The sequence below is a fragment of the Moorella mulderi DSM 14980 genome (genome assembly GCF_001594015.1).
GTDB classification, from domain to species: Bacteria; Bacillota; DSM-521; order Neomoorellales; family Neomoorellaceae; genus Neomoorella; species Neomoorella mulderi.
In genome coordinates this window covers 455,100-565,886 of sequence record NZ_LTBC01000001.1, presented here as the reverse complement: position 1 = coordinate 565,886, position 110,787 = coordinate 455,100, and the positions used below count along the sequence as shown (strand labels likewise).

Sequence of the window (110,787 nt, the reverse complement as noted above, 5' to 3'; positions counted from 1 at the left end):
CGCAATCGGCCACATCCAGGCCAAAGTAGGCCAGGAACTTGGCTATGGTCCCGCCGCCGCCGGCATCCACCTTGCCCATTTCGCCGCTCTGCCAGATAACCTGGTTCTGGTTAAAAATGTCCCGCAGCCGGCCCATAAACTCGGCACTGGCGTCATTGGCGTCGTATTTGCCCCGGGCACCTGAGTATTTGTTTAAAACTACGCCGTACCCCAGGCGGGAGGCATTATGCATGTCAAAGACATTTTCATAGGTGGGATCGACGCCGGCGGTCACGTCAGCGGAAATGGCCTGGGAATTGGCCATAATCCGGCCTACATGGACAATGCTTGTGGTACCCACACGGGCCGCCAGTTCAGTTATGGCATATTCCAGGAGGCGGGAATGGGCGCCGGTATTACCTGTACTGCCGATTTCTTCTTTATCTACCAGGAGCACCAGGGCCGTATGGCGGGGCACCTCCAGGTCCAGGATAGCCTGCAGGGCTGTGTAGCCGCAGACCCGGTCGTCCTGGCCGTAACCTCCTACCAGGGAACGGTCAAAACCCAGGTCCCGGGCCGGCCCGGCCGGCACCAGTTCCAGCTCCGCCGTAATCAGGTCCTCTTCTACCAGGCCATAACGCTCATTTAACAGCTGGAGAATGGCCAGGCGAATTTTATCTTTTAAATCATCTTCCCCGGGATAGGGTATGCTACCCACTACCAGGTTTAAATCGTCACCGCTCAAGGCCTCTTCCATGTTCTTTTTCATCTGCTCCTTGGCCAGGTGAGGTAGCAAATCGCTTACGGTAAAAATGGGATCGGCGCTGTCTTCCCCGATTACCACTTCCACCCGGCGACCGTCCCGTAACATAATCACGCCGTGCAGGGCCAGGGGGAGGGCCGTCCACTGGTATTTCTTGATGCCGCCGTAATAGTGGGTTTTGAACATGGCCAGGCCGTCTTTTTCATAGAGGGGCATGGGTTTCAGGTCCAGGCGTGGCGCATCAACATGAGCCCCCACCAGCCTTATACCTTCGGCCAGGTCGGCCGTTCCCATTATGCCCATGAGCAGGACTTTACCACGCCATTCCAGGTAAAAGCGGCTCCCGGGATTTAACCCCCGGCCGGGAGGCAGGTCAGCCAGGGAAACAAAACCGCGCCCCCGGGCGGCTTCCAGGGCGGCACGAACGGCTTCCCGTTCAGTTTTAGCCCGGCTTAAAAAGGTTTTATACCCCTCGGCAAAGGCAAAAACCTTTTCCCTGGTATCCCCTTCCAAACGCTCCCAGGCACTCTTTTGGGGTAGGGCCAGTTCTTTTTGTAGTTTTTTGCCCCTGCTTTCTTCTTTTTCTACCATTACGCAATTCCTCCTTTTTTATCAACCTGGAGGCAGAAACCCCCATTCTTTTTCTTTCATTCCTTAGAAGGCCTCCCGTCGCCCACCCCTAGATTAGGGTATGCAACAATCCGGCCAGCCAGTCATAAAAATTGCCCAACTGGAAGGCCATCCCAGAGTTATAGAGCTGCCGGGCCAGGGGTACAAAACCTGGTGCCGCCGTCATGGCCGGTAGGGCCAGGAGGGAGCGCAGCATCCCTACCAGCAGGGCCAGCCAGAAGACCTGCCCCAAGAGGCCCAGGGCCAGGCCCAGTCCCCGGTTTACCAGGCCAGCAGGTGCCATGTTGATCCCCATGGTGCCCCAGCGAGCCAGGCGGCGTAAAAGAAATAAACTGCCGTAAAACAGGACCACCAGGGTTATTAATTCCAGGCCCAAGAAGACCAGCTGCCCGGCCAGGGCCTGGCCCACCGTACCTCCGGAAACATTCTCCAGGCCCTCCAGCAGGCTCTGTTTTATCATACCCGGTAAGGGCGTGCCGTTTAAAAGGATTTCCAGCTGCCTGGTGGCCGCCGTACCCAGGGGCTGGCTGAGAACCGGTCGTGGTAATGGTAAGAGGGGAGCCAGCCTGTTACCCCAGCGACTGGTTAAATGCCAGGCCTGGTCCAGGGCTGCGGCCAGGGGCCGGGCATACAGGGCTGCCGCCAGACCTGCCACCAGGTAGCTGATCCAGCCGGCTACCAGGTTAACAAAACCCAGGCGGTAACCCCGCCAGGCGCCCAGGGCCAGGAGTAGAAGCAAGAGCAGGTCCAGGTAATTGAGCAACTAACAGCGTCCCTCCATACATCCTTTTACCGGAAACTGTGTTCTTCACCGGGGAATTTCCCCTGGCGGACCTCTTCCCGGTAATCTTCAAGGGCCTTGACGATGGCTTCACCAAGGTTGACATAGCGCTTGACAAATTTGGGCTGGAAGCGGTCAAAGAGGCCCAGGAGGTCATGGTAAACCAGCACCTGGCCGTCACAATCAGGCCCGGCACCTATGCCGATGGTCGGTACCGGTAATTCAGCCGTTATCCGCCGGGCCAGTTCTGCCGGTACACATTCGAGAACCAGGGAAAAGATACCTGCTTCCACCAATTCCGCGGCATCGGCGGCAATCTTCTCGGCTGCGGCTGCCTCCCGTCCCTGGACGCGGTAGCCCCCCAGCTGGACTACCGACTGGGGGGTTAACCCCAAGTGGCCCATGACCGGGATGCCGGCATCGACTATAGCCCGGACCATGGGTATCATGGCCCGGCCCCCTTCCAGCTTGACGGCATCGGCCCCGCCCTCCTTTACCAGGCGGCCGGCACTATAAACGGCGTCCTGGACACTGGCCTGGTAGGAAAGGAAGGGCAGGTCGGCCACTACCAGGGCTGCCGGGTTAGCCCGCATGACGGCGCGGGTATGGTGCACCATCTCATCCATAGTTACGGGTACTGTACTCTGGTAACCCAGGACGACCATGCCCAGGGAATCGCCCACCAGGAGCATGTCCATGCCGGCCCGGTCAGCCAGCAAAGCTGAAGGGTAATCATAAGCGGTTACCATGGTAATCTTCTCACCCCGCTCTTTCATGGCCCGGAGCTGGGGTAAGGTAACCTTGGTGCGTGCGGCCATTTTTCCTCCTCCTTATTCCATATGTTACCATTATAACAGCAATTGGGAGTATTGACCAGCTATATGCTTTATTATAACAGAAAATCCCCCTGCGGGGGATCAGTTACCGGTTCTACTTCCATTGGGAATTCCGGTGGTGAGGTCTCGGGATGGGGCACGCTGTTGGGTTCCGGCGCTTCCCGGGGCCAGCCAGGAGAGTCGATGCGGTTAACCAGTTTGCTGCACCTGCCTTTTTTATGTTATTGTGCCCGGCAGGCAAGGGGGTTATACTATGCCAGAAAAAGCCGCCTGGATAGGGCATCCAGCCGGCTCGTTATATTTCCTGACCACGCGCTTAAAAGTGTCGCCCGCAGTATCTTGGCGCAGGTTCCTGTAAACGCTATTCTACTTCGCGACACCAATAAGCTCTTCCGTATGTTTCTTTACCCACTCGGGGTCCTTCGGCTCCCGGGCCACGCCGCTCTCGATGGCGGCTTTAGCCACAGCTGCCGCCACCGCCGGTGCCACCCGGAGGTCAAAGGCCTCAGGCATGACGAAATCGGGTGAGAGCCTGTCGCCTACCAGGTCGGCCAGGGCATGGGCGGCGGCAATCTTCATGGGTTCATTGATGTCGGAAGCCTTCACGTCAAGGGCACCGCGGAAGATGCCGGGGAAGCCCAGGACGTTGTTGACCTGGTTGGGGAAGTCGCTCCGCCCCGTACCCACCACGGCCGCGCCGGCTTCCCGGGCCTTGTCGGGATAGATTTCCGGAACAGGGTTGGCCATGGCAAAGATGATGGGGTCTTTACCCATGGAGCGGACCATGTCCTGGGTAACGGCGTCCTTCACAGAAAGACCGATAAAGCAGTTGGCCCCTACCATGGCATCGGCCAGCGTGCCGCAGCGGTCCTCTTTGTTAGAGATTTTGAGCATCTCCCGTTTTTCCTGGTTTAGGTCCTGGCGCTTGGAGCAGACAATACCCCTGGAATCGCACAGGATCACGTCTTTGACACCTACACTGAGGAGGAGTTTGGCGGTGGCAATACCGGCCGCGCCGGCGCCGTTGATAACTACCTGCAGGTCGTTAAGTTCCCGCTTGGTAATCTTACAGGCGTTAATGATGCCGCTCAATACTACCACAGCCGTGCCGTGCTGGTCGTCATGGAAGATGGGGATGTCGGTGGTTTCCTTGAGGCGCCGCTCGATTTCGAAACAGCGGGGCGCGGCAATATCCTCCAGGTTGACGCCGCCAAAGGTGGGGGTCAGGAGCTGGACTGTCCTGACAATCTCATCTACATCCTGGGAATCGATGCAGATGGGGAAGGCATCGACGCCGGCAAAGGTTTTAAAAAGCAGGCTTTTCCCTTCCATGACGGGCATGGCCGCCCGGGCGCCAATGTTACCGAGGCCGAGGACCGCCGAGCCGTCGGATACTACTGCTACCATATTCCAGCGGCGTGTGTATACGTCTACAAGTTTGGGGTCTTTGTGAATCTCCTTGCAGGGTTCGGCAACTCCGGGGGTGTACGCGAGGGATAAATCCATGCGGTCCCGCACAGGCACCCTGCTGCATACTTCAATTTTACCCTGCCACTCTTTGTGAAGTCCAAGGGCTCTTTCCTGAATATTCATTATGGTATACCTCCTTTACGTAAAAGGTAGAAACCAGGGACCAGGGGTAAGGGGAAGCGCCACTGACATGATGGTCTAATGGTTGAACCGGCTGGCAGCTTTTTTAAAAAGCTGCCAGCCATACACCTCGCTCTTTACGCGTTCTTCCTGGCGGCATCTTTAGCCTGGATCTCTTCGTAGGCGCTCAAGATATCCTTGGCGTTGAGGTATACGGGGGTGTCCACCATCTTGCCCTGGTAGGAAATAGCTGCTTTGCCTTTAGCAATGGCTTCTTCTTCAAAGGCTTTAACAACACCGCGGGCCCATTCTACATCTGCGGGATCCGGGGAGTAGAGGCGGTTAGCGGGTTCAACCTGGCTGGGATGGATCAGCATCCTGCCTTCATAACCCATCTGCCGGCCCTGGAGCACACTCTTCTCGAAAGCTTCCATATCCTGGTAAGCGACAAACGGGCAGTCAATGGCAACTACCCCGGCCGCCCGGGCGGCAACTGCCATATGGGCACGGGCGTATTCCTGCTCCTTGCCCTCGGAGGTCAATTTGACCCGCATGTCCTTGCAATAGTCAACGGCACCGAAGATGGCACTAACCACTCGCGGGCTGGCGATGCAGGACTCATAGGCATGGATAATACCTTTAGCGGTTTCCAGCAGGAGGGACACCTTGATGCTCCCTATGGGCAGGCCGCGGCGCCGTTCCAATTCTTCCAACTTCCAGTCCAGACGCTTGACGTGGTCGGGATGACCGCACTTGGCCAGGGTAACCCCGTGCAGGCCCTCATAGACAATGGCCTCCAGATCGTCATTGGTCATCTCGGTTTCCCAGTTATTGATGCGTACGTATACCTCAGAGCCATTAGCACCAACAGCCTTAAGGTTCTCGCGGATAAGGTTCCGCGCGTTTTCCTTCTCCGCCGGGGGCACAGAATCTTCCAGGTCGAGGGTGATTATATCGGCGGGGAAAGTGGGTGCTTTGGCAATCATCCTGGGGTTGTTGCCGGGAACGTAAAGGACAGAACGCATTACTGGCATTTCTTTTATTACCTCCTAATGCTTGAGTACGTTTTTGAGGATACGCGGGATATCATTCGGGCTCATAGCCACGTAGCCGCCGGCTTTCTGGATGGCTTCCATCTTGCTCTTGGCCGAACCGCGGCCCCTTTCCACAATGCTGGAAGCGTGGGAGAAGCGCTGGCCTTCCGGTGCCCAGGCCCCTGCTACATAGATTACAAAGGGTTTGGTGAATTTACCCGCAGCAATTACTTCCGCGCATTCTTCTTCCTGGGTGCCGCCAATCTCGGAGAATACGGCTACGGCTTCCGTCTGGGGATCTTCTTCGAAAAGGGGTAACAGGTCAGCAAAGGAAGTCCCCAGGACAGGTTCCGTACCCGTGTGGACGACGGTACTGACGCCGTAACCGTTTTCCTTGAGGATCCAGGGAATAGTTCCCGACTGGCCGCCGCTGCGGGAGAAAACACCAATTGGTCCCGGCCTGAAGAAGGAGTTAGCCCATTCGACATTGCCGCCCAGCCAGCCGACAACCGCCTCCCCGGGCGTAATGATGCCGATGGAGCCCGGGCCGATGAGCCTGGTCCCCTTCAGCTTGCAGTACTCCACCATTTCCATAATGTCGTGGATGGGTACCGATTCTACACAGGGGACGATATTTTTAACCCCGGCGTCGGCGGCCTCTTTAACCGCTGCTTTCAAAGCCCGGCCGGGTACGAAGATAACACTGAAGTCAATTTCCCCGTGTTCGGCCACGGCCTGCTTGACGGTATGATAGACGGGAATACCCGCTACCTCTTCGCCGCCCTTACCGGGGCTTGTCCCGGCCACAACCTTCGTGCCGTAATCTTTCATATACTTGGCCCGGAGGGAACCTTCCCTGCCGGTAATCCCCTGGACAATAACCTTGGTATTTTTATCAATTAAAATCCCCATGATTATCCCTCTTTATCCTTTTCCTATTACTGGATGGTATTCTCTTCCAGCAGACCTCGCTTACGCAGGTACTCATCCAGTCCTTCAATGGGAACGTCAATTTTAATGGCGCTCTTGCCGCGGAACCAGCATTCATACTCACAGGCAAGGCATTCTGTTCCCCGGCGCTGGACCTCATCTTCACTCAAATGGGCCACCGAGGGTACGCCGTCCTTGAGCTGCAGCATCCCCCTGGCAAACTTCTTGCACGCGTCGATGCAGGCCTTTGTTTCACACTCGCTGCACTTGCTGGTGTCGATGGTGACTTTAATTGTTCTTTCCCAGAATTCGAGCACTGGTTCCACCCTACTTTCGCTTCTCGGCTTGATATTCTTTAACTAGGGCCAGTAATCGTTGCCCTATAAAATCGGTATCGGTAACATGTTCCCGGCCATAAATCTCCACCCTGGTAGCTCCCTCGACATTGCTTAACCCTTCGCGTAAAATGGCGAGGGATTCTTCTTCCTTGTTACCACAGAGCAGTAAGACGCAGGGCAGGCCAGGCTTCTTGGGCAGGACTTCCCGCAGGGCCTTCACGACGGCGTGGGCGTGGTGCCATTGTTCCTGGTTGGCCATCATAAAGCCACCCAGGAGGTAGCCGTCAATGTTGGGCTGGGAGAGCACTACCTTGGCTACCCGGTACACCTTGGAAGCAACCGGGTTGCCGCTGGTATCAGCGTAGTTCGCCGGCTTCAGGTTGACTTTGTTCAGGGCATCCATGCCCATCATGGCCGACCCGCCGCCGATGGGATGGTAGCCGATATAACCTGGGCTCTTCTCGTCAAAGCCCATGCTCATGACGAAACCGGAACCGCGGGTGTCGGTCTTCTCAATGCCCCAGCCAATACGATCCAGTTCGGTAGGCTCATGGGGAAAGTCCCTGGCAATTTCAATACCCATTTCCGGGTGACGGTAAACGCTGCTGTTGTCTACCTCCATCTTGCAGTCGGCCGCCACCAGCTCCCCGTTAGCGGTTAAGACCAGCGGGTTAATTTCCAGGGTAAAGCAATCATATTTTTTATAAGCGTTCCACAGTTTGACCAGTACGTTGGCAAAAGTCATCAGCTGGTCATTGGGGATGCCGGCCTTCACCAGCATGTCAACGGCATCGTAAATTTCAAGGCCATTTAAGGGTGAAATTAAAAGCTTGAAAATCTTCTCTTCCGGAACACTTTCAATATCCATGCCGCCCTCGGTGCTGAACATCATCATGGGGCAGCGGGCATTGCGGGCGGAATTAACAATAATCGTCACGTAAAATTCCCGGGCAATAGCCAGCTTCTCTTCCACCAGGACTTTACGCACCGGATACCCTTTAATTACCGTACCAAGAATAGAGGCTGCTGCCGCCCGGGCTTCTGCCGGGGTGTCAACCAGTTTTACCGCTCCTGACTTGCCCCTGCCGCCAGCCTGCACCTGGGCCTTCACTGCTACTGGCTTGCCGATCTCCACAGCAATCTGTTCCGCTTCTTCCGGCGAGGATGCCGCCCGGCCCACAGGAACCGGGATTCCGGCCTTGCGCAGCCATTCCTTACCTTGATACTCTAACAGCTTGGCCATACTTTCGTCCCTTCCACAAGAAATTTATTGGTCGGAAAGACGATATGAAAAAATCCCCCGTACCATCCCCCCTTTTATACCTCTTATAAGCTGGCATATATTGTAAATCTACCCCATAGGGGTATAAACTCTTTATACTGTTTTATTATATTCTCGCTAGAAATTAAAAATCCTGCTGGTTTATAAAAAATTTTAGCGCAACCATGCCAGCAGGTTTACCAGCAGGGCGGCAATGCCGCCGGCCATGAGGGGCCCCACGGGAATACCGCCAAAAAAGGCTACACCGATAATGGAACCTATAACCATACCGATCATCATCTGGGGAAAACGCTGGAGCAATTCCAGGCCCTGGCAGTTCATATGGGTGGCAATAATTCCGCTGGCGATGGCTATAATCCCGGGTACGGAAACAAAGGAGGCCAGCATATCCCGGGCTGATACCCGGCCGGACGCAAAGGGCACCAGTACGGAAACCACTAGAAAAATAAGGCCGGCCTCCAGGGCCCGGCGTTCAAGGAAAGGATAGATTCTTTGCAGGTTAGTAAACTGGAGCAGTAAAAGAATAGCAGCAGCGGCTGCGATAACGTTAGAGCGGCCCAGGATGCCCAGCAACATGAGTAGTAACAGGATTGCCGTTGTCGCGCTCATTGAACACGCCCCTTGTACCAGCCATCCTGAACCATATATATGCCGGGGCTACCGGGACAAGAACGCCATACGTGGCGTTAGCTGGCCTTTTTAATAATACCGCCACCATACACCGGAACTACATCTGTCGCACCCACCCGGGAACAGAATTCTACATCGGCTTCCAGTCCCAGGTCCGCCAGGAGCCGGCCATGAAAACTAGCCTTCAGAGCTGCCGCCGGGTCGACCCGGTGGCAATAATAATAATCCCTGGCTGCCTGGGCGCCGTCGCGCAAGACAAATTCCCCCTGGCCGGCAAGCTGGTCAACCAGTAACCCGGCTGTCAAAAAATCTTCCAGGGAGAAACGATCCCTGGTACCGGCACAAATAATGGTTATGTCAGTTGCTGCCGTGGCAGCCAGTCCGGCCACCGCCGGAGCATTTATCATGGCGCCCAGGAAAACCAGGCGGCCGCCTGCTGCCCGGCGAATGGCCCTGGTGCCGTTGGTCGTGGTTATAATCAACCTTTTGCCGGCAACAATTTCGGTGGTATATTCCAGGGGTGAATTGCCCAGGTCGAAGCCCGGTATTTTTAAGGCATTGCGCTCACCCCCCAGGAGTACCCGCTCGTCCCCCAGGCGCTCACGCATTTCAATGGCTTCCTCGGGGGTCAGGACGGGAATTACCTCCAGGCAACCGGCCGCCAGCGCCACCGTAATGGTGGTGGTCGCCCGCAACGCGTCAATAACTATAATAGCTTTATTATTAATGGCCTCATCCGGTATACCATTTAGAGTAGCAAAGACATCAATTTCCAAACTCACTCGCACCTCCAACTCTTGCCGGTCCGGTAGTTATTCGCGAAAGATTGGTCAGATTCCTGCCGGCCAGGAAGCAAAAGGTAATAATTAAACGAGAAGCAGGAACCCCATCTACCGGCTCCCGCTTCCCGTAATTTCTTAACTCTTAACTCACTTCAGCCACCTTCAGGGTAGTCCTCAAGGTATCGCCCCGCAGCCCCACCCGCAGGGCTTCCAGGGCCAGGACATCCCCTGGCTGGACATTGCCCAGGTTAACATTGGGCCCCAGGCGCATTATTAAAGCCTGCTGCTGCTGCTTCTGGGGAGCCTCCCAGATAACCCGGTCCGGATCCTTGATACCCGCCAGCAGGCTGGCCAGTATATCTTCTTTGACAGCCCCGCGGCCGTCGTAAATGACGACTCCCTGGCCCGATTCCCGGCCCTCGACGATGACATAGTCGGCCCCCGCCTCCTGGTCGCCGGCAATCTGGTTCAGGAGATAGGCTGCGCTTAAGGCATCCCGCGGGTCCTTCTTGCCCACTTCAGTTATGACGCCAAAGCCTGCCGCCCGGGCCTGGCGCACCGCCGCCAGCCGCACGGTCCGGCTCATGTCAATAGTTCCATCGGAAATTTCAATAAAAGTATACCCGAGGTCCCTGGCCGTTTGCAGGTAAAGGTTTAGCCGCCCCTGGAGAACGGCGACTTCAAAGAAGGTACCGCCGGGAAAAATATCAACATTGTAAGAGCGTGCCAGGCGAATTTTTTCCCGTAAAATAGCCGCCGGGTAAAAAACGGAAGTGCCAAAACCAAGTTTAATGAAATCAATATAGGTTGCTGCCACCTCCAGCAAATCCCTGAATTCCGTCAGGCCCAGACCCTTGTCAATAACCATGGTCAACCCTGCTTGCCTGGGTTTTTGCTGGCGTCCACGAATGGGAAATTCCAGGACATCTTTCCAGGTAGTAGTTGCTTTTTCCAGCATTAATTTCGCCCCTTCCTGTGTTTTTATTTTTTAACTTGCTTTTTTATCTTTATGCCCGGGGCAGGAAGGGGGTAACAATTTTGCCAGCGGTACTTTTTCACAGGTCAGACGACTGTTGCCCCACCATTATTACCGCCTGACGCCATAAAAAATGAGGCCCACCCCCAGGATAATGGTCAGCATTTTAACGGGGGAGATTTTACCGGCCAGGCCCCAAAGTCCCAGGGCCATCACCGTCAACATAACCGTCGGGCCAACAAAAGCCAGGGTCGCGTTTATTTTTAAAGCAGCCTCAACCCGGTTTAATTTTAACATCAGGATGGCCGCCGTCAATTCAATCATGCTGGACAGGATGCGTACTGCCGCCATGGCCAGCACATGTTTGTCCGGCAAAAAGAAAAACATAGCATTTCCTCCCCTTATTTTTTATGCGTTGCCGAGACAAAATAGAAGCAGCGCCTTTTCTAGGAGGTTTAACAGGTTGCAGTCAGCAATGAAATTACCCTTTGCCATTCTTTGTGCCGTACCCTTTATCATGGTCCTGGGTAACTCCATGCTGGTTCCCTTGCTACCCGTCATGCGTACCACTTTGAATGTCAGCCTGGTCCAGGTGAGCCTATTTATTACGGCTTTTTCCCTGCCAGCCGGCCTTGTCATCCCCTTTGCCGGTTTCCTGTCCGATGCTTACGGCCGCAAACCCATTATGGCACCGGCCCTGCTCATTTACGGTTTGGGGGGCCTGCTGGCCGGCCTGGCTGCCTGGCTGGTAGCTTCCCCTTATTACCTGATCCTGGGTAGCCGCATCCTTCAGGGTATTGGTGCCGGGGGTACTTACCAGCTGGCCATGGCCCTGACCAGCGATATTTTCCAGAGTAAGGAGCGCACCAAAGCCCTGGGTTTACTGGAGGCTTCCAACGGGCTGGGAAAGGTGGTCAGCCCCATTGCCGGCTCCCTTACCGGCCTCATCGCCTGGTTCGCCCCCTTTTTTGTCTATGGCTTCCTGGCCATCCCCATTGGCCTGGCCGTGTGGTTCTTCATTAAAGAACCTTCGGGGCAAGATAAAAACAGGGTAACCTTCCGGACCTATTTCCGCGACCTGGGCCAGGTTTTCCAGACCAGGGGCTTATCCCTCCTGGCCTGCATCCTGGCCGGGATGGTTGTTCTTTTTATTTTGTTCGGGGTTTTAAGTTACGTTTCTGATATCCTAGAAGCAAATTATGGCATCCGGGGCCTCAGTACCGGCCTGCTTATAGCCATTCCCGTGGGTACCATGGCCCTTACTTCCTATTTATCCGGCAGTTACCTGCAACAAAAGGCCGGCAACTTCCTGAAGATGACCATTGTTGCCGGCCTGGTCCTGGAGACCGCTGCCCTGGTAGTTATGGGCTTCTTTGATAATATCTTTATATTTTTCCTGGCTATGGTGGTCATGGGGATCGGTACAGGTATCGTCCTGCCCTCAGTCAATACCTTGATAACCAGCGTGAGCGCTAAGGAAAGGGGTGGCATTACCTGCCTTTACGGTTCCATGCGTTTCTTTGGTGTCGCCCTGGGCCCCCCGGCCTTTGGCCTGGCCATGACCCTGGGCCGGCTACCCCTTTTCCTGGGAGCCGCCGTCCTGGTAGGACTGATAACCTTTTTAACGGCGTTCTTCATTCAAACGGAAAAAATGCTGCCCCCCGAACTGTTACCCGGTCATTAAAAGACCCGGGTTAAGCTAACCCGGGTCTCTCAATCGTTTAATTCTTTCCGTTCGCCGGTGGCCAGGTATATCGCTTCCTCAGCTATATTGGTGGCATGGTCGGCTATGCGCTCCAGGTAACGGCTGACAAAGAGCAAATAGGTAGCCTGGGTAATGGTTTTGGGATCCTCCATCATGAAGACCAGCAGTTCCCGGAAGACCTGGTTGTGGAGCATGTCGATCTGGTCGTCTGCCCTAGCTACCGTATAGGCCAGTTCTGTATCTTCCCGGACATAAGCATCCAGGGCCTGCTTGACCATTACCTGGGCTAACTCGGCCATGCGGGGAATATCAATTAAGGGCTTGATCAAAGGCTGGCCAGTTTCCAGGATACGCTGGGCCGTACGGGCAATATCAACTGAATAATCGGCCATACGTTCTAAATCGGTAATAATCTTAAATCCGGCGGCAATTTTGCGTAAATCCTTGGCCATGGGCTGTTGGGTAGCAATAAGCTTTAAACACTGGTCTTCAATCTGTAACTCCATCTCGTCAACAACAACATCACCCTCAACCACTTCGGCGGCCATTCTGGCATCCTGCCTGGCCAGGCATTCTACTGATTTGGCAATGGTTTGTTCAACAATACTCCCCATGCGCAAGATGTTTTGCTGCAAATCTTCCAGGGAATGTTGAAAGCCCTGCCTGGTTGTGATGGCCATGGCTAACCCTCCTGTAAGTTTGTTACCTTCCATTATATTCACCTCACTTCTTCTCTGCCACCTTTTGTGGGTTAAAAAATTGCTTTTTCTTGGTTAGAGGGGCTTTAACCGAAACGACCGGTAATATAATCTTCCGTCCGCTGGTCGCGGGGCCTGGTAAAGATGATTTCCGTCTCATCGTATTCCACCATCTCCCCGTTGAGGAAGAAGGCGGTATAGTCGGAAACGCGAGCTGCCTGCTGCATATTGTGAGTAACTATGATAATAGTATATTTTTCCTTGAGGACCCGGATGAGTTCTTCGATTTTTAAAGTGGAAATGGGGTCCAGGGCCGAGGATGGCTCGTCCATGAGAACAACTTCCGGCTCGACGGCCAGGAGCCTGGCAATGCACAGGCGCTGCTGCTGGCCCCCGGATAACCCTAAGGCCGGCTGGCGCAGGCGGTCGGCCACTTCATCCCACAGGGCCGCTGCTTTGAGACTCTGCTCCACAATTTCGTCCAGTTTTTTCCTGTTATGGAGCCCGTGAATCCGGGGACCATAAGCCACATTATCGTAAATGGACATGGGGAAGGGATTGGGACGCTGGAAAACCATACCTACCCGTTTGCGTAAGTTGACCACATCGACATCCGGAGCATAAATATTCTGCCCGTCCAAAAGGATTTCCCCGGAAAGTCGCGCTCCTTCAATGAGGTCATTTAAGCGGTTTAAAGTCCGCAAAAAAGTAGATTTGCCGCACCCCGAGGGGCCAATGAGGGCCGTGACGGAATTGGGTTTTATTTCCAGATTAACATCCTTTAAAGCCCATTTAGAACCATAATAAAAATTTAAATTGGTAATTCTTATTTTGGGTTGCATCATATAAAAACGATTACCTCCCCGGTCCAGGCCGGCCTTAACAAGTAGCGGATATCATTAAGGTAGCTCCCAGGCCTGCATCCTGCAAGTTAAGAGGCAAGGCAGCCTCCCCCTGCGGGTATTAGTATTATATCCCGGAGTTGTATTAGTACCAAGGCCAGGAATGAACTGCATAAGCGAAAAGGGCACCAACTGTAGCCCCGCCCAGGACATCGGAAGGGTAGTGCATGCCCACATACATGCGGCTGAGCCCTGTTAAACCGGCCGCCGTAACCAGCGGCCAGGTAAGGACCGGGAAATTCAGGGCGAAGACTACCGCCAGGGAAAAACTGGCGGCCGTATGTCCCGAGGGGAAGGAAAAGTCCTGCCAGGGCCGGGCCAGGTAACGGGCCCCAGAAAGGACCAGGTAGGGACGGCACCGGCCCACCAGGCCTTTACAAAACCTGACCACCAGGTGACTGCCCACCAGGGCCAGCATAGCCTGCCATCCGGCCAGGCGCGTTTGCTCGCGGCCCAGCAGGGCAGTCGCCAGGGAAAGGGCCAGTCCAAAGGTAGCGCTCCCCAACAAGGTAAACCAGGGCATGGTCCGGTCCAGCAGGGGGCACTGCAGGCGTTGGTTAACATAATAAAAGAGGTAACAGTCGCCCGCGTTCAACCAGCGCCTTAAGGTCAAAACTCCTCTCCCTTTCTTTAGCTCTTGCCCCTTCATTTTACCTTAAGAATATTTAAACGGCAATAGAAGTAACTTTAAGATTAAGTTAAAACCGGCGCACAATGGCATCGGCCATCCTGGCCACCCGTACCATGGCCTGGACGTCATGAACGCGAATTATATCAACTCCCTGGGCTATTCCTAAGGCCACCGTAGCGGCCGTTCCCTCCAGGCGCTGGTCAACGGGTAGATTGAGGGTCTTACCAATCATTGACTTGCGCGAAGTGCCCAGGAGAATGGGTTTGCCCAGTACTTTTAGCTCCCGTAAACGGCCCATTACTTCCAGGTTCTGCTGCAGGTCCTTGCCAAAGCCAATGCCCGGGTCGATAATAATCTGCTCCGGGAGTACCCCGTTCTCTTCTGCCAGGCTGATACTTTCTTTCAAGGAAGTGAGGATATCAAACATTAAATCCCGGTATTCGGTACCCTGCTGGTTGTGCATGATAATAATAGGCGCCTGGTAGCGGGCACAAACGGCGGCCATTGCGGCATCAGCCCGGCAACCCCAGATATCGTTAATGATATCAACCCCCAGGTCCAGGGCCCGCTGGGCCGTAATAGCTTTGTAAGTATCTACGGAAATAGGGACTTTTATTTCGGCCACCAGGCGCTTTAAAACCGGTTCCAGGCGGTGCCATTCTTCTTCGGCCGGCACCGGCTCGTGACCGGGACGGGTTGATTCCCCGCCTACGTCAATGATATCGGCCCCTTCATCCACCAGCCGGTGGGCATGCTCCACCGCCGCCCCGGGATCATAAAAAAAGCCGCCATCGGAAAAGGAATCCGGCGTTACATTGACAATTCCCATGACCAGGGTCCGCCTGCCCAGGACAAGGGGACCCCGCGGGCATTTGATTTCCTGAACACCGGTCTTTTCCCAGCTGTTCAGGGTAGCTTGAATTGCGGCAGCCAGCTTGTTTAAGCCAAAATACTGCTGGGGCAGCTTTTCTACCAGGAGTTCCAGCTGGCGCCTGGTGGCAAAGAGCAGGACATCGGTCTTCTCGATCGACCAGCCGGCTACACCTGCCGCCATGGCCGCCTCGCCGCCCCGGGCCAGCATTTCTTGTTTTAAGATATTGGCCGCCCTGGCCGGTACATCTTTAAGCTTGAGGCAGTAATGCAGGGCCTTGGGCACCATCAGCTCAATACCCCGGGCGTCAACGCCAATCTCCTCCATTAGTTTTTTGGCCGCAGCTGCATCTGGTACGTTAATTATTTCTATGTTCTCCTGCCAGGACATGAAAACCCCTCCCGCGAAACAACTTTTGCTGGCTTTGTTCTGCCTGAGAAATATTATACCCCTATCCTGGCCCGGCAGCAAAAACCCCACCCGCAGGGGGTGGGGTCCAGGCAAGGAATTATCAAGGGCTCTACCCTAGAACAGTCCGGTGATAACGCCGTCGGCATCAATATCAATATTGCAGGCTGCCGGGCGCTTGGGCAGGCCGGGCATGGTCATAATGGTACCGGTAATGGGGACGATAAAGCCGGCCCCTGCTGAGAGCCTTACCTCGCGGACGGTAATGGTAAAGTTCCGGGGCCGCCCCAGCTTGGTCATGTCGTCAGAAAAAGAGTACTGGGTCTTGGCCATGACCACCGGCAGGTTGCCGTAACCCATGGCTTCAAAGCGCTCGATGGCCTTGTCGGCATCCGCCGTGTAATTAACCCCATCGGCGCCGTAAATCTCTGTAGCGATTTTATAAATCTTTTCTTTGATGCTGAGGTCCAGTTCATAGAGGGGATGGAAGTTAGACGGCTTTGTTTCAATGGTTTTGAGAACTTTTTGCGCTAGTTCAATGCCGCCGGCGCCACCTTTAGCCCAGACTTCGGACAGGGCCACTTCCGCACCGGCTTTGTTGCACAGGTCATAGAGGAGATTTAATTCAGCTTCCGTGTCGGTGGGGAAGGCGTTAATGGCCACCACGGCCGGTACCCCGAATTTGCCAACGTTTTCAATATGCTTTTCCAGGTTCTCAAAGCCCTGGCGCAGGGCTGCCAGGTTTTCCGTGGCCAGTTCAGATTTCGGTACGCCGCCGTGCATTTTGAGGGCGCGGACGGTGGCGACAATGACGGTAACGTCGGGTTTGAGACCGGCATAACGGCACTTGACGTCATAAAACTTCTCTGCCCCCAGATCGGCACCGAAACCGGCCTCCGTTACGACATAGTCAGCCAGCTTCAGGGCGGTCCTGGTAGCGGTTATGCTGTTGCAGCCGTGGGCGATATTGGCAAAGGGACCGCCGTGGACGAAGGCGGGTGTGTTCTCCAGGGTCTGGACCAGGTTGGGCTTAATGGCGTCCTTCATCAGCAGGGCCATGGAACCCTGGGCTTCCAGGTCACCGGCAGTTACGGGCTTGCCATCATAGGTATAGCCGACGACAATACGGCGGAAACGCTCCTTCAAGTCCATGAGGTCGCTGGCCAGGCACAGGCAGGCCATGACTTCCGAGGCCACCGAAATATCAAAACCAGTCTCCCGGGGGACACCATTGGCTTTACCGCCCAGGCCGATAACGATATTGCGCAGGGCCCGGTCATTGAGATCAATAACCCTTCTCCAGGTAACGGTCCGGGGATCGATGTTTAAAGCGTTGCCCTGCTGGAGGTGGTTGTCTACCATGGCCGCCAGGAGGTTATGGGCATAGGTGACAGCATGGATGTCACCGGTAAAGTGCAGGTTGATGTCTTCCATGGGTACAACCTGGGCATAACCGCCGCCGGCAGCGCCACCTTTTATGCCAAAGCTGGGACCTAAGGAGGGCTCCCGCAGGCAAACCATAACCTTTTTCCCCAGGCGGGCTAGGGCGTCTGTCAGGCCGACACTGGTGGTAGTTTTACCTTCACCGGCAGGGGTGGGGGTAATGGCCGTGACCAGGATGAGCTTGCCATCGGGTTTATCCTTGAGCCGGCGGTAGACATCAAGGGAGATTTTTGCCTTGTATTTACCGTATAGCTCCACTTCATCTTCCTCAATGCCCAGGGCCCGGGCGAGCTCCATAACGGGTTTCATTTTGGCCGCCTGGGCGATTTCAATATCGCTGGGTACGTTCGCCAATTTGAACACTCCTTTCAATTCAAAAAAATGTACATCCAGCTATGTGGTTAATAGTGAAATTCTACACAAACTCTAATTTTCCTGCTACCCCCACTAACTTATTTATTTGGTTTCTACCACAGACTGTCCCTGCCCGGCCTATCATTCATAATTATAAACCTTTCTTTACAAAAAACAAACAATTAAATTTTGTGCTTCATAACAGGAGAGAAAGCAAATATATTAACCTATGGCGCTCTCACCAGGGTCAGGACCGGCAATGACCGGCAGGCTGTCCAGTAAGAGGGCCTGCCTGGCTACTTCCAGAATGGCTTCCCGGGGAGCGGGTCCTAAAACTCCCCTGCTTACCTGAACATTAAAGGACCTGGCAGCGACCCGGACCGTTTCCAGGACACGCAAGAGGGGAAAGGCCTGCCAGTCCAGGATGTGGACTACCACGGCAGTTTGCCGGCCGGCTTCTTGCCCCCTGGCCGAAATTGCTCCACCTCCTTTCTGGGTCAGAACCCGGGCCAGGTGGTAGGCCACCCGGACGTCGTCGGTACCGAGATAAAGGGTATAGTCCAGGGCCTTCATCCTTTCTCACCACCCCTTTTCGTTCTACCCTTAGCATCCTATTCGAGAAGAAAACCTGCCCTGGCAAGGTTGGCTGCAATTATATCTAAAATATCTTCCCTGGCTGCTTCCACGGTATGCAAATGCACACCGTTACCAGTAAGGGTATATAGGGGTCTAGCCCCGCTGGCCTTTAAATCGGCGACAAACTTCTGGACGTCATAACGGGAGGCGAGCATCAGGTAACCGCGGATTTCCCCGTACAGGGGGTGTTCTACTACGACGTCAATTACTTTTCCCCCATAATCGACCATAATCTGTAATTCCCGCTCCAGGCCGGCCAGGTCATGCTGGCAGGCAAAGGTACGCCGGCAGCGGGTATCCGGACCCGGCAGGAGATAGCCCTGGGGGGTAGCCAGGATATTGACCCCTGCCGCCCGCAATACGGCTACATCCTGGACAATGACCTGGCGGCTGACTCCGAGGAGGCCGGCCAGCTCGGTGCCCTTGCGGGGCTGGTTGTTATCTAAAAGTTCGAGAATCCTCTGCCGGCGTTGACTGGCTTTCATAAACTTTATTTGCCTCCATTAAAGAAAAAGGCCGGTTACCCGGCCTGCTCTTCCCCCAGTTCGCCGGGGGTAAAAAAAAGGGCTATTTCCCGGGCCGCACTGGCCGGGGAATCCGAACCATGAATAACATTCTTGCCCACCTCAAGGGCATAATCCCCGCGGATGGTACCGGGAGCAGCGTCTTTAGGGTTGGTGGCACCCATCATTTGCCTTAAGCCGGCAATGACGCCGGGGCCTTCCAGCACCATGGCCACCACCGGACCCGAAGTAATGTGGCTGATAAGTTCCTGGTAAAAGGGTTTGCCCTGGTGCTCGGCATAATGCCTGGCTGCCAGTTCCGGCGTTATCCGCAGCATTTTCAGGGCCACAATCCGGTAACCTTTAAGTTCAATCCGGCTGATGATAGCGCCGGTGAGGCCCCGTTCTACCCCTTCGGGTTTAATCATGGCAAAGGTGCGTTCCACTACCATACTCCTTTCAAACAGTGGAGGTAAGTTAATTTAATCAGCATGTCCTTATTGGGACCGCTGCCTTTGGTACTTTCAACTCCTGTCCCGCCGGTAGCTGCCGGTTGCAGGTTCTCCTTTTGCTGGTTCCCTTGCTTGTCTTCTTCCGGGTTGTGCTCCTGGTTATAGGCTTCAATAATAGCTGTAAATTCTTCGGCTTCCAGGGTTTCCTTTTCCATTAAAGCCCTGGCCACCAGGTGCAGTTCGGCCATATGCTTCTGGAGGAGTTCTTTGGCCCGGTTATAACATTCATCAATTATACGACGGGCTTCCTTGTCAATGGAAAAGGCTACTGCTTCGCTATAATTACGGTCCCGGGCTATATCCCGGCCCAGGAAGACGGTTTCTTGCTTACGGCCGAAGGTCAGGGGTCCCAGTTCATCAGACATGCCGAACTCGGTGATCATTTTGCGTACCAGTTCCGTGGCTCGCTCCAGGTCATTCTGGGCTCCCGTACTGACTTCCTTTAATACCAGGGCTTCGGCTACCCGGCCACCCAGGAGCATGGTTACCTGGTCCAGGATCTGGGACTTGGTCATATAGCGGCGATCTTCCTTGGGGAGGAGCAGGGTGTAACCACCGGCCCGCCCGCGGGGGATAATGGAGACTTTATGCAGGGGGTCGGTATGGGGCAGGTAATGGCCCAGCAGGGCGTGGCCCGCTTCGTGGAAGGCCACCAGCCTTTTTTCATAGTCGCTGATAACCCTGGATTTTTTCTCCGGGCCAGCTATGACCCGCTCAATGGAATCTTCCATCTCTTCCATGCTAATGTTACGCTTACCGCGCCGGGCAGCCAGTAAGGCTGCTTCATTAACCAGGTTGGCCAAGTCGGCCCCGGTAAAGCCCGGCGTCCGCCGCGCGAGGACATCCAGGTCCACGGTATCATCCAGGGGTTTACCGCGGACGTGGACCTTTAAAATCTCTTTCCGGCCAACTACATCGGGTACATCAACGACTATCTGGCGGTCAAAACGCCCTGGTCGTAGCAAAGCCGGGTCCAGGATATCAGGCCGGTTGGTGGCCGCGATGATAATAATCCCTTCGTTGGCATTAAAGCCGTCCATTTCTACCAGTAACTGGTTTAAAGTTTGTTCCCGCTCATCGTGACCGCCGCCCAGGCCGGCACCCCGCTGGCGACCAACGGCATCAATCTCATCAATAAAGACGATACATGGGGAATTCTTTTTGGCCTGCTCAAAGAGATCCCGCACCCGGGAAGCACCCACGCCAACAAACATTTCCACAAAATCAGAACCGCTGATGCTGAAGAAAGGTACCCCTGCTTCCCCGGCCACGGCCCGGGCCAGCAAAGTTTTCCCCGTCCCGGGAGGCCCGTAAAGGAGGACACCCTTGGGGATGCGCGCCCCCAGTTCATTAAACTTGCGCGGGTTTTTGAGGAACTCCACGACTTCTTCTAATTCCTCTTTAGCCTCATCGGCGCCGGCGACGTCGCTAAAGGTGACCTTGCGTTTTTCATCGGTATGCAACCGCGCCCGGCTCTTGCCAAACTGCATCACCCGCGAGCCGCCACCCTGGGTCTGCTGCATCATAAAGAATACCAGGCCCACCAGCAGGAGAATCGGCAACAGGCTTCCGAGTAAGTTCGTCCACCAGGGCGGTTGAGGCGGCAGCTGGGTCCTGGTGACAACCCCTTTACTGGTTAAACGATCGGTTAAGGCGGCTGAAGCCGGGACATTGACTGTAAACCGGGCATTATCTTTCAGGACGCCATCGACTTTAATAATATTATCATGGGGTGTTAAAGTAACTTCCAGAACCTGACCCTGATCTACTGCCTGGTAAAAGCGGGTCAAATCCCACTCTTCTACAGTCTTCTCCACCGGCGTCGACAACCTGATGATGGAAACTGCCAGTAGTACTATGAGCAGATATACGGCCAGGTTCTTAAAAATTCGATTCAACGGGTCACCCTCCTCTTACCCCGCCCTGCATCTTATAGCTATATATTGTAGCATACGGAAAATATGATTGCAATTTAACTTTATATTTTTATTTTATGGCCAGGGTTCCAGCTGCAGGTGCAGGGCCAGGCGCGTTGCCGGCGTAATTTTGAAATCATCGGCCAGGCGCAAACCGGCCACCCAGGCAATACGCCGGCCGCTTATAACCAGGGGTACCAGGTGACGCCTGGCCGCGGGTAAATGAATGTCGCTGAAAAAATCCTGGAGTTTCTTGTTACCGGCAAGACCCAGGGGCCGGAAATAATCCCCTGGCTGCCAGTTACGTACCACCAGGGGCTTTTCTAATTTATCCCAGTCCAGCCAGGCCTCATCCTCCCTGCCCTTAAAAGTGGCGGGCGGCTCTCCAAGCCCGGCGCGGATAGCCTGTCCTACTTCCGGTAAAGGCGTTAACCCCGGTACCTGCAGCGGGTAGGAAAAAGTTATGGCCCGGGGCCCCTCTGCCGGGACCAGCAGGATTAATTCCGTCCCCCTGGCCTCTACCCTTAAATGCCCTGGCCAGGTAATGGTGCCATCCCGGGAAGCCATTTCCCGGGCCCCTTCCACCTGGTTGAAGCTCACCTTTCTTCCCAGGGAGGCAGCCGCCAGGCGCAGAACCCGGCGCTGGATTCCCGGAGCCAGGGATAGCCATTCCTCCCGGTCCAGGGCCAGATAGCCCGGTTCCTGGCGTATTTTTATCCTGGCAAAGGCTTCCTGGGCAAGATTAGCCAGGATCTCTTCTTCCTCCTGCAGAATAACGGCGGTCCGGCTTAGGGTCCTGACAATGGCCGGGTTAAATTCCCGGGCCAGGAAGGGCAATAACTGGTGCCGGATTTTATTACGCCTCAAAGTGGTGTCCCAATTCGTAAAGTCCTGGCGGGGTTCAAGGCCCTGCTGGCGACAGTAGGCCTCTATTTCTGCCCGGGAAATAAAAAGCAACGGCCTGATAACCTGGCCGCGCTGGGGCACCATGGCTTTAAGCCCTGTCAGGCCACTCCCCCGCAGGAGATTTAATAAAACCGTTTCGGCCTGGTCATCGGCCTGGTGGCCAACGGCAATTTTACTGGCCCCCACCGCAGTGGCCACTTCCAGGAGAAAGCGGTAACGTACTTCCCGGGCTGCTTCCTCCAGGGACAGGCGGTGCTCCTGCTGGTAAGCAGCCACATCCCGGCTGGCTATGGTCACCGGCAGGCCCCATCTCCTGGCCAGGTTACGAACATATTCGGCATCGGCAGCCGCCTCCGGGCGTAACCCGTGATTTAAATGGGCAACATGCAGGGTATGGCCAAATTCCTCCTGTAAAGCCCGCAGGCTGTGCAGCAGGGCCAGAGAATCCGGCCCCCCGGAAACCCCTACCACTACTTTATCCCCTGGTACCAGGAGGCCGTATCTCCGGACTGTCTGCCGGACCCGGTCCAGCATAAAGGTCCACCTTCAAAGGTCATCATATTGCCTTTATTTCGGCATGACGGTCCTTTTTCCTGCTTCTTCTGGTGAGTTTTTCCTTAAATAATATCCTTTATACGCCATTCCTTTCCATCCTGGCTACTATAACCGTCATATCATCCCGGGGCTTGCCGTCAACGAGGGCCCGCGCCTGTTTTAATAAACGGTCGGCTATTTCCTGGGGCCGGGCATCGCCTACCCGCTGTAAAGCTTTAGCCAGCCATCTTTCCTTTTCGTTTATGTCCCGGTGGGCTTCCAGGATACCGTCGCTAACCATGACCAGTAAATCACCATCCTGCAACTCTTCCCGGAGGGGTTCCACCTGCAGGTCTTCCAGGATTCCTGCCGGTAAAGAGTGGCTGCTCAGGGTTTTTACCTGGCCATCCCGCTGGATGAAGGTAGGGCATGCTCCCAGTTTATAAAATTCAGCCGTACCGGTGCCACAGTTAATTAAAGCCAGGTCACAGGTAGTAAAGCTCTCTTTAGGCGATCTTAACAGCAGGATCATGTTGATGGTCCGCAGGGCCATTTCCGGGGTAAAGCCGGCCGCCAGCAAGTCCCGGACCAATTCGATGGCCGTAGCGCTTGTTTCAGCAGCCTCCCGCCCGGCACCCATACCATCTCCCAGGACCAGCAGTTGCCTCCCGGGTTCAAGGAGGCCTGCCAGACAGGTGTCACCGGAAACCTCTGCCTGGTAGCGGGGAGCAGCCGCCGTCCCGACGGTTACCTGCCATAAAGGCAGTTCCTCCCCTGCCCCTACCCCGGCCCCTGTGTTTGGTCCCCCGTTAACCAGCATTGCTGCCAGGGCTTCAAAGGTGGCTGCCAGCCAGTTATTCAAGCCGTCTTCTGGCGGACGTACCTGCATTTTACTGGCCTCACCTGTTAACGCTGCCAGGAGTTCCCGGCAACGGCCGCAACGTGAGGACAGCCATTCAGGTATATCGGCAGTAGTCAGGGAACCGTGGCTTCCCTTTTGTAATAATTCCTGCAGCAGGGTTACCATTTGCTCGCCTTCCAGTTCCCAGCACACCTTGCCGGCCGGGCAACCGCGGCAGGTGGCCCTGGCTACCTGGCGCACGGTAACCATGGGACTTTCCTTAAAGCCGGTAAATTTAAGACTCCGGGCCAGGCTTTTTAAGGCCGTCTTTAATCTCTCTTGCCGGCCATGGCCCTCCTGCACCGCCGGCATGGTTACCGGTGCCGCCAGGAATCTTTGCAGGTAATTGATCAGGAAAGAGGGGGTGGCTGCCAGGGCCAGAGCCACCAGACCACCTTCCTTTAAAGCCGCCAGGGCACTATCCTGCCCAAGGAAATAGCTGGCTAAAAGCAGGTGGGCCAGCAGGAAGCCGCTGACAACCCCCGGCTTGCCCAGGCTTTTCAGGGAACCGGCAATTAAACCGGCAAAGGCGAGTAAACCTGCCAGGGCCGGCGTTACCACCTGGGAGAGACTGGGCAAAAAGCCGACCGCCGCCCCGGCCGCCGCCCCGGTCCCCGGCCCGCCAGCCAGGGACGCCAGCAGGAGGATATAGCGGCTAATGAGGCCCTGCAGGGAAAGGCCAAAGAGCTGCCATCCCTGCAGGCCCAGGAGTACCCCTGCGAGAAAGAGGCCTCCGCCAAGGAGACGCTCTTCCTGGCGCGTGGTCATGGTTGCTTCGAGAAAAGCGAGACTTAATCCCCAGGCCAGGAGGGCCTCAAAGATCACCTGGACCCAGCCATAAAAGGATGGTTGCCAGAGGGTAAGGCTTAATCCCCTGACCAGGATAATGGTCACCGGGGCCAGGGTGGCCTGGGTCAAGATACTGCCCCGGCGCAAACCAGGATAAAGGGTAAAAATTAGTCCCAGCAATAAAAAGAGGAGCAGGCGGCTGTAGGCCGGAGCAGGGCTGCTGAACCAGCTGCCGGCCATGCTGATCAAGGCCACTGGCCAGAGGAGGCGCGACCGCCGGACAGCGGCGGTAATAACTGCCGCCGGTCCAAAAGGGAAAAGTTCCTCCAGCAAAGCCCCCCGCGCCAGGCAAAACGCCGCCACCAGGAAAAGAAAGTCGAGGCCCAGGCGGGTTGCTACCGTTAGTTCGACTTCCCGCCGGTAAGGATGGACTCCAGGTTGGCCGGACATAAAACCACCGCCTTTACCATTACCTGGCAATTATTATACGCCATTTTACGCTAAAATCTTGTCATCTTCAGGCAACGGCGGTGGACAATCTTTCGACACTAAAAAAACCACCCTCATTTTTCAGGGTGGTTTTACTGGTGGCCCGTAGGGGATTCGAACCCCTGTTACCGGCTTGAAAGACCGGTGTCTTAACCCCTTGACTAACGGGCCAGATCATAAAAATGGTAGCGGTGGTAGGATTCGAACCTACGACACTGCGGGTATGAACCGCATGCTCTGACCAGCTGAGCTACACCGCCATGCAGAAGATATTATGCCTGAAGCTTGCCCTTTTGTCAAGGGGTAGGCCTCAATTCAGCATTAACCGGGCGCCGGCAGCCAGGAGTACCAGGCCGGCAGCCTTCCACCAGGTAAAGGGCATTTTATCCAGGCCAAATAAGCCAAAGTGATCAATTAGCAGGGCGGTAGATACCTGGCCGACAATAATAGCCGTAGTGGCCAGGGCTACACCTACCCTGGGGATACTAGCCACTACCCCGTAAGTAATGAGGACGCCGATTAGGCCCCCCAGCCAGAGGTACCAGGGGCAGTGGATCAGCTTACTCAAACTGCCGTCGCTTAAAGGGGTAAAAAGAAGGATAATCACTACCAGGGTGGCCGTGAGGTGAACAACCAGGGTGGCCTGGAGGAGGCCAATAATTTTGCCCAGGGCTGAATTGAGGGAGCCCTGAAAGGCCATGGCTATACCTGAAACAAGGGCCATTAAAAGCGCTAACCACATAAAATGACTTCCCCTGCCCTTTAGTTTGTTTCCCGGATTAATGTACCCCTAACCCCGGCCGGCTAAACCCATGGTACAAGTTACCAGAAGGGAAGTGTCTGTAAAGGATAACGGTTCCTGGGAATACTATATGGAGCGCTAGTTTCCATATGGGTCTTCTCTGATGGGGTGATAGCCTCAATGAACGGTTCCTCTAGAATCTGCTATTGTGAGGAAGAGATATTGCAGCGCAGGCTCTCATGGCTCCTGTTTTTCCTGGCCTTCTTTTTCTCTATAATGTTAACGGGGGCGCCGGTAGCGGCCGGAGCCCCCGGACCCTGCCCCTGCTCCGGCGAAGAGCGGTTGTTGAGGTTGACAGACCCCCCCATGCGAGGGCTGGACGTCAGCGACCTCCAGCTGCGCCTGGCGCAACTGGGCTATTATATCGGCCCCCTCAATGGCGTTTATGACGGTGCCACCAACCGGGCTGTCGTTAACTTCCAGAAAGACCGGGGGCTAACCCCCCGGGGCCAGGTAGGCCCGGCAACCTGGCTGGCCCTGGCCCAGGGTGCCTCAATCTCCAGCAACGCTTCCGGAAAGGCCCCGCCGGAGGGTAAAAACCTTAAAGTTATCGTCGATACCGGCCGCCTGGTCCTTACCATCCTGGTAGAGGGCCAGGTCTTCCGCCAGTACCCCGTAGCCATCGGCAAATATACCAGCCCTTCGCCCGTCGGGGAGTGGAAGATAATTGACAAAGCCTATGAAGCCGGCGGCGTCTTTGGTACCCGCTGGATGGGCCTCAATGTCCCCTGGGGCAACTACGGCATCCATGGCACCAACCGCCCCTGGTCCATTGGCTGGGCGGCGTCGGCAGGTTGCTTTCGCATGTACAACGAAGATATTGAAGAAATCTACCCCTGGCTGCCTGTAGGAACTCCGGTAGTCGTTAAAGGACCCTATACCCAGCCCACCGGTCCCCTGAAACCCGGGTACGGTTCTCCGGAAGTAGTAACCCTGCAGGCCAGGCTCCGGGAAAAGGGGTTTTACCTTTTTGGTCCTACCGACGGGGACTACGGCTTGATGACGGAGCTGGCCGTCAGGGAATTTCAACTCCACCAGGGTTTAAAGGCCACCGGAGTGGCGGATATTACTACTTTGAGGAGCCTGGGTTTTGAGGTTCCCGGTGCAAGACCTTGATGATACCCACCACCGCCCGGCGGGTATTAGCCTTAAGGCTGGCCAGCTCTTCAGGAGAAGCTCCATCTATGTGCACCCCGGCAACTACCACCACCGGTGAGTTCAAACTGGCCGCCAGGGTGGCTGCCGCTGGCCGGGCCAGTTCATCATCCTTATGGCCCAGAAGAGTTAATACCGAAGTGGTGGCACTCAAGTAGTTACCTTTTAAGCTTGGCCGTGGTAAACCCAGGGCCACGGCACCTACATGGGGCCTGGTACCGCCCATGAGGTGGGCAATATAGCCCTCCCTGGTGGCGAAAACCCGGCAAAAAATACGATAGCGGCCCCTGCCGGCCATATAAGTTAACGGCCGCAATTCCCTCTACCTCCAAAATTTACTGGTTTTGGCCATGCTCCCCGGTCCTCGCGTAACTGCCGCAGGCTTAAGCCAGCAACTATTCCTCATTAGTGGCTCCTCCCCAGCGCGGTACCAGGTCGTGAGGCAGTCCCAGTTGATCGAGGATTCTACCTACCAAGTGGTTGACCACTTCGTCAACGGTCCTGGGGCGGTAGTAAAAGGCGGGCATGGGTGGCATAATGACTACCCCCAGGCGGGCCAGGGACAACATATTTTCCAGGTGAATGGCGTTTAACGGGGTCTCCCGGGGGACCAGGATGAGCCGGCGCCCTTCCTTCAGGGTGACATCAGCCACCCGCATAATGAGGTTGGCTGCGTAGCCATGGGCAATACCGGCCAGGGTTTTCATACTGCAAGGGATGATCACCATCCCCTGGTGCTGGAATGAACCGCTGGCCACAGCGGCCGCCAGGTCGTTTTCCTGGTAACAACAGGCGGCGAGGGACTGGACAGCTTCAACTCCCATCCCCGTCTCCAGGCGCAGGGTTTCCCCGGCCCAGTGGCTTAAAATTAAATGTACCTCAACCCCTGCCTCTTTTAAGGCCTCCAGGAGCCTGACGGCATATACTGCCCCCGTTGCTCCCGTAACTGCTACTACCAGTCTCATGCCAGTTTCTCCCCTCTAGCCCGGGCCAGCAGTAAACCCCAGAGGAGGTCAGTCTCGCTAACCACCAGCTTGCCTGCGGCCAGTCCGGCGAGGATTATTTCCAGGATGGTGACGCCGGCGACAATTATATCTGCCCGCTCCGGCTGGAGGCCGGGAAGCTGCCGCCTCTCAACCAGGGTCATGGCCGTTAGAACCCGGCGCCAGCTTTTAACTTGTTCAGCAGTTAAGACCATACCATGAACCAGTTCCGGTTGGTAGCGCTCCAGGCCCAGTTCCAAGGCTGCAACGGTGGTTATGGTCCCGCCGGTACCAATAATTTGTCCCGGCCGTGCTTTTCGCGCCCGGGCGAGAACGGGAGCAAGCACCGTCTCCATAGCCACCCTTGGCATGGCCGTTTCAGTAGCCCGCACGGCACCAACCTTAACGCTTACCAGTTGCAGTCCGGCTTCCTCCTGCCAGCTGAGTTCCGTACTGCCGCCACCGATATCGATTACCAGGGGATTGAAAGCCGGCTCCTTAAGGCCTGCCAGGGCGCCCTGGTAGGCTAGGCGGGCTTCCGTATGCCCATCGATAATAATTAAATCCAACCCGGCCTCCCCTGCCACCCCGGCCTGCAAAAGTTCCGGGTTACGGGCCTCCCGGGCAGCACTGGTAGCAACACAAACCAGGTCCTGGGGCTGGTAATCCCGGGCCAAGGCGGCCAGCTCGGCGACGGCGGCCACTGTCCGCTCTACGGCTGCCCTTTGTAACCACCCATCCGCCGCCCCGGCCAGCAGCCTGGTGCTGCGGAGTGCGGCCCGGAGGGGCTGTACGGAGGCACCTTGCACCTCGCCAACCAGGAGGCGGACGGAGTTAGAACCAATATCCAGGGCTGCATAGCATGTCATTCCGGCTCACCTGCGCAATAAAGGGCACCTGTAGGGTGCCCGGATGAATTGACTTATATAATTTTAAAAAAATAAAGTCCTAAAAACCGCGTGCCCCCCGGCCGCCACGCTTGGCCTCTGTGTGCCGTTTGAGATCCTGTAAACGCTCGTCGCTTTCCTTCAGGAAACGGGCCAATTTGTCCTCAAAGGAAGATGCCGCAGCAGCCCGGTTGTGGCGGTGGCTGCGCCGGTTTTCGTCATAATTGGGATCGGCCCTCTTTATGGAAAGGCCGATTTTGCCCTTTTCGTCAATATTGATGACCTTAACCTTTACCCGGTCCTTTTCTTTAATAAAATCCTTGACATCTTTTACGTAGGTGTCGGCTACCTCGGAAATATGGACCAGCCCCGTCAGGCCGCCGGGCAATTCTACAAAGGCACCGAACTTGGTGATCCCGCTGACCACTCCTTCCACTACGGTGCCTACGGCAATGGACATACGAATGTTATTCCTCCTGTTTTCGTTTAAAGCTACTCCCATTATATGCAAGAGTTAAGAAATTTGTCAATAACCTGGAGGAATTTTAATCACGAAATTCATGGCCCGGCTGAGGAGGAATATAGGGCCTTACCTGGCCCGGTACCGCCGGTATAATTACTGTTTCCCCGGGTTTTACCAGACCCAGTTCTTCCCGGGCCATCCGCTCAATGTAACTATCGTTATTGAGCTCTTTAATCTGCTCCCGGAGGCGGTTGCCTTCGGCCAGCAAAGCCGCCTTCTGCTCCTGGCAGGCCTTAATCTGGAGGTTGGTCTGGTACAGGGCCAGGCCTACATGGGCAAAGGAGTATAAAAGGTAGATTGCCAGGACACTAACTACTATACCCGGCCAGTTCCAGCGTCTTTTGGGAAATGGCACTACCTTACCCATCTTCTTCACCTGCAAATATGCTTAAGGAGTCGCCGGGCAGGACAATTACCACCTGGTAACCCTTGGTCCGGGCCCGGTGGTAAAGGGTAGCCACGCTGCTGGCACTCAAGTTCAGGCGGCGTGCTACTTCTTCATTGCTGAGGCCCATCTCTTTCAGGGCCACCACCTGGCGTTCCCGGAAGCTCAGCTTTTCTGCGCCACGAATTTCAATCTGCACGCCATCTTCCCCATGTTTGTCCACAATTTATGCACATATTGTGGACAACTATTGGACAAAATTTATAATTCGCCCTTCCTGAAAAAAATCCTCCTGGTGGGAGAAAAATAATTAACCTTTCACCCCGCCGGGAGGACCGCCGGGGTGGTGGCGCCGCAGGAAAAGTCTTAAAGCTGCAAAAGGGAACGTTAAACAACTAAAAACCATGCTCCCTGGAATAATGACAACCAGAACTGTCTGCCTTAAAAAGCGGCGGCCAACGGCCATCATCCTGGCCAGCAAACGCCCGCCGGTGTATAACCGGCGGCGCATGCCCCGGCTTAAGAAACCGGCATACAGGATGGTCCCCAGACCCAGGGCCAGGAAAACATAAGCCCGTACCTCACCCCAGTTAATGAACATCAGCAAAGTAAAGGTTAAAGCAGTAAAGATTAACCAGAACAGGGCATCACCCATATGGGTGCGCAACCGTTTCGGCCGCCAAAAATAGCGGCCGACGCGGTAGCAATCAAAGCCGAAGGCCAGCAAAAGCCCTGCCCCGCACAGGGCCAGAAATATCTGCCACTGTTCCAGTACAGGGATCATTTAAGCAGGCGCTGGAGCAAGCCCTTACCCCTGGCGCCCTTTCCCTCGCTGTAGCTAAGATTATTTACCGTACCACTGGCCTCGAGATTACCTGTCTCCAAGCTCAAATTGCTGATATTAAAATCTTTTCCCCTTAGAGCCAGTAGCCCCATGGTTGTTTCCAGCAGTATTTCTTCTTCATCGTAATTAAGGACCTGGAGGACACCGCTGATAACGAGTTTTTCCCGGTTGATAATGGTGAGCTGGTGCTGCCCGTCAGCCATTACGCCATCCCCCCTCTCCTTTATTTTTATGAAGGAGAGGGGTAAAAAAGTAATAAAAAGAGCTGGCCGGCTACCAGGCCTTGACCAGCTCCACATCCTTAAAGAAGTATTTAATAATCTCCTGGGGTGATTTGCCCTGTTCAGCCAGGGCTTTGGCCCCCCATTGACTCATACCGACGCCGTGGCCGTAACCCTCGCCCTTAAAGGTCACCCGGCCGTTACCGGTGGTTATACCTGTGAGCAGGGTTGAACGCAGGCGGTCACTGCCCAGGGCGAGGCGCAGGGCCGAGGCATCGACAGTTAACTTCCCGACCTTTAACTGGGTAGCCCGGCCTGAAGGGCCTTTGGCGGCAATACTTACCGCCGTAATAGTTCCCGGGTCCTGGCCGGTAACTTTTCTTACTGCCGCAGCCACCTCGGCGGTATTGAAGGTGGCCGTCCAGCTTTTATTCTCCGGCGTGGTTATGGCCATTCCAGGGTCGGGAACACTCTGGATGTAAGGTGCCGGTTCCCGCCGGAAATTTAATCCCTCCACTGCTGAAGCAGCCGTCCGGGGGCCGCCGGAAGCATGAAACCAGGCATTGATGTAGTTCCCTTTATACTTGATAACCTGGCCGCGGGTCATTTCTACCGCCCGGCGGACATTATCGTTGACCCTGGCAGGGTTGTAGGCCTGGAACTCTTCCACGCTGGTGGAGGCATCGGTACCGTGGGCCTTGACCCCGCCTTCCTGGATCTTTTTCATGGTAAAGGTCCGGGCGAGTATTGCCTGGGCCGCCAGGGCGTTAAGGGGCCAGCTTGGCTCCATTTCCGCTGCTACTACGGCGGGCAGGTATTCTTCTATTTTTAGCCTTTTAACCTCGCCGGTCTGGTTAACATAAAGAGAGAGGGTGGGTTCCTGGACTGCCGGTCGCCTTGCCGGGGCCCGGCAACCTGCTAAAACCTGGCTTAAGAACAACAGCCCTACCATACTTGCTATCACTTTACGCCTTAACGCCATGTTTGTCCCTGCCTTTAAGGTTTTACCCAGCACTGACGTTTCAGTTTTACCTTAGTATAAGCAGGAAGCCTGCATGGCTATGCATCCGGTGGTATAGTTGCCAGGGGCCGGTTAAGGCTCGCCGGGCCTGGTTTTGCCTTCAGCCAGGACCCGGTAAGTTTCTTTAGCCCGGTCGGCAGCTATACTTTCCGGTGTGGCCAGGATCTCTACCGTCTGCCAGCGGTTGCCCAGCTTTAAGGTTAAAATGTCACCGGGTTTTACATCTGTACCGGCCTTGGCTGGCCGGCGGTTGACCTCTACCCCGCCACCATCACATACTTCCTTGGCCAGGGTCCGCCTCTTGATTAACCGGGAGACCTTTAAAAACTTATCCAGGCGCATAAGGTACCTCCAAACAGAAAATCAGGCGTATTGCCTGATTTTCCCTTTTACCTGCTTATTTGGCTACAGCTTCCCTCAAAGCCTTGCCGGCTTTGAAAACCGGTACCCGCGTGGCTGCGATTTCGATTTCCTCACCGGTGCGGGGGTTACGCCCTACCCGGGCGGCCCTTTCCTTGATCTCAAAGGTACCAAAGCCTACAAGCTGCACCTTATCGCCCTGGGCCAGGGCTTCTTCGATACTGGCTAATACGGCGCTGACTACCTTTTCGGCGTCTTTTTTGGTCAGGTCGGTTTTTTCAGCCACGCTGGCCACTAAATCCATTTTGTTCACTTATGATCCCTCCTGCCTATCAGTTGCCCTTGTTCACTTTTATTCGCTATAATTCAACAATCTCCTGCATTACCTCTTATTTTCCTGGAATTTTTTTCGCTTCTTCCCACAAAGCATCCATCTCCGCCAGAGAAAGCCTTCCCATATCCAGTCCTTTTTGCCGGGCCTTCCTCTCTATATACTGAAAACGCTGCATAAATTTGGCAACGGTAGCCTGTAAAGCAGCTTCTGGCTCCACCCCGAGCCAGCGGGCCAGGTTCACTAAGGCAAAAAGGACATCTCCCACTTCAGCGGCCTGTTCCCGGCGCTCTTCCCCGGCCACAGCTTCTTTTAATTCCTCCAGCTCTTCCTCTACTTTGGCCCAAACGCCGGTCACGTCACTCCAGTCAAAACCCACCCGGGCTGCCTGCTCCTGGACCTTCAGGGCCTTCATGAGGGCTGGCAGCCCCCGGGGCACACTTAATACCGAAGGTTCCCCCTCCCCATTACTTTTCTTTTCGGCTGCCTTGATCTGATCCCAGCGGGCCAGCACCTCCCCGGCTGTATTTAAAATAGCCGTACCAAAAACATGGGGATGACGGCGGCGCATCTTGGCACAGATAGCTTCCAGGCAGTCGGCCAGGGTAAAGTCGCCGTTTTCCTCGGCCAGCCGGGCATGGAAAACCACCTGTAGCAGTAAGTCTCCCAACTCCTCACACAGTTTATGCATATCGCCGGTATCAATGGCTTCCAGGACTTCATAGGCTTCTTCAATAAGGTAACGTTTAAGAGACTGGTGAGTCTGTTCCCGGTCCCAGGGGCAACCTCCCTCGCCGCGTAGCCTGGCCATAATAGCTTTGAGTCCCGCCAGTGTCCGGTCCCGGCCCTCCGGGTAAGGGGGCAGGTAAATGCTGGTGAGATGATCGATCCAGGGCAGGCGGTCGATGGCATAGAGTGGTACCGTTGCCACCCGTTCTTCCCCGGTCAGGCCGGCGCCCCGGACCACCGTTACCGGATATTCATCCGGGTAAAGGCCCATAAGGGTCAACTTGGTGTCGGACGCTATCCTCTGGTTGTAAACCTGGGTGAGTATCAGCCCCAGCCCGGGATCCAGCCCATCTAACGTAAAAGTCAGGGCATCGGTAACAGTTAAGCCCCGGGTGGGGTCAAGGTGCAGGGTGGCATACAGGGCGTCCAGGCAGCTCATGGCCGGTATTACCCGGGTGTCTACCCCGGCTCCGGGGGCAGCTTCCAGGAGCAGGGTTACACTCCTTTCGGCTACCAGGGGGTGACCCGGTACGACGTAGGCCAGCTCTTTATCCCTGGCCTCCCCGAGTAAGGTAGCAACAATCCGCCGGTAAAGCTCCTCAAAATCTCCTGCCTGCTCATAATAACTATCAAAGCTCTCCCACTGTAATCCTCGCTCTTTTAAAGCCGCTACTGCCGGGTGCCGGGCCGTCCGCAGGTAGATCTTGTCCACTCCTGGCAGGGCCGCCAGGACCGCCGGCGGCACCTGGGCCGGGTCACCGGGCCCCATGCCGGCGATAATAACCTTGCCTGCCATCTACCTCGCCTCACAGGAAAAGAGTACCGTTTTATTGTACCACAACATCCGGCTAAAAAGAAAGCGGCGCCGGGGCGCCGCTGTTATTGTTCCATTTGTTTGGCCAGGAAGCCTGCCGCCGTCTCGGCCAGCTTCAGCTCCATATCCCCCATTTTCACCCCTGGCTCCCGGGAGCAGATAATTACCGCCCCGATGGGATCACCCTCGGCAATTATGGGAGCAATAACTTCGGCCGTAAATTTATAGGCCTCTCCTTCACCGTCAATGGGGAACAGGTCTTCCGTTGGGGAGTTAATTAGCACAGGTTTACGGTCTTCCATGACCTTTTCTACTGCTGGCCCAATGGGTTTATCCAGGAATTCCTTTTTGGGGGCACCGGCTACCGCAATAATGTTGTCCCGGTCAGCAATACAGGCTATATGCCCGATGGCTTCATGGAGCGAATCTGCATATTCCTTGGCAAAATCTCCCAGTTCACCAATAGGCGAGTATTTTTTTAAAATTACCTCGCCTTCACGGTCAACGAAGATTTCCAGTGGATCACCTTCGCGAATCCGCAAGGTGCGTCTGATTTCCTTGGGTATTACCACACGTCCTAGATCGTCAATACGCCGTACAATGCCTGTTGCTTTCACTGCTGTCTATCCCCCCTTTACCCTTTTTCCGGGTAACCCTTTCAAGGATTAGCTTTCACTGTTAGTATATAATCCATCCAGATGGTTTATTCATTTTTTCCCTGCCTTTTCTAGAACTGGTACCATGGATAAAATCCGGCTTCCGGGCAAAAACTAAACATTTATGGCAAGAGCGGTACGAACTATATGCCACTTCGCACCGCCCTATTAGAAAAATTAAATTTTCGGCTGTAGAAACCAGGTTGAGAACTACCAGGGCGGCCAGCATAATACAGCATATAATAATCCCCTTTAGCCTGCCGCTTCAGCGACCAGGTATTTAATCCTAGTCAGGACATCTTCCAGTAAAGCCAGCAACCCCTGCTGGTCCAGGCCCCCCGTCCGCACCCTGATGGTCAAACCGCCGGCAGAAGAAAAGGAGAGCTTGCGGGGAAAATACTGGGTCAGCTGCAGCAGCCTTTCGCCCCGCAGGGCGTGATGCTGGCCCAAACTCAATTCTACTTCCCTGCCCTTCTGGTGCACACTGGTTACGCCAACTTCCTGGGCCAGGAGGCGCACCCGGGTCAGGCTTAAAAGATTTTGCGCCTCTACCGGTGGCCGGCCATAGCGGTCTTCCATTTCGCTGGCAATATCTTCGACTTCGTTTAAATCCCTGGCCGCCGTCAGGCGGTGGTAGATTTCCATCTTCAAGGCAGCATCGGGGATATACTCGTCGCTCAAGAAAGTATCCACCGTTAATTCCACGGGGGCCGCCGGGGAGGCTGCCACCGGTCTCATTTCCGGCAGGGCTTCGCCTCGCTGGCGTTTTAATTTTTGCACGGCTTCCTCCAGGAGCTGGCAGTAGAGGTCAAAGCCTACGGCCAGCATGTGCCCATGTTGTTCGGGTCCCAGGAGGTTCCCTGCGCCCCGGATCTGCAGGTCCCTGAGGGCAATTTTATACCCCGAGCCAAAGGCCGTAAATTCCCGGATGGCAGCCAGGCGCTTTTCGGCCACTTCACCCAGGACTTTGTCCGGCCGGTAGGTGAAATAGGCATAGGCCAGGCGGTTGGTCCGGCCAACCCGGCCGCGGAGCTGGTAAAGCTGGGCCAGGCCGAAACTATCGCTCTCGTCAACAATGAGGGTGTTGACATTGGGGATATCGAGGCCGTTTTCCACAATGGTGGTACAGACCAGCACATCGTAACGGCCTTCGATAAAGTCCAGCATGACCTTTTCCAGTTCCCTTTCCTCCATCTGGCCGTGGCCTACCCCCACCCGGGCTTCCGGTACCAGCTGCTGGACGTGATAGGCGAAGCGGTCAATATCTGCCACCCGGTTGTGAACAAAGTAAACCTGGCCGCCGCGGTCCAGTTCCCTGCGGATGGCCTCCCGTACCAGCTCCGGGCTGTACTCCACCACATAGGTCTGGACGGGAAAGCGGTCTTCCGGCGGCGTTTCAATCAGGCTCATGTTGCGGACGCCGGCCAGGGCCATGTGCAGGGTGCGGGGAATGGGGGTGGCCGTCATGGTCAGGACATCAACGCTGTAACGCATTTTCTTTAACTTTTCTTTATGAGCCACGCCAAAGCGCTGTTCCTCATCAATGATGACCAGGCCCAGGTCCTTGAAGGAGACATCACCGGACAACAGGCGGTGGGTGCCAATGACAATATCCACTTCACCCCTTTTTAAAGCCTTAACAACCCGTTTTTGCTCCCCTAGGGAACAAAAACGACTTAGGACGGCTATCTTTACCGGGAAAGGCGCAAAGCGCGACTTAAAGGTATTATAATGCTGCTGGGCGAGGATGGTTGTCGGCACCAGGACGGCCACCTGCTTGCCGTCCATGACAGCTTTAAAGGTTGCCCGCATGGCTACCTCCGTCTTGCCATAACCGACATCGCCGCAGAGGAGGCGGTCCATGGGCCTGGGTTTCTCCATATCCGCCTTGACTTCAGCGATGGCCTTGAGCTGGTCCGGCGTCTCTGTGTAGGGAAAGGCTTCTTCAAATTCCCGCTGCCAGGGCGTATCGGGCGAAAAGGCATACCCTGGGATGGCCTCTCGTTTGGCATAGAGTTCCAGCAATTCCTCGGCCATGGCCTGGACAGCTTCCTGGACCCGGCTCTTGACCTTATGCCATTCATTGCCTCCCAGGCGGTACAGGCGGGGCACATGACCTTCAGCCCCGACGTATTTTTGTACCAGGGAAACCTGATCAATGGGTACATAGAGGCGGTCCTGGCCGGCGTATTGGATGAGGAGGTAGTCCTTTTTGACCCCTCCCACCTCCAGTTGCTTCAGGCCCAGGTACCGGCCAATACCGTGGTGGACATGGACGACGTAATCACCTTCCCGGAGATCGTTAAAAGAGGTGATTTTGCTGCCTTCCCTGGCCACCTTAGGCCGGCGCGGCCTTTTAACCCCGCCATAAATTTCCGTGTCCCCCAGGACGGCCAGCCGCATTTCGGGCCAGGAAAAGCCCTGGCGCAGGCGTCCCGGCACAATGAGTACCTGCCCGCCCTCGGGAACGGCAGCCACTTCATTCAGGGCCTGGCAGGCTATACCCTGGTCAGCCAGGGCCTGGCGCAAGCCGGCCACCCGGTCCGGGTCGGCTGCCATAAGAATGGTACGGTAGCCATCCCGCCGCCAGCGGCTGAGTTCGTCAACAAGCAAATTCATCCGGCCCTGGAAGGCCGGGATGGACTGGGCGCCGACGCCGATGGCTTGCCGGGGACTGGTCCCCGGCGCCCGCCGGGGTAACAAGGAAAAGTAGAGGCGCTGGTAGCGACTGAAAAGACGCTCCAGTTCGCCCGTTTCCAGGTAGGCCTGCCCCTGGGAAGGTAAAGCCAGGCCGCCGGCCAGCATTTCAGTAAAAACCCCCAGGCGTTGCTGTTCCCGCCGGCGCATTTCTTCCTGCAAACGCGCCGGGTCATCAAGGACCACCAGGGGCGGGTGCGGGAAGTAATCGAAAAGGGTAGCCAGGCGCGGGTAAAAAAGGGCCTGGAGCTGGTCAATACCTTCCGGCCAGTCTCCCTCCTCCAGCCGGGCCATTAGATTCTGGACCCTTTCTTTTAACTCCCGGGCTGCCTGGGGCTGGCGGTTGCGCAAGGCAGTATAGGTCTGGGAAAATTCGGCCTGCAAAGCCTCCAGCCCGGCTTTGATGTCCTGGGGCGGGAGAACCTCCCGGGCCGGCCCCAGGGTTACGGCCCGCGTCTCCGCCACCGAACGCTGGGTATCCGGGTCGAAGTAACGGAGAGAATCAATTTCATCGCCAAATAATTCTAAACGTACCGGTTCCCGGGCACCCAGGGGATAGATATCAATAATGCCCCCCCGGGCGGCCAGCTGGCCGGGGGCTTCCACTACTTCCTGCCGCCGGTAACCAAGGGCGATTAACCTCTCCAGAAGAGCCTCACGGTCAATTACCTGGCCTATTTCCAGGGTCAGGAGGGCCTGCTTTAAAATCTCCGGCGGCGGCAGTTTCTGGAGCAAAGCCTCCACCGGAACCAGCAGGAGCCGTATCCGCCCGCTGACCATGTCCGTCAGGGCTTTAAGGCGCTGGCCCGCCAGTTCCGGGCTGTGGGCGTATACCTCCACCGGCAGGAGTTCCGCCGCCGGCAGATAGCCGGTGCCTGACCCCGGCCAGAAGGAATCAATGTCAGCTACCAGGCGCCCGGCCTCATCGCTTCCGGCTGTAACCACCAGGATAGGGTGGTAATCGAGGAGCATGGCTGCCAGCCACAACCCCTTTAAACCCTCTGGTAGGCCGTAGATCTGCTGCTCCGCCAGGCCCTGGTTGAAGCCCTTTACTATGCTGTGAAATTGAGAACTATCTCTGACAATTTGCAATATACCATAATTATGCATTTATACTGCACTCCAACCAGTAAGCAAGCTTTTGTTGATTAAGAAAAGGCCCTTTTTCCAGGGCCTCATCTCCGCACAACACTCCTCATCCAGTATTTATTATATTCTGCCCCTGGGAAAGAAGTCAAGTTTTATAATTTAAAAAGGAATGCAGGGTCAAAATCACCTGGTTCCAGGCCAGGTGAGCCAGGAAACCAGTAGCCAGGGCTACGTCGGCCCGGCCGGAACGAGCGTAAGCTAAAGATGCCAGCAGGCCAAAAAAGGAATGACCTGCCACGGCCGCCAGGGCCGGTTTTAATTTCGGGGGCCCCTTTGCTGGAGGTGCGCCGGCCAGTTCCCAGGCTGCTTCAGCGAGACCAAACACGCTGTGAACACCGGCCAGGGAAGTCCCTGTCAACAGGGCCAGGCCTGTCTTCAGGATTTCTTCCCCAAGGGGTCCTAATAAAGTGAGGATGGCTCTATTATTAAACCCCAGCCCCAGGAGCACGTAGTTAACCGCCCACGCTACCAGGGCTGCCATAAGGCCTACCAGCAAGGTTTTAAGAAAAATCATGGCTTAACCCCTGCAGGAGTCTCCCTGGGAGTTAGCGTTCCCTCCGGCTATTAAAACGGTTCATGGCCTCCTCGAGTCCCCCTCCTTCCAGGAGGAAACGGAGGGCCCGGGCCGCCTTCAGGAGGACCGGGCCCACCAGGGCCCAGTCGCCTTCACTGAAGGGCCGTAACACGTAGTCAACTACATTTTCCCCCTCTTGCGGCCGGCCAATACCTATTTTTAACCTTGGTATGGCCGTTGTCCCCAGGGCGGTGATAATCGACTGCAAACCGCGGTGACCGCCGGAACTGCCCCCCGGCCTGATACGCATCCGCCCCGGCGCCAGGTCCAGGTCATCGTGAACAATCACCATTTCAGCCGGGGCGATACCGTACCAGCGCGCCAGGGGGGCAACGGCCTGGCCGCTATTATTCATAAAGGTCTGGGGCTTGACCAGGAGGACCCGCCTTTCCCCTACCATCCCCCGGCCGATGAACGCCTGGTGACGGCTGGAATTAAAGTTAATTCCCAGTTCGCCGGCCAGGAGATCAAGGACCATAAAACCCGCATTGTGCCGGGTCGTTTCATAACGGGGCCCGGGATTGCCCAGGCCCACCACCATCTGCACCGGCAAATTAGCGCCCCCAACTCTAGTTATCTTCACCGGCTTATTCTGCTGCCGGCGTTTCTCCTTCTCCCGCCGGCGTCGCAGCGCCTTCTTCTGCTTCCACGGCCCGGGTAGTTACCACCGTGGCGATTACCGCCTCCGGTTCGGAAAGGATTTTTACTCCCGGCGGCGCTTTAAGGTCGGCCACCGCCAGGTGTTCTCCCACGCCAAGGTTACTGATATCAACAGTTATGCCCTCCGGCAGGTCGGCGGGCAGGCCCTCGACCTCCACCTCCCGCAGGCCGTACTGGAGGATGCCGCCTTGTTCAACACCTTTAGCTTCCCCTTCCAGGATGACCGGTACAGTAGCTCTGATTTTTTCATCCAGGGAAATCTGGTAAAGGTCCGCGTGGGTGATTACACCTTTGATGGGGTGACGCTGGACCTCCCTGATTACCGCGGCAAATTCTTTTTCTTTCCCGTTCCCGGTCACTATAACCTTAAGTAAAGCATTTTCCCCTTCCCGGGTGAGAATCCGTTCCAGTTCTTTAAGGGGAATGGCCAGAGGTATATTACCTGCTTTTTTCCCATAAATAACCCCGGGTAATTTCCCCTGCCGGCGTAAGCGCCGGGCCAACTGTTTACCAGTGTCAGGCCGCACTTCTACTACCAGTGTCTGGACTTGCATCAATCCCAACTCCTTTCACTATATTTAAGTTTAGCCTACCTGGAAACAGCATAAACCCCTTCCCGGCTGAATAAGCATGTTATAAGCCGGGAGGTGAGCAAGGATGTTTTATACCAGCAAGAAGCTCATGGGGATGCCCGTAGTCAGCCTGGCCGATGGCCACCAGCTGGGGCGCATCAAACGCCTCTTAATTGACCAGCAAAGAATGGCCATTGCTGCTTTCACCGTAGACCGTAAAGGATGGTTTAAGGAACAGCCTGTAATCCCTTACAGCCATGTCAAAAGCGTCGGTAACCATGCCGTCACCGTAGACCAGGCCAGTGCCGTGGTAAAATTAAGTTCCCTGCCGGAACTGGAGGCCCTGGCCAAACATCCCCTCCCCCTGCTTGGTGCCAGGGTTATTACGGAGGAAGGTACCGTCCTGGGTACCGTAGATGACTTTCGCTTCGACCCCCAGGACGGCAAGATTTATTACCTGGATATTAAAAGCGGCCTCCTCCATGGAACCAGGAGCCTGGAAACTGCCCAAATCATCACCTGCGGCCGGGACGCCCTGATAGCCAGGGCAGGGGCTGAAGAATCCCTGCAGAAACCCGGGGGCCTGTTAAACGTCAAATGGCAGGAAACCATCGCCAGCGCCGGCAAAGCCCTCGAGGTCGCTGGCGGGATTACCCACAGGGCAACTGAGGCCTTCAACCGTTACCGGCAACGCCTGCCCTTTGGCCGCAAAAAAAATGACGACCCGCCCACGGGGGATATGAACTAGTCGAAAAGTTTACTGACGGACAGGTCCTTGTGGATGCGAATAATGGCTTCGCCCAGGAGGGGAGCTACTGAAAGGCGACGTAACCGGGTTATTTCCTTGCTTTCCGGTACGGGAATAGTGTTACAAACGACTACTTCCTGCAGCGGCGCTGCCGCCAGGCGTTCCCTGGCCGGCCCGGAAAGTACCGGGTGGGTACAGCAGGCGTAGACGGCCCTGGCGCCATGCTCTAGTAGAGCCCTGGCCCCGAGACAAATGGTCCCCGCCGTATCGATGAGGTCATCAATCATGATGACCGTTTTATTTTTAACATCACCGATCAGATTCATAATCTCAGCCACATTGGGGGCCGGGCGCCGCTTGTCGATGATGGCAATTTCCGCCCCGATGCGTTCGGCAAAATTGCGCGCCCGGGTTACTCCCCCCAGGTCCGGGGAGACTACTACAGCCCGGTCAAAACCCTTGCTGTTGAAATAATCGGCGAGTATAGGCACTGCCGTCAGGTGGTCCACCGGGATATCGAAGAAACCCTGGATGGCCGCCGCATGGAGATCCATGGTCAATACCCGGTCAGCTCCGGCAGCGGTAATCAAGTTGGCTACCAGCTTGGCTGAGATAGGTTCTCGGGCCCGGGTCTTGCGTTCCTGGCGGGCATAGCCATAATAGGGTACCACGGCGGTAATGCGCCAGGCCGAAGCCCGCCGTAAAGCGTCAATCAAGATTAAAAGCTCCATCAGGTTGTCATTGACTGGCTCACAGGTAGGCTGGATGACAAAAACATCTTCCCCTCGTACGCTTTCATCGATGGCAATATTAATTTCACCATCGCTGAAGCGTTTAACCTTGGCCGCTCCCAGGGGTACGCCCAGGTAGGCGCCAATCTCCCGGGCCAGCTCCGGGTTAGCATTGCCGGTAACGATTTTTAAACGTGCGCTTTCTGTTTCCATTTTCTTTTTTAATAACCTCCAGGTTCCAGGGAAAAAGGTTTAACTCTGTGTTTACTTCGCTTTTTTTATCATTTTTCCTGCCTTTTTTCGTCATCTTTTTTACCCCTGGTGGGTAAATTAACCTGCCTTTCCCGGGCCAGGGCCAGGGCCCCGGCCGGTACATCCTTGGTAATGGTGGACCCGGCACCCACCAGGGCCCCGGCCCCTACCCTGACGGGGGCGACCAGGTTGGTATTGCTGCCAATAAAGGCCCCGTCTTCAATAATGGTCGGCCACTTTTGCCGGCCGTCGTAATTACAGGTGATGGTGCCGGCACCTATATTTACCCCCGTTCCCACGGTGGCATCGCCCAGGTAGGTCAGGTGCGGCACCTTGGAACCCCGGCCAATCCGCGAAGCCTTGATTTCGACAAAGTCTCCCACCTTAACGCCTGCTTCCAGGACCGTCCCCGGCCGTAAATAAGCAAAGGGGCCTACCTGGCAATCAGGGCCAATGGTGCTCCCCAGGACTACGGCGTGGATTACGGTACTGCCATCACCTACCTGGCTGTCCCGGATGGTAGTACCCGGGCCCAGGCAACACCCGGCACCAATAATAGTATGTCCCTCAAGGAAAGTGCCCGGGTATATAATGGTATCCTTTCCAATTGTCACCGTTACATCTATATAAGTTGTTTCCGGGTCAATGATTGTTACCCCGTCAAGCATAAGGGCCGTATTGATCCGGCGTCGCCAAACGGCTCCGGCTGCAGCCAGCTGGGCACGGTCATTGACCCCCAGCACCTCCTCGGCGTCCCCCGCAACCAGCGTCTGGACCAGGAGCTCCTGGCTTACGGCCAGGGCCACAACGTCGGTAAGGTAATATTCACCCTGGTCGTTATCGGGTTTTAACCGGGCCAGGGCCGGCCAGAGAAAGGCAGCAGCAAAACAATAAATACCGGTATTAATTTCATTAATTGCCTTCTCTGCCGGGGTGGCATCCCTCTCTTCGACTATACCCTTTACCTGCCCCTGCCCGTCACGAATAATGCGGCCGTAGCCGGTAGGATCAGCAACTCTGGCCGACAGGATTGTAACAGTGGCTCCCGTGGCCTGGTGGTGGTGTAAAAGCCCGCTTAAAGTAGCCGGCCTGATCAGGGGGGTATCACCGCAAAGGACCAGGACGGTAGCGGCTTCTCCTGCAGCCTGCCGGGCCTGGGCCAGGGCATGGCCGGTACCCAGTTGCTGCTCCTGGAGGGCGTATTTCTGCTCCGGGCCCAGGGCGGCTCTGACTTCCTCAGCCCCGTGGCCAATGACAATGATATTATCTTCGATGCCAGCCTGCCTGGTTGCCGCTAGGACGTGTTCTAAGAGGCTGCGGCCGGCTACCCGGTGCAGCACCTTAGGCAGCCGGGAATGCATCCGTTTTCCCTGGCCGGCGGCCAGGATAACGGCCACCGTTTCGGCCATACGATCTCCTCCAAATCATAGTTCTGCCAAAAATGGTGTTGCCTAAAATTTCATTGTTTCGTGGTGGGGGATGTTAGCCCTCTACGAAGGCTCCTTCGGCCCACTGCCCAGAACCCTCCTGGCGAGTTCCAGGTCGCTCTCTTTATCGACATCGATACCGATTTCGGGGTACGGGGAGATTATCCCTACCCCCCGGGCTCCCAGCAGGCGGGAGAAATGCTTTTCTGCTTCGGCAATGGTCAGGCGGTGGGTTAAGAACTTAACTATAAATTTAAGGCCTATCAGCCGGCTCAATGCGAGGGGGCTTTTGCGCAATCTTACCAGTTCCTGGCCCCGGCGGGCGCAGGTAAGTAAGGCCGAAGTCTTAATTAAAACCATGTTACCGCCGGTGAAGGTACCGTCGCGCAGGCGGACATAGGTGCGCTTGACGCCGGGGTAGCTGGCCTCATTGCATTCCCGGCTGACGATGGGGTAATAAAAATCGGCCGGTCGTTCCCGGCAACGGTCCAGGAAATCCCTGACTGCCTCGGGTTTCAGGAGGGGAATGTCGGCGGTAACCAGGAGCAGCCATTCGGACGCCGGCAAGGCTGCCGCCCCGTTCAAGGCGCTGTCTACCGTCGTCCTCCCGGCCGGCACCAGGGTGATATCACTGGGAAGGGCCGGGGCCAGTTCCGCCGGGCCGGCTACAACCAGGCGCCGGATACGGCCCGAAGCCAGGAGGGCTTCCACCACCCAGGCAATCATGGGCCGGGAACCAACAGGTAACAGGGCCCGGCCTTCTTTATCCCCAGCGAGGATAACAGCATCTACCTCCACCCTTAACCCCTCCCTTATGCCTTTTTACCGCTGCTGGAACGCATTTCTTCCCTGATGGCCTCCATCATCCGGTTCTCGGCATTTTCAATGTGTTCTTGGGCGAGGCGCTGGGCCAGTTCTACATTGCGGGCGGTAATGGCCTCCACCAGTTGTTTATGTTCCTCCAGGGTTTCCCGCATCCGGCCCGGCGTTCCCAGGGAAGTTGTACGAAAACGCTGGATTTGTTCCCGCAGGTTATTAATAATTTGCACCAGGCGGTCATTGCGGCTGGCCCGGTACAGGACATCATGGAACTGGGTGTCAACTTCAATCAGGGTCTCCAGGTCGTCGGCTGCCACACAATCGGCCACTTTTATTAACAGGCGCTCCAGCTCGTCTAACTCTTCTTCCGTAATGCGTTCGCAGGCCAGGGCGGCCGCCAGGGACTCCAAGGCGGAGCGAATCTCAAAAACATCGGCAATATCTTTGGTAGAAAGGTCAGCTACATAAGCTCCCTTGCGCGGGATCATGACGACAAAACCTTCCAGCTCCAGCTTGCGAATTGCTTCCCTGACGGGAGTCCGGCTGACACCCATTTCTTCCGCCAGCTGGACTTCCATGAGCCTTTCGCCGGCCTTCAACTGGCCGTTGATAATGGCTTCCCGTAGAGCTTCAAAAACTATTTCCCGTAAGGGCTTGTAGTTTTCCAGCTTCCCACTGAGCAGATTCTTCATTGTACCACCTTTCCCATTGCCATTTACCAAATATAACCTGCCCCCTCCTATAAAGTACAGGTTACCATTGTTTCCGGGTAAGTTTGCCGGAGCCGGGAAGCAATGCTAACGGCCGTCTGCCGGTCGGGAGCCACCCCAAAGACCGCCGGGCCGCTGCCGCACAGGATGGCCCGTTCCGCTCCCGCAGCCAGCAGGCGTAATTTAATGGCCTTCACTTCCGGGTACAGCCGGCAGGTAACTATCTCCAGGTCGTTACCCAGGGCCCTGACAAGCTGCTCCCGGTCCCCGGCCCTTAAGGCCGCCAGGGCCCTGTCCTCATCAGGGGGTTCCGGGTTTTGCCGGGAGGGGGCGGCATCCCAGCCCTGGTATACGGCTGCCGTGCTGACGCCAAAGGGAGGTTTCACCAGTACCAGCCAGAGCCTGGGAGCCGGCGGTAAAAGGGATAAATCTTCCCCCCGGCCCCGGCCCAGGGCCGTACCTCCCAGGACGCAAAAAGGTACATCCGACCCGAGTTTGGCCCCTTCCCGGGCGAGTTGCCCCGGTGTCAGGCCCAGGTTATACAGGTAATTAAGTCCCAGTAAAGTAGCCGCCGCATCGCTGCTGCCTCCGGCCAGGCCGGCCGCCAGGGGGATCCTCTTTTCCAGGTTAATGCGCACACCCGGAAAACCATACCGCTGCTGGAGTAAGGCCGCCGCCTGGTAGACCAGGTTGTCAGGACCGGCCGAAAGACGTGCCCCCCTGACCTCCAGGTGAATTCCTTCATAGCACCGGCTTAAGGTTAGGGTATCCTGCAGGGCAATGGCCTGGAAAATAGTGCTTAAGTTATGAAAACCATCCGGCCGGCGGCCGAGGACCTTCAGGGTCAGATTTATTTTACCATAGGCTGGCACCTTCAGGGCATCCAAAAAAGGCATCTCCCTAAAACTTTTTATTGCTAATGTAATATTAGGCATTGAGACGCTAATTCCTCTTTTGACGGCTATAGCTATTCTCACCGCAGCGATAGCCGGGTATACCAGTAATAGTCGCCATATTTCAATATTTAAATCCAGGGGAAAAGAAGGAAGGAAAAAGGTTAAGGCGAATATTTAGGCTGAAAAAGAAATACATAATTGCAAGCTGAGGAAGGAGAAACCAATGGCCAGAGAACTCTTTTTAAAGAACTATATGGAGGACTGTGTGTGGGAGCTGTTGGACCAGGTCCTGGCCCAGGACCCGGAAGCCTGCCGCTGCGACAGCTGTCGCCACGATATAGTAGCCCTGGCTTTAAACCAGTTACCGCCCCGTTATGTGGTCCGGGAAAAGGGAGTAATTTACTCCAAACTGGCCATGCTGGAAGCACAGCACCGGGCCGATATTTACCGCGCTCTTACCCAAGCCCTGATGAAGGTCAAAAAAGCCCCCCGTCACGAGCGCTGATTAATCGCGAAATTTATACCCCACACCGCGGACGGTAAGAATGTACCGCGGGTTGCTGGGGTTTTCTTCTATTTTTTCTCGCAAATGGCGGATATGGACATCGATGGTACGCGTGTCGCCGTAATATTCGCCTTCCCAGAGGCGTTCCAGTAGTGCCTCCCGGCTGAAAACCCGCCCCCGGTTTTCCGCCAGCAATTGCAGCAGCTGGTACTCCTTCAGGGTCAAGTCTACGGGCTTGCCCTTTACCGTGACCACATGGCTGGCCGGGTTAATAACCACATCCCCGATGGCCAGAATATCGTCCGGCTGGCGCTGGTTTTCTGCCGCCCGGCGTAAAATAGCGCGTACCCGGGCCACCAGCTCCCGGGGACTGAAGGGCTTGGTCAGGTAATCATCGGCGCCCAGCTCCAGCCCCAGGACCCGGTCTACCTCTTCCCGCCGAGCCGTCAGCATGAGGATGGGAGTATTGCCTCTGGCCCTCAGGCTGCGGCAGACTTCAAAGCCGTCCACCCGGGGTAACATTACATCTAAAATAATAAGATCCGGCTTTTCTGCGGCCGCCTTTTGCAGGGCTTCCGCTCCATCACTGGCCGTGACGGTGGTAAAACCCGCCTGTTGCAGGTTAAAGGATACCAGTTCCAGGATTGCCGGCTCATCATCAACAATCAGCACCTTGGGCAGTGCCATCACCACCTTCCGCGCCTATTATAGCGTAGTTAATTAAAACCCTGCAAGAGTTAGTAAACAATACAATAAAATATATGGCTACGCCGGAATCAGGTGAACGGCTTCCGGCGGGAAGGTGGCCAGGACTTCCCGGCCTGGCTGCAGGCAACCCTGGCGCAGCTGGGAAGCTCCGGCCAGGGCCACCAGAGGCAGGCCACAGTCAATTTCTACCCGGTACTGGCCCCCCTGGGGGATGATGTGCCTGATCCTCCCCCGCAACCGGTTAGCCGGGGCTTCAGCGGCAGTTACCCCCTGAATAATTATTTCTTCCGGCCGCAGGCAGGCTACCACCCGCCCACCCACGCGCGTGCCGGCCAGAATGGTCACTCCCCCTTGGAGGCGGACCTGGACGGGCCCACTGCCGTTTAAGCGTGCCTCACCCGGCAGGAGATTGGTAATGCCGACAAAGGCTGCCAGTTCCACACTGGCCGGCTGCCAGAGAATGGTCTCCGGGCGACCGCTCTGGACAATTCGTCCTCCCTGGAGGGCCGCCACCTGGTCCGCCAGGAAAGGCAGCTCGGTAAAATCGTGGGTAACAAAAACAGCCGTAATCCCCGTCTCCCGCAGGATAAAGTGCAACTCTTCCAGCAGGGCGCCCCGGGTGGGAGCATCCAGGGTGGCAAAGGGTTCATCCAGGAAAAGGACCCTCGGTTCCAGGACAAAAGCCCTGGCCAGGCTGACTCGCTGGGCTTCACCGCCGGAAAGCCGCCGTGCCGGCCGGCTCGCCAGGTGGCTGATCCGGAGGACCTCCAGCCAGTGTTCAACCCGTTCCTTTACCACCGGCCAGGGAATACCCCGGAAACGCAGGCCCACAGCCACGTTGTTAAAAACTGTAGTATCCAGTAATAATGCCTCCTGGAAAACTACCGCTAGCTGCCGGCGCCAGGATAAAGCCCGGTGGTAATCGATCTTTTGCCCGTCAAAGAAAATGTTACCGGTATCCGGCTCTTCCAACAGGGCCAGGACCTGGAGCAGGGTACTTTTGCCGGCACCGTTGGGGCCGATAAGACCCCAGACCTCTCCCCGCCCGATTTCCAGGTTATCAACCGCCAGAATCTCACGCCCACCCTTGCTGACCCGCAGTCCTTCAGCCCGGATGCTGATACCCATTGAACTTCCCCCCGTGGCAAAGGAGCAAGTTGAGCTTCTATAATAACCTTAGTAATTTTTTCCTACCGTCCGGTACAGCCCGCGTCCTCTGCTGCAAAACGGTCAGGACCGCCGTAATGCTGAAGGCCAGGCCCAGGAGGATAAAGCTCAAGGCCATGGCAATATCAAAATGCCCCCTGGACACCTCCATTACCGTGGCCGTCGTCAGGACCCGGGTCTGGTGCATGATATTGCCGCCAACCATGGAAGCTGCTCCCACCTCGGAAATAACCCCACCAAAACCGGCAATGATGGCTGCCAGGATCCCCAGGCGGGCTTCTTTGAGCAGAGTCCAGTACAGTTGCCCCGGTGACGCCCCAAGGGCCAGGACCTGGGTTTTCAGCCTGGCCGGTAATTGCTGGATGGCCGCCATGGTCAGGCCGGTAACCAGGGGGGCAGCAATAAAGGCCTGGGCAATGACCATGGCTGCCGGGGTATAAATGAGCCCCAGCCGGCCCAGGGGACCGCTGCGCCAGAGGAGGAAACTCACCCAGAGGCCGACCACCACCGGCGGCAGGCCCATCCCGGTATTGACCAGGCTGATGACCAGCCGCCGGCCGGGAAATTCCTTCAGGGCCAGGAAAGTACCCAGGGGGACCCCTATGAAAACGCTAACGGCTGTAGCCAGGCCACAAACCTTGAAGGTCAGGGCTACCACTTCCATGACCCCCGGGTCCAACCTGATTAGTAGATAGTAGGCCTGTACCAGTCCCTGCCAGACTGCTTCCACCAGTTAAGTTCTCCTCCTATTGCCCCAGGGTGTTTTCATCTTTACCGGCATCGGGGAAGAAGAGGGGCTGGCCGAATTTGTCTTTGCCAAAGTTGCCGATGACCTGCTGCGTCTCCGGGGCTACCATGAAATCTACAAAGGCTTTGGCCCCTTCGCTGTTAATGGCCATCCCCGGGAATTTATCCGGGTTTACCTGCATGACATGGTAGATATTCAGCAAGGCTTTCTCCCCCTCCACCATGATGTCAAGTTTGAGGTTCTTCTTCAGGGAGAGGTAAGTGGCCCGGTCCGTGAGGGTATAGCCACCCTTTTCGGAAGCAATATTTAAGGTCTGGCCCATGCCGGATCCGGCTTCCTGGTACCATTTGCCTTCCGGTTTAATATTAGCTGCCTGCCAGAGGTTTTTTTCCATCTTATGGGTGCCGGAATCGTCACCCCGGGAGATAAAGATGGCCTGTCTGGCGGCAATCTGCTTTAAAGCGTCCACTGCCTTTTTAGCCCCTTTAATCCCGGCCGGGTCGCCTGGTGGACCAACAATAATGAAATCATTATGCATGACCAGCTGGCGGTTAATGGCTGTCCCTTTTTTCACCAGCTCCATTTCAGCCTCCGGGGCGTGAACCAGCAAGACATCGGCATTGCCCTGGTCGCCCATGGCCAGGGCCTGTCCCGTGCCGACGGCATTGGGCTTAACGGTATAGCCGGTTTTTTGCTCAAACATGGGGATCAGGACGTCGAGTAAGCCGCTGTCCATGGTGCTGGTAGTGGTTGCCAGAATCAGGTCTTTTTTGGCCGGCACTTTAGCAGTATCCTTACTGGATGCAGGAGCGGATTGGTTGTTTTCCTGCCTGGCAGCCCGGCCACAACCCCCTGTCACGACTACCAGGAGGAAAGTCAAAGCGAGTAAGGCTCCGATACATTGCTTGATTTTTTTCATATGTATCCCTCCTCATTATGTTTGATCCAGCATAGCGGTGGTATAAAAAAGAGCTTTAACTAAAGTGACGCTGAAAAGCTGCTTCGATGGCCTCCCCTGCCTCGCGTCTAAATTGCCTGTAACGCTGCAAAAACCACTTCCCGGCGGGCGTTAATTCTGCCCCGCCTCCCGTCTCACCCCCCACCCGGGTAGAGAGGAGCCTTTCCCCCAGCCGGCCTTCCGCTTTTTTTAACTGGCCCCAGGCCTGGCGGTAGGACATGTTGAGGCTCCGGGCGGCCTGGTTAATGGAACCCCGCCGGTCAATCTCCTGCAGGAGTTCAAAGAGGCCCTCACCAAAAACATGCTCGCCATCTTCCAGCCAGAATTTATAACGTACCCGCATACTCTCCACCTCGGACAACTAACTTAATTGTAAATTTCCGAGAAAGCACGGTCAAGGTTTTTATCGTAAAAAAACTATTTGCACCTCCCGGCTTTGGGTGTACAATAGCTCCAGGTAAAGTATAATTCTTATTTCCCGGTGGGGAACCTTAATTTGGGAAAATACGTCTATAATTTATGATAGGTATTCTAAATAAAGGAGAATATATATGCGGAGAGGTTTATCCATATTTCTAGCGGCTGTTTTCATCATCCTGAACCTGGGCGGTTGCCAGACCCGCAAGGAGGCAGTTGCTACCTTTAATGAATTTAAGGGTCAGATTGCCGGCCTGGAGTTTTATGTAACCCGGCAGGCAGGTGAAGAACCCCGCCAGGTTATCAACCTTACCGACAAGCAACTGTCCCAGCGCTTTTTAAGTCTCCTCGGTCCCCTGCCAAAAATTGACCCGCCGCCTAAATCCTGGCATGGAAGCAGGGACTATCTGGCCTTTAAATACACCAGGAACGGTGAAACTGTCACCAGCAAGCAGTATCCTTACTGGCACCAGGATAATAACCCCGGTTACCTGGAACTGGAAGACGGCTGGCACCAGGTACCGGCAGAATTTGCCGTGAAACTGACTACCCTGGCCAAATACCCCGATGCCTCCAGTGACATCGACCCGGCCGATGCCGCCTTTCTAAAACAGTACGGGTGGACTATTTTCTATAAAATTAAAAGCTATAATGGCCGCCTCCCCGAAAGGTTTGTCCATGAATCCGGGGAATATCCCGTTTCCCTTTACTATGCCTATAACAATGAACTGAGTAAGGATGTGGGCCTCGATCTCAGCCCTTACCTGGGTAAAAACGTAACCGTCAACCTTTATAAAATCGAAGAGCCCCTGCCGGCCTTTATGGCTCCCCGCCAGGAGGCCAACCGGGCCGTTATTGTTAAAGACGGCCAGAAAATAGTTGGGGCCTGGCTGGACGCCGGCCCGCACCACGCCTTTGCCTGTTCCCTTAAAGGCCGGCGCCTGGAGGAAATCACCGGCAAAACCTGGGGCGAGTGGGTGGACCAGTATATCGACCATGATAACCCCCAGGAGAAGTTAATTAGCCAGATGACCCCGGAAAAGGTTATTGAGACCTATTATGAAGCCATTGACCATAAGGATCCCCGGACGGCTCATGCCACTGAAACTCGCCGGCGCCTGGTAAGCTACCTGTTCCGCAACATGGACTACAACCGCCTCTATAATTATTCCTACGCTACCAATGATGCCGACGAGATCAATAACATCACTCGGGCCAGGGTGATCCGTATCCAACCCTACCACGATCCGTCGTCAGAGCAGGCGGATGTTAAAAAATACGTGGTGGAAGTAGACATCAACGTCCGGCGTGTCATCAGCTACGACAGTGGCCGCCAGATTCGCTTTATTACCCTGCGGCGGGAAACCCCGACCACCGGCTGGCGCATTGATGATATAGGTACAGGGCCCTAAGAGGCTTCCGGTTCAGGAAAACCCGTTTTTTGCTTGCATCCGGACAGGATGTTCCCGGCTATCGTATAGCCGGGAACTGCCCCTCCCCGGGTGTTTTTTGTGTAATTATTTTGTATTCTTATTATTATATTTTATATGTATTATGTGTATTGCATACTTGGTATTGACCATTTTTTTTTCTAATGATAGATTAATATATGGAATCAATATAGGGACCAGGGGTATGGCTTAAATTTTTTGGTGAAGGAGAATGTCCATTATGCCCAAGCAACCATTTGATGGTAACACTGCAGCTGCCCATGTGGCTTATGCCATGTCTGAGGTGGCTACCATTTACCCCATCACGCCATCCTCGCCCATGGCCGAAATTGCTGATGAATGGGCCGCCTACGGCCGCAAGAACATTTTCGGTAAGACGCTGAAGGTTATCGAAATGCAGTCGGAGGCTGGTGCCGCCGGGGCTGTCCACGGTTCCCTGGTCGGTGGTGCCCTTACGACCACCTTTACTGCCTCCCAGGGTTTACTGTTGATGATCCCCAATATGTACAAGATTGCCGGTGAACTTTTGCCCACTGTTTTCCACGTAGCTGCACGGGCCCTCTCCACCCATGCCCTGTCCATTTTCGGCGACCATGCTGATGTCATGGCCGCCCGGCAGACAGGCTTTGCCATGCTGGCTTCTGCCTCGGTACAGGAAGTCATGGACCTGGGCCTGGTAGCCCACCTGGCCACCCTGAAGGCGAGAGTGCCTTTTGTCCATTTCTTTGATGGTTTCCGGACTTCCCACGAGATCCAGAAGATCGACGTCATTGAATATGAAGATATGGCCAAGCTGGTGGATTGGGAGGCCATTCGCGCTTTCCGCGCCCGGGCCTTAAATCCGGAGCATCCCCACCAGCGGGGTACGGCCCAGAATCCGGATATCTACTTCCAGCAAAGGGAAGCGGCCAACCCCTATTACCTGGCCACGCCGGGCATTGTCGCCCAGGTGATGGAGCAGGTCGGCGCCCTCACCGGTCGTTATTATCACCTCTTTGATTATGCCGGCGCCCCGGATGCGGAACGGGTCATTGTTTCCATGGGGTCGTCCTGCGAGGTCATCGAAGAAACTGTCAATTACCTGGTGGACAAGGGCGAAAAGGTCGGCCTCATCAAGGTCCGCCTCTACCGGCCCTTCTCGGCCGAGCACTTCCTTAAGGTTTTACCGGCTTCCGTGCAACGGATTGCCGTCCTAGACCGTACCAAAGAGCCCGGTGCCGCCGGCGAACCCCTCTACGAGGATGTCCGGGCGGTCCTGGCGGAAAATGGCAAGGATATCCTTGTCGTTGGCGGCCGCTACGGTCTCGGCTCCAAGGAATTTTCCCCGTCCATGGTGAAGGCCGTCTTTGACAACCTGGCGGCGGACACGCCCAGGAACCATTTCACCGTGGGTATTATCGATGATGTCACCAATACTTCCCTGGAAATCAAAGAATATATCGATACGGCACCCAAAGGGACTTTCCGCTGCAAGTTCTTTGGCCTGGGTTCCGACGGTACCGTAGGCGCCAACAAAAACTCCATTAAGATTATTAGCGATCATACCGAACTTTATGCTCAGGGTTACTTTGAATATGACGCCAAAAAATCGGGTGGTGTCACCATCTCCCACCTGCGCTTCGGGCCCCAGCCCATTAAATCATGCTATTTAATCGACCAGGCGGATCTCATCGCCTGCCATAATCCTTCCTATGTCACCCGTTATGACCTGCTGGAAGGTATTAAACCGGGCGGGATCTTCCTCCTGAACTCTCCCTGGAGCGCCGGGGAAATGGAAAGCCGGCTGCCGGCTGCCATGAAGCGGACTATTGCCGGCAAGAAACTGCGTTTCTTTAATATCGATGCGGTTAAAGTCGCCCAGGAAGTCGGCCTTGGCGGGCGCATCAACGTCATCATGCAGGTCGCCTTCTTTAAGATTGCCAATGTCATCCCGGTAGATGACGCCATGAAGTATATTAAAGACTCTATCGTCAAGACCTACGGTAAGAAAGGCGATCAAATCGTTAACATGAACCTGGCCGCCGTAGACCGGGCCCTGGAAGGCCTGGAAGAAATTAAATACCCGGACACCTGGGCCGAAGCCCTGGACGAGGCCGCAGCCACGGCTCCCGAGCACGAGCCGGAATTCATCCGCAAAGTCGTACGACCCATTATGGCTTTGAAGGGCGACCAGCTGCCGGTTAGCACCTTTACCCCCGACGGGGTCTTCCCCACCGGGACCACCAAATACGAAAAACGAGGTATTGCCGTTAATATTCCCCAGTGGCAGCCCGAAAACTGCATCCAGTGCAACCAGTGCTCCCTGGTCTGCCCCCATGCCGCCATCCGGCCTTACCTGGCCAGGCCCGAGGATCTGGCCGGTGCCCCAGCGACCTTTGTTACGAGGGACGCCATTGGCAAAGAGGCTGCCGGCCTGAAGTTCCGCATCCAAGTGTCACCCCTGGACTGCACCGGCTGTGGCAACTGCGCCGATGTCTGCCCGGCCAAAGTCAAGGCCCTGACCATGGTGCCCCTGGATGAAGTGGTAGCCGTGGAAAACGAAAACTATAAATTTGCCGAGCAGCTGCCGGAAGTGAAGGTTGACTTCAACCCGGCCACCGTCAAGGGCAGCCAGTTCCGCCAGCCTTTGCTGGAGTTCTCCGGTGCCTGCGCCGGCTGCGGCGAAACGCCTTATGTTAAACTCGTCACCCAGCTCTTTGGCGACCGGATGATTATTGCCAATGCCACCGGCTGTTCCTCCATCTGGGGCGGCAGCGCGCCGACCTGCCCCTACACCGTCAACCGCCAGGGCCATGGTCCGGCCTGGGCGAGTTCCCTTTTCGAGGACAACGCCGAGTTCGGCTACGGTATCAGCCTGGCTGTGGAAAAACGCCGGGAAGAGCTAACCGACGCCATTAACAGGGTCCTGGCCGCACCTGTCAGCCAAGCCTTCAAGGCCGCCTGTGAGGCCTGGCTGGCCGGCAAGGAAGACGCCGACCGCTCCCGGGAGTTTGGCGATCAAATTAAAGCCCTCCTGCCGGATGAGATCAAGCGGGCCGAGGGCGAGGTTAAGGAACTGCTCCTGGCCATTGACAGGCAGAAGGATTACCTGACGAAAAAATCCATCTGGATCATCGGCGGTGACGGCTGGGCCTACGACATCGGTTACGGCGGCCTGGACCACGTCCTGGCCAGCGGCGCCAATGTCAACATCCTGGTCCTGGATACCGAGGTCTACTCCAACACCGGCGGCCAGTCTTCCAAGGCCACCCAGACCGGTGCCGTGGCCAGGTTCGCTGCCGGCGGTAAATACACCAAGAAGAAGGACCTGGGTCTCATGGCCATGTCTTACGGCTATGTCTATGTGGCTTCCGTAGCCATGGGAGCCAGCCATACCCAGCTGATCAAGGCTCTAGTGGAAGCGGAAAAATACGAGGGCACTTCCCTGATTATCGCCTATGCGCCCTGCATTAACCACGGGATCGACATGAGCCACAGCCAGCTGGAAGCCAAAAAAGCGGTGGAAGCCGGTTACTGGCCCCTGTACCGCTACAACCCTGACCTGATCAAAGAAGGTAAGAACCCCTTCATCCTTGATTACAAGGCTCCTAAAGCCAGCTTCCGGGACTTCCTGCGGGGCGAGATTCGTTACACCTCCCTGCAGCAGCAGTTCCCGGAAAAGGCCGAAGAACTCTTCGCCAAGGCCGAAGCCGACGCCAAGGCGCGGCTGGAGTACTACAAGAAGCTGGCGGAAGGATAGGCCCTCTAGCCTGTAAACCAAAGGCCGGGAGTTGAAACTCCTGGCCTTTTTAACTATCAACTAAACATGAGCAACCGTCTTCTCAAAACTTATCTTCCTGCAGCCGCTTAATCAGGTCTTCTTCCCGGGCTTTTTTAATGGACAGGACACGTTCATCCTGCCAGTCGTAAAAGCCGCGGCCGGTCTTTATCCCCAGTTCTCCCCGCTCTACTTTTTCCTTGAGAAGTTGTAACGGCCCTCTTTCGTGGCAGAGGTCCTGGTTGAGGTAAGACTGGATGTTATAAAACACATCCAATCCCCCCAGGTCGGCGCTTTCCAGGGGACCGGTAACTGCCAGGCGCCGGCCAAAACTGTATTTAACGGCCGCATCCACATCCTCTGCCGTAGCCCAGCCCTGTTCGACGATGTACAGGGCCTCGCGCAGGAGGGCGAACTGCAGGCGGTTGCCCACAAATCCGGGCACGGCCTTTTTGACTTCAATGGGCTTCCTGCCCAGCCTGATTACCAGGGCCCTAGCCAGGTCCACAGTGGCCGCAGCCGTTTTTTCACCCCGTACTATCTCTACCAGTGGCAGCAAATGGGGTGGATTCCAGAAGTGGGTAACAATAACCCTTTCCGGCCGCCTGGTTAATGCCGCCAGCTCTGTGGGGTCCAGGCCGGATGTGGTTGAAGCCAGGATGGCGTGGGGCGGGGCCAGGGCATCGAGTTCTTGAAATAGCCCCTGCTTTACGGCCAGATTCTCAACCACGGCTTCAATGACAAAATCGGCCCCTGCAGCGGCCTCTGCAAGGGTCGTAACCCCTTTAATGTTTTCCATTACCCCTTCAATGCGAAAGTCATCTACAAGACCGTTCCTTGCCAGCAACTCCAGGCCGGAGCGTATCTGGCTGAAGCCACGCTCCAGGCTATCCTCACTACGGCCAAAAAGTCGCACTTGATATCCTGCCAGGGCGCATAATAAAGCAATACCATGGCCCATGGTGCCGGTGCCTAAAACGGCTATTCCCTTGATGTCTTCCAGTTGCATGATATCCCTTCTTTACCCCAGTCTAGTTATCGCGAAAACCCCTTAATAATTCTTCCTCCACCCTTGATTTCCTCCTGGAAGTAAAAAGCCCCCCTTCAGGGGGGTATCCGGCTTTGCTGCTATGGGGCTGGAATACTACGCCTGGCCAGGTTTCCTTCCCGGTCAAGCCATAGCCGCACTCCCCATTCTTCCTGAACAAAAGAATACTGGCGGGAACCTATACGGGATGGAAGTATTCTCAAAAGCATGATCTATGGTCACAGTAGCCCCAGCCTGGGTTTCGACCCTGGTGCTCGTACCGGTACGGGAGCCCAGTTCCTTAATATAAACGTCACCCTGGGCCTGGATCTCCCCACCGCGGAACACACCATGTACAGCTACCGCTTTCCCGGCCTGCAATCTGGAATGATAACAGCCATCACCTAGTACTTTAATGTTACCGGTGGCTATAACGGTTGAGTTAATGGCGTAGTGAATTATAATGTCGGACGCACCTTGAGGCGGTGTATTAACCTCATCCCTCCAGGTTATAATTTCTTTCAACATTGATTCCAGTTGTTCTAAACTATTAATGGCCAATGGTGTCCTTACCAGGCGTTCCAGATCATTTATCAATGCCGTCGAACTGTTCATTGATATAGCAGGAAGGCTGTGGGCTTCCTTTTTTAGTAATTCTACAGCCGCAGGAAGCTCGCGAAATTTCTTCTCTAAAAGCAATAATACCAGGGGACCAATACCACCTTTAAGGTCATCCTTTTTAAAGGAAGGATGATGGATAAGCTGGGTAGCAGCGGCTACAAATTGCTCCAGGATGGCAGCAACCCTGGCAAGTATCGCGCCGCATTTCTGCTGCAAAGCCCCCGTACTACCGGCGGCCAGCAGGGAAGAAAAAACGTTGCCGCGTACCTCAATTAAGCCCCCGGCCCGGACCATGGCCCTGGATACAGCGCCCTCTATATAAATATTACCGCCAGCCTCAACACTCATCCCTTCTTCAACCTGGCCGGCAATCATTACATCACCGGTGAAAGAAATGTTTCCCGAGGTAATATCAACATTACCAGGGTGCATAAGGGCGGGGACCACACTGATAACAACCCGCCCTTTAAACCCCCTTGCCACGGGGCGGCCGGCTATGGTAGCAATGACCTCCAAACCATCATTGCTTAAAACAGCGCCGGAACCGGCTGTCATTTCAATATCCCTAGGCTCGGGGGGCACGATTATTTCCCCCGTTACCGCCTTCCCCGGCTGCCCAACTTCAGCCGGGTGTTTCCTGGCCAGGACCATTCCGGCCTCAACCGCGGTGAAACGAAATCTTTCCCGGAAGTTCACCGTGTCTTCTTCTCCGACTGCTACTGGGACCTTTTGCTGGGTAGTAAAGAATAATTCTACCGAGGCGTCTTTACCTGGTACGGGTGGTTGCCCCCGGGCAATAATTAAGGTACCCTCGGTCGAGGCTTCAAGTCCCCGGGCACAGGCCTGCCAGTCGATACCATACTGGATACCCTGGCGCTCTATCTCCCGGGTTAAATCTTCCAGGGTAAAAGGTTTATAGAAATCTTCGTGCTCCAGGACCTCCAGGTATAAAACCCGCGCCGGTGGCAGGTCCCGCACTTGCCGCCGGACTAATACCCAAGGTTTTACCTGTAAAAGTGCCTCCTGTTTATCCGCAGTAACCTTTACCTGCCAGTATCCTTCCCGCCTTTCATCCTGAACGATTATTTCCACCCTGTCCTTCTCATTTACAGGCGTCGGTTCGCTTCGTTCTTCCCCGTTTACTACCAGGCGCAACCCCGGGCAGGGCACTATCACCGGATAAGGGCCTCCGGGCGGGTGTTTTATTACCAGCTGCCCGTTTATTACGGCCGCCCTGGGTGCCACGCCATTTTCCCCGGGCTGTTCAAGGGCTCCGGCCTTTAAAGATTCCACATGCAATCACTCCCCTCCACTTTGAGGGGCGCCTTTAAGGGTTTCTAAGACGCGGAAAAAGCCGATTATTTCCAGGTCATGGCGAATATTTGCGGGGATATGGGTAATTTTTAAAACGCGGTTCTGCCGGTTCAACAACCTGGCCTGGCTGAGAAGCATCCCGGCACCGGAGGAATCCATGAACTGCAGGTCCTTAAGAACTACCTCCACCACGGGGGCCTCCTGCCTTTCAATCTCTTGCTGCAACTGAGCAACATTGCTGTAGTCCAATTCCCCCGCTACCAGCAGGGTGGCCTTTTCCTTTTCTTTATTCACCCTGATTTCCATGACACTCCCCCCCTTTTTCCAGCTCTTTCTTAAGTATTACCAGGGTTACATCATCCCTTTGCTGCCTGCAGCCGGTAAAGGTAAATAAGTCATTTAAGATAACCTCCTGGAGTTCAACTGCGTCCAGGCAGGTATTGGCGGCAACTATCTCTTTGAGGCGATTTAAACCATAATTTTGACCGTTGGCATCGCGGGCTTCTACCAGGCCATCGGTATACAAGATAACTACGTCGCCGCAAGAGAGGACAACTTGTTCCGGTCGAGTACCCTGGTATTCTTCCAGGAAACCCAGGGCCACCCCCCTTACCCGGGGTACGTGGATATTACGGCCTGAAAATATTACCGGAGACGGGTGTCCGGCGCTAAGGCAGGTTAAACAATTATGCTGCCGTTCATAAGAAATAAGGCACAGGGTGGCAAAGGAACCGGCGCGGTGCAGCTGCTTTCCTCCGATTGCAGCCAGCTGATTAATGATTTCTAATAGGGACAGGTCTTTCCTGGTACAGGCATGTAAGATTGTACAAAGCTCCTTCATTTGCCCGGCGGCACGCATACCTTTACCCATTACATCTCCGATAGCAACAATAAGTTGATCTTCCCCGAGGGGAATAAAATCAAAAAAGTCGCCGCCTTCCAGATCTGCAGGAATACTACACCCGGCACCCTGTATACCGGCATGTATTATTTGTTTCCCATTGCCACCGGTATCCAGGGACATTTAATATTCACCCCCAGTTACCTTGCTCTGGTCACTATAATCTAAAAGTTCTTCCATACCTACGAGCCGGAAAACTTCGGCAATCTCCGGACAGGGGTTAATAACCCGTACCTCACCTCCCTTCATTGACCACCGGCGCTGTATTTCTAATAAACCCCTGAGACCTGTAGAATCTATAAAGGATACCCCTGCCAGGTTTATTTTCAATTGCCTCTCCCCTTCCTGTACTTCTGCTGCTTGCTCCAGCGTAGCCAGGGTTTCCATGTCTAACTCCCCTTTAAGGTTTAAACAGCGCCCATAATCGCCCTTGGTTATAGAGATTGCCAGCATAATATCGCTCCTCCCCTTTTCTTTACTTAAGAAGCTGGAGAACAGATTTCTTCACTTGCTGATTGATGGAAATCCAGGACCAGGGTGGTTCCCCTGGAACCGGTAGTTAGATAAACTTTATCAGCATAATAAAGCATTAAAGTAAACCCGCAACCAAGAGAATTTTGGGTGGAGTAATGTCGCATTAAAGCCGCTTTGGGTAAATCTTTAATCTTAATTCCCTGGCCCTGGTCTTGAATAATTACCCGGATGGCCTCATCCGTCTGCCGGACCACCCATTCACCACCCGTAGCATGTTTTAAGGTATTGGTCAAAGCCTCAGTTAAAGATAAGGCCATGCCGTACGCGCGGGCGCTAAAAACCGCAGGTAGCAAGCTGCATAACTTGTTGCGAGCCAAAGCTATGTCAGCAGCCTTGTTAACTACTCCCCTTGCCAGTTCCTTCCCCTGGGATAATACAGCTACCATTTCTTCTGAAGTCAAAAGCTGCAGGCGCCCATTGGTGACGGCAGCCACGGCTTCCCGGTAGGCCTCCATCTCCTGGCGGCGCATCTGCCTTTCCTTTTCAATAATTTCGGTTAGATCAAAGGCCAGCAGGCCCCCTGACCGGGAGTCAAGGGGTATACCGTGCAGGTCAAAAATCCTTTTACCGTCATCACTTACTATCACTTCCCGGCAGTGGGTTCCCCGGTGTATTGCCTGGCGCATTAAATTTTCTATTGCCGGCAGGGGCAGTTCCAGGTCAGCCTGTCCTGTCAGATGGCGAAAACGCCCCTTTTCGTAACGCATTACCTTGCCCAACCGCATGGCATTGAAAATCTCCGAGCTTTCTAATTCGGCCAGTAGTCGTTCTTTAACCAGGTCCTGTAAATGGGCGGGGACTAATTGGGATACTTGCTCAATGAAGTCCCCAGTACTACCCGTCAGTAAACGGTATTCTTCATTACCCAGGCGGCTGGCTGTTTCCTCGCCCCGGTAAACGGCTATGATATCAAAGAGGTGGATGTTACCCTTGCCCTTGGTCGGTACCCCTGCTACATCCAGGCTAAGATGCTGCTTTAAATAAATCCGGTATTGACCGGGAACGGGAGCTCGTGTTTCCAGGCCCAGTTCCATGGTATTCAATACGAGAATGCGGCCGGCATAACGTTTCCCATCGGCGGCAACCAGGCTAATGCCTATGGGCACCGGCGGCTTCCGGCGCAAAGGGCCGGGACTCATGAAATAATCGCAGTCGACACAGGAACGATCTGGGGTCTTGCGGGCACACTGGCTACACTCTTGCATACCTGAACCCCCCCTCTACTGCTCTGGCTCTTTAAGCCAGTTTTAATGATTCTCTTTCTCCCATAAAGAGAGGTTTTTCCCTCTTTTCCCTTCCTGTAACTTATAAATAGTTACTATCAACTTATCCAACCAGTGACTTTGGGCAATTACTAAAGGATGGGCAAGATCGCCGTAAATCTTAATTAACCTCGCGAGCCATTCTTTTTCTACCTGGATTTGCCTGGCAAGGGTGCGGGGATCTTGGTAGGTTGCCGGTTCGTAGGTGGCCTTTTGACTTAAGCTAGTTATGATGTTGGGGTCAAATTGTAAACCTTTCCCGGTATGTACTTCCAGCAAGGCTTCACTAATTGCAATCGTCTTACGGTAGGGTCGCGACGCCGTCATAGCATCTAAGGCATCGGCGATTGTTACTATTCTGGCCAGCAAGGGAATCTGTTCATATTTAAGGCCGGCATAACCGTTTCCATTCCACCATTCATGATGGTAGCGAATAACTGCTACCACCTCATCGTTCCCTCCCCTTTGCTCCACCCAGTCCGCTCCATAGTCGGTATGCTTTTTTATCTGCCTCCATTCCGCCTCTGTCAGTGGCCCCGGTTTCGTCAATATTTCCCGGCGTACCTGCATTTTCCCGGCATCATGCAAGAGGGCCCCAATTAATAGGTCCTGGTAATGGGAGGCATCTATTCCCAGGTCAAATGCCATCCGGCAGGCAATATTGGCAACCGCAATTGAGTGAAAATAAAGTGCCGGCCAGAATTGCTTGATCTCTAGTAAAATTTTACCTACCGTATCCCCTTGCACTGAACCCGCCTCGCTTCTTTGCCTCCAGAAATAAGAAAGGCAGCCATGCTTCATCAAATGGCTGCCCCTTAAAATAAAGTAAAATTGAATGTTAAAAGTGGCAGCCTGGCAGTCATACCAGTAAAGTGGCTACAGACCCATGGCTTTGCGTCCCACCCTTTCGAGTGGTTTGCCCTTAAACACTTTAATTTATTTACTTAAGAGAAAGATATCTCTTAGGGAACTCTGGGGGCGGAGTAGAAGGAATGGTGACGGCAGTCCAGTGGCCATTGGACATTTTTCCCCGAATATTACAAGGAAATTCTGGTTCCCGGAGGTGTTATGAAAGGTAGCACAGGATGGGTTGGGCGGAATGTTATTCGCAGCAACTTTAAGGAGGCTAATCGAGGGGGAATTTCTTTCCAAAAATTTACAATTAAGGCGTATACCTCCCCCCCCCCCATTGGCTATTTTTGTTTTTTATGTCAATTTCTGTTATGCCTTTTGCCAGCACAGGAATTATCCTCCAATCAGTTGCTATAATATTTTTATATTCGACCTCGCTCAACAAATTCCTTCTCTTAGGTAAAAGTAATGTCAATTTACGCCTGCCGCAAATTGCCAGTTATCGTACCTTCTGGATGCCCAGGGACTTTTCCAGGTCGATAATGTGTCCCTGCTCCACCAGGGCTATTTCCCTGATGACCTGGGCGACGTCGTACAATTTCAAGGCTTCCAGTTGCTCAATACGTTGCAGGTACCGGTTCAGGGCCTCATACTCGGCTTCCAGGTCCTGGCGCAACATTTCCACGTTATTGAGGGAAGTCTTGATTTCCTGCACTTGGACGGTAGGGATGCCACCCAGGTACTGGATCTTGTCACTTAGCTTTACGGCATGATCGTGCTCATCCTGGGCATGCTGGAGTTCTTCATTGATAATGGCAAAATACTGGGGTCCGGTAAGCATGCTGGCGTGCTGGATGTACTGGATCATGGCGGCGTATTCCCAGGACAGGTCCAGGTTGAGGAGCTTGATTACTTGCTCGAGGGTCATAGGGCCACCTCCAAGAGTATGCTTATACTACATAATATTAGTTTTCCTGGTAAGTGTGCCCATACAGATAAAGTAAGTCATGGCTACCAGGGTTGCCGCCGCTGCCCGGGGCTCGCCGGGAATTATCTCCCCGCCCGCAGCACGCCGCTCTGATTAAGCAGCTTGTGCTGGACCTGGATGTACCGCTGTTCCATGTCTATGGCGTCTACAATAGGTCAGCTGGGTGAACCCAACCGGGTAGCAATCCTAGGCCTTACCTGAGCCGTATCACCGTCAATGGCCTGCTTACCGCAAAAGACAGGTCAACCGGTGTTTCCCGGCTAATGACTTCAATAGCCCGGGCCAGGATATAGCTGGTGGCCAGGGTATCGGAACCAGCAAAGGCCCGGTCGTCCCCCATACCCAGGGCCCGCCGCAGGACCTCTGCGGACTGGGACGGGGCCCCATGGAGAGGGCCGTAACCCGGCCGCCTTACTTTTCCTTCAGCCGGAACGCAACCTCTAAAGCATGGGCATCAAAAGGATTGATAATGGCCGGTACCCCGGCCCGGACCAGGGTATTGGTCCGGGGTCGATTCTGCCCTCAGCCGTGTCCGCACCTGCTTGACACAGACCACCATCTGCGACAAAAAACCCCACCCCTGCTGCTAGTATGGGTGGGGGAAACCAAAATATGCAATTATTGCGGATACAAAAAAGCTATCAGGTTTGGACTGATAGCTCTTTAATGTTTGGCACCCAGTTTCTTAATACCGCTCTCACCCTCAACCATTAATTCTACTGTATTGGTAAGGACATCGGTATAGCTGAAGGATATCCGGCGTTCCGGGCTTTTACTCTCTTCCAGTCGGATCACAAAGATGTTGGGGTAAGTCTTTTCCAGTATACCGGTCCTCTCCAGGATCTTTTTCCGCCCGCGGTTGGCTCTTAGTCTTACCTTTTGGCCTACCCTGGACTCCAGGTCCTCTCTAATAGTTGCCAGTACTTCTTTACCTGCCAAAAAAGACCACCCTCTTTCCGCTTATACTTTATTATACAACAGCAAGGGGGTGGTGTCAAGTTATAATGTTTATTTTACTAGAGGAGCCGGCTTATTGTCAAGGGGAATAATGGTATAAATTTCGCCTTTGTTATTAAGATATTTTCAATAAGGAGAAATAGGATAACCCAGGCGCAGTTTACCTTTAATCTCTATACCACCTATACCTTCATTGCCGGTGATGGTATCTTTGATTATATCCGCGGGGCCCAGGGTTTTTTCAATGGAACTATAGGCAATCCGCTCCACCACAAAAACCGGGTCGTAGGCATGAATTAAAACCCGCCGGGGTGAGCTGGCAAAGGTGGCTCCGGCTTTAAGCAGAGCTTCATAATGGGACTGGCAGGCCCCGGCAAAAATAACCAGGTCATCATGGGTAGGTCTTAAAGTCCTGGCCGCCCTCACTGCCGCTACAAAGTGCTTCGAGTGCCGGTAGCTATCCAGATCAATAAAATTATTATTTTTTTCCCTGAGCAGGCCATCATGACCCGTAAGGACCAGAATATCGGGGGTATATTCCTTTAAAAGCTCCTTCACTTTAGCCGCCTGCTGTTCTTCTGGTAGGCAGACGCCCTGGGCCGGTATTTTTAGCTGCTCATAGGCATGGAGGCACTTATCCAGGTATTCCTCGTCACCGTCGATATGCAGCACCCGGCCCGGTACCTCAAAAAAACCATCACCAGGGGCACCTTCCTGTTTTTCCAGCTCCCTTTCCCCCGGGCCCGGCCGTTCACCCCGCAATAAAAAAAACTCCCTCTCGGCTTCCCGGCGCTGCAAAATCCGCCGGAAACAAAGGCTGTGTTTTTGAATATCGCTGTGGCGGTAACGCAGCACTTCCTCGGCCGGTTGCAGCTCCAGGTCCTCCAGGGGGGCATCAGCTACCAGCCGGACATCCAGTCCCCGCAAAATGGCAGTAGTTTCTCCTGCATCAGTTATAATAAGTGACTTTACTTTGAAAAAGATGTCTTTACCGTATTTTTTCCGCGCCACGATATCTCCGGGCTTAATGTTATTCAACCTGCTTCCCTCCCCCGTAAGCCCTGTATCATTCTATTTTATGCCCTGGGGCTTAAAGAGGTGAGGGCGGTACCCACTGCAGCAACTTACCATATTCTGCTTGGATATTATGTATAGTTACCATAATACGCCGGTCCTGGTAACTATTTATCAATGACGGGTCATGGTAATTAAATGTATAATGGTAGTAAGCTGGATGACAGGCCTAGAGATAGAAGTTAAATCGAAGGAGTTGATGGCAATTTCTAGGGTAATTTATGCCAGCCTGCGGCTATTTTGCCTGGCTTCTTTCCTGCTAATTGGCATCTCCGCCTTTGCCGGCACAGCAGCCGCCGCCACTTACACCGTCCAGCCCGGTGATACCCTCTATCTCATCGGCCAGCGCTATGGGACCAGCGCCTGGGAACTCCAACAAGCGAATAACTTAAGCAGTACATGGATCTATCCTGGCCAGACCCTCTGGGTTCCTGACCAGGGCGGCAGTACTTACGTCGTCCAGCCCGGCGATACCCTCTTCCTTATCGGACAACGCTACGGCCTGTCCTACCAGCAAATCATGGCCGCCAATAATCTCACCAGCGATGTCATTTACCCGGGACAGGTCTTACGCATCCCGGCCGGTTCCTACCAGCCCGCGGCCTCCCGGGGGACAAGCATTAATTATAGTGCCAGCGACCTGGACCTGCTGGCCCACCTGGTCTATGGCGAAGCCCGGGGTGAACCCTATGCCGGTCAGGTAGCCGTAGCCGCTGTGGCCATTAACCGTACCCGGGACGGGCGCTTCCCCCGGACCATTGCCGGTGTCATCTATGACCCCGACGCCTTCACTTCGGTAAACGACGGCCAGTTTTACCTCACACCCAATGCTACTGCCTACCAGGCGGCCCGCGAAGCCCTGCGGGGCTATGATCCCAGCGGTGGAGCCCTCTTTTTCTGGAATCCGGCTTTAGTTCCCCCGTATTCCTGGGTCTGGACGCGGACCATTATCACCCAGATCGGCAACCATGTCTTTGCCCGTTAAAAATACGTGACCAGCCTGCCTTACTAAAAGAGGTGGCAACCCTGGTACAGGGGTGGCCACCTCTTTTACATAAGCACCCTTAACTCCCTCGTGGCTCCATCTAACTTTTTATACCTTACTCCACGTATTTTCTTCCTCAGCCGCTCTTGGTGTACTTATCGGCTACCTTGGAGGCCCCGCAGGAATAGGGTTTGATCTTGGCGGCAAAACCACTGCCCACCACCATGCCGACAATTTCCCGGATTAATTCCCTGGTATTTCCGTTGGGCCCGATGTCCAGGTGGATCTCCAGGTTGAGGTCAGCATGACCGTTGGCCGCCAGCTTCTGGGCGATAAAGCTGGCCGTTTCCAGGCTCAAAGCCGTTTCATAAAAGATCTTCTGGCGTAAGGAAGTAATCTTGCGCTGGTACCTTTTACTGTAGTAGTAGCGGGCTCCCCTGCCCACCTGGTGGACTATGACAGCCGTGACAAAGCAGGTACGGACCCGGGCCTGGGAATCCGAGCCGATAATGATCTTGTACTGGGCCTCGGGATTGGCCTCGATAAACTGCATCATGTCGGCAAACATTTCTTCAGCCGTCAGGCGACCCCTGGTAGGACTGATATAATACACCGGCATCACCTTCTTTCCATTTGTTGCTGTAACGCTTTGCTCAAGTTAGCAAACTCTTCAATAGTCAAGGTTTCTCCCCTTCTCCGGGGTTCAACTCCGGCAACTGCCATAGCTTTTAGTAACAGGGGACGTTCCAGTCCCAGGCTGCCCAGGGCGTTTAAAAGGGTCTTACGCCGGTGGTTAAAGGCGGCCCGGACTACCCGGAAAAAGAAATCTTCATCCCCTGCCTGTACTGCCGGCTCAGCCCGGCGGGTTAGCTTCACTACCAGGGAGTCGACCTCCGGCCGCGGGTAAAAGACGTTGCGGGGTACCTTCAAGATAACGGCCGGAATCGTATAATACTGGACCACTATACTCAAAGAGCCATAATCCTTGCTCCCCGGTAAGGCCAGCATCCGGTAGCCCACTTCGGCCTGGACCATTAAAACAAGTTCCGTAATCTGAAATTTACCGGTCAGTAAATGCATCAGAATGGGGGTGGTTATATAATAAGGAAGGTTGGCCACCAGCTTATAAGTGGGCAACCTTCCTCCTCCATCTCCCTTAAATCCGGCGACTAACTCATCAAAATCAACTTTTAAGGCATCGCCGGCAACCAGGCGCACATTGGCCTTATCCTTCAAAGTTTCTTTTAAAGCAGATATTAAATCCCGATCGATCTCAATGGCTATTACCAGTCCCGCCTGTTCCGCCAGCTCCTGGGTAAGGGCCCCCAGGCCGGGGCCTATCTCGACAACAGTATCATCAGGGCCAAGGCCGGCCGCCCTGACAATTTTCCGCACGATATTTAGATCCACAAGAAAATTCTGGCCCCGGGATTTACGGGGTACCAGCCCCTTTTCCCGGACCAGCGCCAGGGTTTTGCCTGGCGTGGCTACAGAATCCACCCCAATCCCTCCATAGAGGTATTATACTACATCTGCAGCCATGGTACAAATATATGTAAATGGAAAAACGCTAATGGCGGGCCGGGTGGCATATAACAAAAAACCACCCGGCGGAGGGTGGTTCTAGCGTAAAACATAGACTTTCACCCGGCGGACGCCCCAGCGGGCCGTAGCCGCCTCCGTGTCCAGGAAAACGTCAATGCGGTTACCCTTGATGGCACTGCCCACATCCTGGGCAATGCCAAAGCCATAGCCTTCGACGTAGAGCCTGGTACCCAGGGGAATTACATCCGGGTCTACGGCAATGGTACCTACCCGGGGATAAACCCCCGTCGCCGTCCGTGAGCCCGTGTGGGTGTAAGCCGTAGCAACGGCCCAGAAAGCCCGCTCAAAGCGGAAAGTGTGCCCCCCACGGGAAGCCATATCCAGGGCTCCTACAGCTATTATTTCAGGTACAGGTTCTTTAACTACCTTAGTTGCCACCAGCTCGCGGCCTGCTTCCTGCCCGTCTTCATAGACGATCCGGTAAGTTTCTTCCTGGAGGCCCTTCTGCCCCCTCTGTACCAGGCGGGTAATACCTTTTTCTATCTCCCCGTCGGGTCGACGCTCCACCCGGTAGTTAATTTCGCTGTTAACCGTTTCCATTTTGTAGGTGACTCTGGTAACTTTAATTGTGTCCCCTGCCCTTACGGTGGCAGTTACAGCCGGGGTAACCCGGTCTTCAGGCTGCAAAGTCACCCCCGCTCTGCTTAAAACCTCGGCCACAGTCACCGGAGGAGTCAAAATTTCCTTTTCCTGCCCGTCCGCAATTATCTTTACCAGGACGGCCCTTTTGACCGTCACCACCATACCTTTAGTCACAGGTGCATCCAGGGCAGGAAGAACAACATCCTCTGGCCCCAGGGTAATTTGCTGCTCATTTAAAAATCGCCCTACCTGGCGGGCAAAGGTCCGGGCTACGATCTCCCGCCCGTCTACCTGGAGGGTTACCTGCTTCCAGGCAAAGTTCATTACTCCCCACCCGGTGCCGGTAAAAAGCACTGCTACCGCCACCAGGAGCCAGAGCCAGGGCCGGCGGCGCCCCCGGGAATTCTTCTGGCGCCAGTGCGTAATCCATCCGTCCATGGGTCACCTCTTGCTAATTTAAAATCTAATACAGCTTTTACTGCCATGGGAGGGGAGGTTCCCTCCGGACGCTGGTTGCGCCCGGAAGGAATCTCTATAAATACTTCGACGCGGGGGCAACATTTTCCTGCCCCCGCGCCTGGAATTTTTTGCCTAATAACCGAGAATCCGCACCGTAACCGGCCGCCGGCCCCACTGGATGGCTTCGGCCTCACTATCTACAAAGATATCAATGCGGTTGCCCTTAATCAGGCCACCCGTGTCCTGGGCCACGGCATAGCCGTAGCCTTCTACGTAAAGCCTGGTCCCCAGGGGGATGACCCGGGGATCGACGGCAACTATTCCCCGGTAGGGCCAGATGCCGGTAGCCGTCCGGTTGCCGGTATGGGTATAGGCCGTAGCTATCACCTTCAGGGTATCCCCCGCCCGGGCCGCCGTAACTGCCGGGTAAGCACGGCTACCGTAGGCCACTATCCGTGGCTGGGGCTGGACTTCGATCCAGGTGTCCAGGAGCTGGCGTTCGACTTCGACGCCATTCTCTTTCTTTACCTGGTATTTATAATAACGTACTCCCGGCCGGCCTTCCTGGACCACCTTTTCCTTCCCCGGCTGTAAAGTCCGATCCGGCCGGCGCACCAGGGGAGGTGGTACTGCTTCCTGGTGCAGTTCAATGGTATTTTCCACCCTGATGACCCGGATATACTGGTAAGGGTCATTGCTGCCCAGGTTGCTATCTACCCTGTCTTCAGGCCCCAGGGTTATGCCCTCCTGGGCCAGGATTCCGGCTACCACCGGTAGCGGTACCTGGGACCAGAGAGGCTGGCCGGCAATCTCGGCCGCTACCGGTACTACGCCGGCCATGGTCAGTTTTAAGCCCGGCCAGAACCAGGCACCGGGCAGGGGTAAAACCCAGTCGCCTATCCGTACCTGGCTACCGGTCGGTCCCCGGCTGTCGCCCAGGTACCACTGGCCGGTGGCTACCTGCCTGGCGCTGCCATCGGTGAAAATATCTACGCGATTGCTGGTCCAGCCTGCCAGAAGCAGGGACTGGAGCCCCAGCAGCAGGCAAGCCAGCGCCAGCAATAACTTTCTCCGGCCAGGGGCAGGCCGCTGGCCGGAAGGGGGTAACATCTTGAACATAACGTCACTCCTTCCATATTATGCCAGCAATAGCCTTGCCAGAATATTCGCCTTTTATACCCGTAAAAAAATCCTGCCCTGGAGGCAGGAGGATTATAACCTATTTCAAGCGGTATACCCCTATTTACTGAAGCGAGTTTTGGATTGGCCGGGAAAATATTTCTTTATTACGCTTTGTGTAATATAATATTACATAATAAGTAATAATTATGGATAATAATATCAAGGGGCGTTGATAATGCCAGGTAAGCTATTTCCCATCGGCGGTCCTGTTGCGGAAGAAGATATCGTCGACAGGGAGGACTTCATTACCTCCCTTGTAACCAGGCTCTCTGAGGGTCAAAGCGTCATGCTTTACGGCCCACGGCGCATAGGAAAAACCTCGTTGGCCCATGAGGTGCTAAGGCAGCTAAAGGTAAAAGGTTTTTATATCGCTTCAGTTGATCTTTTCCGGCTTTCCAGTAAGCGCGCTCTGGCCGTTGCGCTGATTAACGCTTGCCTGGAAAACAGGACTGGCATTCGCAAGACAATCGATGCATGGAAAGACCGGACTAAAACCATTGCCGGCACTGCGAAACTGGCAATTAAGCTCCAGGACCTTGAACTCGATTTGGGGCTTTCGCAAGGCGAGCAAAGCGATGAAGCCTTGCTTGACTATGCGCTGAACTTGCCCGGGGTGTTGGCTAAACGGGATAAAAAGCCGGTGGTTATCTTGTTCGATGAATTTCAAGACGCTTGCCGGGTAGCAGGGACGGGAATCTATAAAAAGATGCGTTCCTATTTTCAAAATCAAGAAGATGTGGCCTACTTGTTCCTGGGATCAAAAGAGGGCATGATGAAAACCCTATTCGCTGACAAAAAGGAAGCCTTTTACCGGTTCGCCACTATTCTTCCCATACCCTCGATTCCCGAAACGGCCTGGGCGGAATATATTGCCAAAAAGTTCCGCACCAGGGGAATCACATCTACGCCGGAAGCAATAAAGGAGATTACCCGTAAAACCGGAGGGCACCCCCAGGACACGATGGTTGTATGTTCCGAACTATACTACGCATTGCTTGAAGCCGGGCAGAACACCATATCCCTTGAGTTTGTACGCTTGGGATATGATCGTGCCCTGCTGACTCTTGCACCCATCTACGATGAATTACTAGACGATCTAAACCTGAGTTTCACTGGACGCCAGGTATTAAAGCGCATTGCCACAGGAACCAGCATTTATAGCATAGAAAACGCCAATCCTAATGAAATTAAACGGACGATAGATCATTTGCTGGCTAAAACAGTGATCGAGAAGAAGGGGCGCGGGTCTTATACATTCGTTGAGCCGATGTTTCGTGATTACGTGCTGCGGGAATTTTTCTGATCAAATCCCAAACAGGCGCCGGGCGTTGGCCGCGGTGGCTTCGCTGACGGCTTCCGGTACCAGGCCCCGGGCTGCGGCTATGGCGTCGGCCACCAGGCCCACGTAAGCCGGCTCGTTACGCCGGCCGCGGTGGGGCTCCGGGGTGAGGTAGGGGCAGTCCGTCTCGATGAGTAACCGCTCCAGGGGTACCCGTACAGCTATCTCCCGCAGCTTGGTAGCGTTTTTAAAGGTCACCGGGCCGGCAAAGGAGATATAAAAGCCCATCTCCAGGCACTCCCGGGCCATTTCCCAGCTGCCGGAGAAACAGTGGAGGACGCCCCCCGCCGGGAAAGGCCCGGCCTTTTTTAAAATCTGCAGGGTATCCCCATGGGCGTCACGGTCATGGATAATTACCGGCAGGCGTAATGCCCGGGCCAGCTCCAGGTGCCAGCGAAAGACTTCCTGCTGGCGCTGGCGGGGCGAAAGGTTGCGGTAGTAATCGAGTCCCGTTTCGCCAATGGCCACCACCCGGCTGTCCCTTGCCAGGCCGCCGATGACCGCCTCCGCCTCAGCGTCGAAAGTCGCCGCATCATGGGGGTGAACGGCTACGGCGGCGTAGATAAAGGGCCAAGCGTGGGCCTGCTCCACCGCCCGCCGGGAAGATGATACATCATAACCCACGTTGATTACGGCTACGACGCCGGCCTCTTGCAGGCGGCCCAGGACACCGGCCAGGTCGGCAGCAAAGGCCGGATCGTTGAGGTGGGCGTGGGAGTCAATGAGTCCCGGCATTTATCGCACCTGGGCGCCGTCCTGGATAGCCCGCTCCGGTGTGATGAGGCTTAAGGTGTCGCCAGCGACGGCCGCCAGTACCATCCCCTGGGAGACAATACCCCTGAGTTTGGCCGGCTTCAAATTAGCCACAATGACCACCTTTTTGCCCACCAGTTCTTCCGGCCGGTAGTAGCGGGCGATGCCGGCCACGATGGTCCGCCGCTCGTCACCAACTTTAACTTCCAGCTTCAGGAGCTTGTCGGCGTTGGCCACCTTCTCTGCCGCCAGGACTTCAGCTACCCTTAGTTTAATGCGAGCGAATTCCTCGATGGTTATCTCTTCTTCACCGGGTTTAGCAACAGTTTCTTCTTTAACTGCAGGCGATGCTGCCGCTGGAGTCTCCTGTACTGCCACCGGTCCCTCTCCTTCCTGTTCGTTAAGTTCAATGCGGGGGAAGAGGGCTGGACCTCTTTTCACCCGGGTACCGGCAGGGATGCCCCCCCAGGTGGCCAGGCTCTCCCAGGTGAGGGCCGCGGGGACATCCGCAAGGCCCAGCTGCTCCCACACCCGGGCCGGTACGCCGGGCATAAAGGGCCCTACCATGATGGTAGCCTGGCGCATGGCCTCGGCCAGGTTGTAAAGGACCGTCTGCAGGCGCGGTTTCTTTAAAGGGTCTTTAGCCAGGGCCCAGGGAGCCGTCTCCTCGATGTATTTATTGGCCCGGTTAACCAGGCGCCAGATGGCCGTGAGAGCCCGCGCGAATTCAAAATTGTTCAAGGCCGCGTCCACCTCATCCGGCACAGCCCTGGCTATAGCCTTTAACTCCTCATCCAGGGGCTCCGGGGCTGAGGGCGCCGCTATTACCCCGCCGTTAAATTTTTCAATCATGGCCGTCGTGCGGCTCAACAGGTTGCCAAAGTCGTTGGCCAGGTCGGTATTGAGGCGGGTAATTAAAGCCTCTTCACTGTAGTAACCGTCGGCGCCGTAGGGCATTTCCCGCAGGAGGAAATAACGGATGGCATCGGCGCCGTAGCGGTCGATGAGCACCATGGGATCGACAACATTGCCCTTGGATTTGGACATCTTGCCGCCGTCCACCAGGAGCCAGCCGTGGCCAAAGACCTGGCGCGGCGGGTCAATGCCGGCGGCCATGAGGATAATGGGCCAGATAATAGTGTGGAAGCGGACGATATCTTTACCCACCAGGTGCACGGCGGCCGGCCAGTATTTACGGAAAAGGTGATCATCTTCGGTACCGTAGCCCAGGGCGGAGATGTAGTTGGTGAGGGCATCAAACCAGACATAGATAACGTGCCTGGGGTCCATGGGCACCGGTATACCCCAGTCAAAGGTGGTCCGGGAAATACACAGGTCCTCCAGGCCACCCTCGATAAAGCTGATCATCTCATTGCGCCGGGAAACGGGCAGGATAAAGTCAGGGTGTTCTTTTATATATTGCAGCAGGCGATCGGCATATTTGCTCATCCGGAAGAAATAGCTTTCTTCCTTGACCAGTTCCACCGGCCGGCCGCAGTCGGGGCAGTTGCCGTCCTTGAGCTGCCGTTCCGTCCAGAAGGTTTCACAGGGGGTACAGTACCAGCCCTCGTAGGTGGACTTATAGATATCCCCCTGGTCGTAAATTTTCTGCAGTAGATGCTGGACTACCCGCGTATGGCGCGGTTCGGTGGTGCGAATAAAGTCGTTATAAGAAATATTAAGACGGCGCCAGAGTTCCTGGAAAGTAGCCACAATACGGTCGACATACTTTTGGGGCGGAAGATCAGCTTCCCGGGCCTTACGCTGGATCTTCTGGCCGTGCTCGTCGGAACCGGTGAGGAAATAAACGTCATAACCCCGCAGGCGCTTGTAGCGGGCCAGGGTGTCGGCCATGGTGGTCGTCAGGGCATGACCAATATGCAGTTTATCGCTGGGATAATAAATAGGGGTGGTAACGTAAAAAACCTTGTCCCCCATCCTGGTCGTCCCCTTTCGGCAAATTCAGGAGTATTATATTAAAAAAAAGAGCAAGTTGTCAAGTTTTGGCTATAATGGCGCGAGAAGGCTAATTTTTTGTCCAAAATATGGTTGACTTTTACTGGAAACACTGGTACCATATAGACAGGTTGTCGAAACATGTTGAAATAGGGAGGGGAGAGCCATGATCAAATCTACGGGTGTGGTACGTAAAGTTGACGAGCTCGGCCGGGTAGTCATTCCCATTGAGCTGCGGCGCACCCTGGGCATCGATGAAAAAGACGCCCTGGAGATTTACGTCGACCATGAGAAAATTATCCTGAAAAAGTATGAGCCCGGCTGTGTTTTCTGCGGCAATGCGGAAGATATCGTCAATTTCCATGGCAAAAACGTCTGCCGGGCATGCCTGGAAGCCATGAGCCAGCAGGCCAGGGCTGTCTAAGTCAGGTAAGGTAAAAGGGGCGCCTCCGGGCGCCTTTTTATTTTGACAGGAAGGCCTCGCCACCTTTTTTGAGGGCCTGCAAGCAGGCACGGTAAATCTCCCGCCGGGGCTGGCCGTAACGCCGGGCTACCCTGGCCATAGCCTCTTTACGGTCGAGGCCGGCCGCCTCCAGCTCCGCCACCTCCGCTGCCGCCCGGGCCGGGTCATAAGCCGGCAGGAGTGCCGGCCCGGCCCCGGCCACTACCAGGGTAATCTCTCCCCGGGGCGGGTTGGCGTGGAAGTGTGCTACTGCTTCCGACAGCAACCCCCGCCAGATGGTCTCAAATTTTTTTGTCAGCTCCCGGCCGACGGCAACCCGCCGTTCTCCCAGGGTTGCCAGCAAGTCCGACAGGGTAGCCACCAGGCGGTGGGGGGCCTCATAGAAAATCAGGGTCCGTTCCTCAGCCGCCAGGGCCGCCAGCCGTTCCCGGCGCTCCTTCCCGGCCCGGGGCAAAAAACCCTCAAAGACGAAACGGCCAGCCGGTAACCCGGACGCCACCAGGGCAGCGAGGGCGGCGTTGGCACCGGGAATGGGCACTACTATGATGCCGGCGGCTATCGCTCGCCGCACCAGCTCTTCTCCCGGGTCGCTGATGCCCGGCAGGCCGGCATCGGAAACAAGGGCGATATCCCTGCCTTCCTGGAGAAGCTTTAATAAATAAGGGGTTTTGCTGGCCTGGTTGTGGCGGTGGTAACTGGTCAGGGGTGTGTGCAGGTCATAATGGGCCAGGAGTTCCCGGGTACGCCGGGTATCCTCGGCAGCGATTAAATCGACCTCCTGCAGGACCCTTAAGGCTCGCAGGGTAATGTCCTCCAGGTTACCGATGGGCGTGGCTACCAGGTAAAGGTTAGCCATGGGACTGTAACCCCTTCTTCTCTAAAAAACTCTGGCAAAAAAGGCAGCCCTCCCCGTCCCGCACCCGGGCAAAATGGGGCGGGCATACGTGAAAACCCTCCTCATAAAAGCGTAAAAGCTGCTGGTAACCACCTTCCCCGGCCTGGTCCGCGAACATGATGGTCCTGAGGCGCTGGTTTTCTTCCTCCAGGGCCCGCGCTAAAGCCCGGAGGTGCCGCACTTCCTTTAAAACCTCACTCAGGTGTCCTTCCAGTTCAGCCAGGGCTACGGCCAGGGTACCGCCTTGAGAATCCACAAAATTACTGCTCATGATCTTCTCTCCTGATATTTTTCAGGGGAAATTCCATAGTACCATGCTCGGGTATTTCGACCATGACGGTTTCCTTAAGGATATTGTGCCCTGTTACCCGGCCTGCACCTGCCGGTGTCTGGACCATGGCGCCACAGGGAGGAAAGTGGCGTCGCGCCTCCTCATAAACGTCATTTTCGTAACGCAGGCAGCACATGAGCCGGCCGCACAGGCCCGAAATCTTGGTAGGATTTAAAGACAGGTTTTGTTCTTTGGCCATCCGGATGGAAACCGGGTCAAACTCACCCAGAAAAGTGGCACAGCAAACCGGCCGGCCGCAGCAACCCAGCCCGCCCAGCATCTTGGCTTCATCCCGGACCCCAATCTGGCGTAATTCTATGCGGGTGCGGAAAACGGCCGCCAGGTCTTTGACCAGCTCGCGAAAGTCGACCCGGCCTTCGGCCGTAAAATAGAAAATGATTTTGCTGACGTCAAAGGTAAATTCGACGTCAATTAATTTCATAGGCAGGCCGTGCTCGGCAATTTTTTGCTGGCAAATGGCAAATGCTTCCTTTTCCTTCTGGCGGTTGATATTTACCTGTTCGGTATCGGCCGCCGTTGCCCGGCGGATAACCGGCCGCAAAGGCTGCACTACCTGGCCTTCATCAACCTGGCGGGGCGGAATGACCACCTCACCATATTCCAGGCCCCGGGTTGTCTCCACGATTACATGGTCGCCCCTGGTAAGCTCCAGTTCGCCGGGATCAAAGTAATATATTTTACCGGCCTTTTTAAACCGAACGCCTATAACAGTAACTATCTTGTTTCACCCCCCTGCATTTTCTCCTGTTTTAATAAGGGCGGAAGCCAGTCATCATGAAGAGTCCCCCCCTCTATTCAGGGGTGCTGGCCAGCTCCCGGTGCAGGTTAAACATCAGTACTTCCAGGGCCAGGCGGCGGTTGCCGTTGCGTTCAATGGCCGCCCGGGCAGCCTGGATAAGCTGGAAACAGCGCCAGGCTTTCGCCGGTGACAGGGGTACCGGTAAAAGGTACCCTGGCTGCAGTAATAGTGTTGCCGTTCCTGTTAACTGCCAGACCAGCTGGTCCCGGCAGGCCAGGGCCATGGCCTGGAGAACGGCCGGGAGATCATCCTCCTTTTCCAGCTCGGGCAGGATTTCCTGCAGCATAGCCGCTAAACCAGCCCCTGCCAGGCGGTTCCAGTAGGTGGCCCCGGCAGGTGATACCCCGCCTTCCCCGCCCAGGTGCAGTTCCTGGCAGCGGGAACGGATGGTGGGCAGCAATAAGTCCGGCTGGGCAGCCAGTAAAATAAGGTAGGCTCCTTCCGGGGGCTCTTCCAGGGTCTTCAGCAGGCAGTTGGCTGCTGCTTCGGTCATGGTATCGGCCCCGGCCAGGACGGCCACCCTGGCCCCTCCCTGGAAGGCCCGGAAGGTCAACTGCCTTTCCAGTTCCCGGATCTGGTCAATTTTTAGAGTGGCACCCTGGGGCTTGAAGAGATAAAAGTCCGGGTGGTTGCCGCCGGCCATCTGCTGGCAGGAACGACAGCGGCCGCAGGGTTCCCCCTCCCGGGGCTCCTGGCAGTTCAGGGTCGCAGCCAGGTACCTGGCCAGTTCCATCCTCGCGGCCTCACTGCCGCCTGCCAGGAGGTAGGCATGGACGAGTTTCCCCCTTTGCAGGGCCTGCCGCAGCTGCTGGCGGGCAGTCATTAAAGCCTTCGGCTTCGCTCCTGCCAACTGCTCTCCTGCTGCCATTTATCCTCCCCTCGCTTCCAGCCAGGGCTCTACTACCTTTTCAATCTGCGACCACACAGCATCCGGGGAACCGGTACCATCAATGAGGCGGACGCGCTGCGGCTCCAGGCGCCTCAATTCCAGGTAACCCCGGCGTACCCGCCGGTGAAAGTCGAGGTCCTCCCCCTCCAGGCGGTCGGCGGGTCCTTTCCCCCGGAGCCGCGCCAATCCCAACTCTACCGGTACATCTATTAAAAGGGTAAGATCCGGTAAAAGGCCGCCGGTAGCCAAGTTGTTAACCTGGCGCACCAGCTCTATCCCCAGCCTGCGGCCGTAACCCTGGTAGGCGATGCTGGAATCTGTAAAGCGGTCGCAGAGGACTATTTTTCCTGCTGCCAGGGCCGGCCGGATGCGTTCGGCTACATGCTGGGCCCTGGCGGCAGCATAAAGCAGGATTTCGGCCCGGGCATCAATTGGACCATAGCGTGGTTCCAGGAGCAGTTGCCGGATGGCTTCAGCCAGGGGCGTCCCGCCGGGTTCCCGGGTACATTCGACGGTAAACCCCCGCCTGCTTAAGAAACACTCCAGGCGTTCCATCTGGGTAGTCTTGCCGGAACCGTCCGGCCCCTCCAGGGTAATGAACAGGCCGCCAGGCACGTAAAGTCACCTACTTTATCTAAAAAGTATGTCCCCGCGCCCCCAGGAGTTACTCATCAATTACCAGGACCCTGCCTTCCTTTCCCCGGATTTCTGCCAGCCTGGCAAGTACTTCCTCGCTCAGGACCTCTCCCGGTACGACCAGGGCCAGGCCGGGGGGACAGGGGGCGATCAGTTCTGCTGCAATCCGGCCTTCCGCCTCCCTTAAGGGGATCTCCCGCCGGGGGGCCAGCCAGGCTTCCCGGGGCGTCAGCACCTGCCGGGGCGGGACTGTCCAGGGGCCGGGACTTGCTCCCCCTTTACGACATGCTGCCGGCGGCAACGGGCCGGCCGCCCGCGGCAGGGCCAGCAAGGCCTCCAGGAGAGATTTTATTTTGGCCTCGCCGTCGCCGGGGGTGATGATTAACAGGATATAGTCCGGCCCGGCCAGCTCTACCTCCTGGCCATAGCGGCGTAAGAAGGTAGCTACTTCCGGCCCGCTGGTACCGAAGGGGGCCGCCGGCAGCAGCAGGCGGGTGACATCCAGGCCGGCGGCCGCAGGTCCAGTCACATCTGCAGGAGCCAGGCAGGGTATGCCAGCTGCCGCCAGTTCTTCCCGCAGCCGCAACGCCCTGGCCACAGCCTGGCCCCAGTCCCGCCGGCCCCGCTCTTCCGCCCGGAGCCGGGCCACATCCAGGGAAGCCAGGAGTAAATAGGAAGGGCTGGTGGTCTGTAAAAGGTTTAAAGCCGCTGCTATTGCATCACCTGTCCCGGCTTCCCGCAGGTGCAACATGGCCGCCTGGGTAAGGGCCCCCATGGTCTTGTGGGTGCTCTGAACCACATAATCCCCCCCCAGGGCCAGGGGTGAGGGCGGCAGCATTGGGTCAAGGCCGAAGTGGGCGCCGTGGGCGGCATCGACCAGGACAGCCAGGCCATGGTCATGGGCCAGGGCGATTAGTTCCTTGCTCCAGGGGACGATGCCCTCATAGGTGGGGTGGACCAGGAGCAGGAGCCTGGCCCGGGGATGGGCCTGCAGGGTTCTGGCTAAAACTGCCGGGGTCACCCCCAGGGGGAGGCCAGGCGAGGCCAGCCATTCCGTTTCCATATAAACCGGCCTGGCCCCGCTCAAGATCAAACCGTTAAAAACGGAACGGTGGGCGTAACGGGGCAATAAAACCTCCTCCCCGGGGCGGCAGGTAGCCAGGATGACGGCCATGAGGCCGCTGCTGGCCCCGTTCACCAGGAAAAAGGTCCGCGCCGCCCCGTAAAAGGCGGCGGCCTTCTCCTGGGCCGCCCGGATCACCCCGCCGGGACAGGCCAGGTTGTCCAGTCCCGGCACCTCGGTCAGGTCCAGCCCCAGGGTTTCCTCCCCCAGGGCCTGCCGCCAGGAGGGCCAGGTATAGGCTCCGTCCTTATGACCCGGTGTATGCCAGGAATTAAGTCGCTGTCGCCGGTAATTTAAAAGCGCCTCCCAGAGAGGCGCCCGCCCTTGGGTCTTCACGATGTTATTGTAACATACATCCCCAACCTGCAAAATACTTTTTCGGGATCCTCAACGGCCTGGATGCTGCACGCCGGCGTGGTCAATATAGTAATCCCCCTTGACAATCAGCTCCCCTACCGGCACGACCTGGTAGCCGTCGGTCTTGAGCTTTTCCAGGAGGGGGCTCAAAACATCCGCCGTATAGCGACCGTTATTGTGGAAGAGAACAATGGAGCCGGGTTTAATGTTTTTCAGCACCCGGTTTAAGATGGCAGCGGCCGTCATGTGTTCCTGCCAGTCCAGGGAATCCACATCCCACTGGATAACCCGGTACCCCAGGCGCTCCGCGGTACGGATAACCGTGTCGTTATAGTCGCCAAAGGGGGGGCGGAAGAGTTCCGCCTTGTAGCCCGTTATTTCCCGCACCATCTGGCTATTTTCCTGGAGCTCCTTTTCCATTTCCGCCTCGCTTAAGGAGGTAAAATGGGGATGGGTGGCCGAGTGCAGGCCGATCTCATGGCCGGCGGCGGCGATCTGTTTGGCTACTTCGGGATATTTCTTAAGCCAGATATTGGTTAAAAAGAAGGTCGTTTTAACATTATGCTGTTTTAAGATGGCTAATAATTTGGGTGTGTACTCTGCTCCCCAGGTGGCATCAAAAGACAGGGCCACCTTTTTTTCCGTCGTGTAAACGCTGTATATGGGTAACAATTTCTTGGCCCGCCCAACCATGGCCGCCAGGGGCTGGTAATCGGCCAGCCTGGCGCCAAGGTAGAGACCCAGGAAAAAGAGCAGCGCCGGGATCAGGATGTTGACCAACCGGCGCCGGCGCCATAACAGGATCATCTCCTCACCCCCTGAGATGATCCTATTCAGCCCTGTATTGTTATATGAAATGAAAAGGGGGATAAGATAAGCCCCCTGCCGGCCGGACAGGGGGCTCAAGCTGCCAGTTCCCTTAAACAGCCCTGGCACCGCTCTTCACAGCCCGGTTCTGGTAAGCCTGGTCCAGGAGTTGCATGACGTGGATGGCCCGGCCGGGTAGCTGGTGGACGTCCAGCCCATGGGCCAGCTGCATCAGGCAGGCCGGGCAGGAAGTTGCCAAGTACTGGGCCCCGGTTTTCTTAAAGTTCTCCATCTTACGGGCCAGGATTCGCTGCGATAAATCATAATGGGTAACGTTATAGGAGCCGGCACCGCCGCAGCACCAGTCGGACTCGTTCATTTCCACAAATTTGACTCCCGGGATGCTCTTTAAAATCTGGCGCGGCTCATCTTTGACTTTCAGGCCCCGGACGGCATGGCAGGGATCATGGTAGGTTACGGTGGCGTTGACCGGCCCCATCTCCTTCTTAAAGCCCACTTCCGCCAGGTACTGGGAGGCTTCCTTTACTTTGGCGGCAAACTGCTGCGCCAGGGGGCCATACTGCGGGTCATCTTTAAGGAGTTCGGCATAATAGTGGAGACCGTGGGCGCAGCTGGCACAATCGGTAACTACCGCTTCCACATTAAAGCGTTTAAAGGAATCCAGGTTTTCTTTGGCCAGCTTGACATGCATTTCCGTCTCGCCGTAAGCCTCGTGGGGAATACCGCAGCAGTTGGAAACCGGTACCACAACCTCGATATCATTTTCCTGGAAAACTCGCAGGGTAGATTCGGCGACCTGGGGGAAGAAGTTGTTCATCATGCAACCGGCAAAATAGGCCACTTTATGGCGGGGTTTCAGGGGCTTCTTTAAAACTTCCGGTAAGCGTTCCCTCAAGGTACGGGCCGGGATGTCGGGCAGCAGCCCTTCAGCCTTGCCCAGGGACCCCAGCAAACCAAGGAAGCCGGTATGGCGGGCGAGCCACCTGGCGCCGCTGCGCTGGTAAAAGCGCAGGGCCTTCGCCCCCAGGGTCAGGCGCCTCTGCCTGGCCAGAACACCGTGCAGGGCCATGCGGATAGGGAAAGGATTGCCGTTGGCACGGGTAATTTCCGCCCGGGCAGCCTTAACCAGGGTATCGGTAATAACAGAGGAGGGGCAGGTGACGACGCAGGCGCCGCAGAGGAGGCAGGAATAAATATGATGGTTTATCTCCCGCTCTTTGGTTAAATCAAAGTGTCCTTCCATGGACTGGCGCATCAAACGGTTGCGCCCCCTGGCCAGGGAAAACTCCTCGCCGGTTACCTTATAGGTAGGGCATACCTCTTCGCAAAAGCCGCACCGGTTACAACGCACGATATCTTCTTCATACTGCCGAAAAGTCTTGACCATTACCTGTTCCTCCTCGTCTCAGGATGCCGCCCTGCTGTTATCAATAACATACGCCAGGACCTTGCTGTTGGGGGCCATAATCCGCTGCGGATCGAAGGCCGCCTTAAGCCGGGACAGTAACTCCATAACAGCCCTCCCCCGCGCTTCAACCCAGCGCCGCGTTAAAGTCAGGTCATCGATATTATCTACAACCAGCAGCCCGCCCAGGTCCCCGGCTAGTGTTGCCAGGCGATTAACTGTTTCCTCTACACCGGCATAGGCGCTGGGAGCCTCGTCAAGGAAAATATGAACGTGCCCGTTGCCGAAATGGGCTACCAGGGCTGCTCCTTTGCGGCTCCGGTCCAGCTCGTCGCAGGCCCGGGTTAAAAATGCCTCCAGGGCAGTAAAAGGTACGGCTACGCTGGCCAGGATGGCCCCGGATTCGCCGGCAAAGACCGGAAATAGCTGCCGGCGGGCCTGCCAGGCGGCTGCAGCTGCCTCCCCTTCCAGGATGGCGGCAGCCGGAAATTGTTTTTTGACATAATCAACCTGGGTGTCTACCTGTTCCCTAAAGCCATTATAGGCCACCAGCACGCCGGGTCCCTTACCATCAGGCTTCCACCCGGCCCGGGCCAGTACCGCTATGGCGGCGCCGTCCAGTAATTCCAGGGCCACAGGTAAGGTGTCATTCCTGATGAGGCGAGCCGCTGCTATGGCGTCTGCCAGTTGTTTAAAGGGCAAGAAAACCGTTGTTTCCTTCTCCGGCACAGGCCTTAGTTTCAACATAGCCTTGGTAATAATGCCCAGAGCTCCCCAGGAACCGGCCAGAAAACGGGTGTTATCATAATCCTGAACGTTTTTAACGGTTTTCCCGCCGGTGCGGATAATTTCCCCGGTAGGTAAAACAACTTCCAGGCCTAAAATATGGAATTTAACATCGCCATAACCGAGCTTGCTGGGGCCTGACGCGCCGGCGGCTATGCACCCGCCAACGGTGCAGGTGTCAGGTTCTACCGGCTCGACGGGCCAGTACAGGTTATGGGTCCGCAATGTCTTTTGCAGCTCGCCCAGGGGGATACCAGCTTCCACATAGGCGGTCATGTTCTCATAATCATATTCAATAATTTTATTCATCCGGGTAAGGTTGATTACCAAACCTCCCGCCAGCGGCAACAAGCCCCGCCGGGCCATGGTACCGGCTCCCCAGGGGACCACAGGTATGCCCTCTTTCCCGGCGACCTGCAAAACCTCAGCTACCTGCTGGCTGCTCTCCGGGTAGACAACAGCGTCCGGCAGGGCCGTCTTGCTGCAGCTGTGCTGGCGCCGGATGTCTGGGTCTACCTGACAATTCCCGCTGCCAAGGATCTTCTCCAGTTTATGAATGTTTTCTTGCCGCATTTTGCTGTCCTCCTCAGGCCGCCGTATCGGTATCGGGTACAGTTTTACCGGCGTTCAATATCTCGCTGGGATCAAAGGCCAGGCGTTCCCGGCGTAAAAACTGGAGTTCCTCCGGGTTGAAGGCCCAGCGCATAAATTCCAATTTGGCCAGGCCAATGCCATGCTCGCCAGACAGGGTGCCACCCAGGTCCAGAGCCTTGCGGAAAAGGGCGGCCCTGACTTTTTCCACCCGTTCCATTTCTTCTTTATTCCGCTCATCGAAAAGAACCAGGGGATGCAGGTTGCCGTCGCCGGCGTGGGCCAGCATGCCAATGGGGACGTTATATTCCTGGCTCAAGCGGTTAACTTCCTTGAGGATCTCCGGTAATTTGGTGCGGGGTACGGTGGCATCTTCCATATCGTAATTGGGGGCCAGGCGGCCAATGGCGCCAATGGCCATACGCCGCGCCGTCCACAGGTTATCCCGTTCCCGGGCATTCTGGGCCAGCTTTACATCGGTAGCCCCATTCTCCCGGCAGATTTGCATTATCTGCTGTGCCTGGCGGTCCAGGCCGGCATCCCAACCGTCAACTTCTATTAAAAGTATAGCTCCTGCATCTACCGGCAGGCCGATATGCAGCCAGTCTTCAACGGCATTGATGATCTTGTTGTCCATCAGTTCCAGGGTACAGGGGATAATGCCGCGGGCAATTATGGCCGAGACTGACGTGCCGGCATCTTCAAGGGTTTTATAGATGGCCAGCATGGTGCGGTTGGCCCGGGGCGCCGGCGTCAATTTGCAAATTATCTTGGTGACAATGCCCAGGTTGCCTTCCGAACCGATCAGCAGAGCATTGAGGTTTAATTCCTGGGCTATCGGCTCCAGTTTGCCCCCGATTTGCACAATTTCACCGCTCGATAAAACCAGCTCCATCCCGATAATATGGTCCCTGGTGAGGCCGTATTTGATCCCGCGCATGCCGCCCGAGTTCTCCCCCAGGTTGCCTCCCATGGTCGATACCTTCTGGCTGGCCGGGTCGGGCATGTAAACCAAACCATAAGGAGCGACGGCCTTTTGCAGTTCCATATTGGTAACGCCCGGTTCCACCACCGCCACGCGGTTTTCGGGATCAATCTCCAGGATGCGGTTCATCCTGGTCATGACCATAACTATCCCGCCGCGCTGCGGCACGGCACCGCCGCTCAAACATGTACCGCCCCCCCGGGGGGTTACCGGGATCTTTTTACTGCTGGCCAGCTTCAAGATAGCAGCTATCTGCTGGGCATTCTGTACATAGACAACAACTTCGGGCTGGCCGTAAACGAGGGAAGCATCGTACATGTAGGTATTCAAAGATACTTTAGACGTTAAGACATTTTCCCTGCCGGCAATTCTCACCAGCTCGTTAAGGGTTGATTGTTCGACCATTATTAAACCCCTCTCCCTTCCCCATTAAAAATCATGGCCAGGCTCATTACATTATCTATATCCAGGCACCGCTCTCCAGCGGTGCGACCAGGGTAAAAAAGTATATTTTCGCCGGCACCAGCCCCCTGTCTCTATTTTGTTAGTAATATCACAAAGCTATAATATTCATTAATTTAACTCTAGCAATAACTTTGGACAGGTGTCAAGAATTGTCTGGTTTATAATATCCTTTAGATAGGCAAAATAAACCGCTGATAACGCTTTTTCTCCTCCTTTTATTAATTAGCTACCTGTCTTATGGTCTAACCAGCAGACAGGAAATATTGTTAAATTCTCACCTGTTCACCCGGCCGGATAGCAGCGTTCGCTACAAACTGGAGGGCAAGGGTCTTGTCGGGGGAGCTGCCGTACTGCACCCGGCGGGCCAGAATGGCCCCGTCTCCTGTAGCGATAACAAAGCCTTCCTCGCCAGGGATTTCTACTACGGTACCCGGGTTGCCGTAAGCCCGGTACGGCCTGGCTTCCCATATCTTTAGCTTTTCCCCCCGGAAGGTAGTCCAGGCCCCCGGATGTGGGTTGGAACCGCGGATAAGGTTGTAAATCTTTTGGGTACTTTGGCGCCAGTCGATTTGCACATCTGCTTCCTTAATTACCGGCTGGAAAGACGCTTGCCTTTCATCTTGGGGCACCGGATTGGCCTTCCCCTCCCGGATTAAACGGACGGCCTCGGCTACCATTTGCACGCCTAAGGGGTAGAGTTTCTCAAAGTATAATGATTTTACCGTATCATCAGGGTCGATAGCCACTTTCTGCTGCAGGATAATGGGACCCGTATCAATACCGGCATCAATCTGATGGATGGTAACGCCCGTTTCCGTTTCGCCGTTGATAATGGCCCAGTTCATGGCACTGCCACCGCGGTATTTAGGTAGCAATGAAGGGTGATAATTAATGCCACCGTAAGTGGCCAGGTCAATCATGGCCTTGGGAACAATATCGGTTACGAAGGCCAGTACCAGCAGATCGGGCCGGAGGTTTTTAACCCATTGCATGGCTTCCGGTTCCTTCAAACGCGCAGGCTGCAAGAGGGGCAGGCCGCGCTCCAGGGCCAGCTCTTTAACCGGATTGGGTCCCTTTTGCCCCGGCCGGTCCGGCACGGTGAGGACGCCGGCAATTTCTTCCCCCTGGTCAAGGAGGGCCTGCAGGCAGTCTTTACCAAAGGGCGCCTGGCCAATAAAGATAATACGCAAAAACATCTCCCCTCCCCTATTTTTGCCTACCCCTGACAGGTAGATGGGGATTATAAATTTTCCCTCAACTTTAATATATCCTTATTCCATCATCCCTGTCAATGCTTTTCCGGCGTAGCCGTCAGGCTGCCAGACCATATACTCTTGCCTCTATCGTGGCCAGGAGACATGAACCTTCTGTTCCTGTTTTGGGCAGATAGTATAGCGTTTTTAAGAATCTAGAGGCGTTTTAGACCTCCTTCAGGGTAATTTATCTATTTTATCACTAATTTTTTTAAGGACATTATAGATGTTTGATAGGATAATAATTATAAATCCAAGCATAAAAAAGGTTACGATCTCTTTAGTGAAGAAAGCTATTATCCCCATTACTATAAGAATAAATGTATTCCAGATGGTACTATTAAGAAATTTTTCCAACCAATTTACTCCTTTCCATCATTTTTTTCCACTGCCTAACATAATCTCTACTATAATCATATCTTCTTATTAATTTCCTTTAAAGTGTTAACCGTTTCAAACACGTAGTCCAGGTGAGGAAGGATTTCTGGACTAATCAACTTATTTCCCAAACCCTCTGGTATATTCTCAGCATTCTTTAAACCTCTTAGGATGAAAAGGTCATTTGTATCAGTAAACATTTCGATTGCAAAATATAAATTACTCAAATTGACGCCGTTTACTTCTTTTTCTGTACACGAAGTAATTAATTCCAAACCCCTGTTAAAATTTGCAAGCTCAAAATTCAGGTTGTTATGCCATGAGGCATATAAAAGACTTTCAGACTGAGTACCATCACTGTTTAATCCGCAACCAGCTTCTCTTTCCTCCAAATTAGGGCAAAATGCGGTTTTAGAAGGATATGATGCGGTATTTGGCAGACGAAATGCGTGGCTTTGCGCCCCAGCCTTTCGGACCGGTTTGCCCTATACTGTATTTTATGCCATTATTAGCCATAACCTAAATTTTCCTGTCGTAGGATGGCACTCAGCGGCTAGTTTTATATATTTTTATCCGTATATATTTCCAGAGCTCAGGCTGAAGAAAAATTGATCGACTTCGCGCAGGACCCTGAGCCCTGTGTCCAGTAAATTACTTTTCTCATCCTCTTTGTTAAATAATATATTTTCGCAAAACCTTCCGGGCTAAAGTGCATTATTTATGTTTGATATTTCGCCAAAGGGAGATAAATTCCGAAGGATTGAGAATAGTTACCGGAGATTCAGGCAACGTAAAGTGTTTCTTGTTGCCTGTAACAAGTATGGCTCCTTCAATGGCCATAGCAGCTTCTAGAAAAGGTTCGTCATCAGGATCTGGTAATGGCACCGGCAAGGGTTCAGTTGTCACTAGAATACCTTCTGCTTCGATCAGGGTTATGAGGGCATCAACTTCTGCTTTGGCAAAACCAAATTTGGGACGACAAAGCACTTCGCGGTACTCAGATAGGATACGGGCATCATAAACAACCCTGATCCGACCGTTAGCAATGAGCCGGACAATGGTACCGGCATGGCTATGGGCTTTCAAAAGTCCCGAAACCAACACGTTTGTATCGAGGACAATTTTCATTGGCTGCGGCTCCGTCTAACGGCTTTAATTTCAGCTTCAATTTCTGCGTCCTTAATTTTATCCAATCCTTTTTCCCTGGCTCTTGCTTGCATATTTTTTACAGCCAGTACTGCCCGGACACGGCGCAAGTTTTGCAAGTACTCTTCCAGATATTTTTCTTCTATATTGGAAAGTACCGCCACCGGCTTGCCATTAGAGGTAATTACCAGCTCTCCCTCCTTTTGTAACTGGCGCCATATCTCGCCCGATTTTATCCTTAATTCACGCACGGTCACAAAACGCACCTTTAAGCCCCCCGGAAGTTATGATACACTAATTGTACACGATCAGGCTACATATATCAATAAAGACAATAAAATTAGCCTTGCGGCTTTTGCATAAAATAGGGTTCCGGACCCATCTATAGATCCTTATGATGGTGTTGGAGATATGGAGATATCATGGAGCTTCAGGTCGGCAAAGGCTTTACTGCCATTGGTGCTGGAGTTCCATTTCTCCCTACGGAGACCCCTAAGTTTCTAAAAGAGCGCTGACGGCATCTCTACTGGGATATTTCTCACCTGTAGTTTTATTTACGCCGCTTTCTGGCCAACTTACAAGCCATCAAAATGGATCTACGCCAGCTTCCTGCCCCGCGTCCAACTGTCGGAGGAAAAGCTGGCTAAAAGAGAAGGAGCCCAAAAGGTACTCCGCATTATTAAAAATTAGGTAAAGAAACTATTAGTAACAAAGGAGAAGTAAATACAACTAAACTTAATATGCTTTTAAAAGCATTACCTCAATCTTAGCAGGACTCTATTATAGGGAAGTGCTCAACATAAATATGAATTCACCAAAAAGGCTAACTTGGAGATTGTAGAAACGTTGTTGATAAATTCCACCGAAGATGAGCAATTAAAAACTGCCTGGCAGCAACAAAGGATAGGTATTGCCTGGTTTTCACTTATGCTGGACATGCTTTTCCGGAGCAGCTGTCAGGCTAGTATCCCGGCCCTTGCCGTCGCGCCTTTCGATCCAGATGGCGGCATCGGGGCAGACCAGCTGGCATTTTTTACAGGCAATGCAGGGTTTCCCGTGCCCCGGCTCTACCACCGGCGTGCCGAAGGCCCCCAGTTGTTTAGCCCAGCCGATGGTGTCTACAGGACACTTCTCGATGCAGAGGCCGCAGCCCTTGCACAGGGCCGGGAACAGATGGAAGAGCCCTTTGCCATTCTCGGTGGTAATGGCTTTGAAAGTGACGCTCATAAGTTCTCTCTCCCTATCTCGTACCCCCGCTCCAGGGCACGGTAGTTTAATTCCCTGAGGTCCGGGTCCTGAGCAAACTTGTGGCCAAACTGGCGTTCCAGGGCCTGTTCTACATCCCGGCGCTCTAAAAAGCCCGTTACGCCCACCAGTACTCCCAGGATGATGACGTTAAAGACCCTGGGGTGCATTTCCTCCTGGGCTATGGCCAGGGCCGGGACGGCCAGGCGTCTCTGCCTTTCCCCGTAAACCTGCCGCACGTCGTCTTCCAGGCCGGCCTCATAAACCAGTAAAGTCTTTTCGCCTACATACTGCCGTACCCGCTCTACGGCCCGGTGGCTCAAAGCTACCACAATATCACCGGTAGTAAATTTAGGCGCGCTCACTGGCTCACTGCTTACCTGGACAAAGGCCACCGAAACGCCGCCCCGCTGTTCGACGCCAAAATTGGGGATATAAAGGGCCTGGAAGCCGGCCTGGTAGGCCGCCTCGGTGATAATCTCGGCCACCGACTGCACCCCCTGCCCTCCTTCCCCGGCCAGGGCGATTTTGAGATTAAGACTCATAAGGTGGTACCTCCTGGAACCGGCCGGACGGTTTCTCTTCCGGTGTCCTCAGCTCCCCGACAGGGAAATAGGCGGTCATTTCTTTTTCCACAAAACGCCAGGTCGCGGCAGCATTGGTGTGCCAGTTGGTGGGGCAGGACGACAGGGCCTCTATAAAGGCGATACCCCGGCCTTCCAGCTGGTTCTGCAGGCCTTTCTGGATAAAGTTTTTCAGCTGGACGATATTGGCTATGCTCCCCCGGGCGACGTAGGCTCCCGGCGGGGCAATGGCCGCCACCAGTTCCGGGCCCAGGATGGGCCGGCCGGTGAGCCTGGCGTCGCGGCCATAGGGGGTGGTTTCCGTCTTCTGTCCCGGCAGGGTGGTGGGGGCCATCTGGCCGCCGGTCATGGCGTAGACGGTATTGTTGACCACGATAATCGTCACCAGGTCGTTGCGGCTGGCGCTGCTGACCAGGTGCTGGGCGCCGATGGCGTAGGCGCCGCCGTCGCCCATGTAGGAAACGACCACCAGTTCCGGCCGCGCCCGCTTGATGCCCACCAGCACCGGCGTGGTGCGGCCGTGGTGGGTCTGGACGGTGTCCAGGTTGAAAAAGTCCCAGGAAAGCAGCGAGCAGCCGATGTCGCATCCAAAGATAGTTCGTTCCTGGATATCCAGGGCGTCGATAGCCTCCCCCAGGGCTTTGAGGACTATACCGTGGCCGCAGCCGGGGCAAAACTTGTGGGGCTTGGTCTCCGCCCGCCATACCCGGGGCATTTGCGGTTGGGCGGCGATGGCCATTAGATCAGCTCCTTCGCATGGACAAACTCCACTATTTCTTCCGGCGTAATCCCCATTCCCGGGCGCAGGTAGCCGGTGACCGGCGTCTCCAGGCCGTAAAGGCCGGCCTGGACCTGCCGTTTTAGCTGGCCGTAGGCCGACTCGACCACCATGAGGTTGCGGGCCCGGGCTGCCAGGGTCCTCAAGGTTTCCGCCGGGAAGGGCCGTAAGGTTACGGGCCGGAAATAGCCGGCCTTGAAACCTCTTTCCCGCAGGGAAACAACGGCCGCCCGGGCGGCCCGGGAAACAACCCCGTGGGCAATAATAAGCAACTCGGCGTCATCGACGGCGTAGGTATCCCACTCCACCACCTGCGGCGCTATGGCTTCATACTCTTTTATGGCGGTCATCAGCACCTCATAAAGCTCATCTTCCAGGTTATAGGTATTGCGCAGGTGGGCCGGGTCGCGCTCTTCTCCCGGCAGGCCCGGCAGGCCCACCATGGGGCGGCACGGTTCCATGGTAATGCCCCGGGCTTCAGGGTCGAAGATGGTTACCGGTTCCCGCATTTTGGATTGATACCCGTCCCCCAGGACAAAGGTGGGGAAACGGTATTTCCACGCGCTGTTAAAGGCTTTAATGGTATAAAGAAACAGCTCATCATGGGAAGACGGGGAATAAACAATCCTCAAGCCCTCGCCATTGCCGCCGAAACAGGTCAGATTGAGCTCCTGCTGGGAATAGATGACCGTGGCCGTCGAAGGACCGCCGCGCTGGGTTACCACAACTACCGTGGGCAGGCGCATCATTTCGGCCATGGCCATGGCTTCCTGCATCAGGACGTTGCCCGGCCCGGCCGTAGCCGTAAAGGCCCGCTTCCCTGCCAGGACACCCCCGACAGTAGCAAAACCGGCCGCGATTTCATCTTCCGTCTGGAGAAAGCCCCGCTCATATTTGGACGCCATCCGGGTCCAGTAGTGCATGATTTCATTCTGCGGCGTAATGGGGTAGCCGTACATGATGTCGGCCCCGGCGGCCAGGGCCGCCCAGGCCACCACCTCGTTGCCGGTCATGAAGGCCCGCTGCTCGCCCGTAACTGGCCTGGTTGCCATAATTATACACCCCGTTCCTGCGCAAATCCCCCTGTGAAAATACCCCTACCAGAATGCCAGGGGCATGTAGCGTTTGATTGCCCGGACAGGGTTACCACAAATATCGCGCTCGCCGATTAATGGGACCAGCTCGAACATTACTGCCGTGGCCACTACCGGGAGGTTTAATTCCCGGGCCGCAGCAGTTACCTTCCTGGCCCCGTCCTGGATGAGGTCTACCGTTGTCTCTTCCCCCAGGTGGGTGTTGTTGAGCAGGCCGTCCACACGGCCTAAAGAGCGCACGTGAACGATAATATCCTCCACCGTGGCCGTCGCCGGGCGGGCAGTATTGATCACAGCCAGGGCCCGGAGATCGGGGGCCGTCCCCGCTCCTTCCAGTAAATGCAACATACCGGCCCCGGCCGTGCCATAGCCGGCATCGATGATCACGTCCCCATGCCGATTAAGGGCCCAGCGGACGGCCGGGTGTAGGACCGTCCCGGCCTCACCCCAGCCGGTCACCTGCCGCGTCTCCCAGGCCAGCACCTCGATCCCCATGGCTTCCAGCTTGAGTTTCAGGGGGCGCAAAGTATAGCACGGTTCCACGGTATCCAGGTCGGCCAGGGTTACCTGCCGTCCCTGCTCCCGTAAAAAAACAGCCCGGTTAACAGCGTTTTCCGACTTGCCGCTGCCGTACTCACCCAGGTAAGCCTCGACAATACGCGCTTTTCTTCACCCCGGTAGTTAGTATGCGCTCCTGCAGGAATAGCATACTTCCGAATAAGGCATGCCACCCGCTTTGAAAGGCTGCATAAAAAATAAAAAAGCCCGGCTTTAACCGGACTGCCGGTGCTACGGGCCAACGCTGGTGCCTCCCTCACGTCCCCAGGACCAGGCGCAAAAAGATCAGCAGGATTAATCCTGGCAGTCCCAGGAAACCGGCGATTAAAACAGTGAGCCAGTTCAGGGGGATAAAAAAATGAAAATAGGCGCCAAAAAAGTTAAAGGCCCAGAGGAGGAGAAGCCCGAACAAGGAGTTAACAACAATCTTAAAAACTAACTTCAAGGGTTTTAATAAAAGGCCGCCTATAAGATAAATAAGAAATAACAAGAAAACACCGGCCAGTATAAGCTGTACGGTATCACCGCCCACAGGTACCACTCCTTAACCCGCTTTCCCCGCCACAGGCTTGCGGTTGCAGGCCGTCTTTTTGTTGCCAGTTACGAGCCAGCTTCCACAGGTACATATATTTCCTTTCTGCCGCCTCCAGACGGTAGATGGCCTGATCCACCAGATCGGATTCCGTTACCTCGGCAAAAAAGCGCTGGGCCGCCCACCATTCTGCCCGGGCCTCCCTGATAGCTTCGGCCAGCACTTCCAGGTCTGCGTTCAGGCTCCACTCCTGCATGCGGCCACCTCCCAACTGCTGTTTGCTTATAAAATATGCAGCTGGGAATAATTTCTTGCCTACTTTTTATTCCATTTCGTGGCGGCCGCTGAAGGCCCGGGCCAGGGTAATTTCATCGGCGTATTCCAGATCGCTCCCTACGGGCAGGCCGTAGGCCAGGCGGGTCACCCTTACGGCCAGGGGCTTTAACAGCCTGGCGAGATAAAGGGCCGTCGCCTCTCCTTCCACATCGGCATTGGTAGCCAGGACTACCTCCCTGATCTTCCCCCCCTGGAGGCGCCTTAAAAGTTCTTTAACCCTGAGCTGGTCCGGCCCTATCCCGTCCACGGGTGAAATGGCCCCCTGCAACACATGGTATAAGCCCCGGTACTGGCGGGTTTTTTCCAGGGCCACTATGTCCCTGGCCTCTTCCACCACGCAGATGATGGTATGGTCCCGTTCCGGATCGGTGCACAGGAGGCAGGGATCGCGGTCGGTGAGGTTGCCACATACAGAGCAATAATGGGTCTTCCGGCGGGCCTCCAGGATGGCTGCTGCCAGGTTTTCCGCCTCTGCCGCCGGGGCGTTGAGAAGATAGAAGGCCAGGCGCTGGGCTGTTTTGGGCCCTACTCCCGGCAGTTTGCCCAGGGCCGCAATCAGTTTGTTCAGGGGTTCCGGGTAATTCATTTTTTAAAACCCCGGCAGCCGCATGTTCCCGGTAATTTTTCCCATTTCCCTGGCCGCCATTTCCTGGGACTGGCGCAGGGCTTCGTTGACAGCTGCCAGGATCAGGTCCTGGAGCATTTCCACATCTTCAGGATCCACGGCAGCCGGGTCAATTTTAATACCGACAATTTCCTGGCGGCCGTTGGCCGTAACCACAACGGCACCGCCGCCGGCGGCTGCTTCCACTGTCTTTTCCCCCAGCTCGTCCTGAAGTTTGGCGATCTGGGCCTGCATCTTTTGCATCTGCTTCATCATCTTGTTGATATTGTTCATACCCACGGGCTTGACCGTCCTCCTTTTTAATCCTTGATCTCCACTTTGTCGGGGCCGAAATATTCTACCAGCTTATCTAATACTTCTTCCTGGCTCGCCCCGTCCACAGGCGGCCTCCCCGCCGTAATAACGAGCTTGAGGGGCCGGCCGAAAACCCTGGCCAGGACGGCTTCCACCTTCTGCCGGTTGGCGGCCTGTTCCAGCATGCCGCGGTGGAAATCCGTTTTGACTTCCAGGGTCAGGCTGTCCCCACTGACAGCCGCCGGCTCCCCGGCCCGTAAATAAGCCTGGAGGTGGACGCTTTCCCGGCGGGCCGCTGCCAGGACCTCCGGCCAGCGCTCCTGGACGGTAAATAATTCTAATGGAGGAGAGCCGGCAGGCGTAACTCCTTCCTGCTGCCGGGTTGCAGGCCGGGTCCTGGAAGCATAGCTTTCCCCTTTACCAGGCAAAGTCATGCCTTCCGCCTTTCTCTGGCCGGTCGTCTCCGGAACGTGCTGGCTCCTGCCGGCAAGCCCGGGCCGCGCCGGTGTTTCCCCGGGTTTTATTTCAGGCAGTTGCCCTTTTGCACGCCCGCTGCCGTCCAGGGCGGCCAGGCGTTTTTCCAGTTCCTCCACCCGGCGGGCCAGGTCCTCCAGGGAAGGGCCGGGATCGACCAGGAATCCGGCCAGGGTCATTTCCATGAGGACCCGGGGCTGGTTGTTCCAGCGCAGGGCTGCTCCACCCTCCTGCAGCCGTTCCATAAGGTCCAGCAGGCGCCGGGGAGTAAATTTTTGCGCCTGGGCCGCCACCTGTTCCACCTCTTCCGGCAGGAGGCCGGTAAACTCTCCGGCCCGGGGGTCCATATGCAAAAGAAGGAGATTGCGGGTATGCTCCAGCAGGTCCTCCAGCAGCCGCTGGGGTTCTACCCCCGCTTGCAGGGCTGTATCTACCAGGCGCAGCATATTTGCCCCATCGCCGGCTGCCAGGGCATCGGTTATGGCCAGGAGGGTATCCAGGCGCGCCGTACCCAGGATTGCAGCCACCTGTTCGGCCGTAATAATCTCCTGGTCGCCGGCGGACATGATCTGGTCCAGGAGGCTTAAAGCGTCGCGTAACCCCCCGGCAGCCTTGCGGGCCAAAAGGCTTAAGGCCGCCGGCTCGATCTGGACATTATTGGCCGCCGCCACCTGCTGCAGGCGCCCGCTGATGGCTGCCGCCGCCAGGGGGCGAAAATCAAAGCGCTGGCAGCGGGAAAGGATGGTCGGCAGTACTTTACGCGGCTCTGTAGTCGCCAGGATAAAAAGGGCATGGGCCGGGGGCTCTTCCAGGGTTTTCAACAGGGCATTAAAGGCTTCCGGCGTCAGCATGTGGACTTCATCGATAATATAAACCTTGTAGCGGCCCTCTACCGGCCCCAGGGGGATCTTTTCAATTAATTCACGGATCTCGTCGATGCCCCGGTTGGAGGCAGCGTCGATTTCCAGGACATCCAGGGAGTTACCGGCATTGATGCGCCGGCAATTGGGGCACTCATTGCACGGTTCTCCTTCCAGGGGCGACTGGCAATTGACGGCTTTGGCCAGGATTTTGGCAGTACTGGTTTTCCCGGTGCCCCGGGGACCGCAGAAAAGGTAGGCGTGGACCAGGCGATGGTTGCGCAGGGCATTGAGCAGGGTACGGGTAATATGTTCCTGCCCCACTACCTCGGCAAAGGTGCGCGGCCGCCATTGCCGGTACAGGGCCTGGTACTGGGCCAAGATCCTCACCTTCTTTTTCTCGGGGAGAGGCGATAAATAAATATATAAAAAGGGATTATTCCCCGCTCGAATAATCCCTTCTTGTCTCATTAGGTGACCGTGCACCCACTGTTGAACATGGCCTCCGGGCGTTACCGGCGCAGGTAACTCCAACCAGGCACTCCCGCGGCACCCGAGGGGGCTCACTTACCGCTGCTTCCTCCCGGACCTGACGGGGTTCATGAGTCCTCGTCGCGCAGGACCCGGCTCTCTTCGCCCCTTGCACCGGCCGGACCCCACAGGTCAGGCCCGCCAGTGGGACTTCGACCCCGCTATAGCGGTTTGCGGGCTACAGGGCACCGCTACCTCCCCGTCTAGCACGGTCAAAGCTATAAAATTAAAATGGCGGAGAGAGTGGGATTCGAACCCACGAGACGGGTTTGTGACCCGTCTACTCGCTCTCCAGGCGAGCGCCTTCGACCAACTCAGCCATCTCTCCGCGCAAATCTGTTGTTTATATAAAAATTATACAGCGAAGTGCGGCTAAATGCAAGCTGCTTCAGAAGAGCATGTCAAGGCGTTTAAGAAAAAGGGGAGGCCATTTATAACGGCAACACCCCTTAATTAACTTTTGCTGGCGGAGAGAGTGGGATTCGAACCCACGAGGCGACCTCTTCAGCCGCCTACTCGATTTCGAGTCGAGCGCCTTCAACCAGCTCAGCCATCTCTCCGCAGTTGCTGGAAAAAACGTTTTAATAACTGCCGGCATTCCTCTTCACGGATGCCGGTGATAACCTCCACCTGGTGGTTAAAATGGGGATTTTCCACCAGATTGACTACAGAATCTACAGCCCCGGCGCGTAAATCCGGGGCACCATAAACCAGCCTCTTTACCCTGGCCTGCACCAGGGCGCCAGCACACATGGGACAGGGTTCCAGGGTGACGTACAGGGTAGTACCTGTCAACCGCCAGTTGCCCCGTACCCGGGCCGCTTCCCGCAAGGCGATAATCTCGGCGTGGGCCGTAGGGTCACCCCAGGTTTCCCGCCGGTTACCGGCCCGGGCAATAATTCGCTCCCCTTCTACTACTACAGCGCCGATGGGGATTTCCCCCAGGGCAAAGGCCTTTTCTGCCTCGGCCAGGGCTTCCCCCATATAGAAACGGTGGTCCACACGGGACCCCCTCGCTGGTATTCTGGTGCGCCTGGAGGGACTCGAACCCCCGGCACGCGGTTTAGGAAACCGCTGCTCTATCCACCTGAGCTACAGACGCACGAATAAAAAATGGCGCGCCCGGAGGGACTCGAACCCCCAACCTCCTGGTTCGTAGCCAGTTACTCTATCCCGTTGAGCTACGGGCGCACAAACTTTTTCAACCGGCAGAGTTAATTGTACCAGAGATGTAGGAGCAAGTCAAGGGTACACACCACATATCTACGCCGGCTCCGGCCACAGGGCCGCGGACCTGGCGGGCCGCCCCAAAGATAAAATCAAACCGGCGCATTCCGGCGCCGGCATCCTGTGGCGGAGAGAGTGGGATTCGAACCCACGGTACAGGTTTTATACCCGTACAATCGCTTAGCAGGCGATCGCCTTCGACCTACTCGGCCATCTCTCCACGCCTTCTTCCTTTGTTACTGGCGGAGGGGGTGGGATTCGAACCCACGGTGCCCGTAAGAGCATCACTGGTTTTCAAGACCAGCTCCTTAAACCGCTCGGACACCCCTCCACAACTGGCAAGAATAGTATAACATACCCTTGCCGTCGCTGTCAATTTAAAATGCAAACCGAACGTATGTTGGTAATAGTGCATGGAAGCTAAAGCCCCGGTCACCCATATGGATACCGGGGCTTTACTTTTTATTTATTTACTTGCCACTAATGGCTCGCTTGTTGCTTTTTCCTTTCTACGCTGCAGGTAGGTTAAAACCGGCCGGTCGACACCGTAATAGTAGGCCGAGCTTCCTGCCAGCAACAGGATGATGGCCACCGTGTACAATACCGGGTTGGTACTGGCGCTACCAGCCAGCATAAAATTAAGATTCATAAAGGCGCTTACGCATAGGGAAAATACGGTCGCCGCTCCAAGAATCAGGGCTATACCGGTTAAAATCTCACCGGCTACTACCAGCTTGGCAAACCAGGTGTAGTGGCCGCCATTGAGTAAGGAACGGATAAATGCTTCATACCAGCCATACTTAATAGCCGGCGTGCTTCCCGGCAGGGCACCGACGGCTTTGGCCCAGAAACCTTTCAAGGTTTCACCGCTTTGCATCCATTTGGGATCACTAAACTTGTGCAGGCCGGCCTCCAGCCACTGCCAACCCAGCCATATCCGCAAAAGGGTCCAAACAATGCTTAAACGCCGGTCGCGCAGTAAGGTGAGCATTCTTTTCTCTCCCCTTTCGTGATAGTCTTCGCATATTTACTATAACTCCGGGAAGAGAAAGAACCCATAGGTCGGCGACCCGAATTTTCCCCCTCGGTTCTAAACCCTATAACCGTAACTAATCGTCTTCCAGTTTAAGAATGCCCTTTTTGATGGCATACTTAACCAGGTCCACCCGGTCATGGAGACCCAGTTTTTGCATCAGGTTGGCCCGGTGGGCCTGGACGGTTTTGACGCTGATAAACAGGCGCCTGGCAATCTCCGCATTAGTCAAACCCTCGGCAGCCAGGCGGAGAACCTCCATCTCCCGGTCGGTCAATTCTGCCTTCCCGGCATCACCCTCCCTGGCTGCCGGCAAGCCCTGCTGCAGGCCGTCGATAACCCGCCGGGCAATCTGGGGATCGAGAAAGGCTTCACCCTTGACCGCCAGGCGAATGGCCTGGATAAGCTCCTCCACCCCGGCCCGCTTTAAAACATAACCCCTGGCCCCCGCCTCCAGAGCCCGGAAGATTAGCTCGCGATCGTCGTACATGCTTAAAATAACAACCTTGAGGTCCGGCCGTTTTCGCAATAAAGCCCGGGTCGCCTCCACCCCGTTCTGGCCGTTGCCCAGCTGGAGGTCCATGACCACTACTTCCGGCCGCACCTTATCCACCAGGGTTAATAACTCAGCGGCACTACCGGTTTCCCCTACCACCTCAATATCCTTTTCCCTGGCCAGGAGGGCCCGCAGCCCCTCCCGGACTACGGCGTGATCATCTACCAGCACCACGCGGATGGCCATGGACTTTCCCCCCGCTATCGCCCTCATAGGGCAGCCAGAAGGTCATGGTTGTTCCCCGCCCGGGTGAGCTTTCAATTGCCAACCAGCCCCCGGCCAGGGCCGCCCGCTGCCGCAGGTTCTTGAGGCCCTGCCCAACGGTGGGGACCGTCGCATCGAAGCCGGTTCCATTGTCTTTAATCTTTACCCTGAAACCGCCGGCCCCCAGATCTACCCCGACCCAGATCTCGCTGGCCCGGGCATGACGGCGAATATTACTTAAAATCTCAATCATCATGTGATAAAAGTGATCCCGCTGGTCAGTATCCAGGTAAGGCTGTCCGTTCCCCTGGACGTGCCAGTTTACCTTTAAATCACTATTCCTGGCCAGGTCTGTCACCAGTTTTTTCACCATGGCCACCGGGTCGGCCGGCAGGTCCCGGCCCAGGTGCAGGCCGGCCAGATACCCCCGCAGGTCAGATATTACCTTTTCTGCCTGTTGCGACAGGGTCGCGAGCCTAGCCGCAGCTGCCGCCGGGTTATCCGCCAGCAGGGTGCGGCTGTGTTCCAGACCCAGGGCCAGGCCATAGATGGACTGGATAACCCCATCATGGAGGTCACGCCGGATTTTTTCCCTTTCCCGCCAGATCATCTCCCGTTCCCTGACGATCTCCCGGTAGTGCTGTTCCTCGGCATCATAAACATCCAGGAGGCGGAAGATAAAAAAGGCAACCAGGATACTGCTGAGGATGCGCAAAGCCGGCGCCGGCAGGCCCAGGCGCAGCAACACGTCCGTATTGAGAAAATTGGCCGGGAAAAAAGCCGCCGGCGGCACGATCAATCCCCCGCCTAAGGCATAAAGAAATAAGGCCGCGGCAGAGCCGTTTAGGAAAAATTGCAGGGATTTGCGCTTAAAATGTTGCAGTTCATCCCCCTGGGCCAGGATGGCCAACCCGCTCACCGCCGCTCCCGGTACCGCCAGCAAATAGCGCGCCGCTATTTCTATAAGGATCATCCACGCATCAAGCCCTGTTTTCTGGCGGGGAAAAGTGAAGGCGGCAAACAGCAACCATACCCCGAAACAGGTAAAGGGTAAAAGCCTCAGCCGGGCCGGCCAGTTCCTGGTATCCGCCAGGAGATCAACGCCGAAGACCAGCAGAAAGAGGTAGGATAAAGCCAGGAGCAGGGCATGGCCGCCGTTAAAGAGAACCCCCCTCAGAGTCTGCCAGCCTTCAGCAACTGCAGCAGTCGGAATGAAAATGTAGCCCCACTCTACCAGCCCGTGTAAAAGCCCAAAGACAGCCAGCCATGGTAAACGCCGTCCCAGGTGCAGGTTGCTGCCCCGCCGGGCCTGGAGGAGGATACCAAAGCCCATGAGGAAGAAAGACAGGCCGTAGAAGAAAAAGAGTAAATTCCAGTACCAGTTTTCCCTGGTTAAGAAGTGGAGGGAAGGGTTCATGCCCCTGATCCTTGCTCCGGCCGGATGGCTTCCAGGCCACCCATATATGGTCTTAACGCTTTGGGGATAAGTACCGTACCATCCTCCTGCTGGTAGTTCTCCAGGATGGCCGCCACCGTCCGCCCCACGGCCACCCCGGAACCGTTTAAAGTGTGGACAAATCGAGGCTTTTCCTTGGGGCCGGGCCGGAAGCGAATGTCGGCCCGCCGGGCCTGGAAGTCCTCAAAGTTACTGCAGGAGGAAATCTCCCGGTAGGTACCGGCGCTGGGGAACCATACCTCCAGGTCATAGGTCTTGGCCGCTGAAAAGCCCAGGTCGCCAGCGCAGAGGACCACCACCTGGTAGGGAAGGCCCAGGAGTTGCAGGACCTCTTCCGCATCCCGCGTCAATTTCTCCAGCTCTTCATACGAATCCTCCGGCCGGGTGAATTTAACCAGCTCTACCTTGTTAAACTGGTGCTGGCGGATGAGGCCCCTGGTATCCCTCCCGGCTGCCCCGGCCTCGGCCCGGAAACAGGCGCTGTAGGCCACATGGTAGATGGGTAATAAATCACCGTTCAGGATTTCCCCCTGATATAGATTGGTAACCGGCACCTCGGCCGTCGGTATCAAATAATAATCCGTACCCTCGACATGAAACATATCCTCAGCAAATTTGGGCAGCTGTCCGGTACCCAGCATGCTGGCGCTGTTGACGAGGTATGGCGGGAAAATTTCCGTATAACCGTGCTTGATGGTATGGAGATCCAGCATAAAATTAATCAGGGCCCTCTCCAGGCGCGCTCCGGCGCCGCGGTAAAAAACAAAACGCGCTCCGGCCACCTTGCTGCCGCGCTCAAAATCGAGGATCCCCAGCCGTTCCCCTATTTCCCAGTGGGGCCGCGGCTCAAAATCAAAGCGGGGCAGCTCGCCCCAGTGGCGCACCGGCTTGTTATCAGCGTCGCTCAAGCCGTCGGGTACGGAATCATGGGGTATATTAGGAATCCTTAATATCTCCTGCTGGAGCTCGTCTTCCACAGCGCGAATGACCGCATCCAGTTCTTTAATGCGGTCGCTGACCTCGCGCATGGCGGCAATTAACTCCGTAGCGTCCTGGCCCTTTTTCTTAAGGCGGGCCACTTCGGCCGATACCTGGTTGCGTTTATTCTTCAGTCCCTCGGCCTCAACCAGGAGGTTTCGGCGCCGGGCATCAAGGGCTAAAAAGTGCTCCAGCCCGGCCTTCAAGCCCCGGCGGGCCAGGGCTTCAGCCACCCTTTCCGGTTCCTGGCGTATTAGTTTAATATCCAGCAAAATACCACTCCCCTTTGATCCGGTTAGTGTGGATAATCCTGCCACTATTATGCCACGATTAAAGGTCCGGGGCAAACCTGCTGTAAAAAAACTTAAGGGGCGTCACCGCCCCCATAAGAAACTTAAAGGTAAATATAGCGCACATCAAGGACGCCGTCCACCTGGCGAATGGCCTGCAGCGCTTCCCGCGGCACCTCGGAATCAACGCTAATAAGCATGACGGCTTCGCCACCTATTTCCTGCCGCCCCACCTGCATGGCGGCGATATTCACTTTATGGTCCCCTATGGCCAGGCCTACCGGGCCGATTATACGCGGCCGGTCCAGGTGGGGTACGACCAGCATGTGCCCTGCCGGGCTGGCATCGACGCTATAACCGTCCAGGTTTACCAAGCGGGGTTCCCCGGCCTGGTTGACGGTCCCGGCCAGGCGGTGGCTCTCCCGCCGCCCCTCGACCTTTACGCTGATGAGGTTTGCAAAGTACTCCATCTCCCGGCTCTTCTTTTCACGGATGCGTATGCCTCGCTTTTTGGCCACCAGGGGCGCATTGACATAGTTGACGGCATCGGCCAGGAGGGGGCGCAGTAACCCTTTCAAGAAGGAGCTGGTCAGTGGCGCCAGGTCATACTGGGCCAGCTCGCCATTGCAGCAGATCTCCGCCGCAATTATGGGGCTTTCCATGAGCTGGGCCAGGAAGCTCCCCAATTTTTCGGCTAATTGCAGGTAGGGCCTTAAAACCTCGGCTACATGGCCCCGCACCACCGGGATATTGACGGCGTTCAAAACCGGTTCTCCCTTAAGGCAGCGCACTACATCGCGAGCAACCTCAACTGCTACGGCTACCTGTGCTTCTTCCGTCGAAGCACCAAGATGGGGGGTAACAATGACGTTGTCCAGTTCCAGCAGGGGGCTGGCCTTTAAGGGCTCTTCCTCAAAGACGTCCAGGGCCGCCCCGGCCACCTGCCCGGCTTTTAAAGCTTCATAAAGGGCTGCCTCGTCGATAATACCTCCCCGGGCCACATTCAACACCCGCGCTCCGGGTTTCAGGAGTTTCAGTTCCTCCCTGCCCAGGAGGTGCCGGGTCTCATTCGTGAGGGGCAGGTGGACGGTTACAAAGTCGGCGGCTTGCAGTACTGTCTCCAGGGAGGCCAGTTCGACCTCAAGGCGCGTGGCCTGTTCCGGGTCGACGTAAGGATCATAGGCCATAACCTTCATTTCCATGCCCCGGGCGCGGCGGGCCACCTCGCGGCCGATTTTTCCCAGGCCGATAACCCCTAAGGTTTTCCCCCGCAGCTCAACGCCTACATATTTTTTCTTCTCCCAAATACCCTGCTTTAAGGTGGCATTGGCTTGGGGTATGTTGCGGGCCAGGGCCAGCATCATAGCGATGGTATGCTCGGCAGCCGCAACGGTGTTGCCCTCAGGGGCATTAACAACTACGATACCCCTTTCAGTTGCAGCGGTGACATCGATATTATCGGTGCCCACCCCGGCCCGGCCGATAATCTTTAACTTTTTGGCAGCGTTGATGGCCGCCGCCGTTACCTTTGTTGCGCTGCGGACGATTAAGGCTTCACTGTCACGGATAGCGTCTTTTAGTTCTTCTTCATTCATTTTACCGGCGGCCGTAACTTCCAGGCCCGCCTCCCGGAGGATAGCCAGGCCGCGTTCGTCGATACCGTCCAAGGCTAAAACGTGCATTTTGGTTATCCCCTCCCTCCGAAATGGCTGCACTCCTAGCTGGCCAGGGTTTCCACGCCAGCAGGCATTCCTTCGCTTAATATAGCCCCGGCTGCGGCCACTGCCGCACCCCTGGTCACCGGTACACCGGCATCAATGAGGACATTTTCCAGGGCAGCCAGGCCAGCCAGGATATCGCTGAAACTTACATAGCCCAGATGACCGATGCGGAATACCCTGTCCTTGACGTCACCCTGCCCTCCGGCCACCACCACGCCAAATTTTTCCCGCAAGGGGGCGATGATATCTGCCGGTTTCATGCCCTCTGGTACACAGATAGCCGTCACTGCCGGCGAGGCTACTGTATCGTCAGCCAGGAGCTTCAGTCCCAGGGCACGGACCCCGGCCCGTACCATATCCCGCATCAGGGCGTGACGGGCAAAGCTGCCGGCCAGGGTTTCCGTCTTCAGGAGACGCAAGGATTCCTGTAGACCGTAGAGCAGGGGGACAGCCGGTGTAAAGGGCGTCTGCCCCTTTAACCCCGAATTTCTCGCCTTTTTAATATCCAGGTAAAAACGATGGTTGGTGCACTTTTCCGCCGCCTGCCAGGCGCGATCGCTAACAGCCAGCATGGTTAATCCCGGGGGTAACATGAAGGCTTTCTGGGAACCGGCGATGACCACATCAATATGCCAGGCGTCCATAGGTAAATCAGCTGCTACCAGGCCGCTGATGCTGTCTACAATGAGCAGGGCTGGGTGGCTTCCCCGGGCACGGCTGATGGCCTGGATATCATTTAAAACCCCAGTCGAGGTTTCATTATGCTGGACTAGAATGGCCTTGATCTTATGTTCCGTATCAGCTTCCAGGCGCCTGGCTATGGCCCGAGGGTCTGCCGCCTGCCCGTACGGGAACGCCATAACCTCCGTTTCAACACCGAAGGCACGGCAAATCTGAATGAAACGCTCGCCAAAGGCACCAACGGTTACGGCAAGCACCTTTTCCCCGGGGGAAATGAGGTTGGCTACGGCCGCTTCCATGCCGCCGGTACCCGAAGCCGTTAAAATGACCACCTCGGAGCGGGTCTGGAAGACATCCTTCAGCCCCTCCGTTACTTCTTCCCATAAGGCTTTAAACTCCGGGCCGCGGTGGTTTATAGCCGGCCGCGCCATGGCCAGGGCCACCTGCGGAGGCACCGGCGTCGGCCCAGGGAGGAGTAAAATCTGCTTGTCAGTCATGATAATCACCCTTTCCTGATTTTATTATCAATAATGGAAGACACTTTTCATGGCTTGCTATCAACACAATCGAAAGAGCTAAAATAGCGGTAGTAAGAGGCTTCAAAATTTGCCGCTGGCTGAAGGGCAGCATCCGTTCCAGACCTGGTATTCAGGACTTGGTTCCGGCCTGGTAGTGGAGATCGGCTCACCTCCCTTTTTAACCAGCCCAAAATAAAAACTCTCGTCCCCTTATCAAAAGGGACGAGAGTTTCACCCGCGGTGCCACCCTAATTGACCGGGTTAACAAAGCCAAACCCGGCCCCCTCTGCATGCGTAACGGACATGACCGCCCCGGCTTCTTCCTTATTCAGGATTTCTCGCCGGGTACTCAGGGGTGCCTCTCGACAGCCTCCGGGCTGGTTCCCACCGGCCACCAGCTCTCTCGCCTACCGGAGTGGGCCGCCGACACTCCCCCTCATCGCTTTGGCATCAACTAATTTGTAAGATATATTAGCATACCATGGCCAGGAACGCAAGGGTGAAAGAAATATTTTAACAAACTCTTAAAGAAAGCTGCCGGCAAAACTTTAAATTTCCTGGGGATGCCCGACAATTAATTTAACGATCTTTCCCGCCAGAGCCTCCTCCCGGTCAATCTCGATACCGGCCATCCTCACATTGGCCACTGTACGGCGGTTAATGTTGGACCCGATTAGATACAGGACCAGCGGGTTCAGGGCATCCATCACGGGGCCGAGGAACCAGTGCTCACTGCGCACATGCTCCAGGAGGACGATCCTGCCATCGTGGCGGCAGACCCGGCGTACTTCCTTTAGCCCCTGCACTGGATCGGGTACTGTGCAAAAAACGCAGGTGGCTACCACCTATCAAAACTGGCGTCTCCAAATTCCAGGTGCTGGACATCCATTTCCTTTAAATCTACCGGTACCCCGGCCAGGTGGAGCTTCTGCCTGGCCCTAGCCAGCATCCCGGGGCTGAAATCAATGGCCGTTACCCGGCATCCGGGTGGGTAAAAGGAAAATTAGCCCCTGTGCCTACCCCAACTTCCAGCACCCGGCCCCGGACTTCCCGCCACACCCGCCGGCGCCATTCATCGGGGATCATCCGGTCCATCCAATCATAAAAGAGCGCCGTGCGGTTATAGCGCTTTTTGATTATTTCCGTTAGTTCTCTGGCCACTTTTTCATCACCAAAATTATTATATCACCATGGATTCGCCAGAATCTACAAAAGGCTAAATAGTACGCGTACATGGTTAACACCTGTTCTACCCCTTGTTAAAGTGGTAACATCATGATAGCATTATTATGCTTACATTTAATCATTATTGGAGGGATGATATAACAAATGATCCGTACGCAAGTCCAGCTCACGGAAGAACAATATCATGCCCTGAAAAAAATGGCTGCTGTTAAAAAAATATCCATGGCGGAATTAATCCGGCTCGGCGTGGACCAGGTCTTGGCCGGTAGCAATCCTGGCCAAAAAGAACGAATTCAGAGGGCTATAAAGGCAGCAGGGCGTTTTCGTTCCGGTGTTAAGGACCTCTCCCGCAATCATGATGCCTACTTAACGGAGGCTTTTGCGGAATGAATGTTTATCTTGATACTTCAGCTTTTTTAGCCATCCTCGATGCTGACGACGAGAATCATGCCGCTGCCAAAAAAATATGGGAAAATCTTTTAACCAACGGTGTTCCAATGATTTGCAGTAGTTACGTTCTCGTAGAAACATATGCCCTGGTACAGCGGCGGCTGGGGATGGAAGCTTTGCGGGTATTTCACGAAGATATTCTTCCCCTGCTGCAAGTAGAATGGATTGACGCCGAGTTGCACCAGTTGGGTGCCAATGCCGTTTTGACCGCCAACAGGAGAAATTTGAGCCTGGTAGATGCCGTTAGCTTTGCTGTGATGCGTAAACTGGGTATTAAAAAGGCATTTGCTTTTGACAGGCATTTTTTTAAGCAGGGATTTGAAAATATTAGCGAATGATATATTAGCGGGCAGGATTCCTACTTCCCCGTGGCGAAAAAACGTTAACACTGCCCATTATTATAAAGAAGCAGGGAAGTATATGCCTGACAGGGAAAAAGATATTGCCGCCAGGGCCCGGGAAATGCCGCCCTTTATCGTCATGGACATCCTGGAAAAGGCCAAAGAAATGGAAGCCCGGGGGGAGAACATCATCCACCTGGAAATCGGCGAACCTGATTTTGACACCCCGGAACCGATCAAAGAAGCCGCCCGGCGTGCTCTCCGGGATGGTGACACCCACTATACCCACAGCCTGGGCAAGCCGGAACTCCGGGAAGAAATCGCCCGCTACTACCAGCGGAAATACGGGGTCAGCATCTCGCCCGACCAGGTCGTCGTTACATCCGGCACCTCGCCGGCCATGCTCCTGACCTTCGGCGTCCTCCTGGAGCGGGATGACGAGGTCATCCTCCCCGATCCCCACTATGCCTGCTACCCCAATTTCATTCGTTATCACGGCGGCAGGCCGGTTTTTGTCCCGGTAAAGGAAGAAGACGGTTTCAAGTACCGCCTTCCCGCTATCCAGGCCAGCATTGGACCCCGGACCAGAGCCATCATGGTCAATTCCCCGGCCAATCCCACCGGCACCGTCTTTACGGCGGACGAATTAGAAGCCCTGGCCGAATTGGAACCCTATATCATTGCCGACGAAATCTACCACGGCCTGGTTTACGAAGGCCGGGAGCATACCATCCTGGAGTTTACCGACCGGGCCTTTGTCATCAACGGCTTCTCAAAGCTCTACGCCATGACCGGCTGGCGCCTGGGTTACGTCATCGCGCCGCCGGAGTTTGTCCGGCCTTTACAAAAGCTGCAGCAGAACCTCTTTATCTGCGCCGGTTCCTTCGTCCAGGCCGCCGGCATCGCCGCCCTGCGGGAATGTGATGAACACGTGGCGCATATGGTCGCTACTTACGACGAGCGACGCCGTTACCTGTTGAGCCGCCTCAAAGCCATGGGCCTGGCCACCCGGGTCGAGCCTACCGGTGCCTTCTACGCCCTGGCCAACGTAAAGAAATATACCGGCGATTCCTATTCCTTCGCCTTTGAGATTTTAGAGAAGGCCCGGGTAGCCGTCACCCCGGGCATCGACTTCGGCCGCAACTGCGAGGGGTATCTCCGCATCTCCTACGCCAATTCCCTGGAAAACATCAAAGAAGGCCTGGACCGGCTGGAGCGTTTCCTGGCCGGGAAAAAGGCGTAAAGCTGCCTATGCCCATTTAGTTTTCTTTCCTGCTAATACCATTACCCGTTCCTTGCGATGCTAATTTTTCCACCTCTCCTCTTCTAGGCAAAGCCGGCATTACGCCGGGGCGGGTGCAGGTCAGGGCTGCGGCGGCGTTGCCCCAGCTACCCAGCCGCTCCAGCCAGGCGGAATCCAGGGCCTCAGGGTCCTCCCCCTGCTGGATGGCTTCAGCCAGCACCACCAGCATGCCGGCCATAAAGGCATCACCGGCGCCTGTGGTATCGACGGCTTGTACCGGAAAGGCCGGCAGGTGAACTTTACCCTTTGTTCCGGCCAGCAAAGCGCCATCTTCACCTAAAGTGACAGCTACCAGGCGGGGGCCCCTGGCCAGCAGGGCTGTGACTCCAGCGGCCACTGTTTCTGCCTCAGTCCCTAATAAAAAGCGCAGTTCCTCTTCATTTAGTTTGACTACGTCGGCCAGTTTTACCGCTGCCAGGATCTCCTTGCTGGCCCGTTCCGGGTCCGGCCAGAGGGAAAGGCGCAGGTTGGGGTCAAAGGATATGACCGCTCCGGCCGCCCTGGCCAGCCGGACGGCCTCCAGGGTGGCGCTCCTCGCTGGTTCCACCGTGAGTGAAACGGAACTGAAGTGGAGGATACGGGTGTCCTCAAGTACCTCTTGCGGCAGTTCTGCGAGATTCAACCTCGTATCGGCTGTACCGTGGCGAAAGAAGACAAACTCCGGCACCGCCCTTTCGTTCAAGGCTACAAAAACCATGGTGGTGTTGGCCTCGTCATCGCGCAGCAGGCCGCGGGTGTCCACGCCGTTTTCCTCCAGGACCTTCTGCAAATGGTCACCGAAGGCGTCCCGGCCCACCTTACCGATGAAACCGGCGCGACCGCCCAGCCGCGCCACACCCACGGCAACGTTGGCCGGCCCGCCTCCGGCGGCGCGCTGAAAATCGGTGACTTCCGCCAGCGGACACCCTTTTGGGCTGCCCACGAAATCGATTAAAATCTCGCCTACGGAGACGACGTCCAGGGTTTTGGTTTGCAATGAATTCCTTCCTCCAGGATGATAGAATTTTTGCCAGACCATAGCCGCCTACCTTTCTTGACATTGCTTTACTAGGTATGATAGACTATGGCGAGTAAAGGAGTTGGTAAGGAGGGGATCGCTTATGGAAACACGCATTTCTTCCAAAGGACAAATAACCATACCTTCAGAGATTCGGCGCCAGTTAAAAATTCATACTGGTGATGCCCTGCTGGTCAAAGCGTTCGGGGAAAACCATATTATACTTGAGGTAAAAAGGAAGGCCTTAACTAGTAACCAGGGTACAAGCGAAGATATACTTAAAGCTACAGCTGGTTTATGGAAAGATAGAACTGATATTAATGAAAGTTTCATCCGAGAATTACGTCAGTCAGATCGCCGGCGCCTGGAGGAATTACTCGATGAATAGCATTATAATTGACTCTGATATTCTCATTGATCACCTTTGGGGCTTTCAGCCGGCTACTGATTTTTTATCGCGTATCTTTCAGGGTGAGTTTACAGGCCATATATCTGTACTTACGGAAATGGAATTACTGGCTGGCACTATGCCTCAAAAAGGTGAAAAAGAGCAGGTAGAGAGTCTGCTTCAGCGTTTTAATGCCATTCCCGTATCGTCTAATATTGCCCGGCGTGCCGGAGAGCTTTTGCGAAAATACAGAGCGCATGGACTTGCCCCGGTAGATGCCATTATTGCCAGTACCGCTTTAGACCTGAGAGCTCCCCTGGTGACGAGGAATACAAAGCACTTTGAGCCTGTGGAAGGATTATTAACTTTAAAACCCTACTCTTGAATGTTACTGTTTTGGCCATCTTGTTCACCTCCTATAGCAATATCACATTTGATAGAGTTCTTATATTTTCACCTTAAGCAGCATATTTTTCTATACTCTCTATTTCCTACCCCACCTCTATGCGCAATGGCTGATGCTGCGTACGGTGATCAGCCATGTATCACTCAACTTCCTCATTTTACCTCGGTTTATACAGGTATTACCTTAACCTGCCTTTCCAGGGTTTCCAGGCTGGTGTTGTTAGGCAACCCACTGCGGCGGGCGGCAAGCCAGGTGCCGGCGGCCACCGCCAGGGGCAGGGCCTCCGCCAGGCCGGTCCCTTCACTTATCGCCCTGGCCAGTATCGCCCTGGCCAGGACGGCTACCATGGCGTCACCGGCACCGACGGTGCTACCAACCGCCAGGCGGGGCGGCTGCGCCCACAGGGCCTGGTGCCCGTCCACAGCCACCGCCCCCAGGGCGCCAAGAGAAATAACCACCATCTCCGTCCCCGCCTGCCGGATTTTTATCCCGGCCCGGGCGGCTTCATCGGGTGTAGAGATTTGCTCGCCCAGCAGGGTTTCGGCTTCATACTTATTGGGTTTCACCAGCAGGGGTTTGGCCGCCAGGCCGTGCTCCAGGGTTTCCCTTCGGCATCCAGGACGGTGGCAACGCCATCCCTCTGCCCCTGGCGAATTAAGGTGGCGTAAAAATCAACGGGAGCACCAGCAGGTATACTACCTGATAATACCAGCATCCGGCTACGAGCCAGCAATGCCTCCAGCTTTCGCTCCAGGGCTGTTAAATCTTCGTTCCTGACAATAAATCCGTTTTCATTGATCTCAGTTTCAGTATTTTTGACAGGGTCAATAACCTTAAGGTTGACCCTGGTTTCTCCTTCGACTTCAATGAAATCCGCAAGAATGCCTCTCTCCTGTAAGGCCTCTTTAATCGCCGGGCTCGTAACACACCAAACGGGCACGGTTTGTTTTGGCAGGCTCAAAGTTTTCAACGACAACCGTCTTGTCCAGGGCCGGGTTCAAAGTAACCGTAATGATGGGTGCAGGCAATAATGTCCCCTCCTGGTAGTTCAATCTCTGGCGGCGACGATTACTTCCACGCCGCGTTCCTTCAGGCGCGCCAGGTCCTCTTGCGGGGCACCGGGATCGGGAATGAGACGGTGAATGGCGCTTATGGGGCAAACAAATCCCAGCGAGATGCGGCCGAACTTGCTGTGGTCTGCCAGGACAATAACCTCGCGGCCAGCTTTGACCATATTCTGTTTAGTCTGCGCCTCGTAGATATTGGGCGTAGTAAGGCCCCGCTCGACATCTAAGCTATTGGTAGCCAGGAATACTTTATCGACGTATAAACCCAGCAGGGTATTGTCGGCAATGGGACCGACGGAAGAAAGGGTGCGGTGGAACCGGCATCCAGTAAAATAGTATCGCCGTCAGCAATCAAATCCAGGGCGGCCCGCGCGGCATTAGCCAGACTGCAGAGGCCGAAGGACATTCCCACCCAGAGAGGTTAGCATCAACATCCTTACCGGCTATTTACTTAGAAAAAGGCTATAGCGAAAATACTTTCGTAATATAGTTTAATACATCTTCGATACTGATCTCGTATGAAATCGTTACTTTCCCACCAATATGTTTATGGTGAGGGAAAGTTATGATAGTTTCATGGTGGGGCGCATTATCCCATCTAACGATAAGCTCTCCATTCCTGTTTTGCCAGTGGTAGGAATAATTATATTCTTCAGCAGAAACATATTGTCTTATATACAGGAGGGTATCATTTTTAAGTTCGCACCGAACCTTAAGGTAATAAAAATCCGTCCCCTGTTTATAATCCTGGATTTCATAGGAAACTACAGCCGGACAACGATTAAGTAATTTTAATGTCTTTAACATGGTCCAGTTCCTTGATTTTATTCTTTAGTTCATCTAAACTACGTTGATAAGCCTTCATCTCCATATAATCATCCCACAAGTCGAAGTTTTCTTTTCCCGCCGCTATTCTTTGCTCCATCT

At 55.3% G+C, this 110,787-nt stretch carries 118 protein-coding genes, 8 tRNA genes, 1 other RNA gene, 3 pseudogenes, 2 riboswitches and 1 other annotated feature (2 of these 133 running past the window's edge); of the genes and pseudogenes, 14 read left to right on the top strand and 116 right to left on the bottom strand.

All coding sequences use genetic code 11. The features are described 5' to 3' along the window. The 12 genes from MOMUL_RS03000 to MOMUL_RS02945 all read right to left on the bottom strand — a co-directional run. Window positions 1–1,333: the 5' portion of an aminopeptidase gene (locus tag MOMUL_RS03000; RefSeq protein ID WP_062281249.1), read on the bottom strand. The gene continues 98 nt to the left of window position 1, outside the view; only the first 1,333 of its 1,431 coding nucleotides appear in the window; its start codon is at window positions 1,331–1,333; its stop codon lies off the left edge, out of view. Window positions 1,334–1,421: 88 nt separating this feature from the next. After that, window positions 1,422–2,135 (bottom strand): CvpA family protein, encoded by a 714-nt coding sequence (locus MOMUL_RS02995; RefSeq protein ID WP_062281246.1) that lies wholly within the window; start codon window positions 2,133–2,135, stop codon window positions 1,422–1,424. Between the two features lie 26 nt (window positions 2,136–2,161). After that, window positions 2,162–2,971 carry a 3-methyl-2-oxobutanoate hydroxymethyltransferase gene (gene panB / locus MOMUL_RS02990; RefSeq protein WP_062281244.1) on the bottom strand — a complete coding sequence of 270 codons (810 nt, stop codon included), beginning with the start codon at window positions 2,969–2,971 and terminating at the stop codon, window positions 2,162–2,164. A 384-nt stretch (window positions 2,972–3,355) separates the two neighbouring features. Beyond that, the gene (locus MOMUL_RS02985; RefSeq protein ID WP_062281241.1) at window positions 3,356–4,585 is read right to left on the bottom strand and encodes an NAD(P)-dependent malic enzyme; all 1,230 of its coding nucleotides are present in this window, start codon (window positions 4,583–4,585) and stop codon (window positions 3,356–3,358) included. A gap of 131 nt (window positions 4,586–4,716) precedes the next feature. Next, the gene (locus tag MOMUL_RS02980; RefSeq protein WP_062281239.1) at window positions 4,717–5,613 is read right to left on the bottom strand and encodes an HpcH/HpaI aldolase/citrate lyase family protein; all 897 of its coding nucleotides are present in this window, start codon (window positions 5,611–5,613) and stop codon (window positions 4,717–4,719) included. A 15-nt stretch (window positions 5,614–5,628) separates the two neighbouring features. Continuing rightward, entirely contained in the window at window positions 5,629–6,525 is an 897-nt protein-coding gene (locus tag MOMUL_RS02975) for a succinate--CoA ligase subunit alpha (protein ID WP_062281236.1), read from the bottom strand. Window positions 6,526–6,551: 26 nt separating this feature from the next. After that, entirely contained in the window at window positions 6,552–6,860 is a 309-nt protein-coding gene (locus MOMUL_RS02970; RefSeq protein WP_054937861.1) for a hypothetical protein, read from the bottom strand. A 10-nt stretch (window positions 6,861–6,870) separates the two neighbouring features. Further along, the gene (locus MOMUL_RS02965) at window positions 6,871–8,124 is read right to left on the bottom strand and encodes an ATP-grasp domain-containing protein (protein ID WP_062281233.1); all 1,254 of its coding nucleotides are present in this window, start codon (window positions 8,122–8,124) and stop codon (window positions 6,871–6,873) included. Between the two features lie 192 nt (window positions 8,125–8,316). Continuing rightward, a complete protein-coding gene (locus MOMUL_RS02960; protein ID WP_054937859.1) occupies window positions 8,317–8,772 on the bottom strand; it encodes a DUF441 domain-containing protein in 456 nt (151 codons plus the stop codon). A 77-nt stretch (window positions 8,773–8,849) separates the two neighbouring features. Beyond that, window positions 8,850–9,575 (bottom strand): 2-phosphosulfolactate phosphatase, encoded by a 726-nt coding sequence (locus MOMUL_RS02955; protein WP_169802149.1) that lies wholly within the window; start codon window positions 9,573–9,575, stop codon window positions 8,850–8,852. A 142-nt stretch (window positions 9,576–9,717) separates the two neighbouring features. Further along, complete coding sequence (gene comA, locus MOMUL_RS02950; RefSeq protein WP_062281229.1) at window positions 9,718–10,533, bottom strand: phosphosulfolactate synthase; 816 nt, start codon at window positions 10,531–10,533, stop codon at window positions 9,718–9,720. Between the two features lie 129 nt (window positions 10,534–10,662). Further along, on the bottom strand, window positions 10,663–10,938 hold the full coding sequence (locus MOMUL_RS02945; protein WP_062281226.1) for a YqhV family protein: 276 nt from the start codon (window positions 10,936–10,938) through the stop codon (window positions 10,663–10,665). 76 nt (window positions 10,939–11,014) lie between these two features. Between MOMUL_RS02945 and MOMUL_RS02940 the strand changes: the two genes are divergently transcribed. Beyond that, window positions 11,015–12,235 (top strand): MFS transporter, encoded by a 1,221-nt coding sequence (locus MOMUL_RS02940; RefSeq protein ID WP_153018203.1) that lies wholly within the window; start codon window positions 11,015–11,017, stop codon window positions 12,233–12,235. Between the two features lie 29 nt (window positions 12,236–12,264). Here the strand turns inward: MOMUL_RS02940 and phoU are convergent, their stop codons facing one another. From phoU to MOMUL_RS02870, 14 genes are all read right to left on the bottom strand, one after another. Continuing rightward, the gene (gene phoU, locus MOMUL_RS02935; protein ID WP_054937855.1) at window positions 12,265–12,936 is read right to left on the bottom strand and encodes a phosphate signaling complex protein PhoU; all 672 of its coding nucleotides are present in this window, start codon (window positions 12,934–12,936) and stop codon (window positions 12,265–12,267) included. Window positions 12,937–13,040: 104 nt separating this feature from the next. Continuing rightward, a complete protein-coding gene (gene pstB, locus MOMUL_RS02930) occupies window positions 13,041–13,799 on the bottom strand; it encodes a phosphate ABC transporter ATP-binding protein PstB (protein WP_054937854.1) in 759 nt (252 codons plus the stop codon). Window positions 13,800–13,941: 142 nt separating this feature from the next. Continuing rightward, window positions 13,942–14,469, bottom strand: coding sequence for a phosphatase PAP2 family protein (locus MOMUL_RS02925; RefSeq protein ID WP_062281220.1), 528 nt, complete (start codon window positions 14,467–14,469; stop codon window positions 13,942–13,944). 85 nt (window positions 14,470–14,554) lie between these two features. Then, entirely contained in the window at window positions 14,555–15,748 is a 1,194-nt protein-coding gene (gene folP, locus MOMUL_RS02920) for a dihydropteroate synthase (RefSeq protein ID WP_062281217.1), read from the bottom strand. 135 nt (window positions 15,749–15,883) lie between these two features. Continuing rightward, a complete protein-coding gene (locus MOMUL_RS02915) occupies window positions 15,884–17,563 on the bottom strand; it encodes a formate--tetrahydrofolate ligase (protein WP_084785414.1) in 1,680 nt (559 codons plus the stop codon). Between the two features lie 222 nt (window positions 17,564–17,785). Then, complete coding sequence (locus tag MOMUL_RS02910) at window positions 17,786–18,136, bottom strand: hypothetical protein (protein ID WP_062281214.1); 351 nt, start codon at window positions 18,134–18,136, stop codon at window positions 17,786–17,788. Between the two features lie 38 nt (window positions 18,137–18,174). After that, window positions 18,175–18,684 (bottom strand): transcription repressor NadR, encoded by a 510-nt coding sequence (locus tag MOMUL_RS02905; RefSeq protein ID WP_062281210.1) that lies wholly within the window; start codon window positions 18,682–18,684, stop codon window positions 18,175–18,177. A gap of 35 nt (window positions 18,685–18,719) precedes the next feature. Beyond that, entirely contained in the window at window positions 18,720–19,148 is a 429-nt protein-coding gene (gene ndk, locus MOMUL_RS02900; RefSeq protein WP_062281207.1) for a nucleoside-diphosphate kinase, read from the bottom strand. Then, window positions 19,148–21,112 (bottom strand): ATP-dependent zinc metalloprotease FtsH, encoded by a 1,965-nt coding sequence (ftsH, locus tag MOMUL_RS02895; RefSeq protein ID WP_062281204.1) that lies wholly within the window; start codon window positions 21,110–21,112, stop codon window positions 19,148–19,150. The genes ndk and ftsH overlap by 1 nt, the downstream gene beginning before the upstream one ends. Before the next feature lie 93 nt (window positions 21,113–21,205). Next, entirely contained in the window at window positions 21,206–22,570 is a 1,365-nt protein-coding gene (gene tilS / locus MOMUL_RS02890; protein WP_062281200.1) for a tRNA lysidine(34) synthetase TilS, read from the bottom strand. Window positions 22,571–22,667: 97 nt separating this feature from the next. Further along, window positions 22,668–24,710 carry a SpoIIE family protein phosphatase gene (locus MOMUL_RS02885; RefSeq protein WP_062281198.1) on the bottom strand — a complete coding sequence of 681 codons (2,043 nt, stop codon included), beginning with the start codon at window positions 24,708–24,710 and terminating at the stop codon, window positions 22,668–22,670. A gap of 135 nt (window positions 24,711–24,845) precedes the next feature. Then, window positions 24,846–24,920: transfer RNA gene (locus MOMUL_RS02880), tRNA-Glu, on the bottom strand. Window positions 24,921–24,932: 12 nt separating this feature from the next. Next, window positions 24,933–25,009: transfer RNA gene (locus MOMUL_RS02875), tRNA-Met, on the bottom strand. Between the two features lie 50 nt (window positions 25,010–25,059). Then, window positions 25,060–25,491, bottom strand: a complete 432-nt coding sequence (locus MOMUL_RS02870; RefSeq protein ID WP_062281195.1) for a DMT family transporter — start codon at window positions 25,489–25,491, stop codon at window positions 25,060–25,062. A 222-nt stretch (window positions 25,492–25,713) separates the two neighbouring features. On the opposite strand from MOMUL_RS02870, the gene MOMUL_RS02865 reads away from it, so the two are divergent. Next, window positions 25,714–26,667, top strand: coding sequence for a L,D-transpeptidase family protein (locus MOMUL_RS02865; protein WP_062281192.1), 954 nt, complete (start codon window positions 25,714–25,716; stop codon window positions 26,665–26,667). Here MOMUL_RS02865 and lpdD read toward each other — a convergent pair. The 17 genes from lpdD to MOMUL_RS02775 form a co-directional block, all read right to left on the bottom strand. Beyond that, complete coding sequence (lpdD, locus tag MOMUL_RS02860) at window positions 26,621–27,022, bottom strand: prenylated flavin chaperone LpdD (RefSeq protein WP_153018201.1); 402 nt, start codon at window positions 27,020–27,022, stop codon at window positions 26,621–26,623. The genes MOMUL_RS02865 and lpdD overlap by 47 nt on opposite strands. Window positions 27,023–27,101: 79 nt before the next feature. After that, entirely contained in the window at window positions 27,102–27,671 is a 570-nt protein-coding gene (locus tag MOMUL_RS02855; RefSeq protein ID WP_062281189.1) for a UbiX family flavin prenyltransferase, read from the bottom strand. Then, window positions 27,668–28,558: a Ppx/GppA phosphatase family protein gene (locus MOMUL_RS02850; protein WP_062281187.1), complete on the bottom strand. Its 891-nt coding sequence runs from the start codon at window positions 28,556–28,558 to the stop codon at window positions 27,668–27,670. Before MOMUL_RS02850 ends, MOMUL_RS02855 begins: the two co-directional genes overlap by 4 nt. Before the next feature lie 79 nt (window positions 28,559–28,637). Beyond that, complete coding sequence (locus MOMUL_RS02845) at window positions 28,638–29,036, bottom strand: S1 RNA-binding domain-containing protein (RefSeq protein WP_054935780.1); 399 nt, start codon at window positions 29,034–29,036, stop codon at window positions 28,638–28,640. A gap of 85 nt (window positions 29,037–29,121) precedes the next feature. Continuing rightward, window positions 29,122–29,466 carry an FtsB family cell division protein gene (locus tag MOMUL_RS02840; RefSeq protein ID WP_054935779.1) on the bottom strand — a complete coding sequence of 115 codons (345 nt, stop codon included), beginning with the start codon at window positions 29,464–29,466 and terminating at the stop codon, window positions 29,122–29,124. Continuing rightward, on the bottom strand, window positions 29,459–29,683 hold the full coding sequence (locus tag MOMUL_RS02835; RefSeq protein ID WP_054935778.1) for an RNA polymerase sigma factor: 225 nt from the start codon (window positions 29,681–29,683) through the stop codon (window positions 29,459–29,461). Before MOMUL_RS02835 ends, MOMUL_RS02840 begins: the two co-directional genes overlap by 8 nt. A gap of 111 nt (window positions 29,684–29,794) precedes the next feature. Next, the gene (gene yabQ / locus MOMUL_RS02830) at window positions 29,795–30,268 is read right to left on the bottom strand and encodes a spore cortex biosynthesis protein YabQ (RefSeq protein WP_054935777.1); all 474 of its coding nucleotides are present in this window, start codon (window positions 30,266–30,268) and stop codon (window positions 29,795–29,797) included. After that, window positions 30,265–30,531: a sporulation protein YabP gene (yabP, locus tag MOMUL_RS02825; protein WP_054935776.1), complete on the bottom strand. Its 267-nt coding sequence runs from the start codon at window positions 30,529–30,531 to the stop codon at window positions 30,265–30,267. The genes yabQ and yabP overlap by 4 nt, the downstream gene beginning before the upstream one ends. Before the next feature lie 70 nt (window positions 30,532–30,601). Further along, window positions 30,602–31,531 (bottom strand): SpoIID/LytB domain-containing protein, encoded by a 930-nt coding sequence (locus MOMUL_RS02820; RefSeq protein WP_062281184.1) that lies wholly within the window; start codon window positions 31,529–31,531, stop codon window positions 30,602–30,604. Window positions 31,532–31,642: 111 nt separating this feature from the next. Next, window positions 31,643–31,912, bottom strand: a complete 270-nt coding sequence (locus tag MOMUL_RS02815; RefSeq protein WP_062281181.1) for an RNA-binding S4 domain-containing protein — start codon at window positions 31,910–31,912, stop codon at window positions 31,643–31,645. A gap of 55 nt (window positions 31,913–31,967) precedes the next feature. Beyond that, the gene (locus MOMUL_RS02810; RefSeq protein ID WP_201786452.1) at window positions 31,968–32,234 is read right to left on the bottom strand and encodes an HU family DNA-binding protein; all 267 of its coding nucleotides are present in this window, start codon (window positions 32,232–32,234) and stop codon (window positions 31,968–31,970) included. A gap of 85 nt (window positions 32,235–32,319) precedes the next feature. Then, window positions 32,320–33,786, bottom strand: a complete 1,467-nt coding sequence (gene yabN, locus MOMUL_RS17200) for a bifunctional methyltransferase/pyrophosphohydrolase YabN (protein ID WP_062281175.1) — start codon at window positions 33,784–33,786, stop codon at window positions 32,320–32,322. Between the two features lie 83 nt (window positions 33,787–33,869). Continuing rightward, complete coding sequence (spoVT, locus tag MOMUL_RS02800; protein ID WP_054937440.1) at window positions 33,870–34,421, bottom strand: stage V sporulation protein T; 552 nt, start codon at window positions 34,419–34,421, stop codon at window positions 33,870–33,872. 291 nt (window positions 34,422–34,712) lie between these two features. Next, on the bottom strand, window positions 34,713–38,267 hold the full coding sequence (gene mfd, locus MOMUL_RS02790; RefSeq protein WP_062281169.1) for a transcription-repair coupling factor: 3,555 nt from the start codon (window positions 38,265–38,267) through the stop codon (window positions 34,713–34,715). Window positions 38,268–38,391: 124 nt separating this feature from the next. After that, window positions 38,392–38,820 (bottom strand): hypothetical protein, encoded by a 429-nt coding sequence (locus MOMUL_RS02785; RefSeq protein ID WP_062281166.1) that lies wholly within the window; start codon window positions 38,818–38,820, stop codon window positions 38,392–38,394. A 31-nt stretch (window positions 38,821–38,851) separates the two neighbouring features. After that, complete coding sequence (gene pth / locus MOMUL_RS02780) at window positions 38,852–39,427, bottom strand: aminoacyl-tRNA hydrolase (protein ID WP_064774314.1); 576 nt, start codon at window positions 39,425–39,427, stop codon at window positions 38,852–38,854. A 40-nt stretch (window positions 39,428–39,467) separates the two neighbouring features. Then, window positions 39,468–40,094 carry a 50S ribosomal protein L25 gene (locus MOMUL_RS02775; protein WP_062281163.1) on the bottom strand — a complete coding sequence of 209 codons (627 nt, stop codon included), beginning with the start codon at window positions 40,092–40,094 and terminating at the stop codon, window positions 39,468–39,470. A 103-nt stretch (window positions 40,095–40,197) separates the two neighbouring features. Here MOMUL_RS02775 and MOMUL_RS02770 point away from each other — a divergent pair, with 103 nt between their 5' ends. Further along, window positions 40,198–40,860: a PRC-barrel domain-containing protein gene (locus tag MOMUL_RS02770; protein WP_062281161.1), complete on the top strand. Its 663-nt coding sequence runs from the start codon at window positions 40,198–40,200 to the stop codon at window positions 40,858–40,860. Here MOMUL_RS02770 and MOMUL_RS02765 read toward each other — a convergent pair. The 5 genes from MOMUL_RS02765 to ispE all read right to left on the bottom strand — a co-directional run bounded on the left by MOMUL_RS02765 (window position 40,857) and on the right by ispE (window position 45,686). Further along, a complete protein-coding gene (locus MOMUL_RS02765; RefSeq protein ID WP_054937448.1) occupies window positions 40,857–41,804 on the bottom strand; it encodes a ribose-phosphate diphosphokinase in 948 nt (315 codons plus the stop codon). The genes MOMUL_RS02770 and MOMUL_RS02765 overlap by 4 nt on opposite strands. 68 nt (window positions 41,805–41,872) lie before the next feature. Next, window positions 41,873–43,252, bottom strand: coding sequence for a bifunctional UDP-N-acetylglucosamine diphosphorylase/glucosamine-1-phosphate N-acetyltransferase GlmU (glmU, locus tag MOMUL_RS02760; protein ID WP_062281158.1), 1,380 nt, complete (start codon window positions 43,250–43,252; stop codon window positions 41,873–41,875). 81 nt (window positions 43,253–43,333) lie between these two features. After that, entirely contained in the window at window positions 43,334–44,068 is a 735-nt protein-coding gene (locus MOMUL_RS02755; protein WP_062281155.1) for a nucleotidyltransferase family protein, read from the bottom strand. 14 nt (window positions 44,069–44,082) lie between these two features. Continuing rightward, a complete protein-coding gene (locus MOMUL_RS02750; RefSeq protein WP_054937452.1) occupies window positions 44,083–44,781 on the bottom strand; it encodes a GntR family transcriptional regulator in 699 nt (232 codons plus the stop codon). Between the two features lie 47 nt (window positions 44,782–44,828). Next, window positions 44,829–45,686, bottom strand: coding sequence for a 4-(cytidine 5'-diphospho)-2-C-methyl-D-erythritol kinase (ispE, locus tag MOMUL_RS02745; RefSeq protein ID WP_153018200.1), 858 nt, complete (start codon window positions 45,684–45,686; stop codon window positions 44,829–44,831). A gap of 232 nt (window positions 45,687–45,918) precedes the next feature. Here ispE and MOMUL_RS02740 point away from each other — a divergent pair, with 232 nt between their 5' ends. Further along, the gene (locus MOMUL_RS02740; RefSeq protein ID WP_062281153.1) at window positions 45,919–46,200 is read left to right on the top strand and encodes a late competence development ComFB family protein; all 282 of its coding nucleotides are present in this window, start codon (window positions 45,919–45,921) and stop codon (window positions 46,198–46,200) included. Here the strand turns inward: MOMUL_RS02740 and MOMUL_RS02735 are convergent, their stop codons facing one another. From MOMUL_RS02735 to MOMUL_RS02715, 5 genes are all read right to left on the bottom strand, one after another. Beyond that, window positions 46,201–46,887, bottom strand: a complete 687-nt coding sequence (locus MOMUL_RS02735) for a response regulator transcription factor (protein ID WP_064774288.1) — start codon at window positions 46,885–46,887, stop codon at window positions 46,201–46,203. A gap of 78 nt (window positions 46,888–46,965) precedes the next feature. Next, a complete protein-coding gene (locus MOMUL_RS02730) occupies window positions 46,966–48,036 on the bottom strand; it encodes an ABC transporter ATP-binding protein (RefSeq protein WP_064774287.1) in 1,071 nt (356 codons plus the stop codon). A gap of 37 nt (window positions 48,037–48,073) precedes the next feature. Continuing rightward, complete coding sequence (locus MOMUL_RS02725; protein ID WP_062281150.1) at window positions 48,074–48,805, bottom strand: ABC transporter permease; 732 nt, start codon at window positions 48,803–48,805, stop codon at window positions 48,074–48,076. A gap of 16 nt (window positions 48,806–48,821) precedes the next feature. Then, a complete protein-coding gene (locus tag MOMUL_RS02720) occupies window positions 48,822–49,742 on the bottom strand; it encodes an ABC transporter substrate-binding protein (RefSeq protein WP_062281147.1) in 921 nt (306 codons plus the stop codon). Between the two features lie 55 nt (window positions 49,743–49,797). Beyond that, window positions 49,798–50,124 carry a winged helix-turn-helix domain-containing protein gene (locus MOMUL_RS02715; protein WP_054937253.1) on the bottom strand — a complete coding sequence of 109 codons (327 nt, stop codon included), beginning with the start codon at window positions 50,122–50,124 and terminating at the stop codon, window positions 49,798–49,800. A gap of 208 nt (window positions 50,125–50,332) precedes the next feature. Here MOMUL_RS02715 and MOMUL_RS02710 point away from each other — a divergent pair, with 208 nt between their 5' ends. After that, a complete protein-coding gene (locus MOMUL_RS02710; RefSeq protein ID WP_062281144.1) occupies window positions 50,333–51,610 on the top strand; it encodes a DUF4830 domain-containing protein in 1,278 nt (425 codons plus the stop codon). 259 nt (window positions 51,611–51,869) lie between these two features. After that, complete coding sequence (gene nifJ / locus MOMUL_RS02705; protein ID WP_062281133.1) at window positions 51,870–55,388, top strand: pyruvate:ferredoxin (flavodoxin) oxidoreductase; 3,519 nt, start codon at window positions 51,870–51,872, stop codon at window positions 55,386–55,388. A gap of 82 nt (window positions 55,389–55,470) precedes the next feature. Here the strand turns inward: nifJ and MOMUL_RS02700 are convergent, their stop codons facing one another. The 11 genes and pseudogenes from MOMUL_RS02700 to yabG form a co-directional block, all read right to left on the bottom strand. After that, complete coding sequence (locus MOMUL_RS02700) at window positions 55,471–56,415, bottom strand: 3-hydroxyacyl-CoA dehydrogenase family protein (RefSeq protein WP_062281130.1); 945 nt, start codon at window positions 56,413–56,415, stop codon at window positions 55,471–55,473. A gap of 162 nt (window positions 56,416–56,577) precedes the next feature. Beyond that, complete coding sequence (locus tag MOMUL_RS02695; protein ID WP_236712962.1) at window positions 56,578–58,347, bottom strand: flagellar assembly protein A; 1,770 nt, start codon at window positions 58,345–58,347, stop codon at window positions 56,578–56,580. A gap of 6 nt (window positions 58,348–58,353) precedes the next feature. Beyond that, window positions 58,354–58,674 carry an STAS domain-containing protein gene (locus MOMUL_RS02690; protein ID WP_062281125.1) on the bottom strand — a complete coding sequence of 107 codons (321 nt, stop codon included), beginning with the start codon at window positions 58,672–58,674 and terminating at the stop codon, window positions 58,354–58,356. Beyond that, entirely contained in the window at window positions 58,655–59,392 is a 738-nt protein-coding gene (locus MOMUL_RS02685; protein WP_062281122.1) for a PP2C family protein-serine/threonine phosphatase, read from the bottom strand. The genes MOMUL_RS02690 and MOMUL_RS02685 overlap by 20 nt, the downstream gene beginning before the upstream one ends. Then, entirely contained in the window at window positions 59,393–59,722 is a 330-nt protein-coding gene (locus MOMUL_RS02680) for an STAS domain-containing protein (protein ID WP_062281120.1), read from the bottom strand. 26 nt (window positions 59,723–59,748) lie between these two features. Beyond that, complete coding sequence (locus tag MOMUL_RS02675; protein ID WP_062281117.1) at window positions 59,749–61,008, bottom strand: ATP-binding protein; 1,260 nt, start codon at window positions 61,006–61,008, stop codon at window positions 59,749–59,751. 42 nt (window positions 61,009–61,050) lie between these two features. Then, a complete protein-coding gene (locus MOMUL_RS15545; protein ID WP_161484953.1) occupies window positions 61,051–61,812 on the bottom strand; it encodes an HD domain-containing phosphohydrolase in 762 nt (253 codons plus the stop codon). A 96-nt stretch (window positions 61,813–61,908) separates the two neighbouring features. Then, window positions 61,909–61,996, bottom strand: a riboswitch (cyclic di-GMP riboswitch). Between the two features lie 420 nt (window positions 61,997–62,416). Beyond that, window positions 62,417–62,845 carry a ferritin-like domain-containing protein gene (locus MOMUL_RS02670; protein ID WP_062281114.1) on the bottom strand — a complete coding sequence of 143 codons (429 nt, stop codon included), beginning with the start codon at window positions 62,843–62,845 and terminating at the stop codon, window positions 62,417–62,419. A 221-nt stretch (window positions 62,846–63,066) separates the two neighbouring features. Further along, window positions 63,067–63,464, bottom strand: a pseudogene (locus tag MOMUL_RS17775) (electron transfer flavoprotein subunit beta/FixA family protein); the annotation flags it as partial. A 104-nt stretch (window positions 63,465–63,568) separates the two neighbouring features. After that, window positions 63,569–63,844 carry a Veg family protein gene (locus MOMUL_RS02665; protein WP_062281111.1) on the bottom strand — a complete coding sequence of 92 codons (276 nt, stop codon included), beginning with the start codon at window positions 63,842–63,844 and terminating at the stop codon, window positions 63,569–63,571. A 144-nt stretch (window positions 63,845–63,988) separates the two neighbouring features. Then, a complete protein-coding gene (gene yabG / locus MOMUL_RS02660; protein ID WP_062281108.1) occupies window positions 63,989–64,900 on the bottom strand; it encodes a sporulation peptidase YabG in 912 nt (303 codons plus the stop codon). A 181-nt stretch (window positions 64,901–65,081) separates the two neighbouring features. Here yabG and MOMUL_RS02655 point away from each other — a divergent pair, with 181 nt between their 5' ends. After that, window positions 65,082–65,921: a LysM peptidoglycan-binding domain-containing protein gene (locus MOMUL_RS02655; RefSeq protein WP_169802148.1), complete on the top strand. Its 840-nt coding sequence runs from the start codon at window positions 65,082–65,084 to the stop codon at window positions 65,919–65,921. Between the two features lie 136 nt (window positions 65,922–66,057). Here the strand turns inward: MOMUL_RS02655 and MOMUL_RS02650 are convergent, their stop codons facing one another. From MOMUL_RS02650 to MOMUL_RS17600, 4 genes are all read right to left on the bottom strand, one after another. Then, window positions 66,058–66,540, bottom strand: coding sequence for a ribonuclease H-like YkuK family protein (locus MOMUL_RS02650; protein ID WP_062281101.1), 483 nt, complete (start codon window positions 66,538–66,540; stop codon window positions 66,058–66,060). After that, on the bottom strand, window positions 66,540–67,421 hold the full coding sequence (rsmA, locus tag MOMUL_RS02645) for a 16S rRNA (adenine(1518)-N(6)/adenine(1519)-N(6))-dimethyltransferase RsmA (protein ID WP_062281099.1): 882 nt from the start codon (window positions 67,419–67,421) through the stop codon (window positions 66,540–66,542). The genes MOMUL_RS02650 and rsmA overlap by 1 nt, the downstream gene beginning before the upstream one ends. A gap of 123 nt (window positions 67,422–67,544) precedes the next feature. After that, window positions 67,545–68,546 (bottom strand): resuscitation-promoting factor, encoded by a 1,002-nt coding sequence (locus MOMUL_RS17605; protein ID WP_062281097.1) that lies wholly within the window; start codon window positions 68,544–68,546, stop codon window positions 67,545–67,547. 153 nt (window positions 68,547–68,699) lie between these two features. Continuing rightward, a complete protein-coding gene (locus MOMUL_RS17600) occupies window positions 68,700–69,686 on the bottom strand; it encodes a 3D domain-containing protein (RefSeq protein ID WP_084785411.1) in 987 nt (328 codons plus the stop codon). Between the two features lie 238 nt (window positions 69,687–69,924). Here MOMUL_RS17600 and MOMUL_RS02625 point away from each other — a divergent pair, with 238 nt between their 5' ends. After that, the gene (locus MOMUL_RS02625; protein WP_062281089.1) at window positions 69,925–71,052 is read left to right on the top strand and encodes an AAA family ATPase; all 1,128 of its coding nucleotides are present in this window, start codon (window positions 69,925–69,927) and stop codon (window positions 71,050–71,052) included. On the opposite strand, the gene MOMUL_RS02620 is transcribed toward MOMUL_RS02625, so the two are convergent. Further along, on the bottom strand, window positions 71,053–71,823 hold the full coding sequence (locus MOMUL_RS02620; protein WP_062281086.1) for a TatD family hydrolase: 771 nt from the start codon (window positions 71,821–71,823) through the stop codon (window positions 71,053–71,055). Beyond that, complete coding sequence (gene metG, locus MOMUL_RS02615) at window positions 71,824–73,779, bottom strand: methionine--tRNA ligase (RefSeq protein WP_062281084.1); 1,956 nt, start codon at window positions 73,777–73,779, stop codon at window positions 71,824–71,826. Between the two features lie 184 nt (window positions 73,780–73,963). On the opposite strand from metG, the gene MOMUL_RS02610 reads away from it, so the two are divergent. After that, the gene (locus MOMUL_RS02610) at window positions 73,964–74,221 is read left to right on the top strand and encodes an AbrB/MazE/SpoVT family DNA-binding domain-containing protein (protein ID WP_062281082.1); all 258 of its coding nucleotides are present in this window, start codon (window positions 73,964–73,966) and stop codon (window positions 74,219–74,221) included. A gap of 37 nt (window positions 74,222–74,258) precedes the next feature. Here MOMUL_RS02610 and rsmI read toward each other — a convergent pair whose 3' ends face one another. The 40 genes and pseudogenes from rsmI to MOMUL_RS17770 form a co-directional block, all read right to left on the bottom strand. Beyond that, window positions 74,259–75,116: a 16S rRNA (cytidine(1402)-2'-O)-methyltransferase gene (rsmI, locus tag MOMUL_RS02605; RefSeq protein ID WP_062281079.1), complete on the bottom strand. Its 858-nt coding sequence runs from the start codon at window positions 75,114–75,116 to the stop codon at window positions 74,259–74,261. Next, window positions 75,109–75,426 carry an initiation control protein YabA gene (locus MOMUL_RS02600; RefSeq protein WP_062281077.1) on the bottom strand — a complete coding sequence of 106 codons (318 nt, stop codon included), beginning with the start codon at window positions 75,424–75,426 and terminating at the stop codon, window positions 75,109–75,111. The genes rsmI and MOMUL_RS02600 overlap by 8 nt, the downstream gene beginning before the upstream one ends. Beyond that, entirely contained in the window at window positions 75,416–76,225 is an 810-nt protein-coding gene (locus MOMUL_RS02595; protein WP_062281074.1) for a PSP1 domain-containing protein, read from the bottom strand. The genes MOMUL_RS02600 and MOMUL_RS02595 overlap by 11 nt, the downstream gene beginning before the upstream one ends. Before the next feature lie 73 nt (window positions 76,226–76,298). Next, on the bottom strand, window positions 76,299–77,174 hold the full coding sequence (holB, locus tag MOMUL_RS02590; RefSeq protein ID WP_062281072.1) for a DNA polymerase III subunit delta': 876 nt from the start codon (window positions 77,172–77,174) through the stop codon (window positions 76,299–76,301). Then, window positions 77,175–77,810 (bottom strand): dTMP kinase, encoded by a 636-nt coding sequence (gene tmk, locus MOMUL_RS02585; RefSeq protein WP_153018198.1) that lies wholly within the window; start codon window positions 77,808–77,810, stop codon window positions 77,175–77,177. Between the two features lie 49 nt (window positions 77,811–77,859). After that, window positions 77,860–79,290, bottom strand: coding sequence for an aminotransferase class I/II-fold pyridoxal phosphate-dependent enzyme (locus tag MOMUL_RS02580; RefSeq protein WP_062281069.1), 1,431 nt, complete (start codon window positions 79,288–79,290; stop codon window positions 77,860–77,862). A 51-nt stretch (window positions 79,291–79,341) separates the two neighbouring features. After that, window positions 79,342–80,118: a polysaccharide deacetylase family protein gene (locus MOMUL_RS02575; protein WP_062281068.1), complete on the bottom strand. Its 777-nt coding sequence runs from the start codon at window positions 80,116–80,118 to the stop codon at window positions 79,342–79,344. Window positions 80,119–80,230: 112 nt separating this feature from the next. Continuing rightward, on the bottom strand, window positions 80,231–81,526 hold the full coding sequence (locus tag MOMUL_RS02570; protein ID WP_062281066.1) for a (Fe-S)-binding protein: 1,296 nt from the start codon (window positions 81,524–81,526) through the stop codon (window positions 80,231–80,233). Between the two features lie 18 nt (window positions 81,527–81,544). Continuing rightward, the gene (locus MOMUL_RS02565) at window positions 81,545–82,903 is read right to left on the bottom strand and encodes an FAD-binding oxidoreductase (RefSeq protein ID WP_062281064.1); all 1,359 of its coding nucleotides are present in this window, start codon (window positions 82,901–82,903) and stop codon (window positions 81,545–81,547) included. Between the two features lie 13 nt (window positions 82,904–82,916). Next, window positions 82,917–84,311: an FAD-binding oxidoreductase gene (locus MOMUL_RS02560; RefSeq protein ID WP_062281063.1), complete on the bottom strand. Its 1,395-nt coding sequence runs from the start codon at window positions 84,309–84,311 to the stop codon at window positions 82,917–82,919. Between the two features lie 326 nt (window positions 84,312–84,637). Continuing rightward, complete coding sequence (gene fmt, locus MOMUL_RS02555) at window positions 84,638–85,561, bottom strand: methionyl-tRNA formyltransferase (protein ID WP_064774311.1); 924 nt, start codon at window positions 85,559–85,561, stop codon at window positions 84,638–84,640. A gap of 476 nt (window positions 85,562–86,037) precedes the next feature. Then, on the bottom strand, window positions 86,038–86,394 hold the full coding sequence (locus tag MOMUL_RS02545) for a hypothetical protein (protein ID WP_153018197.1): 357 nt from the start codon (window positions 86,392–86,394) through the stop codon (window positions 86,038–86,040). Between the two features lie 40 nt (window positions 86,395–86,434). Then, window positions 86,435–86,497, bottom strand: a riboswitch (cyclic di-GMP riboswitch). A gap of 219 nt (window positions 86,498–86,716) precedes the next feature. Next, entirely contained in the window at window positions 86,717–87,130 is a 414-nt protein-coding gene (locus tag MOMUL_RS02540; protein ID WP_062281055.1) for a putative toxin-antitoxin system toxin component, PIN family, read from the bottom strand. After that, window positions 87,127–87,414, bottom strand: a complete 288-nt coding sequence (locus MOMUL_RS02535; RefSeq protein ID WP_062281053.1) for a type II toxin-antitoxin system Phd/YefM family antitoxin — start codon at window positions 87,412–87,414, stop codon at window positions 87,127–87,129. Before MOMUL_RS02535 ends, MOMUL_RS02540 begins: the two co-directional genes overlap by 4 nt. A gap of 655 nt (window positions 87,415–88,069) precedes the next feature. After that, window positions 88,070–88,375, bottom strand: coding sequence for a 4Fe-4S dicluster domain-containing protein (locus tag MOMUL_RS02530; protein WP_062281051.1), 306 nt, complete (start codon window positions 88,373–88,375; stop codon window positions 88,070–88,072). Further along, the gene (locus tag MOMUL_RS02525) at window positions 88,372–88,938 is read right to left on the bottom strand and encodes a 2-oxoacid:ferredoxin oxidoreductase subunit gamma family protein (RefSeq protein WP_062281048.1); all 567 of its coding nucleotides are present in this window, start codon (window positions 88,936–88,938) and stop codon (window positions 88,372–88,374) included. Before MOMUL_RS02525 ends, MOMUL_RS02530 begins: the two co-directional genes overlap by 4 nt. Beyond that, window positions 88,928–89,716 carry a thiamine pyrophosphate-dependent enzyme gene (locus tag MOMUL_RS02520; protein WP_062281046.1) on the bottom strand — a complete coding sequence of 263 codons (789 nt, stop codon included), beginning with the start codon at window positions 89,714–89,716 and terminating at the stop codon, window positions 88,928–88,930. Before MOMUL_RS02520 ends, MOMUL_RS02525 begins: the two co-directional genes overlap by 11 nt. Next, on the bottom strand, window positions 89,716–90,807 hold the full coding sequence (locus tag MOMUL_RS02515) for a ferredoxin oxidoreductase (protein ID WP_062281043.1): 1,092 nt from the start codon (window positions 90,805–90,807) through the stop codon (window positions 89,716–89,718). Before MOMUL_RS02515 ends, MOMUL_RS02520 begins: the two co-directional genes overlap by 1 nt. A 45-nt stretch (window positions 90,808–90,852) precedes the next feature. Further along, the gene (locus tag MOMUL_RS02510) at window positions 90,853–91,392 is read right to left on the bottom strand and encodes a hypothetical protein (RefSeq protein WP_236712948.1); all 540 of its coding nucleotides are present in this window, start codon (window positions 91,390–91,392) and stop codon (window positions 90,853–90,855) included. A 271-nt stretch (window positions 91,393–91,663) separates the two neighbouring features. Further along, window positions 91,664–91,939 carry a pro-sigmaK processing inhibitor BofA family protein gene (locus tag MOMUL_RS02500; protein ID WP_062281035.1) on the bottom strand — a complete coding sequence of 92 codons (276 nt, stop codon included), beginning with the start codon at window positions 91,937–91,939 and terminating at the stop codon, window positions 91,664–91,666. Next, on the bottom strand, window positions 91,929–92,195 hold the full coding sequence (locus MOMUL_RS02495; RefSeq protein ID WP_062281032.1) for a DUF2508 family protein: 267 nt from the start codon (window positions 92,193–92,195) through the stop codon (window positions 91,929–91,931). Before MOMUL_RS02495 ends, MOMUL_RS02500 begins: the two co-directional genes overlap by 11 nt. A gap of 66 nt (window positions 92,196–92,261) precedes the next feature. After that, window positions 92,262–92,861: a recombination mediator RecR gene (gene recR, locus MOMUL_RS02490; protein ID WP_062281030.1), complete on the bottom strand. Its 600-nt coding sequence runs from the start codon at window positions 92,859–92,861 to the stop codon at window positions 92,262–92,264. A gap of 3 nt (window positions 92,862–92,864) precedes the next feature. Then, window positions 92,865–93,173 (bottom strand): YbaB/EbfC family nucleoid-associated protein, encoded by a 309-nt coding sequence (locus tag MOMUL_RS02485; RefSeq protein ID WP_062281455.1) that lies wholly within the window; start codon window positions 93,171–93,173, stop codon window positions 92,865–92,867. Between the two features lie 26 nt (window positions 93,174–93,199). Continuing rightward, window positions 93,200–94,909 carry a DNA polymerase III subunit gamma/tau gene (gene dnaX / locus MOMUL_RS02480; protein WP_062281027.1) on the bottom strand — a complete coding sequence of 570 codons (1,710 nt, stop codon included), beginning with the start codon at window positions 94,907–94,909 and terminating at the stop codon, window positions 93,200–93,202. Window positions 94,910–95,006: 97 nt separating this feature from the next. Further along, window positions 95,007–95,271: signal recognition particle sRNA large type (ffs, locus tag MOMUL_RS02475), an RNA gene on the bottom strand. Window positions 95,272–95,291: 20 nt separating this feature from the next. Further along, window positions 95,292–95,387 (bottom strand) — tRNA-Ser (locus MOMUL_RS02470). 136 nt (window positions 95,388–95,523) lie between these two features. Continuing rightward, window positions 95,524–95,619: transfer RNA gene (locus MOMUL_RS02465), tRNA-Ser, on the bottom strand. Then, the gene (gene tadA, locus MOMUL_RS02460; RefSeq protein ID WP_106007102.1) at window positions 95,606–96,061 is read right to left on the bottom strand and encodes a tRNA adenosine(34) deaminase TadA; all 456 of its coding nucleotides are present in this window, start codon (window positions 96,059–96,061) and stop codon (window positions 95,606–95,608) included. Before tadA ends, MOMUL_RS02465 begins: the two co-directional genes overlap by 14 nt. 23 nt (window positions 96,062–96,084) lie before the next feature. Next, window positions 96,085–96,161 (bottom strand) — tRNA-Arg (locus tag MOMUL_RS02455). Between the two features lie 12 nt (window positions 96,162–96,173). Next, window positions 96,174–96,250: transfer RNA gene (locus MOMUL_RS02450), tRNA-Arg, on the bottom strand. A gap of 10 nt (window positions 96,251–96,260) precedes the next feature. Further along, window positions 96,261–96,392, bottom strand: a complete 132-nt coding sequence (locus tag MOMUL_RS17470) for a hypothetical protein (RefSeq protein WP_269085175.1) — start codon at window positions 96,390–96,392, stop codon at window positions 96,261–96,263. 18 nt (window positions 96,393–96,410) lie between these two features. Further along, window positions 96,411–96,506 (bottom strand) — tRNA-Ser (locus MOMUL_RS02445). A 20-nt stretch (window positions 96,507–96,526) separates the two neighbouring features. Further along, a tRNA-Ser gene (locus MOMUL_RS02440) sits at window positions 96,527–96,617 on the bottom strand. Between the two features lie 135 nt (window positions 96,618–96,752). Further along, the gene (locus MOMUL_RS02435; RefSeq protein WP_062281024.1) at window positions 96,753–97,277 is read right to left on the bottom strand and encodes a DoxX family protein; all 525 of its coding nucleotides are present in this window, start codon (window positions 97,275–97,277) and stop codon (window positions 96,753–96,755) included. Between the two features lie 118 nt (window positions 97,278–97,395). After that, on the bottom strand, window positions 97,396–98,061 hold the full coding sequence (locus MOMUL_RS02430) for a response regulator (protein WP_062281021.1): 666 nt from the start codon (window positions 98,059–98,061) through the stop codon (window positions 97,396–97,398). Beyond that, on the bottom strand, window positions 98,033–99,496 hold the full coding sequence (locus MOMUL_RS02425; RefSeq protein WP_062281018.1) for a sensor histidine kinase: 1,464 nt from the start codon (window positions 99,494–99,496) through the stop codon (window positions 98,033–98,035). Before MOMUL_RS02425 ends, MOMUL_RS02430 begins: the two co-directional genes overlap by 29 nt. Then, a complete protein-coding gene (serS, locus tag MOMUL_RS02420) occupies window positions 99,493–100,785 on the bottom strand; it encodes a serine--tRNA ligase (protein WP_062281015.1) in 1,293 nt (430 codons plus the stop codon). The genes MOMUL_RS02425 and serS overlap by 4 nt, the downstream gene beginning before the upstream one ends. A gap of 122 nt (window positions 100,786–100,907) precedes the next feature. Continuing rightward, window positions 100,908–102,485, bottom strand: coding sequence for a phosphoglycerate dehydrogenase (gene serA, locus MOMUL_RS02415; protein ID WP_062281012.1), 1,578 nt, complete (start codon window positions 102,483–102,485; stop codon window positions 100,908–100,910). 35 nt (window positions 102,486–102,520) lie between these two features. Continuing rightward, complete coding sequence (locus tag MOMUL_RS02410; protein ID WP_062281009.1) at window positions 102,521–103,702, bottom strand: pyridoxal-phosphate-dependent aminotransferase family protein; 1,182 nt, start codon at window positions 103,700–103,702, stop codon at window positions 102,521–102,523. A gap of 236 nt (window positions 103,703–103,938) precedes the next feature. Continuing rightward, window positions 103,939–104,172: a binding site (T-box leader), on the bottom strand. Window positions 104,173–104,271: 99 nt separating this feature from the next. Further along, window positions 104,272–104,884: pseudogene (locus tag MOMUL_RS17770) on the bottom strand (class I SAM-dependent methyltransferase). Between the two features lie 168 nt (window positions 104,885–105,052). Here MOMUL_RS17770 and MOMUL_RS02400 point away from each other — a divergent pair. The 3 genes from MOMUL_RS02400 to MOMUL_RS02390 all read left to right on the top strand — a co-directional run bounded on the left by MOMUL_RS02400 (window position 105,053) and on the right by MOMUL_RS02390 (window position 106,942). Further along, a complete protein-coding gene (locus tag MOMUL_RS02400) occupies window positions 105,053–105,298 on the top strand; it encodes a ribbon-helix-helix protein, CopG family (protein ID WP_054936917.1) in 246 nt (81 codons plus the stop codon). After that, the gene (locus MOMUL_RS02395) at window positions 105,295–105,696 is read left to right on the top strand and encodes a type II toxin-antitoxin system VapC family toxin (RefSeq protein WP_062281006.1); all 402 of its coding nucleotides are present in this window, start codon (window positions 105,295–105,297) and stop codon (window positions 105,694–105,696) included. Before MOMUL_RS02400 ends, MOMUL_RS02395 begins: the two co-directional genes overlap by 4 nt. Window positions 105,697–105,778: 82 nt before the next feature. Beyond that, window positions 105,779–106,942 (top strand): pyridoxal phosphate-dependent aminotransferase, encoded by a 1,164-nt coding sequence (locus MOMUL_RS02390; protein WP_062281003.1) that lies wholly within the window; start codon window positions 105,779–105,781, stop codon window positions 106,940–106,942. 16 nt (window positions 106,943–106,958) lie between these two features. Here the strand turns inward: MOMUL_RS02390 and MOMUL_RS02385 are convergent, their stop codons facing one another. Next, a complete protein-coding gene (locus MOMUL_RS02385; RefSeq protein WP_062281001.1) occupies window positions 106,959–107,978 on the bottom strand; it encodes a carbohydrate kinase family protein in 1,020 nt (339 codons plus the stop codon). Between the two features lie 124 nt (window positions 107,979–108,102). Between MOMUL_RS02385 and MOMUL_RS02380 the strand changes: the two genes are divergently transcribed. Together MOMUL_RS02380 and MOMUL_RS02375 are read left to right on the top strand one after the other, a co-directional pair. Continuing rightward, complete coding sequence (locus MOMUL_RS02380; protein WP_062280998.1) at window positions 108,103–108,387, top strand: AbrB/MazE/SpoVT family DNA-binding domain-containing protein; 285 nt, start codon at window positions 108,103–108,105, stop codon at window positions 108,385–108,387. Next, window positions 108,380–108,772, top strand: coding sequence for a type II toxin-antitoxin system VapC family toxin (locus tag MOMUL_RS02375; RefSeq protein ID WP_062280996.1), 393 nt, complete (start codon window positions 108,380–108,382; stop codon window positions 108,770–108,772). The genes MOMUL_RS02380 and MOMUL_RS02375 overlap by 8 nt, the downstream gene beginning before the upstream one ends. Before the next feature lie 188 nt (window positions 108,773–108,960). On the opposite strand, the pseudogene MOMUL_RS17160 reads toward MOMUL_RS02375, so the two are convergent. The 5 genes and pseudogenes from MOMUL_RS17160 to MOMUL_RS02355 form a co-directional block, all read right to left on the bottom strand. Further along, window positions 108,961–109,733, bottom strand: a pseudogene (locus MOMUL_RS17160) (1-phosphofructokinase family hexose kinase). Further along, a complete protein-coding gene (locus tag MOMUL_RS17465) occupies window positions 109,699–109,821 on the bottom strand; it encodes a hypothetical protein (RefSeq protein WP_269085174.1) in 123 nt (40 codons plus the stop codon). The pseudogene MOMUL_RS17160 and the gene MOMUL_RS17465 overlap by 35 nt, the downstream one beginning before the upstream one ends. Window positions 109,822–109,841: 20 nt before the next feature. Next, window positions 109,842–110,129 (bottom strand): DeoR/GlpR family DNA-binding transcription regulator, encoded by a 288-nt coding sequence (locus tag MOMUL_RS15535; protein ID WP_236712960.1) that lies wholly within the window; start codon window positions 110,127–110,129, stop codon window positions 109,842–109,844. 193 nt (window positions 110,130–110,322) lie between these two features. Next, complete coding sequence (locus MOMUL_RS17765) at window positions 110,323–110,667, bottom strand: toxin-antitoxin system TumE family protein (RefSeq protein ID WP_083476644.1); 345 nt, start codon at window positions 110,665–110,667, stop codon at window positions 110,323–110,325. After that, window positions 110,642–110,787: the 3' portion of a hypothetical protein gene (locus MOMUL_RS02355; RefSeq protein WP_054936893.1), read on the bottom strand. Its footprint extends 127 nt past the window's final position; only the last 146 of its 273 coding nucleotides appear in the window; its start codon lies off the right edge, out of view; the stop codon is at window positions 110,642–110,644. Before MOMUL_RS02355 ends, MOMUL_RS17765 begins: the two co-directional genes overlap by 26 nt.

Excerpts from the sequence above, each read along its gene's own strand:
- panB (WP_062281244.1), bottom strand. The coding sequence starts at position 2,971 with ATGGCCGCACGCACCAAGGTTACCTTACCCCAGCTCCGGGCCATGAAA.
- MOMUL_RS02980 (WP_062281239.1), bottom strand. The coding sequence starts at position 5,613 with ATGCCAGTAATGCGTTCTGTCCTTTACGTTCCCGGCAACAACCCCAGG.
- MOMUL_RS02975 (WP_062281236.1), bottom strand. The coding sequence starts at position 6,525 with ATGGGGATTTTAATTGATAAAAATACCAAGGTTATTGTCCAGGGGATT.
- MOMUL_RS02965 (WP_062281233.1), bottom strand. The coding sequence starts at position 8,124 with ATGGCCAAGCTGTTAGAGTATCAAGGTAAGGAATGGCTGCGCAAGGCC.
- MOMUL_RS02960 (WP_054937859.1), bottom strand. The coding sequence starts at position 8,772 with ATGAGCGCGACAACGGCAATCCTGTTACTACTCATGTTGCTGGGCATC.
- comA (WP_062281229.1), bottom strand. The coding sequence starts at position 10,533 with ATGCTGGAAAAAGCAACTACTACCTGGAAAGATGTCCTGGAATTTCCC.
- MOMUL_RS02945 (WP_062281226.1), bottom strand. The coding sequence starts at position 10,938 with ATGTTTTTCTTTTTGCCGGACAAACATGTGCTGGCCATGGCGGCAGTA.
- phoU (WP_054937855.1), bottom strand. The coding sequence starts at position 12,936 with ATGGCCATCACAACCAGGCAGGGCTTTCAACATTCCCTGGAAGATTTG.
- pstB (WP_054937854.1), bottom strand. The coding sequence starts at position 13,799 with ATGATGCAACCCAAAATAAGAATTACCAATTTAAATTTTTATTATGGT.
- folP (WP_062281217.1), bottom strand. The coding sequence starts at position 15,748 with ATGTCCTGGCAGGAGAACATAGAAATAATTAACGTACCAGATGCAGCT.
- MOMUL_RS02910 (WP_062281214.1), bottom strand. The coding sequence starts at position 18,136 with ATGAAGGCCCTGGACTATACCCTTTATCTCGGTACCGACGACGTCCGG.
- MOMUL_RS02905 (WP_062281210.1), bottom strand. The coding sequence starts at position 18,684 with ATGAAAGCCAGTCAACGCCGGCAGAGGATTCTCGAACTTTTAGATAAC.
- tilS (WP_062281200.1), bottom strand. The coding sequence starts at position 22,570 with ATGCTGGACCGGGTCCGGCAGACAGTCCGGAGATACGGCCTCCTGGTA.
- MOMUL_RS02885 (WP_062281198.1), bottom strand. The coding sequence starts at position 24,710 with ATGTCCGGCCAACCTGGAGTCCATCCTTACCGGCGGGAAGTCGAACTA.
- MOMUL_RS02870 (WP_062281195.1), bottom strand. The coding sequence starts at position 25,491 with ATGTGGTTAGCGCTTTTAATGGCCCTTGTTTCAGGTATAGCCATGGCC.
- MOMUL_RS02855 (WP_062281189.1), bottom strand. The coding sequence starts at position 27,671 with ATGAGACTGGTAGTAGCAGTTACGGGAGCAACGGGGGCAGTATATGCC.
- MOMUL_RS02850 (WP_062281187.1), bottom strand. The coding sequence starts at position 28,558 with ATGACATGCTATGCAGCCCTGGATATTGGTTCTAACTCCGTCCGCCTC.
- MOMUL_RS02845 (WP_054935780.1), bottom strand. The coding sequence starts at position 29,036 with ATGTCCATTGCCGTAGGCACCGTAGTGGAAGGAGTGGTCAGCGGGATC.
- MOMUL_RS02840 (WP_054935779.1), bottom strand. The coding sequence starts at position 29,466 with ATGGGTAAGGTAGTGCCATTTCCCAAAAGACGCTGGAACTGGCCGGGT.
- yabQ (WP_054935777.1), bottom strand. The coding sequence starts at position 30,268 with ATGATCCCTGTACTGGAACAGTGGCAGATATTTCTGGCCCTGTGCGGG.
- yabP (WP_054935776.1), bottom strand. The coding sequence starts at position 30,531 with ATGGCTGACGGGCAGCACCAGCTCACCATTATCAACCGGGAAAAACTC.
- MOMUL_RS02820 (WP_062281184.1), bottom strand. The coding sequence starts at position 31,531 with ATGGCGTTAAGGCGTAAAGTGATAGCAAGTATGGTAGGGCTGTTGTTC.
- MOMUL_RS02815 (WP_062281181.1), bottom strand. The coding sequence starts at position 31,912 with ATGCGCCTGGATAAGTTTTTAAAGGTCTCCCGGTTAATCAAGAGGCGG.
- MOMUL_RS02810 (WP_201786452.1), bottom strand. The coding sequence starts at position 32,234 with ATGGATTTAGTGGCCAGCGTGGCTGAAAAAACCGACCTGACCAAAAAA.
- yabN (WP_062281175.1), bottom strand. The coding sequence starts at position 33,786 with ATGGCAGGCAAGGTTATTATCGCCGGCATGGGGCCCGGTGACCCGGCC.
- mfd (WP_062281169.1), bottom strand. The coding sequence starts at position 38,267 with ATGCATAATTATGGTATATTGCAAATTGTCAGAGATAGTTCTCAATTT.
- MOMUL_RS02785 (WP_062281166.1), bottom strand. The coding sequence starts at position 38,820 with ATGATTTTTCTTAAAACCTTGCTGGTAGGCCTTATGGCAGCCCTGGTA.
- MOMUL_RS02775 (WP_062281163.1), bottom strand. The coding sequence starts at position 40,094 with ATGCAAGTCCAGACACTGGTAGTAGAAGTGCGGCCTGACACTGGTAAA.
- MOMUL_RS02770 (WP_062281161.1), top strand. The coding sequence starts at position 40,198 with ATGTTTTATACCAGCAAGAAGCTCATGGGGATGCCCGTAGTCAGCCTG.
- MOMUL_RS02765 (WP_054937448.1), bottom strand. The coding sequence starts at position 41,804 with ATGGAAACAGAAAGCGCACGTTTAAAAATCGTTACCGGCAATGCTAAC.
- glmU (WP_062281158.1), bottom strand. The coding sequence starts at position 43,252 with ATGGCCGAAACGGTGGCCGTTATCCTGGCCGCCGGCCAGGGAAAACGG.
- MOMUL_RS02750 (WP_054937452.1), bottom strand. The coding sequence starts at position 44,781 with ATGAAGAATCTGCTCAGTGGGAAGCTGGAAAACTACAAGCCCTTACGG.
- MOMUL_RS02740 (WP_062281153.1), top strand. The coding sequence starts at position 45,919 with ATGGCCAGAGAACTCTTTTTAAAGAACTATATGGAGGACTGTGTGTGG.
- MOMUL_RS02735 (WP_064774288.1), bottom strand. The coding sequence starts at position 46,887 with ATGGCACTGCCCAAGGTGCTGATTGTTGATGATGAGCCGGCAATCCTG.
- MOMUL_RS02730 (WP_064774287.1), bottom strand. The coding sequence starts at position 48,036 with ATGGGTATCAGCATCCGGGCTGAAGGACTGCGGGTCAGCAAGGGTGGG.
- MOMUL_RS02720 (WP_062281147.1), bottom strand. The coding sequence starts at position 49,742 with ATGAAAAAAATCAAGCAATGTATCGGAGCCTTACTCGCTTTGACTTTC.
- MOMUL_RS02715 (WP_054937253.1), bottom strand. The coding sequence starts at position 50,124 with ATGCGGGTACGTTATAAATTCTGGCTGGAAGATGGCGAGCATGTTTTT.
- MOMUL_RS02710 (WP_062281144.1), top strand. The coding sequence starts at position 50,333 with ATGCGGAGAGGTTTATCCATATTTCTAGCGGCTGTTTTCATCATCCTG.
- nifJ (WP_062281133.1), top strand. The coding sequence starts at position 51,870 with ATGCCCAAGCAACCATTTGATGGTAACACTGCAGCTGCCCATGTGGCT.
- MOMUL_RS02700 (WP_062281130.1), bottom strand. The coding sequence starts at position 56,415 with ATGCAACTGGAAGACATCAAGGGAATAGCCGTTTTAGGCACCGGCACC.
- MOMUL_RS02690 (WP_062281125.1), bottom strand. The coding sequence starts at position 58,674 with ATGGAAATCAGGGTGAATAAAGAAAAGGAAAAGGCCACCCTGCTGGTA.
- MOMUL_RS02685 (WP_062281122.1), bottom strand. The coding sequence starts at position 59,392 with ATGTCCCTGGATACCGGTGGCAATGGGAAACAAATAATACATGCCGGT.
- MOMUL_RS02680 (WP_062281120.1), bottom strand. The coding sequence starts at position 59,722 with ATGCTGGCAATCTCTATAACCAAGGGCGATTATGGGCGCTGTTTAAAC.
- MOMUL_RS02675 (WP_062281117.1), bottom strand. The coding sequence starts at position 61,008 with ATGCAAGAGTGTAGCCAGTGTGCCCGCAAGACCCCAGATCGTTCCTGT.
- MOMUL_RS02670 (WP_062281114.1), bottom strand. The coding sequence starts at position 62,845 with ATGACCCTCGAGCAAGTAATCAAGCTCCTCAACCTGGACCTGTCCTGG.
- MOMUL_RS02655 (WP_169802148.1), top strand. The coding sequence starts at position 65,082 with ATGGTAGTAAGCTGGATGACAGGCCTAGAGATAGAAGTTAAATCGAAG.
- MOMUL_RS02650 (WP_062281101.1), bottom strand. The coding sequence starts at position 66,540 with ATGCCGGTGTATTATATCAGTCCTACCAGGGGTCGCCTGACGGCTGAA.
- MOMUL_RS17605 (WP_062281097.1), bottom strand. The coding sequence starts at position 68,546 with ATGGACGGATGGATTACGCACTGGCGCCAGAAGAATTCCCGGGGGCGC.
- MOMUL_RS17600 (WP_084785411.1), bottom strand. The coding sequence starts at position 69,686 with ATGTTCAAGATGTTACCCCCTTCCGGCCAGCGGCCTGCCCCTGGCCGG.
- MOMUL_RS02625 (WP_062281089.1), top strand. The coding sequence starts at position 69,925 with ATGCCAGGTAAGCTATTTCCCATCGGCGGTCCTGTTGCGGAAGAAGAT.
- MOMUL_RS02620 (WP_062281086.1), bottom strand. The coding sequence starts at position 71,823 with ATGCCGGGACTCATTGACTCCCACGCCCACCTCAACGATCCGGCCTTT.
- metG (WP_062281084.1), bottom strand. The coding sequence starts at position 73,779 with ATGGGGGACAAGGTTTTTTACGTTACCACCCCTATTTATTATCCCAGC.
- MOMUL_RS02610 (WP_062281082.1), top strand. The coding sequence starts at position 73,964 with ATGATCAAATCTACGGGTGTGGTACGTAAAGTTGACGAGCTCGGCCGG.
- rsmI (WP_062281079.1), bottom strand. The coding sequence starts at position 75,116 with ATGGCTAACCTTTACCTGGTAGCCACGCCCATCGGTAACCTGGAGGAC.
- MOMUL_RS02600 (WP_062281077.1), bottom strand. The coding sequence starts at position 75,426 with ATGAGCAGTAATTTTGTGGATTCTCAAGGCGGTACCCTGGCCGTAGCC.
- holB (WP_062281072.1), bottom strand. The coding sequence starts at position 77,174 with ATGGCAGCAGGAGAGCAGTTGGCAGGAGCGAAGCCGAAGGCTTTAATG.
- MOMUL_RS02575 (WP_062281068.1), bottom strand. The coding sequence starts at position 80,118 with ATGATCCTGTTATGGCGCCGGCGCCGGTTGGTCAACATCCTGATCCCG.
- MOMUL_RS02570 (WP_062281066.1), bottom strand. The coding sequence starts at position 81,526 with ATGGTCAAGACTTTTCGGCAGTATGAAGAAGATATCGTGCGTTGTAAC.
- MOMUL_RS02565 (WP_062281064.1), bottom strand. The coding sequence starts at position 82,903 with ATGCGGCAAGAAAACATTCATAAACTGGAGAAGATCCTTGGCAGCGGG.
- MOMUL_RS02560 (WP_062281063.1), bottom strand. The coding sequence starts at position 84,311 with ATGGTCGAACAATCAACCCTTAACGAGCTGGTGAGAATTGCCGGCAGG.
- MOMUL_RS02540 (WP_062281055.1), bottom strand. The coding sequence starts at position 87,130 with ATGAAAATTGTCCTCGATACAAACGTGTTGGTTTCGGGACTTTTGAAA.
- MOMUL_RS02530 (WP_062281051.1), bottom strand. The coding sequence starts at position 88,375 with ATGAGCGTCACTTTCAAAGCCATTACCACCGAGAATGGCAAAGGGCTC.
- MOMUL_RS02525 (WP_062281048.1), bottom strand. The coding sequence starts at position 88,938 with ATGAGTCTTAATCTCAAAATCGCCCTGGCCGGGGAAGGAGGGCAGGGG.
- MOMUL_RS02520 (WP_062281046.1), bottom strand. The coding sequence starts at position 89,716 with ATGGCCATCGCCGCCCAACCGCAAATGCCCCGGGTATGGCGGGCGGAG.
- MOMUL_RS02515 (WP_062281043.1), bottom strand. The coding sequence starts at position 90,807 with ATGGCAACCAGGCCAGTTACGGGCGAGCAGCGGGCCTTCATGACCGGC.
- MOMUL_RS02495 (WP_062281032.1), bottom strand. The coding sequence starts at position 92,195 with ATGCAGGAGTGGAGCCTGAACGCAGACCTGGAAGTGCTGGCCGAAGCT.
- recR (WP_062281030.1), bottom strand. The coding sequence starts at position 92,861 with ATGAATTACCCGGAACCCCTGAACAAACTGATTGCGGCCCTGGGCAAA.
- MOMUL_RS02485 (WP_062281455.1), bottom strand. The coding sequence starts at position 93,173 with ATGAACAATATCAACAAGATGATGAAGCAGATGCAAAAGATGCAGGCC.
- MOMUL_RS17470 (WP_269085175.1), bottom strand. The coding sequence starts at position 96,392 with ATGCGCCGGTTTGATTTTATCTTTGGGGCGGCCCGCCAGGTCCGCGGC.
- MOMUL_RS02435 (WP_062281024.1), bottom strand. The coding sequence starts at position 97,277 with ATGCTCACCTTACTGCGCGACCGGCGTTTAAGCATTGTTTGGACCCTT.
- MOMUL_RS02430 (WP_062281021.1), bottom strand. The coding sequence starts at position 98,061 with ATGGCCATCCGCGTGGTGCTGGTAGATGATCACGCCGTAGTCCGGGAG.
- MOMUL_RS02425 (WP_062281018.1), bottom strand. The coding sequence starts at position 99,496 with ATGAACCCTTCCCTCCACTTCTTAACCAGGGAAAACTGGTACTGGAAT.
- serA (WP_062281012.1), bottom strand. The coding sequence starts at position 102,485 with ATGCACGTTTTAGCCTTGGACGGTATCGACGAACGCGGCCTGGCTATC.
- MOMUL_RS02410 (WP_062281009.1), bottom strand. The coding sequence starts at position 103,702 with ATGACTGACAAGCAGATTTTACTCCTCCCTGGGCCGACGCCGGTGCCT.
- MOMUL_RS02400 (WP_054936917.1), top strand. The coding sequence starts at position 105,053 with ATGATCCGTACGCAAGTCCAGCTCACGGAAGAACAATATCATGCCCTG.
- MOMUL_RS02395 (WP_062281006.1), top strand. The coding sequence starts at position 105,295 with ATGAATGTTTATCTTGATACTTCAGCTTTTTTAGCCATCCTCGATGCT.
- MOMUL_RS02390 (WP_062281003.1), top strand. The coding sequence starts at position 105,779 with ATGCCTGACAGGGAAAAAGATATTGCCGCCAGGGCCCGGGAAATGCCG.
- MOMUL_RS02380 (WP_062280998.1), top strand. The coding sequence starts at position 108,103 with ATGGAAACACGCATTTCTTCCAAAGGACAAATAACCATACCTTCAGAG.
- MOMUL_RS02375 (WP_062280996.1), top strand. The coding sequence starts at position 108,380 with ATGAATAGCATTATAATTGACTCTGATATTCTCATTGATCACCTTTGG.
- MOMUL_RS17765 (WP_083476644.1), bottom strand. The coding sequence starts at position 110,667 with ATGTTAAAGACATTAAAATTACTTAATCGTTGTCCGGCTGTAGTTTCC.